Origin of the sequence: Lentzea sp. NPDC005914, from assembly GCF_040629405.1 — a bacterium.
In the GTDB taxonomy this organism is placed as follows: domain Bacteria; phylum Actinomycetota; class Actinomycetes; order Mycobacteriales; family Pseudonocardiaceae; genus Lentzea.
Genome location: NZ_JBEXVQ010000001.1, coordinates 342,543 through 456,141, shown reverse-complemented (window position 1 = coordinate 456,141; position 113,599 = coordinate 342,543). Strand labels below are relative to the sequence as shown.

At 70.2% G+C, this 113,599-nt stretch carries 107 protein-coding genes (2 of these 107 only partly in view); 50 read left to right on the top strand and 57 right to left on the bottom strand.

All coding sequences use genetic code 11. The features are described from left to right. Both ABZ345_RS01945 and ABZ345_RS01940 read right to left on the bottom strand, forming a co-directional pair. A protein-coding gene (locus tag ABZ345_RS01945; protein WP_359841930.1) for an MFS transporter crosses the window boundary here: on the bottom strand, nt 1-728 show its 5' portion. The gene continues 358 nt to the left of window position 1, outside the view; the window shows 728 of its 1,086 coding nt (coding positions 1-728); its start codon is at nt 726-728; the stop codon falls past the left edge of the window. 87 nt (nt 729-815) lie between these two features. Then, nucleotides 816-1,832 (bottom strand): TDT family transporter, encoded by a 1,017-nt coding sequence (locus ABZ345_RS01940; RefSeq protein ID WP_359841928.1) that lies wholly within the window; start codon nt 1,830-1,832, stop codon nt 816-818. A gap of 109 nt (nt 1,833-1,941) precedes the next feature. On the opposite strand from ABZ345_RS01940, the gene ABZ345_RS01935 reads away from it, so the two are divergent. Next, entirely contained in the window at nt 1,942-2,871 is a 930-nt protein-coding gene (locus tag ABZ345_RS01935) for a LysR family transcriptional regulator (RefSeq protein ID WP_359841926.1), read from the top strand. After that, on the top strand, nt 2,855-3,214 hold the full coding sequence (locus ABZ345_RS01930; protein WP_359841924.1) for an HNH endonuclease: 360 nt from the start codon (nt 2,855-2,857) through the stop codon (nt 3,212-3,214). The genes ABZ345_RS01935 and ABZ345_RS01930 overlap by 17 nt, the downstream gene beginning before the upstream one ends. On the opposite strand, the gene ABZ345_RS01925 is transcribed toward ABZ345_RS01930, so the two are convergent. Next, on the bottom strand, nt 3,200-3,745 hold the full coding sequence (locus ABZ345_RS01925) for a LuxR C-terminal-related transcriptional regulator (protein WP_359841922.1): 546 nt from the start codon (nt 3,743-3,745) through the stop codon (nt 3,200-3,202). The two genes, ABZ345_RS01930 and ABZ345_RS01925, sit on opposite strands and share 15 nt — an antisense overlap. A gap of 159 nt (nt 3,746-3,904) precedes the next feature. Here ABZ345_RS01925 and ABZ345_RS01920 point away from each other — a divergent pair, with 159 nt between their 5' ends. The 3 genes from ABZ345_RS01920 to ABZ345_RS01910 are packed head-to-tail and all read left to right on the top strand — an operon-like array spanning nt 3,905 to nt 7,925. Then, a complete protein-coding gene (locus tag ABZ345_RS01920; protein WP_359841920.1) occupies nt 3,905-4,627 on the top strand; it encodes a hypothetical protein in 723 nt (240 codons plus the stop codon). Continuing rightward, on the top strand, nt 4,594-5,106 hold the full coding sequence (locus ABZ345_RS01915; protein WP_359841918.1) for a cytochrome P450: 513 nt from the start codon (nt 4,594-4,596) through the stop codon (nt 5,104-5,106). Before ABZ345_RS01920 ends, ABZ345_RS01915 begins: the two co-directional genes overlap by 34 nt. Before the next feature lie 56 nt (nt 5,107-5,162). After that, nucleotides 5,163-7,925: a BTAD domain-containing putative transcriptional regulator gene (locus ABZ345_RS01910; protein ID WP_359841916.1), complete on the top strand. Its 2,763-nt coding sequence runs from the start codon at nt 5,163-5,165 to the stop codon at nt 7,923-7,925. Here the strand turns inward: ABZ345_RS01910 and ABZ345_RS01905 are convergent. Both ABZ345_RS01905 and ABZ345_RS01900 read right to left on the bottom strand, forming a co-directional pair. Further along, nucleotides 7,889-8,416 carry a hypothetical protein gene (locus tag ABZ345_RS01905; RefSeq protein WP_359841915.1) on the bottom strand — a complete coding sequence of 176 codons (528 nt, stop codon included), beginning with the start codon at nt 8,414-8,416 and terminating at the stop codon, nt 7,889-7,891. The genes ABZ345_RS01910 and ABZ345_RS01905 overlap by 37 nt on opposite strands. Before the next feature lie 307 nt (nt 8,417-8,723). After that, entirely contained in the window at nt 8,724-9,170 is a 447-nt protein-coding gene (locus tag ABZ345_RS01900) for a hypothetical protein (RefSeq protein WP_359841913.1), read from the bottom strand. A 218-nt stretch (nt 9,171-9,388) separates the two neighbouring features. On the opposite strand from ABZ345_RS01900, the gene ABZ345_RS01895 reads away from it, so the two are divergent. Beyond that, the gene (locus ABZ345_RS01895) at nt 9,389-10,792 is read left to right on the top strand and encodes a protein adenylyltransferase SelO (RefSeq protein ID WP_359841912.1); all 1,404 of its coding nucleotides are present in this window, start codon (nt 9,389-9,391) and stop codon (nt 10,790-10,792) included. After that, complete coding sequence (gene tsaA / locus ABZ345_RS01890) at nt 10,792-11,187, top strand: tRNA (N6-threonylcarbamoyladenosine(37)-N6)-methyltransferase TrmO (RefSeq protein WP_359841911.1); 396 nt, start codon at nt 10,792-10,794, stop codon at nt 11,185-11,187. Before ABZ345_RS01895 ends, tsaA begins: the two co-directional genes overlap by 1 nt. Nucleotides 11,188-11,326: 139 nt before the next feature. On the opposite strand, the gene ABZ345_RS01885 is transcribed toward tsaA, so the two are convergent. Genes ABZ345_RS01885 through ABZ345_RS01860 form a run of 6 tightly spaced genes read right to left on the bottom strand, consistent with a single transcriptional unit; the run spans nt 11,327 to nt 16,846 of the window. After that, nucleotides 11,327-12,187, bottom strand: a complete 861-nt coding sequence (locus ABZ345_RS01885; RefSeq protein WP_359841909.1) for an NmrA/HSCARG family protein — start codon at nt 12,185-12,187, stop codon at nt 11,327-11,329. A 29-nt stretch (nt 12,188-12,216) separates the two neighbouring features. Further along, a complete protein-coding gene (locus tag ABZ345_RS01880; protein ID WP_359841907.1) occupies nt 12,217-13,260 on the bottom strand; it encodes a pyridoxal-phosphate dependent enzyme in 1,044 nt (347 codons plus the stop codon). Then, nucleotides 13,257-14,045, bottom strand: a complete 789-nt coding sequence (locus ABZ345_RS01875; RefSeq protein WP_359841905.1) for a DUF364 domain-containing protein — start codon at nt 14,043-14,045, stop codon at nt 13,257-13,259. The genes ABZ345_RS01880 and ABZ345_RS01875 overlap by 4 nt, the downstream gene beginning before the upstream one ends. A gap of 14 nt (nt 14,046-14,059) precedes the next feature. Further along, entirely contained in the window at nt 14,060-14,827 is a 768-nt protein-coding gene (locus ABZ345_RS01870) for an ABC transporter ATP-binding protein (RefSeq protein ID WP_359841903.1), read from the bottom strand. After that, the gene (locus ABZ345_RS01865) at nt 14,824-15,843 is read right to left on the bottom strand and encodes an iron chelate uptake ABC transporter family permease subunit (protein ID WP_359841901.1); all 1,020 of its coding nucleotides are present in this window, start codon (nt 15,841-15,843) and stop codon (nt 14,824-14,826) included. Before ABZ345_RS01865 ends, ABZ345_RS01870 begins: the two co-directional genes overlap by 4 nt. Before the next feature lie 28 nt (nt 15,844-15,871). Then, nucleotides 15,872-16,846: an ABC transporter substrate-binding protein gene (locus tag ABZ345_RS01860; protein WP_359841899.1), complete on the bottom strand. Its 975-nt coding sequence runs from the start codon at nt 16,844-16,846 to the stop codon at nt 15,872-15,874. 85 nt (nt 16,847-16,931) lie between these two features. Between ABZ345_RS01860 and ABZ345_RS01855 the strand changes: the two genes are divergently transcribed. Beyond that, the gene (locus ABZ345_RS01855) at nt 16,932-18,149 is read left to right on the top strand and encodes an MFS transporter (RefSeq protein ID WP_359841897.1); all 1,218 of its coding nucleotides are present in this window, start codon (nt 16,932-16,934) and stop codon (nt 18,147-18,149) included. On the opposite strand, the gene ABZ345_RS01850 is transcribed toward ABZ345_RS01855, so the two are convergent. Genes ABZ345_RS01850 through ABZ345_RS01840 form a run of 3 tightly spaced genes read right to left on the bottom strand, consistent with a single transcriptional unit; the run spans nt 18,146 to nt 19,695 of the window. Then, complete coding sequence (locus ABZ345_RS01850; RefSeq protein ID WP_359841895.1) at nt 18,146-18,703, bottom strand: hemerythrin domain-containing protein; 558 nt, start codon at nt 18,701-18,703, stop codon at nt 18,146-18,148. The two genes, ABZ345_RS01855 and ABZ345_RS01850, sit on opposite strands and share 4 nt — an antisense overlap. A gap of 10 nt (nt 18,704-18,713) precedes the next feature. Further along, complete coding sequence (locus ABZ345_RS01845; protein ID WP_359841893.1) at nt 18,714-19,370, bottom strand: hypothetical protein; 657 nt, start codon at nt 19,368-19,370, stop codon at nt 18,714-18,716. Between the two features lies 1 nt (nt 19,371). Further along, nucleotides 19,372-19,695: a plasmid stabilization protein gene (locus ABZ345_RS01840; RefSeq protein ID WP_359841891.1), complete on the bottom strand. Its 324-nt coding sequence runs from the start codon at nt 19,693-19,695 to the stop codon at nt 19,372-19,374. 81 nt (nt 19,696-19,776) lie between these two features. On the opposite strand from ABZ345_RS01840, the gene ABZ345_RS01835 reads away from it, so the two are divergent. The 3 genes from ABZ345_RS01835 to ABZ345_RS01825 are packed head-to-tail and all read left to right on the top strand — an operon-like array spanning nt 19,777 to nt 22,312. Then, nucleotides 19,777-20,925, top strand: coding sequence for a cytochrome P450 (locus ABZ345_RS01835; RefSeq protein WP_359841889.1), 1,149 nt, complete (start codon nt 19,777-19,779; stop codon nt 20,923-20,925). Further along, nucleotides 20,922-21,716 (top strand): SDR family oxidoreductase, encoded by a 795-nt coding sequence (locus ABZ345_RS01830; protein ID WP_359841887.1) that lies wholly within the window; start codon nt 20,922-20,924, stop codon nt 21,714-21,716. Before ABZ345_RS01835 ends, ABZ345_RS01830 begins: the two co-directional genes overlap by 4 nt. Further along, nucleotides 21,716-22,312, top strand: coding sequence for an NAD(P)H-dependent oxidoreductase (locus ABZ345_RS01825; RefSeq protein ID WP_359841885.1), 597 nt, complete (start codon nt 21,716-21,718; stop codon nt 22,310-22,312). Before ABZ345_RS01830 ends, ABZ345_RS01825 begins: the two co-directional genes overlap by 1 nt. 76 nt (nt 22,313-22,388) lie before the next feature. On the opposite strand, the gene ABZ345_RS01820 is transcribed toward ABZ345_RS01825, so the two are convergent. From ABZ345_RS01820 to ABZ345_RS01775, 10 genes are read right to left on the bottom strand one after another with little or no spacing between them, the layout of a single operon-like run. Next, entirely contained in the window at nt 22,389-22,979 is a 591-nt protein-coding gene (locus ABZ345_RS01820; RefSeq protein WP_359841883.1) for a phosphatase PAP2 family protein, read from the bottom strand. Between the two features lie 33 nt (nt 22,980-23,012). Continuing rightward, on the bottom strand, nt 23,013-23,684 hold the full coding sequence (locus tag ABZ345_RS01815) for an SDR family oxidoreductase (RefSeq protein ID WP_359841881.1): 672 nt from the start codon (nt 23,682-23,684) through the stop codon (nt 23,013-23,015). Continuing rightward, complete coding sequence (gene rfaE2 / locus ABZ345_RS01810; protein WP_359842241.1) at nt 23,684-24,964, bottom strand: D-glycero-beta-D-manno-heptose 1-phosphate adenylyltransferase; 1,281 nt, start codon at nt 24,962-24,964, stop codon at nt 23,684-23,686. Before rfaE2 ends, ABZ345_RS01815 begins: the two co-directional genes overlap by 1 nt. Continuing rightward, nucleotides 24,958-25,533, bottom strand: a complete 576-nt coding sequence (locus ABZ345_RS01805; protein WP_359841879.1) for an SIS domain-containing protein — start codon at nt 25,531-25,533, stop codon at nt 24,958-24,960. Before ABZ345_RS01805 ends, rfaE2 begins: the two co-directional genes overlap by 7 nt. Further along, nucleotides 25,530-26,729, bottom strand: coding sequence for a glycosyltransferase (locus ABZ345_RS01800; RefSeq protein ID WP_359841878.1), 1,200 nt, complete (start codon nt 26,727-26,729; stop codon nt 25,530-25,532). The genes ABZ345_RS01805 and ABZ345_RS01800 overlap by 4 nt, the downstream gene beginning before the upstream one ends. Then, a complete protein-coding gene (locus ABZ345_RS01795; protein ID WP_359841876.1) occupies nt 26,726-27,601 on the bottom strand; it encodes a glycosyltransferase in 876 nt (291 codons plus the stop codon). Before ABZ345_RS01795 ends, ABZ345_RS01800 begins: the two co-directional genes overlap by 4 nt. Then, nucleotides 27,598-28,584: a glycosyltransferase family 9 protein gene (locus ABZ345_RS01790; protein ID WP_359841874.1), complete on the bottom strand. Its 987-nt coding sequence runs from the start codon at nt 28,582-28,584 to the stop codon at nt 27,598-27,600. The genes ABZ345_RS01795 and ABZ345_RS01790 overlap by 4 nt, the downstream gene beginning before the upstream one ends. Continuing rightward, on the bottom strand, nt 28,581-29,096 hold the full coding sequence (locus ABZ345_RS01785; protein ID WP_359841873.1) for an HAD family hydrolase: 516 nt from the start codon (nt 29,094-29,096) through the stop codon (nt 28,581-28,583). Before ABZ345_RS01785 ends, ABZ345_RS01790 begins: the two co-directional genes overlap by 4 nt. A gap of 52 nt (nt 29,097-29,148) precedes the next feature. After that, on the bottom strand, nt 29,149-30,141 hold the full coding sequence (locus ABZ345_RS01780; protein ID WP_359841871.1) for an NAD-dependent epimerase/dehydratase family protein: 993 nt from the start codon (nt 30,139-30,141) through the stop codon (nt 29,149-29,151). Beyond that, on the bottom strand, nt 30,138-30,533 hold the full coding sequence (locus ABZ345_RS01775) for a ChaB family protein (protein WP_359841869.1): 396 nt from the start codon (nt 30,531-30,533) through the stop codon (nt 30,138-30,140). The genes ABZ345_RS01780 and ABZ345_RS01775 overlap by 4 nt, the downstream gene beginning before the upstream one ends. A gap of 45 nt (nt 30,534-30,578) precedes the next feature. Here ABZ345_RS01775 and ABZ345_RS01770 point away from each other — a divergent pair, with 45 nt between their 5' ends. Beyond that, nucleotides 30,579-31,931, top strand: a complete 1,353-nt coding sequence (locus ABZ345_RS01770; RefSeq protein WP_359841867.1) for an aldehyde dehydrogenase family protein — start codon at nt 30,579-30,581, stop codon at nt 31,929-31,931. Here ABZ345_RS01770 and ABZ345_RS01765 read toward each other — a convergent pair. From ABZ345_RS01765 to ABZ345_RS01745, 5 genes are read right to left on the bottom strand one after another with little or no spacing between them, the layout of a single operon-like run. Further along, entirely contained in the window at nt 31,915-33,138 is a 1,224-nt protein-coding gene (locus ABZ345_RS01765; RefSeq protein WP_359841865.1) for a UDP-glucose/GDP-mannose dehydrogenase family protein, read from the bottom strand. The two genes, ABZ345_RS01770 and ABZ345_RS01765, sit on opposite strands and share 17 nt — an antisense overlap. Beyond that, nucleotides 33,090-34,025, bottom strand: coding sequence for a glycosyltransferase family 9 protein (locus ABZ345_RS01760; RefSeq protein ID WP_359841863.1), 936 nt, complete (start codon nt 34,023-34,025; stop codon nt 33,090-33,092). Before ABZ345_RS01760 ends, ABZ345_RS01765 begins: the two co-directional genes overlap by 49 nt. Beyond that, the gene (locus ABZ345_RS01755) at nt 34,022-34,921 is read right to left on the bottom strand and encodes a glycosyltransferase (RefSeq protein ID WP_359841861.1); all 900 of its coding nucleotides are present in this window, start codon (nt 34,919-34,921) and stop codon (nt 34,022-34,024) included. Before ABZ345_RS01755 ends, ABZ345_RS01760 begins: the two co-directional genes overlap by 4 nt. Further along, nucleotides 34,918-36,510 carry a carbamoyltransferase C-terminal domain-containing protein gene (locus tag ABZ345_RS01750; protein WP_359841859.1) on the bottom strand — a complete coding sequence of 531 codons (1,593 nt, stop codon included), beginning with the start codon at nt 36,508-36,510 and terminating at the stop codon, nt 34,918-34,920. Before ABZ345_RS01750 ends, ABZ345_RS01755 begins: the two co-directional genes overlap by 4 nt. Nucleotides 36,511-36,519: 9 nt before the next feature. Continuing rightward, nucleotides 36,520-37,437 (bottom strand): NAD-dependent epimerase/dehydratase family protein, encoded by a 918-nt coding sequence (locus ABZ345_RS01745; protein ID WP_359841857.1) that lies wholly within the window; start codon nt 37,435-37,437, stop codon nt 36,520-36,522. A gap of 117 nt (nt 37,438-37,554) precedes the next feature. Between ABZ345_RS01745 and ABZ345_RS01740 the strand changes: the two genes are divergently transcribed. The 5 genes from ABZ345_RS01740 to ABZ345_RS01720 all read left to right on the top strand — a co-directional run bounded on the left by ABZ345_RS01740 (nt 37,555) and on the right by ABZ345_RS01720 (nt 43,198). Continuing rightward, on the top strand, nt 37,555-38,520 hold the full coding sequence (locus ABZ345_RS01740) for a cation diffusion facilitator family transporter (protein WP_359841855.1): 966 nt from the start codon (nt 37,555-37,557) through the stop codon (nt 38,518-38,520). Nucleotides 38,521-38,605: 85 nt separating this feature from the next. Beyond that, a complete protein-coding gene (locus tag ABZ345_RS01735) occupies nt 38,606-40,813 on the top strand; it encodes a nitrate reductase (RefSeq protein WP_359841853.1) in 2,208 nt (735 codons plus the stop codon). Then, nucleotides 40,813-41,274, top strand: coding sequence for a hypothetical protein (locus tag ABZ345_RS01730; RefSeq protein WP_359841851.1), 462 nt, complete (start codon nt 40,813-40,815; stop codon nt 41,272-41,274). Before ABZ345_RS01735 ends, ABZ345_RS01730 begins: the two co-directional genes overlap by 1 nt. A 1-nt stretch (nt 41,275) precedes the next feature. After that, nucleotides 41,276-42,769: an MFS transporter gene (locus tag ABZ345_RS01725; RefSeq protein ID WP_359841849.1), complete on the top strand. Its 1,494-nt coding sequence runs from the start codon at nt 41,276-41,278 to the stop codon at nt 42,767-42,769. Nucleotides 42,770-42,862: 93 nt separating this feature from the next. Then, on the top strand, nt 42,863-43,198 hold the full coding sequence (locus ABZ345_RS01720; protein ID WP_359841847.1) for a hypothetical protein: 336 nt from the start codon (nt 42,863-42,865) through the stop codon (nt 43,196-43,198). On the opposite strand, the gene ABZ345_RS01715 is transcribed toward ABZ345_RS01720, so the two are convergent. Together ABZ345_RS01715 and ABZ345_RS01710 are read right to left on the bottom strand one after the other, a co-directional pair. After that, nucleotides 43,199-45,487, bottom strand: coding sequence for a GH92 family glycosyl hydrolase (locus ABZ345_RS01715; protein WP_359841845.1), 2,289 nt, complete (start codon nt 45,485-45,487; stop codon nt 43,199-43,201). Between the two features lie 22 nt (nt 45,488-45,509). Then, complete coding sequence (locus ABZ345_RS01710) at nt 45,510-46,070, bottom strand: hypothetical protein (RefSeq protein WP_359842240.1); 561 nt, start codon at nt 46,068-46,070, stop codon at nt 45,510-45,512. Between the two features lie 155 nt (nt 46,071-46,225). Between ABZ345_RS01710 and ABZ345_RS01705 the strand changes: the two genes are divergently transcribed. Further along, nucleotides 46,226-47,683 (top strand): hypothetical protein, encoded by a 1,458-nt coding sequence (locus tag ABZ345_RS01705; RefSeq protein ID WP_359841844.1) that lies wholly within the window; start codon nt 46,226-46,228, stop codon nt 47,681-47,683. Here ABZ345_RS01705 and ABZ345_RS01700 read toward each other — a convergent pair. The 3 genes from ABZ345_RS01700 to ABZ345_RS01690 all read right to left on the bottom strand — a co-directional run bounded on the left by ABZ345_RS01700 (nt 47,673) and on the right by ABZ345_RS01690 (nt 51,315). Beyond that, nucleotides 47,673-48,437: an endonuclease/exonuclease/phosphatase family protein gene (locus tag ABZ345_RS01700; RefSeq protein WP_359841842.1), complete on the bottom strand. Its 765-nt coding sequence runs from the start codon at nt 48,435-48,437 to the stop codon at nt 47,673-47,675. The genes ABZ345_RS01705 and ABZ345_RS01700 overlap by 11 nt on opposite strands. Nucleotides 48,438-48,487: 50 nt before the next feature. After that, entirely contained in the window at nt 48,488-50,473 is a 1,986-nt protein-coding gene (fusA, locus tag ABZ345_RS01695; protein ID WP_359841840.1) for an elongation factor G, read from the bottom strand. A gap of 248 nt (nt 50,474-50,721) precedes the next feature. Further along, nucleotides 50,722-51,315 (bottom strand): hypothetical protein, encoded by a 594-nt coding sequence (locus ABZ345_RS01690; protein ID WP_359841838.1) that lies wholly within the window; start codon nt 51,313-51,315, stop codon nt 50,722-50,724. A gap of 51 nt (nt 51,316-51,366) precedes the next feature. On the opposite strand from ABZ345_RS01690, the gene ABZ345_RS01685 reads away from it, so the two are divergent. The 4 genes from ABZ345_RS01685 (at nt 51,367) to ABZ345_RS01670 (ending at nt 56,410) form a co-directional block, all read left to right on the top strand. Then, on the top strand, nt 51,367-51,954 hold the full coding sequence (locus ABZ345_RS01685; protein WP_359841836.1) for an SGNH/GDSL hydrolase family protein: 588 nt from the start codon (nt 51,367-51,369) through the stop codon (nt 51,952-51,954). Nucleotides 51,955-52,022: 68 nt separating this feature from the next. Then, entirely contained in the window at nt 52,023-53,174 is a 1,152-nt protein-coding gene (xylA, locus tag ABZ345_RS01680; RefSeq protein ID WP_359842238.1) for a xylose isomerase, read from the top strand. A gap of 1 nt (nt 53,175) precedes the next feature. Then, nucleotides 53,176-54,558, top strand: coding sequence for a xylulokinase (gene xylB / locus ABZ345_RS01675; RefSeq protein ID WP_359841834.1), 1,383 nt, complete (start codon nt 53,176-53,178; stop codon nt 54,556-54,558). Between the two features lie 712 nt (nt 54,559-55,270). After that, nucleotides 55,271-56,410 carry an ROK family protein gene (locus ABZ345_RS01670; protein ID WP_359841832.1) on the top strand — a complete coding sequence of 380 codons (1,140 nt, stop codon included), beginning with the start codon at nt 55,271-55,273 and terminating at the stop codon, nt 56,408-56,410. Here ABZ345_RS01670 and ABZ345_RS01665 read toward each other — a convergent pair. Beyond that, nucleotides 56,367-56,684, bottom strand: a complete 318-nt coding sequence (locus tag ABZ345_RS01665) for a DUF6223 family protein (protein ID WP_359841830.1) — start codon at nt 56,682-56,684, stop codon at nt 56,367-56,369. The genes ABZ345_RS01670 and ABZ345_RS01665 overlap by 44 nt on opposite strands. Before the next feature lie 132 nt (nt 56,685-56,816). Between ABZ345_RS01665 and ABZ345_RS01660 the strand changes: the two genes are divergently transcribed. Then, nucleotides 56,817-57,899 (top strand): histidine kinase, encoded by a 1,083-nt coding sequence (locus ABZ345_RS01660; RefSeq protein ID WP_359841828.1) that lies wholly within the window; start codon nt 56,817-56,819, stop codon nt 57,897-57,899. Further along, nucleotides 57,896-58,552, top strand: a complete 657-nt coding sequence (locus ABZ345_RS01655; protein WP_359841826.1) for a response regulator transcription factor — start codon at nt 57,896-57,898, stop codon at nt 58,550-58,552. Before ABZ345_RS01660 ends, ABZ345_RS01655 begins: the two co-directional genes overlap by 4 nt. Here ABZ345_RS01655 and ABZ345_RS01650 read toward each other — a convergent pair. Continuing rightward, nucleotides 58,516-62,658, bottom strand: a complete 4,143-nt coding sequence (locus ABZ345_RS01650; RefSeq protein ID WP_359841824.1) for a BTAD domain-containing putative transcriptional regulator — start codon at nt 62,656-62,658, stop codon at nt 58,516-58,518. The genes ABZ345_RS01655 and ABZ345_RS01650 overlap by 37 nt on opposite strands. Before the next feature lie 97 nt (nt 62,659-62,755). Between ABZ345_RS01650 and ABZ345_RS01645 the strand changes: the two genes are divergently transcribed. Beyond that, entirely contained in the window at nt 62,756-63,280 is a 525-nt protein-coding gene (locus tag ABZ345_RS01645; RefSeq protein ID WP_359841822.1) for a response regulator transcription factor, read from the top strand. Between the two features lie 10 nt (nt 63,281-63,290). After that, the gene (locus ABZ345_RS01640; RefSeq protein ID WP_359841820.1) at nt 63,291-64,208 is read left to right on the top strand and encodes a peptidoglycan-binding protein; all 918 of its coding nucleotides are present in this window, start codon (nt 63,291-63,293) and stop codon (nt 64,206-64,208) included. On the opposite strand, the gene ABZ345_RS01635 is transcribed toward ABZ345_RS01640, so the two are convergent. After that, complete coding sequence (locus tag ABZ345_RS01635; RefSeq protein WP_359841819.1) at nt 64,202-65,044, bottom strand: patatin-like phospholipase family protein; 843 nt, start codon at nt 65,042-65,044, stop codon at nt 64,202-64,204. The two genes, ABZ345_RS01640 and ABZ345_RS01635, sit on opposite strands and share 7 nt — an antisense overlap. Nucleotides 65,045-65,164: 120 nt before the next feature. Here ABZ345_RS01635 and ABZ345_RS01630 point away from each other — a divergent pair, with 120 nt between their 5' ends. Then, nucleotides 65,165-67,720 (top strand): glucosidase, encoded by a 2,556-nt coding sequence (locus tag ABZ345_RS01630; RefSeq protein WP_359841817.1) that lies wholly within the window; start codon nt 65,165-65,167, stop codon nt 67,718-67,720. Further along, nucleotides 67,717-69,102: an alpha-amylase family glycosyl hydrolase gene (locus tag ABZ345_RS01625; protein ID WP_359841815.1), complete on the top strand. Its 1,386-nt coding sequence runs from the start codon at nt 67,717-67,719 to the stop codon at nt 69,100-69,102. The genes ABZ345_RS01630 and ABZ345_RS01625 overlap by 4 nt, the downstream gene beginning before the upstream one ends. Here ABZ345_RS01625 and ABZ345_RS01620 read toward each other — a convergent pair. After that, entirely contained in the window at nt 69,044-70,054 is a 1,011-nt protein-coding gene (locus tag ABZ345_RS01620; RefSeq protein WP_359841813.1) for an AI-2E family transporter, read from the bottom strand. The two genes, ABZ345_RS01625 and ABZ345_RS01620, sit on opposite strands and share 59 nt — an antisense overlap. After that, entirely contained in the window at nt 70,054-70,470 is a 417-nt protein-coding gene (locus ABZ345_RS01615) for a hypothetical protein (RefSeq protein WP_359841811.1), read from the bottom strand. The genes ABZ345_RS01620 and ABZ345_RS01615 overlap by 1 nt, the downstream gene beginning before the upstream one ends. Nucleotides 70,471-70,589: 119 nt before the next feature. On the opposite strand from ABZ345_RS01615, the gene ABZ345_RS01610 reads away from it, so the two are divergent. Continuing rightward, nucleotides 70,590-71,075: a DUF1269 domain-containing protein gene (locus ABZ345_RS01610; RefSeq protein WP_359841809.1), complete on the top strand. Its 486-nt coding sequence runs from the start codon at nt 70,590-70,592 to the stop codon at nt 71,073-71,075. Beyond that, nucleotides 71,072-71,557 carry a potassium channel family protein gene (locus ABZ345_RS01605; RefSeq protein ID WP_359841807.1) on the top strand — a complete coding sequence of 162 codons (486 nt, stop codon included), beginning with the start codon at nt 71,072-71,074 and terminating at the stop codon, nt 71,555-71,557. The genes ABZ345_RS01610 and ABZ345_RS01605 overlap by 4 nt, the downstream gene beginning before the upstream one ends. On the opposite strand, the gene ABZ345_RS01600 is transcribed toward ABZ345_RS01605, so the two are convergent. From ABZ345_RS01600 to ABZ345_RS01590, 3 genes are read right to left on the bottom strand one after another with little or no spacing between them, the layout of a single operon-like run. Further along, nucleotides 71,523-72,773: an MFS transporter gene (locus ABZ345_RS01600; RefSeq protein WP_359841805.1), complete on the bottom strand. Its 1,251-nt coding sequence runs from the start codon at nt 72,771-72,773 to the stop codon at nt 71,523-71,525. The genes ABZ345_RS01605 and ABZ345_RS01600 overlap by 35 nt on opposite strands. Next, nucleotides 72,770-73,441 carry a hypothetical protein gene (locus tag ABZ345_RS01595; protein WP_359841803.1) on the bottom strand — a complete coding sequence of 224 codons (672 nt, stop codon included), beginning with the start codon at nt 73,439-73,441 and terminating at the stop codon, nt 72,770-72,772. The genes ABZ345_RS01600 and ABZ345_RS01595 overlap by 4 nt, the downstream gene beginning before the upstream one ends. Beyond that, a complete protein-coding gene (locus tag ABZ345_RS01590; RefSeq protein ID WP_359841801.1) occupies nt 73,438-74,442 on the bottom strand; it encodes a hypothetical protein in 1,005 nt (334 codons plus the stop codon). Before ABZ345_RS01590 ends, ABZ345_RS01595 begins: the two co-directional genes overlap by 4 nt. 150 nt (nt 74,443-74,592) lie before the next feature. Between ABZ345_RS01590 and ABZ345_RS01585 the strand changes: the two genes are divergently transcribed. Further along, nucleotides 74,593-74,817 (top strand): hypothetical protein, encoded by a 225-nt coding sequence (locus ABZ345_RS01585; RefSeq protein ID WP_359841799.1) that lies wholly within the window; start codon nt 74,593-74,595, stop codon nt 74,815-74,817. Nucleotides 74,818-74,871: 54 nt separating this feature from the next. Beyond that, the gene (locus ABZ345_RS01580; RefSeq protein WP_359841797.1) at nt 74,872-77,463 is read left to right on the top strand and encodes a LuxR C-terminal-related transcriptional regulator; all 2,592 of its coding nucleotides are present in this window, start codon (nt 74,872-74,874) and stop codon (nt 77,461-77,463) included. Between the two features lie 177 nt (nt 77,464-77,640). Here the strand turns inward: ABZ345_RS01580 and ABZ345_RS01575 are convergent, their stop codons facing one another. The 5 genes from ABZ345_RS01575 to ABZ345_RS01555 form a co-directional block, all read right to left on the bottom strand. After that, nucleotides 77,641-78,672, bottom strand: a complete 1,032-nt coding sequence (locus tag ABZ345_RS01575; RefSeq protein WP_359841795.1) for a glycoside hydrolase family 88 protein — start codon at nt 78,670-78,672, stop codon at nt 77,641-77,643. Between the two features lie 974 nt (nt 78,673-79,646). After that, complete coding sequence (gene ligA / locus ABZ345_RS01570) at nt 79,647-81,638, bottom strand: NAD-dependent DNA ligase LigA (RefSeq protein ID WP_359841793.1); 1,992 nt, start codon at nt 81,636-81,638, stop codon at nt 79,647-79,649. A gap of 58 nt (nt 81,639-81,696) precedes the next feature. After that, the gene (locus tag ABZ345_RS01565; RefSeq protein ID WP_359841791.1) at nt 81,697-82,170 is read right to left on the bottom strand and encodes a DUF6653 family protein; all 474 of its coding nucleotides are present in this window, start codon (nt 82,168-82,170) and stop codon (nt 81,697-81,699) included. After that, on the bottom strand, nt 82,160-82,741 hold the full coding sequence (locus ABZ345_RS01560; RefSeq protein ID WP_359841789.1) for a TetR family transcriptional regulator: 582 nt from the start codon (nt 82,739-82,741) through the stop codon (nt 82,160-82,162). Before ABZ345_RS01560 ends, ABZ345_RS01565 begins: the two co-directional genes overlap by 11 nt. 296 nt (nt 82,742-83,037) lie before the next feature. Continuing rightward, nucleotides 83,038-83,268, bottom strand: a complete 231-nt coding sequence (locus ABZ345_RS01555; RefSeq protein WP_045316190.1) for a hypothetical protein — start codon at nt 83,266-83,268, stop codon at nt 83,038-83,040. Nucleotides 83,269-83,366: 98 nt separating this feature from the next. Between ABZ345_RS01555 and ABZ345_RS01550 the strand changes: the two genes are divergently transcribed. From ABZ345_RS01550 to ABZ345_RS01540, 3 genes are all read left to right on the top strand, one after another. Continuing rightward, nucleotides 83,367-84,368 carry a pyridoxal-phosphate dependent enzyme gene (locus ABZ345_RS01550; protein WP_359841787.1) on the top strand — a complete coding sequence of 334 codons (1,002 nt, stop codon included), beginning with the start codon at nt 83,367-83,369 and terminating at the stop codon, nt 84,366-84,368. Next, nucleotides 84,365-85,474: an ArgE/DapE family deacylase gene (locus ABZ345_RS01545; RefSeq protein ID WP_359841785.1), complete on the top strand. Its 1,110-nt coding sequence runs from the start codon at nt 84,365-84,367 to the stop codon at nt 85,472-85,474. Before ABZ345_RS01550 ends, ABZ345_RS01545 begins: the two co-directional genes overlap by 4 nt. Before the next feature lie 73 nt (nt 85,475-85,547). After that, nucleotides 85,548-89,057: a helix-turn-helix domain-containing protein gene (locus ABZ345_RS01540; RefSeq protein ID WP_359841783.1), complete on the top strand. Its 3,510-nt coding sequence runs from the start codon at nt 85,548-85,550 to the stop codon at nt 89,055-89,057. A 123-nt stretch (nt 89,058-89,180) separates the two neighbouring features. Here ABZ345_RS01540 and ABZ345_RS01535 read toward each other — a convergent pair whose 3' ends face one another. Beyond that, on the bottom strand, nt 89,181-89,561 hold the full coding sequence (locus ABZ345_RS01535; protein ID WP_359841781.1) for a MerR family transcriptional regulator: 381 nt from the start codon (nt 89,559-89,561) through the stop codon (nt 89,181-89,183). Between the two features lie 110 nt (nt 89,562-89,671). Between ABZ345_RS01535 and ABZ345_RS01530 the strand changes: the two genes are divergently transcribed. After that, nucleotides 89,672-90,697 (top strand): cellulase family glycosylhydrolase, encoded by a 1,026-nt coding sequence (locus ABZ345_RS01530; RefSeq protein ID WP_359841779.1) that lies wholly within the window; start codon nt 89,672-89,674, stop codon nt 90,695-90,697. Here the strand turns inward: ABZ345_RS01530 and ABZ345_RS01525 are convergent. The 4 genes from ABZ345_RS01525 to ABZ345_RS01510 are packed head-to-tail and all read right to left on the bottom strand — an operon-like array spanning nt 90,651 to nt 94,357. Continuing rightward, nucleotides 90,651-91,643, bottom strand: a complete 993-nt coding sequence (locus tag ABZ345_RS01525; protein ID WP_359841777.1) for an acyltransferase — start codon at nt 91,641-91,643, stop codon at nt 90,651-90,653. The genes ABZ345_RS01530 and ABZ345_RS01525 overlap by 47 nt on opposite strands. Further along, nucleotides 91,640-92,593 (bottom strand): D-alanine--D-alanine ligase, encoded by a 954-nt coding sequence (locus tag ABZ345_RS01520; RefSeq protein WP_359841775.1) that lies wholly within the window; start codon nt 92,591-92,593, stop codon nt 91,640-91,642. Before ABZ345_RS01520 ends, ABZ345_RS01525 begins: the two co-directional genes overlap by 4 nt. A 52-nt stretch (nt 92,594-92,645) precedes the next feature. Beyond that, entirely contained in the window at nt 92,646-93,755 is a 1,110-nt protein-coding gene (alr, locus tag ABZ345_RS01515) for an alanine racemase (protein WP_359841773.1), read from the bottom strand. Then, on the bottom strand, nt 93,740-94,357 hold the full coding sequence (locus ABZ345_RS01510) for a M15 family metallopeptidase (protein WP_359841771.1): 618 nt from the start codon (nt 94,355-94,357) through the stop codon (nt 93,740-93,742). Before ABZ345_RS01510 ends, alr begins: the two co-directional genes overlap by 16 nt. 146 nt (nt 94,358-94,503) lie before the next feature. On the opposite strand from ABZ345_RS01510, the gene ABZ345_RS01505 reads away from it, so the two are divergent. The 4 genes from ABZ345_RS01505 (at nt 94,504) to ABZ345_RS01490 (ending at nt 97,657) form a co-directional block, all read left to right on the top strand. Further along, nucleotides 94,504-95,301, top strand: coding sequence for an MBL fold metallo-hydrolase (locus tag ABZ345_RS01505; protein WP_359841769.1), 798 nt, complete (start codon nt 94,504-94,506; stop codon nt 95,299-95,301). A 21-nt stretch (nt 95,302-95,322) separates the two neighbouring features. Continuing rightward, a complete protein-coding gene (locus ABZ345_RS01500) occupies nt 95,323-96,174 on the top strand; it encodes an NAD(+)/NADH kinase (protein ID WP_359841767.1) in 852 nt (283 codons plus the stop codon). Beyond that, nucleotides 96,171-96,644 (top strand): GNAT family N-acetyltransferase, encoded by a 474-nt coding sequence (locus tag ABZ345_RS01495; RefSeq protein WP_359841765.1) that lies wholly within the window; start codon nt 96,171-96,173, stop codon nt 96,642-96,644. Before ABZ345_RS01500 ends, ABZ345_RS01495 begins: the two co-directional genes overlap by 4 nt. Before the next feature lie 74 nt (nt 96,645-96,718). Then, complete coding sequence (locus tag ABZ345_RS01490; RefSeq protein ID WP_359841763.1) at nt 96,719-97,657, top strand: alpha/beta hydrolase; 939 nt, start codon at nt 96,719-96,721, stop codon at nt 97,655-97,657. Here the strand turns inward: ABZ345_RS01490 and ABZ345_RS01485 are convergent. Then, complete coding sequence (locus ABZ345_RS01485) at nt 97,638-98,951, bottom strand: MFS transporter (protein ID WP_359842236.1); 1,314 nt, start codon at nt 98,949-98,951, stop codon at nt 97,638-97,640. The two genes, ABZ345_RS01490 and ABZ345_RS01485, sit on opposite strands and share 20 nt — an antisense overlap. A gap of 149 nt (nt 98,952-99,100) precedes the next feature. Here ABZ345_RS01485 and ABZ345_RS01480 point away from each other — a divergent pair, with 149 nt between their 5' ends. The 4 genes from ABZ345_RS01480 to ABZ345_RS01465 are packed head-to-tail and all read left to right on the top strand — an operon-like array spanning nt 99,101 to nt 102,315. Then, complete coding sequence (locus ABZ345_RS01480) at nt 99,101-100,300, top strand: cytochrome P450 (RefSeq protein WP_359841761.1); 1,200 nt, start codon at nt 99,101-99,103, stop codon at nt 100,298-100,300. A gap of 4 nt (nt 100,301-100,304) precedes the next feature. Then, nucleotides 100,305-100,958 carry a TetR/AcrR family transcriptional regulator gene (locus ABZ345_RS01475; protein ID WP_359841759.1) on the top strand — a complete coding sequence of 218 codons (654 nt, stop codon included), beginning with the start codon at nt 100,305-100,307 and terminating at the stop codon, nt 100,956-100,958. 14 nt (nt 100,959-100,972) lie between these two features. Then, nucleotides 100,973-101,167, top strand: a complete 195-nt coding sequence (locus tag ABZ345_RS01470; protein WP_359841757.1) for a ferredoxin — start codon at nt 100,973-100,975, stop codon at nt 101,165-101,167. Then, on the top strand, nt 101,164-102,315 hold the full coding sequence (locus ABZ345_RS01465; RefSeq protein ID WP_359841756.1) for an FAD-dependent oxidoreductase: 1,152 nt from the start codon (nt 101,164-101,166) through the stop codon (nt 102,313-102,315). Before ABZ345_RS01470 ends, ABZ345_RS01465 begins: the two co-directional genes overlap by 4 nt. Here ABZ345_RS01465 and ABZ345_RS01460 read toward each other — a convergent pair. Continuing rightward, nucleotides 102,263-103,246, bottom strand: coding sequence for a helix-turn-helix domain-containing protein (locus ABZ345_RS01460; protein ID WP_359841754.1), 984 nt, complete (start codon nt 103,244-103,246; stop codon nt 102,263-102,265). The two genes, ABZ345_RS01465 and ABZ345_RS01460, sit on opposite strands and share 53 nt — an antisense overlap. 99 nt (nt 103,247-103,345) lie before the next feature. Between ABZ345_RS01460 and ABZ345_RS01455 the strand changes: the two genes are divergently transcribed. From ABZ345_RS01455 to ABZ345_RS01435, 5 genes are all read left to right on the top strand, one after another. Further along, nucleotides 103,346-104,296: an alpha/beta hydrolase gene (locus tag ABZ345_RS01455; protein ID WP_359841752.1), complete on the top strand. Its 951-nt coding sequence runs from the start codon at nt 103,346-103,348 to the stop codon at nt 104,294-104,296. A gap of 217 nt (nt 104,297-104,513) precedes the next feature. Next, the gene (chvE, locus tag ABZ345_RS01450) at nt 104,514-105,596 is read left to right on the top strand and encodes a multiple monosaccharide ABC transporter substrate-binding protein (protein WP_359841750.1); all 1,083 of its coding nucleotides are present in this window, start codon (nt 104,514-104,516) and stop codon (nt 105,594-105,596) included. Nucleotides 105,597-105,601: 5 nt separating this feature from the next. After that, nucleotides 105,602-107,128 (top strand): multiple monosaccharide ABC transporter ATP-binding protein, encoded by a 1,527-nt coding sequence (gene mmsA, locus ABZ345_RS01445; RefSeq protein WP_359841748.1) that lies wholly within the window; start codon nt 105,602-105,604, stop codon nt 107,126-107,128. Further along, complete coding sequence (gene mmsB / locus ABZ345_RS01440; protein WP_359841746.1) at nt 107,125-108,339, top strand: multiple monosaccharide ABC transporter permease; 1,215 nt, start codon at nt 107,125-107,127, stop codon at nt 108,337-108,339. Before mmsA ends, mmsB begins: the two co-directional genes overlap by 4 nt. A gap of 32 nt (nt 108,340-108,371) precedes the next feature. Then, the gene (locus tag ABZ345_RS01435) at nt 108,372-111,464 is read left to right on the top strand and encodes a family 43 glycosylhydrolase (protein ID WP_359841744.1); all 3,093 of its coding nucleotides are present in this window, start codon (nt 108,372-108,374) and stop codon (nt 111,462-111,464) included. Nucleotides 111,465-111,614: 150 nt separating this feature from the next. On the opposite strand, the gene ABZ345_RS01430 is transcribed toward ABZ345_RS01435, so the two are convergent. Beyond that, on the bottom strand, nt 111,615-111,782 hold the full coding sequence (locus tag ABZ345_RS01430) for a hypothetical protein (protein WP_359841742.1): 168 nt from the start codon (nt 111,780-111,782) through the stop codon (nt 111,615-111,617). A gap of 34 nt (nt 111,783-111,816) precedes the next feature. Between ABZ345_RS01430 and ABZ345_RS01425 the strand changes: the two genes are divergently transcribed. After that, entirely contained in the window at nt 111,817-112,539 is a 723-nt protein-coding gene (locus tag ABZ345_RS01425; RefSeq protein ID WP_359841740.1) for a cellulose binding domain-containing protein, read from the top strand. On the opposite strand, the gene mmuM is transcribed toward ABZ345_RS01425, so the two are convergent. Continuing rightward, on the bottom strand, nt 112,536-113,414 hold the full coding sequence (gene mmuM, locus ABZ345_RS01420; RefSeq protein ID WP_359841738.1) for a homocysteine S-methyltransferase: 879 nt from the start codon (nt 113,412-113,414) through the stop codon (nt 112,536-112,538). The genes ABZ345_RS01425 and mmuM overlap by 4 nt on opposite strands. 16 nt (nt 113,415-113,430) lie before the next feature. Continuing rightward, nucleotides 113,431-113,599, bottom strand: the final stretch of a protein-coding gene (locus ABZ345_RS01415; protein ID WP_359841736.1) for a LacI family DNA-binding transcriptional regulator. The gene runs 866 nt beyond the window's last position; the window shows 169 of its 1,035 coding nt (coding positions 867-1,035); its start codon lies beyond the right edge, outside the window; it ends in the stop codon at nt 113,431-113,433.

Genomic DNA, 113,599 nt, shown 5'->3' with positions numbered 1-113,599 from the left:
CTCGGGAACGCCAGCGCGCCCACGACGCTGGTCAGCGTGCTGCCGGCTACGACCACGCCGATGACGGCCGGTCCGGCGCCCAGGTCTCTCAGCAGGAACGGGAGCTGGGTCGGCGCCATGTAGAAGACCAGGGTCGCCACCATGGCCAGCAGGTAGATGCCGACGGCCTTGGTGGGGAAAGGTGCCTTCTCGGCTTTCCGGGCCGTGCGGGGTTCGGTCTTCAGGCCGGCGAGGGCTGCCAGCGCGAGTGCCGCCGCGACGCTGTAGAGCCAGAACGGAAGGCGCCAGTCGACGCCCGCGAGAATCCCGGCCAACGGCAGGAACACCACACCACCGAGGCTCGCGAAAGCCTGTTGCAGGCCCAGGAACCTGCCCCGTTCCGGACCGTCGAACCAGTCGGTGATCAGGGCGCTGACCGAGGTCATGATGCCGCCGACCGCGAGGCCCAGAAGTGTTCTGGTGCCCAGCAGGACGGGGAGGCTGTCCACGAAGTAGCCCGCGGTGCCGGCGACGGCGTAGGTGGCGAGGCTGGCGGTCAGCAGGGGTTTGCGGCCGACCCGGTCTGCCGCCAGGCCCGCGACCGGGGCGCTGATCGCGATGGCCAGAGAGGTGATCGTGAGGGCGAGCCGGACCAGCACGCCCTCGCCGTACACCTCGCCCATCGCGGGCAGGCTCGGGGCGATGATCGCCGCGGCCATGATCGTCAGAGTGGCCGAGGCGAGGACCACCGCCCGCGCCGTTCGCGTTGGCCCAGTTCGTGTCGTTGTCACACGACTACCTTCGCGTCGGGCGGGTGCCGTTCGCGTCGGTAGGTATTACGTAGATCGACCGCCTACGTACGCCGGCTCAGGACGAAATGCGCGAGTCGTGCGCACGGCGACTGTCGCCCACGCGAGCACGAGTGCGGCATACAGCACGACCGCGACACCGGTGAGCATTGCCGACGGAACCCGAGTCGCCAGCGCGCTCGTCCCGGTCACCAGCGTGCCGAGCGGGAACACGAAGCTCCACCACGTCAGCGCGAACGGCAGCCCGCGGCGGGCGGTCCGCACGGTGACGGCGGCCGCGATCGCCACCCACAGCAACGCGAACCCCCACGTCACCGTGCCGTAGAGCACGCCGAACGCGGTCTGGCCGGGCAGCACGGGCACGCCCGCGAGCAGGTTGGCGGCGGTGATCGACTGGCCCAGCGGCCCGAGCACGATCCACAGCGTCGGCACGGTCGACGCCGCGCCCAGGCCGTGCTGGACGAGCCGCTGCCAGATCTGCGGGACGATCACCATCGTCGCGAACAGGCTGATGCCGAACAGCGCGTAGCAGCCGAGCACCATGGTCTGGCGTGGACCGTCCGAGAGGTGCTGAGCCAGCAACGCACCCGCGGCGGCAGACACCATCGGCGGCACGACCGGCATCAGCCAGCCTCCGAACGCGCGTTCGCCGCTGCCGAACATCCGCAACGGCACCAGCACCGAGGTCGCGAGCCCGAGCACCGTGCCGAGCGTCCACAGTGTCCAGTCGACGGCCAGCGCGGCGGGCAGACCGATCCAGTCCTTGCCCAAAAGCAACGCGCCGGTGCCGACGGTCATCAACGCCATCGGTGGCGCGCCCCAGAACTGCGCCATCACGGGGTCCGCGAGCTGGGCCCGCACGGTCGCCCAGGTCCAGCGCTTCAGAGCCGCCCCGACGAGGAAGGTCAGCAGAAGTGCGTCCAGTGCCCACACGAACGTGGCGGGCGTGTGCAGGCCGGGCATCCCGGCTCCGGCCGTGGCGACGATCCCGGTGCCCATCACGGAGGCGAACAGGTTCGGGCCGAAGGGCGCCGCTCGTCGCACCTCGGGGGCACGGTGTGGGTGAGGTGCGAGAGCGGTCACGACACAACAATCCTCGGGCCGCCCCCACCTCGGTAGGCGGCAATCTCCGATGAACACATAGGCTGCCCCTATGCCTCTGCCGTCCAGGGTCACCGACCTGACCAGCTTCGACCTGCTGTTGAGCGTCGCCGAGCTAGGCAGCATCGGCCGGGCGGCCCAGGCCCACGGCATGTCCCAGCCCTCCGCCAGCGAACGGCTGCGCACCCTCGAAGCCCGTGTGGGCGTGGCGTTGCTCGACCGCACCCCGCGCGGCGCCCGCCTCACCACCGCCGGTCAGCTCGTGGCCGGGTGGGCGGCCCCGGTCCTGGCGCGGGCCGTCGACCTCGACGCGGGCATCACCAGCCTGCGCGCGGACCGCGACAGCCACCTCAGGGTCGCCGCGAGCCTCACCGTGGCCGAGTACCTGCTGCCCGCGTGGCTGATCGCGCTGCGGACGGTCAGCCCGGACACCGCGACCGTGCTGACGGCGGGCAACTCGGTCCACGTCGCCGAGCAGGTGCTGGCCGGGCGCGCAGATCTGGGGTTCATCGAGTCGACCGAGGTGCCGACCGGCCTGACCAGCCGTGTCGTCGCCCAGGACGAACTGGTGCTCGTCGTCGCGCCGGGCCACGCGTGGGCCAGGCGCCGCAAGGTCACCGCGGTCAAGGCCGCCGCGACCCCGCTGGTGAGCAGGGAGTCCGGCTCGGGCACCCGGCAGGCCTGGGAACACGCGCTGAAGTCGGCGGGCGTCGCGCAGAGCGCGGAACCGTTGCTGGAGATGTCGTCGACCACCGCGATCAAGGCCGCGGCGATCGGCGGGATCGGGCCCGCCGTGCTGAGCGTGCACGCGGTCGAGGCCGATCTCGCGACCCGCACGCTCATCCGCGTCGAGGTGAGCGACCTGGACCTGCACCGGGCGTTGCGGGCGGTGTGGCCGGCGGGCGGGACACCCCGGGGGCCCGCGTCCGACCTGTTGACGATCGCGACCCGTAGTCTTTCGAACCGTGCCGACCGGAGGTAGCAAGCAGGTTCGCGCGGCCCGCAAGCGCAAGAAGCGGATGGCGCGGGTCGAACACGACCTCACCGACGCGCAGTGGGCCGCTCTGAAGACCTCCTGGGGCGGGTGCGCCTACTGCGGTTCTCCCGCCGGGTCGCTCCAGAAGGACTGCATTCAGGCGATCTCACGCGGCGGCAGGTACACGCTCGGCAACGTCGTCCCGGCGTGCGGGTCGTGCAACGCCAGCAAGTGCAACGCCGAGGTGACGGGGTGGTTGCGGCGCAAGAAGCTGGACGAGCGCTCGTTCCTGGTGCGCCACTACGAGATCTCGCGCGAGCTGACCGTGCGGTTCTCAGATAGCGCCTGACCTGATCGCGAACGCCACCGCGTGCGTCCGGTTGCGCAGCTGGAACCGGACGAGCACGTTCTGCACCATGCTCTTCACCGTTCGCTCCGAATAGGACAGCTTCTTCGCGACCTCGGCCGTCGTCCAGCCTTCCGCGAACAGCCGCAGCATGTCCAGCTCGCGCTCGGCCATGCCGGACATGGCGGGCAGCTCGGCCCTGCCTTCGAAAGCCGCCAGCACCGTCGACACCAGACCCTCGCAGGTCAGATCGGCTCGCGGCAGGATCGCGACGACGCGGTGGTCGATCGCGCGCGGCAGGTCGTGGGCGCGCACGTCGTCGGTGACCAGCACGACGCACGCCTGCGTTCGCTGGGCGACCGCGCGCAGTTCGGCCGTCAACCCGGCACCCTCGGCGGCGAGCAGGACGACCTGGGCGTTGCTCAGCGAGTGCTCGGGCAGGACCTGGACCTCCGGCCGCAGCCGCAGGTAGCCCGCGATGCCCCAGCGGCTGACCGAATCCCTCGCGTGGACCGCGACGCGCACTCGTTCCATGCGCCGAGTGTTCGGGGGCCGACTCCATTTGGACTCCACGCCGTCTCCACGGCGGTGCCCGATCGGGCAGGGCAGCGCGGTAACCAGGGCGGATTTCCCCAAACGGAGGCGGCGCTGTGCCTAGGTTCGCCCCCTCCCCTGCAGCAAGGAGGTCTGTCGATGTCCGCCACCATCGATGCCCTCGACGAACTCGCCAAGCCCGAGCGTCGCCAAGATCCGTACCCGTTCCTGCACTGGTTGCGCGAACACGACCCCGTGCACCGCACACGCTGCGGTTTCTACCTGCTGAGCAACTACGACGACGTCGCCTACGCACTGCAGCGGCCGGACGCGTTCGCGGTGCCGGACGAGGACGCTATGTGGCGCGAGGCCGGTTCCGGGAAACGGAGCCATCCCGCGGTCAAGAAGCTGGTCACGGCGTTCGCGGCGAAGAACCACCCCTGCTACGCCCGGCTGCGGGCGGCCATCGCCCGCGACATGACGCCGGCGAGGGTGCTGCGGCTGCGGCCGCGGATCCTGGAGCACCTGGGCAACATCTTCGACGACCTCGGGCCGCGGCTCGTCGCGGGCGAGACGGTCGACCTGCACGCCGAGGTGTCCGTGCCGCTCACGCAGTACGTGTTCGCTGACCGAGTGGGCGTGCCCGATGTGGACCGCGCGTGGATCGCGGACACGATCACGTTGATGACACGGGCGCTCGGGACGGCCGACGAGGAGGTCGCGCTGGAGGCCGACCGGGCGAGCAACGCGGTCGAGGACTACTTCCGGGAAAGGGTGTCGGAGCGGCGGTCGGCTCCTCGCGACGACCTGATCACGCGGCTCGTCGAGGCGCACGACGGTGAGGACGAGTGCTCATCGCGATTCTGTGGATCATGTGGATGACCGGGTACGAGAGCACGATCTCCGGCATCGACCGCGCGGTGCAGGCGTTTCTGGCCAACCCGTCGCTCAGGTCGTGGTGCGACGGCGACCAGGCGAAGGTGCAGCGGTTCCTCTACGAAGCGCTCCGGCACGACGGCGTCGTCCTCTACACACCGATCCCGCGCATCGCGGTGAGCGAGCTCGCGCTGGGCGGCGTGACGGTCCCGGCCGGAGCGTCGGTCCGGATGCTGATCGCCGGTGCCAACCGCGACCCCCGCGTATTTCGGGATCCCGACACGTTCGACCCGACCCGCGACCCGCGCCGGATGCTGTCGGCCGGGAACTGCTGCGGCACCACGTTGGGCCGCGCGGAGATGGCGCACGTGGTGACAGGGCTGCAACAGCGGTTCCCGACGCTCGTCGCGGCCGGTGAGCCGGCGTGGAGCCCTGCCACCCTCGCCCGCCGCACCCTCGAGACGCTTCCTGCCCGGCTGGGCTGATCCGCGATGTTCGGACGGGCGGTGCGTTGCGCTGAACGGGCGAATACCCTGCCCGCATGGGCGAACTGCGCGTCGACGTGCTCGGTGATCTGCGGATCACCGTCGACGGCATGCCGCTCGAGCCGTGCCAGCCTCGTCAGCGCGCGGTGCTCGCGGTGCTGGCCATGCGGTCGCCGCACGCGGTCTCGCGGGCCGAACTGATCGACGCGGTGTGGGGCGACGACCCGCCGTCGAGTGCTTCGGGCAGCCTGCACACCTACATCAGCGCGTTGCGGCGGCTGGTCGAGCCCGATCTGCGGTCGCGCGCGTGCGGGAACCTGATCATCACAACCGACAGCGGGTACGCCTGTCTGGTGGCGCCCGCCGACCTGCGCGAGTTCGAGCGCCTCCACCAGAGTGGACAGTGCGCGGAACTGCGGTCCGCGCTGGAGCTCTGGCGCGGCACGGCGTTGTCGGACGTGCCGGGGCCGTTCGCGGCACGTCAGCGCGTCCGGCTGGAGGAGGCACGGCTGACCGCGGTCGAGGACTGGGCCGCGGCGGCGATCTCGGCCGGCGAGCGGGGCGAGGTGGTCGACACGCTGACCCGCGTCGTCGCCGATCACCCCGTGCGGGAACGGCTCGTGCAGCTGCTGATGCTCGCGCTGAGCCGCTCCGGGCGCCAGGCCGAGGCGCTGGCCGCGTTCCGTGCCGCCCGGTGCGCGCTGGTCGAGCAGCTCGGCGTCGAACCGGGCCCCGAGCTTCAGGAACAGCACGAGCTGATCCTCAGGGGTGGCGCGGTCTCCCGGTCGGTGCGGCCGGCCCAGACCACCCACGACACGATCGGTTTCGTGGGGCGCGACGGCGAGATCGCCGAGCTGTGCGGGCGGTTGAGCGGGTCCGGGCCGCGGACGGTCGTGATCTCCGCGATCGACGGCACCGGCGGAATCGGCAAGACCGCGCTGGCCGTGCACGTCGCGCACCTGCTGGTCGACCGGTTCCCGGACGGGCAGCTGTTCGTCGACCTGCAGGGGTTCGCGCCGAACAGCGCACCGGTGCCGCCCGAGGAGGCTCTGCGCCGGTTGCTCGCCGGGCTCGGGATCGACCACAAGGCGATGCCGAACGATCTGGACGGCCGGGCCGGGATGTATCGCAGCGTGCTGGCTGATCGCCGCGTGCTCGTGTTGCTGGACAACGCTTTCAACGCCGAGCAGGTCCGTCCGCTGCTGCCGGGGGTGTCGTCGAGCGCGGTGCTGGTGACGAGCCGCAACCGGCTGAGCGGACTGGTCGTCTCCGGTGGCGCGCACCGGGTCACGCTCGACGTGCTGCCCGAGGTCGAGGCACTCGGGTTGCTGCGGTCGGTCATCGGCGATCGCGTCGACGCCGAACCGCGGGCCGCTCGCGAGCTGGTGCGGTTGTGCTGCGCGCTTCCGCTGGCGTTGCGGGTGGCCGCGGAACGGGTGAGCATCGGTCCGAACAGGACACTCGCGGCTCTGGTCGAGGAGTTGGCTCGCGAACGGCTCGACGTGCTGGAAGCGGACGAGACGACGGCCGTGCGGGCGACTTTCTCGTGGTCGTACCGGGCGTTGGCGCCGGACGTAGCGCGGATGTTCCGGTTGCTCGGCCTGCATCCGGGGCCGGCACCGTCACTCGGGGCGGCCGCGGCGCTGGCCGGGCTGTGTTCGCGAGAAGCACGCAGGCTGCTCGACGTGCTCTGCGCCGGCCATCTCGTCGACGAGGTGGCGTTGCGGCGGTACAACTTCCACGACCTGCTGCGGACTTATGCGCACGAGAAGGCGTTCGAGGACGAGCCGAGTCCGGAGAAGGCCGTCGACCGAGTGCTGTGCTGGTACCTGCACAGCGCCGACGCGGCCGACCGCCTGCTCTTCCCCGGTCGCAGACGGATGCCGTTGCCCGAACTCCCCGAAGATGTTGCGCCGCAGACGCTCGACGGCGCCGACGACGCGCGGACGTGGCTTCAGGCGGAGTACGTCAACCTTCTCTCCGCGATCAAGCACGCGGCCTCGACCGGCAACACCGAGCTGGCCGCGCGGCTTCCGCTGGCGTTGATGAGCTTCTTCGAGTTCGAGTCGCACTTCGACGACGGCATCGCGATGTACCTGATCGGCCTGAACGCCGCGTGCACTGCGGGCAACAGGCGCGCGGAAGCCTTGCTGTGCAACAACATCGGCATCCTGCACTCGGTCCGCCGCGCGTACGACGACGGCGAGAGGTGGTTCCAGCGCGCCCTGCCGGCGTGGCGGGAGATCTCCGACGAGCACGGCGAGGGCCAAGCGTTGATCAACCTCGCCGGTGTCTACGTCGGCCGCGGCACCGGTGACGCGCTCGCCGCCGAACAGCACCTCCTGCGGGCGCTGGACATCTTCGGGCGCCTCGACAGCCAGCTCGGCCGAGTTTTCGCGATGACCCACCTCACCACGGTCTACAAACGGATGCAGCGCCTGGACGAAGCACTGGCCACCGGCACCGAGGCGGCCGAGATCGCCCGCGGCCTCGGCTCCGACGTCATCCTGGCGGCCACGCTCGGCGACCTCGGCCGCGTGCACGAGGAGCTGCGCGACTTCCCCGCCGCTCTGGCGTGCCACGAGGCCGCGCTGGAGATCCACCAGCGCACCGGCAACCAGCTCCGCGAGGCCCGTGACCGCCTCTGCGTCGCCTACGTGTGCCGCGACCTGGGCGACTTCGCGCGGATGCGGACCGAGCACACCCGCGCCTTCGCGATGCTGGAGGAGCTCAACCCGGCCGAGGTGGAATCGGAACGGGCCAAGTTCGGCCCGCTGCCCGGTCAGCTCACCTTGAGCGTGAACGACATCGCCGGGTAGTAGGCGTCCAGCTGCCGCGCGAAATTCCCGGGCGGCGCCGCGACCACCCCGACCTCGACGCCCGATCCGTCGACGGTCGGTCCGGCCTCGACGATCTGGATCCCGCGGCCCTTCCAGTACCCGGTGTCGTCCATGACGCGCTTGACGTACTCCGCCATCTCGGCACGCGTGTACCTGGCGTCGCGGAACTCGACGCGCACCTCCGGCGCGGCCTTGCGCACCTCGGCGTCGAGCCGCGGGTCCGGCTTGCGGTGGACGACCATCATCGGCATCTCGCCGTGGACCTCCAGTCCCGCGTAGGTGCTCGCGAACTCCTTCTCCAGCAACGGTTGCACGACTTCTGCGGCCTTCGTCAGCGCAAGGTCGTTCATCGGCGTGGTCAAAGCCGTGGTGTTGGGCGTAGTCGTGCGCAGGACCTGCGGATCTCGCTCGTTGTTCCCGCAGGACGCCACGGCCACCAGCAACAACACCAGCAGGACAAGCCTCCGCATGATCCCCCCAATGGTCCGTTCCCGCTCAGGACGGAACCGGGGGGCTCAGAAGTTGCCTGCCTTGCGGAACGCTGTCGCAATGTTGTGGCCGCGGCCGATGTTGTGCTCACCCGCGCGGCGGCGATGGCGAGCACACCCAGGACGGCGAACTTGACCAGCATCGTGCCCGCCATCGAGATGCCGACCTTCGCGAGCTCGAAGATCTGTCCGAAGTGGACCCCGAAGCTGAGCCGGTCGCAGAGTCGCTTCCGCAGTCCCGAAACGGTCATGAGGCACCAGCGCGACGCGGCCGATCTGCCTCGCGTCGCTAAGCAGCGTTGCGCAGCGCGTTGTAGCCCTTGAAGAGCTCGTCCCACGCCTTGCCGCAGCGGGCGTCGAGCTGCCCGTCGGGGCTGGTGCCACCCGCCGCGAACCACGGCTCGCACGGCGCGATGTCGGTGATCGCCTTGCGCACCTTTTCGAGGGCGGACCGGCCGGACGGAGGCAGCTTGTCGGCCTGCTTCTCGACCTCGTCGAGCACGCCTGTCACGTCCGGCATGAGGTGGGCGCAGTTGTCCATCTGGTCGACCGGCTCGCCCCGCAGTCTCGGCAGGCAGGCGGTGAGCAGGGTGCCGATGGCGTCGAGCCGGGGTTGCAGCTCCGGCAGCGGCGAGGCCGATGACGAGGCCGGCGCGGGGGTGATCGTGGGCAGGGACGTCGTCCCGGTACCGCACCCGACCAGCAGGAACACCAGCGCAATGGCGGAAGAGCGCATGCCCCAGAGCCTAGCCACCCGCGAAAGCCGCCCGAGTTCGGGTCGCTTTGACGGCTTTCCAGGCGTGAAAGCCGCATCGGGTGTCCACTTCGGACCGAGCGGCCGAACATTCCTGAGTGGACGATCATCTACCCTGAACACGGGCGGCCTTCCCGAACGGGTTCGCCACCGCAGGACGACCACCGGACCGCTTGGAGCCACCCGGTACCGTTGGGGACGTGAGCATCAGCCTGAGCAGCGAGTTCGCCGCCGCGGTCCCGGAGATGGCGGTCTCCTGGGAAGCCGCGCCGGTCGCCGAACCGGTCCTGCTCGTCCTCAACGAGCCGCTGGCGAAGGAGCTCGGCCTCGACCCGGCCTGGCTGCGGGCCGACGGGCTGCCGTTCCTGGTGGGCAACGAGGCACCCGGCGTGGCCCAGGCCTACGCGGGCCACCAGTTCGGCGGCTACTCCCCCAGGCTCGGCGACGGCCGCGCGTTGCTCCTCGGCGAGTTGCGCGACGGTGACGGCAAGCTGCGCGACCTGCACCTGAAGGGCTCCGGCCGCACCCCGTTCGCCCGTGGCGGTGACGGCCTGGCTGCGGTCGGGCCGATGCTGCGCGAGTACGTCCTGAGCGAGGCGATGTTCGCCCTGGGCATCCCCACCACCCGCTCGCTGGCGGTGGTCAGCACCGGCGCCACCGTGCAGCGCGAGGAACCGCTCGCGGGAGCTGTGCTGGCCCGCGTGGCGTCGTCGCACCTGCGGGTCGGCAGCTTCCAGTACGCGCGCAACACCGGCGACCACGACCTGCTGCGCCGCCTCGCCGACCACGCCATCGCGCGCCACCACCCCGGCAGCACCTACCTGGAGCTGTTCGAGCAGGTCGTGGCCGCGCAGGCGTCGCTCGTGGCCCGCTGGATGCTCGTCGGCTTCATCCACGGCGTGATGAACACCGACAACATGACCATCTCCGGCGAGACGATCGACTACGGCCCGTGCGCGTTCATGGAGGCCTACGACCCGAAGACGGTCTACAGCTCCATCGACCACCGCGGCCGCTACGCCTACGGCAACCAGCCGATCATCGCCGAGTGGAACCTGGCCCGCCTGGCCGAGGCCCTGCTGCCGCTGTTCGCGCCCGAGGAGGACCAGGCGGTCGCGCTGGCCCTCGAGGCGCTGCGCACGTTCGACGGTCACTTCGAACGCGCCTGGACTGGCGGCATGCGGGCCAAGCTCGGCGTGGCGGGCGACGTGCAGCCGCTGCTCAAGGACCTGCTCGAGTTGATGCACGCGAACCACGTCGACTTCACGACGTTCTTCTGGCGGCTGTCCGACGCCGCTCGGGGCGACGCGGAGCCCGCGCGGTCGCTGTTCCTCGACCTGGCCGGGATCGACGCCTGGATCACGCGGTGGCGGGAGCTCGGCCCGGACGCGGACGCGATGGACCGGGTCAACCCCGTCTACGTCCCGCGCAACCATCTCGTGGAAGAGGCCCTCGCGGCCGGGGCGGACGGCGACCTCGGCCCGCTCGAACGCCTGCTGGAGGCCGTGACCTCACCCTACGGCGAACGCCCAGGGCTCTCGCACTACGCGACGCCCGCGCCGCAGGACTTCAGCGCCACCTACCAGACCTTCTGCGGGACCTGATGAAACTGCAGCCCGTCGGCCACGTCGAGTCGCCGCTCACCGACCGCTCGTCCGCGCCCAAGCAGGGCGACGAGGGCGCGCCGGACGCCTGGATCGTCTTCGCGCCCGAGTACGCGCGGGCGATGGCCGAACTCGCACCCGGCCAGGACGTGCTGGTGCTGACCTGGCTCGACCGGGCCGACCGGTCGGTGCTGGCGGTCCACCCGCGCAGCGACGCCGAACGCCCGGAGACCGGGGTGTTCTCGACCCGGTCGCCAGACCGGCCGAACCCGATCGGGCTGCACCGGGTCCGGATCGTCGAGGTGGACGGGGCACGGGTGCGGGTGGCCGATCTGGAAGCCATCGACGGCACGCCCGTCGTCGACGTGAAACCGGTGCTGGGCGCCGAGCGCTGAGCGGGCTCGGATCTGGGTACCCGCCGGGTATGAGCCAACCAGTACCGCCACCTGAGCCCGTGCCGACCACGCCTGGACCGGACCAGCCGAGGCCACCGGGCCCCGACCCCGATCCGTTGCCGCCGATGCCGGAACCGGTCTAGGAGGCCTGCCGGGCGCGAGAGACGAGCCACTCGCGGACCGACCGCGCGCCCGGCACGATCGCCCGCGTGGCAGCCGGATCGGCCTCGACCTGGTTCTCACGCAGCCATCGCCACATCCGGACCAGGTCGTCGCCGGCGAACCGCTCGAACAACCGGACCGGCATCGGAAAACGCCGTGGCGCGTGCCCGAACGCCTCCCGGTAGAGCTCGCGGCACCCGTCGATGCTGACCACGTCCGACACCAGCGCGAGATCCACGCCTGCGAACCGGTCCGGCTCGGCGAACGCCCGAGCCGCGACCGCGCCGAAGTCGTCCGAGCACAGCCACAGCAGCGGACGGTCCGCGCCGATCAACTTCGGCATCAGGTGCCACATCGACACCGGCGGGTAGAAGTCCTTGTCGGTCATCAGTTCCATGAGCGCCGTCGGCCGCAGCACGGTCAGCGGCAGGCCCAGCCGCAGCAGATGGGCCTTGATGACCATTTTGGACTCCCACGACCCGACACCGGTGCCCGCGCGGTCGACGCCGGCCGACCCGTACACGACGTGCCGCACACCCGCGTCGGCCGCGGCGTCGCCCACGTTCCGGCCCTGCACGACCTCCTCATCCAGTCCGCAGATCATCGGGTTCTGCACGCTGAACACGCCCTGTGCTCCGGCGAACGCGGGCCGCAACGTGGCCACGTCGCTCATGTCCGCGCGCATCACCTCGGCACCGGCCTGCGCCAGCATCCTCGCCTTGCCAGAGGACGGGTCACGGGTCAGTGCCCGGACCCGCCGGCCGTCCGCGAGCAGGTGCCGGGCGACCGCACCGCCCTGGCGACCTGTCGCGCCGAGAACCGCGACGAACCCGTCCATGCCTGGTTATCGCGCGATCGGCCGATCGGTTACGACGCCACCGGGATGACGTCCACCGCGGCGTTCGGCGGCGCCGAAGCACGGTCCCAGTGCATGCGCGACCACGGCAGGTCCATCTCCGCGAGCTTCTTGATCTGCAACGGGCGCAGCTCTGCCGCCGATGGCGCCTCGGCGTGCCGGGAGTAGGCCGCGTCAACGTACCGGTGCCCGGTGTCCGGAGCCAGCACGACCACATGACGGCCCGGATCGAGGCTCTGTTCCCACCGTGCCGCCAAATAGGCCGCACCCGCCGACAGACCCGCGAAGATCGCGTGCTCGCGCAGCAACGCCACACCGCCCGCCAGCGCCGCGTCGAAGCCGAACCAGTGCACGGTGTCGTAGAGCGTGTGGTCGACGTTGCCGAACGGGATGGAGCTGCCGATCCCGGCGATGATGATCTCCGGGTCGTGCACGTGCTCGCTGCCGAACGTCACGCTGTCGAACGGTTGCACGCCAACGAGTTCCACCCGAGGGTCCGTCTCGCGCAGATAGGTGGCCAGCGCACCCGTCGAGGCGCCGGTGCCGACTCCGCCGACGACCGAGAGTTTCGAGCAGTCGGCGTGCGAGCGCACGAGATCCGCGATCGGCCGGTAGCCGCGGTAGTGGACGTCGTCGTGGTACTGGCGCATCCAGTGGTGCCGTGGGCGGTCGCGCAGGATCTCCCGCACCCGCGCGACACGACGGCTCTGGTCGAGTTTCAGGCTCGCGCACGGCGGCATCGGTTCGACGGTCGCGCCGAGGATCTCCAGTTGCATGCGCAGGGTCTTGTCGACGGTAGTGGAGGCGATGATGTGGCAGTGCAGGCCATAACGGTGGCACGCGAGCGCCAGGGCGTGGGCGTAGATGCCGCTGGAGCTGTCGACGAGGGTGTCCCCGTGCGCGATGGTGCCGCGTTCGAGGAGGTGCCGGACCGCTTCGAGGGCCGAGGCGACCTTCATGGTCTCGAAGCGCAGGCACAGGGTGCGGGAGTCGAGGCGCACCAGGGCGGGGCGGCTGAGCGCGTCAGCGATGTGGTGGTCCACGGCTTCTCTCACGTCCGGTAGCGGAACAAGGCGGTCTCGTCGGCGCTGAACTGCGAGAACGGGAACGGTTCCGCGGACAGGGCGGTCACTCCCGCGCCGAGGAAGTGGCGGGCGACGGCACTCGCGGTCTGGGCGTAGACGACCAACGGGACGTCCCGTTCCCGGCAGGTGCGCAGAATCTCGTCGAACGTGCCGTTGCCGATCGTCATCCCGGTGGCGACGACGGCGTCCGCGACCCCGAGCACGTCCCGCATGTCCGGCGTCACCGGGTCGCCCCACTGGGTGGTGCGCAACGACAGATCGCACGGCAGGCATTCGGCGCCGCGCTCGCGGATCGCCGCCACCAACGGGTTCACCACTCCGATCAACGCGACCTTGGCGCCGGGTTCGACGTCCAGCAACCCCGCCACCGCGGCGTCACGCGCCCGTGCCCGCTCTTCCGGAGTCCCAGCGGGAAGAACCACGCGCTCGGCAGTGCTGTGTGGACGGACGTTGCCGAGATACGCGTCGAGTGCCGCAACCCGGACCGGCGCCGGCGCCTCGGTGAGCAGGCGGGCGACGGAAGCCCCGGAGTAGTTCGCGCACACCGCCGGATCGGCCTCGCCGTCGGCGAACGCACAGGCACCGAACGCGGAACCGACGCGGGCGAGCACGTACTGGTTGCGGTAGGTGACGTCACCCCCGGCCAGCCGCGTGCCGTGGTGGACCCAGAACACACTGGTGGCCGGGACCTCCTCAGGATCAGGACCGTGTCTTCCGGCCAGGACCTCGGCTGTCAGATCGTCCACAGTGGTCACGAACATCCCCCTTCTCAGCGGACCGGCTCGCGGTAGCCGACGGCCAGGTGGCCCAGGCTGTCGCGACCGATCTCGGCGTCCACGTCGAACACTTCGCGCAGCAGCGGCGCGGTGAGCACGTCCTCGGCGGCACCCTCGGCAGCGACGGTCCCGCGGTGCATCAGGACCAGCCGGTCGCAGTAGCGCGCGGCCAGTGCGAGGTCGTGCAGAGCCACCACGACCGTTTGCGGCGTACGGCCGGCCAGCTCCATCAGTTCGAGCTGGTGGCGCACGTCGAGGTGGTTGGTGGGCTCGTCCAGCAACAGTCCCGGCGTCTGTTGCGCCAGCGCACGGGCCAGGTGTGCGCGCTGGCGTTCGCCGCCGGACAGCTGCTTCCACGACCGGTCCGCCAGCGCGGTCAGATCGAGCCGCTCCAACGCGGCGGCGACGATCGCGTGGTCGGTGGCGTCCGGGCCGCGCCACCGCGGCCGGTGGGCGGTCCGGCCGAGCATCACCACCTGGTCGACGCGAAGATCGCTGTCGGTGTCGGCGGTCTGCTCGACGAACGCCATCTTGCGTGCTCGCTCGCGGGCGGGCCACGACGCGATGTCCACCCCGTCGTAGCGAACCGCACCTGTTGTCAGCGTGCGCAATCCAGCCATGCAACGGAGAAGCGACGACTTGCCGGAGCCGTTCGGGCCGATCAGCCCGACCGTCTCACCCGGCTCGACCCTCAGGTTCACGTCCCCGACGATGATCTTGCCCGGCACGCCCCAGCTCAGGTGCTCGACGGTGATCCTCACAGTTCTCCCTTCCTGCGCAGCACCAGCAGGAACAGCGGCACCCCGAGCAGCGCGGTGAACACGCCCACCGGCACCTCCAGCGGCGAGAACATCACTCGGGTCAGCGCGTCCGTCCAGACCAGGAATACCGCGCCGACCACCGCCGAGAGCGGCACCAGCCTGCGGTGCAACGGCCCGACCAGGAACCGGACACCGTGCGGCACGATCAGCCCGACGAACCCGACCGCTCCCACCGCGGCCACCGCGACGGCGGTCAGCACCGACGTGGTCACCAGGAGGACGGTCCTCGTGGTGCGGACGTCGACGCCGAGCGACGACGCGGTGTCGGCCCCGAACGCGAACCCGTCGAGCGCGGACGAGCACAACCACACGACGAGCAGGCCGACTGCGAGGACCACCGCGCACACCACCACGGACGTCCAACGGGCCGATGCGAGCGAACCGAGCAGCCAGGTCGTGAGAGCGCGGATGCTGTCGGCGTCGCCCGACGACAGCAGGATCAACGACGTGAGGGCCGCGAACAGCTGCCCCACGACCACACCGGTGAGCACGATCCGCACGGAGTCCAGGCCGGTGCGCCTCAACAGCAGCATCAACAGCCCGAACGCCCCGAGCGCGCCGGCCAGCGCGCCACCGGTCACGCCGAGCTGAGAGCCCGCGAACCCGAGCACGACCACGACCACCGCACCGGTCGAGGCACCTGAAGACACCCCGAGCAGGTACGGGTCGGCGAGCGAGTTGCGCGTGATGCTCTGCAACGCCGCCCCGCACACCGCCAGCGCGGCGCCGACCAGTGCCGCGAGCAGGACCCGCGGCAGCCGCAGGTCCCAGATCAGCGAGTCGAGCAGGCGCGGCAACGGCACGACCGGCAGCCCGAGGCGTGCGCCCAGAGACCTGCCAATCTCTGGCCAACTCGCGGCCACTCCTATCCGCACGGCGAGCACGAGCGAGACCATCAGGACCGCGAGACTCAGCACCGTCAGGAGCACGCCCTTGTCGCGTCGAACGGGAGTCACCGAAACGACAGGATCGAGGACGGCGGCCTCAGCCACGGCCGGCGATCTCGTCAAGCCCGGCGCCGAACGCGCGCAACGCGTCGACCGTGCGCACCGACGGGTCCATCGCGGTACCGTTGATCTCGATCACCTTGTTGTCCCGCAACGCCTTGAGCTGCGAGATGGCCGGATGCTCGCGCATCATCGCGAGCTTCTCGCTCGCCTTGTCGCCGAGGTTGCCGCGTTCGGTCAGGTCGCCGATCACGATGACGTCCGGATCGCGGCGGGCGATCTCCTCCCACGACGCCTCCGGCCATTCCGTCGCCAGGTCGTCGAAGATGTTGGTGGCGCCGGCGATCTTGGTGATCTGGCTCGGCATCCCGTCGCGGCCGGCCACGTACGGGGCGCCTTTGAAGACCGAGTAGACCCAGACGACCTTCACCGGATCCCGTTTCACGGCTTGGACTTCAGCCAGAGCCTCGCGTTGCTCGGTCGCGAGCTGCTTTGCCCGTTCGGTCGCACCGAAGATCTTGCCGAGGTTCTCGTAGTCGCGGAACAGCCGTTCGAACGGCGGCGTCGTGCCGTCCGGGCAGTTCACCGCGCTCACGAACGTCGGCACGCCAAGGGCTTCGAGCTCGTCCCGCGTTCCCGCGCGGTCAGCGGTGAAGAGGTCCTTGAACCCCGACACCACCACGTCCGGGTTCGCGGCCCGCAGCGGCTCGGACGTGAGGATCTTGGGCGAGAGCACGGGGATCTTCGCGTAGGCGTCGGCGTACTGGGGCGACACCTTGGTCTTGAGGTTCGCCGTGCCCGCCATGCGGTCCTGCATTCCCAGCGCCAGCAACGTTTCCGTGGAGGACTGGTCCAGCGCCACCGCCCGCCGCGGGGTGCCGGTGAACGACAGCTGCCTGCCGCAGCTCTCCACCTGCACCTGCGCTTGCGGTGTCTCGGCACCTCCCGGGGTGGCGCAGCCTGCGGTGAGCACCGCGACCAACGCCAGGCCGAGCCGGGCGGGGTGTGACATCTGATCCTCCAGTGAGTCCCTCGAACGGCTTCGGTTACTGTAACGACAATCATTTTCAAATCAAGCCTCCCGAAAGGTCAAGTGCGTGGTCCACGACACAGCAGCGCGCAGCCCCTCGGTCCTGCGCAGCACCCAGTTCCTCCGCCTCTGGACGGCGACCACCGCCTCGGGCATCGCTACCTGGGCGCTCCCGTTCGTGCTGGGCCTGGCGGTGCTCTCCCGCTCGCTGACCGCCGTCGAGCTGGGCGTCCTGCTCGCCGCGCGCACCACCGGGTTCCTCGCCGCGGTTCCGATCAGCGGTGTGCTGGCCGACCGCTACGCGCGCCGCCAGGTCGTGCTGTGGTCCGGGCTGATGTCCGCTGCCGCCGCACCGGTGCTGGCCCTGTTCGTGGGCGACTCGCTGGTGCTCGCGGCCGCCGCGGCCGTGGTGATGGGCGCGGGCCAGGGCGCGTGCCGTCCCGCGTTCTCGGCACTGACGGCCGAGGTGGTCGAACCCGATCAGCGCCAGCAGGCCAACGCGGCGCTCACCATGTCGATCCGGGTGACGACGCTGGTGGCGCCGGGTCTGACCGCGCTGCTCGCCCTCGTGGTGAGCACGCAGGGGCTGCTGCTGGGGATCGGCGCGCTGTGGCTGGTGGCGGCCCTGATGCCGCCCGCCGGCTCCGGACGCGTGGTGCTCGCGAGCGGTGCGGGGTTCGTGACCGAGTTCCTGGAGGGCGTGCGCGAGGCCCGCCGGCATCCGTGGTTCCTGGCGGGCCTGGGTGCGCTGTCGGCGGTGATCGCCACCGGCTACTCCGCGACCGGCGTGATCCTCCCCCTGGTCAGCCGCGACCGCTACGGCACCGAGGCCGTGCTCGCGGGTGCCCTCACCGCCTACACGCTCGGCGCGCTGGCCGGTGCCCTGCTGATGGCCCGCTGGCGGCCGCGCGCCGCCGGGTGGACCGGGCTCTTCGGTCTCGCGCTCTACGGCTTCGCGCCGCTGGTCCTGCTGCTGCCGGTGCACCCGTTCGTCGTGATCGCCGTCTACGCGATCGCCGGGCTCGGCATCGACCTCTTCAACGTGCCGTGGTTCACCGCGACCCAGCGCGAGGTCGAGCCGTCGAAGCTCGCACGGGTGTCCTCTTTGGACTTCCTGATGTCCTACGGCCTGGCGCCCGTCGGCCTCGCGCTCATCGCGCCCGCCGTCACGGCGTACGGAGCGGGCGCGGTGCTGATCGCCTGTTCGGTGATCTGCTTCGCCGCGCCCGCTCTGGCAGCACTGGTTCCGTCGTCCCGTGACTTCGGGACGCCGGTGAAGGCCTAGGAGCTGGCGGCCTTCTGCAGCTCGCGCTTGAGCTGCTCCTTGGTCATGCTCGCCGCGTTGGTCAGCCCGAGGTTCTTGGCCTGCGTCAGCAGCTCCTCGCGGGTGGCCTGACCCGGCAGCTCGCCGAGGTGCTCCGCCCGGCTGCTCGCGAACCGCTCACCGAGCTGGTTGCGGCGTTCGGCGCTCAGCTTCGCGCGCATGCCGGGGAGGACCGACTTCTCCTCTTCCTCGACGTGGTGGGTGACGGCGTCGACGACCTTCTTCAACGCCACGTCGTACTGCGGCGAGTCCCAGTCGCAGTCCAGGAGCTTCGCGAGCAGCTGTTCGGCCTCCGCGTGCTCCTCCTGGCTGTGCTCGACCTCGTCGGCCTCGCCGGCCTCCTTGATGGCGACCGGGTAGACCTCGGACTCCTCGGCCCGGCTGTGCGCGACGAGCAGGCCGCACATGACCGGGGTGAGCAGCGGCCGTTTCTCCGGGTGGTTCTTCAGCTCGTCGAACAGGCGCTCCACCTCGCGGTGGTCCTGCATGATCAGGTCGACGACGTCGTACTGCACGGCGGTCCTCCTATTGGTTCCTGGGATAACGAATGTCGATCGGGGCGACGCCGCGTCGTCCGATCTTGCCGATCGCCACGCCGAACGCGGCGATCACCGCGACGGCCACGACGGAGCCGATGACGATCGACCACGTGAGGCCGGCGTTCAGAAGTCCCGAGGCCGCACCGGCGATGGTGCCGGCGACGAGACCGTTGACGAGGTTCACGAGCCCGGCGACGGTCAGCGCGGTGCCGATCAGGCGCGGCCGGCGGGACTTGCGCCAGCCGGTCTGCCCGGCGTCCGCCTCGACTGCCGCGGTGTCGTCGTGCATCTGGCGGACGAACACGTCCTTCGTGGACGGTTCGAGGTCGCCGTACACGTGCCGGATCCGGTTGATCCCCAGGCCGGCCTGGACATCCTCGATCACCAGCTCGACCGCGCGGAACAGCGTGGCGAGCCCGATCAGGAACAGGCCGCTGAAGATGACCAGCACCAGCGTCAGCAACACCTGGAGCGGGACGACCTGGGCGACGAACCCGAGCGCGATCATCGACGCGGAGATCGTGGAGAGCAGGTGGCCCGCCCTGCCGGTCGCGTCGGCGATGTTCGCCGTGCGCACCATCTGGAGCGTGTGGTGCTCGGTGGTGAGGATCGTCAGCGCCGAGGTCTTGTCCAGTTCTGTCACGTCAGCGTCCGAGGGCGTTCGCGAGCTCCTTCTTGGTCATCGTGGAGCGGCCCTTGATGTTCTTCTTCTTGGCCTCGTTGTAGAGCTGCTCCTTGGTGGGGCCCTGCGCGCCGCTGTGCGAGCGCTGGCCACCGCGCTTCTGCGGCGACATGTCCTTGATGGACGACTTGCTCGCTGTCTTGGACTCACCCGACTGGGCGCGGTTCTTGTTCACCGTGCGCGCGGCGATCTCCTTCGCCCGCTTGGGCGAGGCGCCGCGGTCCTGGGCGGAGTCCTTGATGTGTTCGTACTGGCGTTCACGTTTCGCGTTCGATCCCGCTGGCATCACGACCTCCTGGTTCGAGCTGACCCGCGAATACCCCCGGTCAGGGAGGTTCACACACGGGTGACCGGGTAGCCGGGAAGCATGGCGATCTCCTCACGACTCGACACCACTCGAGTGCTGGCGACCGTGCTGCTGCCGACGCTGGCCCAAGGCGTCATCGTCCGCAGGCCGGGCGTGCTGGCGCTCGCCGAGAAGCTGCAGTCCGACGGCACCGCGATCGACACGATGCGCCATCTGCGCGACCGCTACGGCCCCGAACCCGTGCGGCTGCGGATCACCGGGCGCAGCGTCGCGGTCCTGGTCGACCCCACCGACGTCGGCCGGTTGCTGACCCAGTCGCCGGAGCCGTTCGCGTTGGCCACCAGGGAGAAGAAGGCCGCCCTCAGGCACTTCCAGCCGCACGGCGTGCTCATTTCGGAAGGCGCCGAACGGCAACGCCTGCGGGAGCTGAACGAACGCGCGTTGCGGCCGGAGAACTGGAAGATCGAGCCGATCGTGCGCGACGAGGCAGACCTGCTGACCCGGCACGTGATGAGCACCGGCGAGCTGACCTGGCACTCGTTCAACCAGACCTGGTGGCGGATCGTGCGCAGGATCCTGCTCGGTGACCGCGCCCGTGAGGACAACCAGCTCACCGACGACCTGTTGGCGTTGCGCCAGAACGCCAACTGGGCGTTTCTGCATCCCAAGCAACGCGGCCTGCGCGAACGCTTCGAGCGCAGGCTGGCCGAGTACCACCCGGAACTGCCCGACCAGGTGCCGCACTGGCTGTTCGCGTTCGACGCGGCGGGCATCGTGACCATGCGCGCGCTGGCCATCGGCGGCACCGGCGCCCACGGCGTCCTGGAATCGGCCCGGTTGTGGCCGACGACGCCGGTGATCCTGCGGGAGAGCACGATCGCCACCCGCTGGCACGGCACGTGGCTGCCGGAAGGCACCGAGTTCGTGGTGTTCACGCCGTTCTTCCACCGCGACCCGGACCGGCTGCCGTTCGCCGACCGCTACGCCCCGGAGATCTGGGACCAGCCGCGTGACCCCGCGATCGTCCCGTTCAGCGCCGGACCGGGTGAATGCCCTGGTCGCGACCTCGTGCTGGCCACGGCGGGCGCGATGCTGGACGCTTTGAACGAGCACCTGACGTTCCCGAAGCTCACCGCACCGCTGCCCGCGACGCTGAACCACTTCGCGCTCCGCATGCACGCCACGCCGGTGGGTACTCGCGCTTCATGAACGCACCCCTCTACGCCGTCGTGACGGGATCGGACTCCGGTATCGGCAAGGCGGTCGCCGTCGCGCTCGCGGGCGGTGGCGTCGATGTCGGCATCACCTACCACCAGGACGCCGACGGTGCCGCGAAAACCGCTGACGAGGTGCGCGAGGCAGGCGCGCGCTGTGCCGTCCGCCAGCTCGACCTCACCGACCTGCCCGGCGCGGCCTCGGTGGTGGACGAGCTGGCCGAGGAACTGGGCGGCCTGGACGTCCTCGTGAACTGCGCGGGCACCGGCAGCAGCGAGAAGGCCGTCGACATGCCGTTCGAAAGGTGGCGCTCGGTGCTCTCCGTCGACCTCGACGGCGCGTTCCTGTGCTGCCAGCGGGCGGCCAAGCGCATGATCGCCGCCGGACGTGGTGGCCGGATCATCAACATCACCTCGGTCCACGAACACCTGCCGCGCGTGGGAGCGGCGCCCTACTGCGCCGCCAAGGCCGGGCTGGGCGCGCTGACCGAGGTGCTCGCGCTCGAACTGTCGGAGCACGGCATCACCGTCAACTCCGTGGCACCGGGCGAGATCTCAACGCCGATGACCGGCCAGGAGGACGTCGACCCGCACACACAGCCCCGGCCGGGAATCCCGCTCGGCCGTCCCGGTCACGCCCACGAGGTCGCCGCCGTGGTGGCGTTCCTGGCCACCCCGGCCGCGAGCTACGTGACCGGGGCGTCGTTCGTGGTGGACGGCGGCATGTCACTGATGGGACCGCAGGCGAGCGGAATGCTCGACGACGAGAAGTGGAGGCAGCCCTGATGCGTGCCGTGGTGCTCAACTGCACCCTGAAGAAGTCGCCCGACCAGTCCAACACCGACCTGCTCGCCCAGGTCGTGATCGACGAGCTGACCAAAAAGGACGTCGACATCACCACGTACCGGCTGGCGGACCACAACATCCCGCCGGGCGTCACGACCGATCTCGGCCCGGGCGACGAGTGGCCGCGCATCCACGCCTCACTCCTCGACGCGGAAATCCTGGTCGTCGCGACCCCCACCTGGGTCGGCCGCCCGTCCTCGCTCGCGCAGCGGGCCCTGGAGCGGATGGACGCGATGATCTCCGAGACCGACGACGAAGACCGCCCGGTGGCCTACAACCGGGTCGCCGGCGTCGTCGTGACAGGCAACGAGGACGGCGCGCACCACGTGATCAGCGAGATCGCCGGCGGCCTCGGCGACATCGGTTACACGATCCCCGGCCAGGCCTGGACGTACTGGAACCGCGGACCGGGACCGGGCCCGAGCTACTCCGACACCGACGAGGGTCACGAGTGGTCGGAGAACACCGGCCGCACGATGGCCGCCAACCTGCACGCCGTCGCCCTCGCCTTGGCCGAACGCCCGATCCCGGCCTGAACCAGCGCCGATCGCCGAGCCGCCCAGCACATCCGTGGGCGGCTCGGCGATCGGATTCCGGCGACGAGGAGCGGCGTCACGAAGACGGCCGCACCATGGCCACCAACCTGCGCGAAGTCGCCCTCACCCTCGCCGAACGCCCCATCCCCGTCTGAGCCAGCGCGACCACCGCACCGATCGCCAGGCCACCCAGCACATCGGTGGGCCAGTGCACGCGGGTGCGCAGCCGGCTGTAGGCGACGAGGAGCACCAGCGGCGTCACGAACACGGCGGCCGCGCGGTCGTCCAACGCGGTGGCGGTGCCGAACGCGGCTGCCGTCACCGCGTGCTTGGACGGGAACGACGACGAGTCGGGATGTTCCGGGAGGGCCTGCCGCGCGGGCATGGTCGCGGCGGGTGGCCTCTGCCGGTGCACGACCAGGCTGATCAGGTGACCGATCGGCATCGCCACGGCCGCCGCGGTCAGAGCGCGCTTCGCGGTCTTCTTCTTGCCCGCCAGTGCGAGGACACCTGCGACCGGCAGCCAGAGCACGCCACCCCGTGCGGTGACACTGGCCGCGATCACGATCGGGTTCGGCCGGCTCGTGGGCAGGGCCTCGCTGTTGTGCAGCGAGTCCTCGTCCAGCTCCTCCAGCTCGTCGTCACCGTTCTCATAGTCACCGTTCACGGTGGACTAGTACCCAGATCGGGCGATGTGGAATCAGGGCCAGGACGGCTCCTCACTGTGTGCGATGACGAGCTCGCGCACCTCGCAGTCCTTCGGCTGGCTCAGCGCGAACACGATCGCCGCCGCCACCCGGTCCGGCGGGTTCAGCTTCTCGAGGTCCTTCGGCCGGTACTGCTCGGTGCGGTCGTCGAAGAAGTTCGTCCGCATCCCACCGGGCACGACCAGCGTGACGCCGACGCGCCCGGCGGTCTCCGCGGCCAGCGCGCGGGTGAACCCGACCACGCCGAACTTCGAGGCGCAGTACGCCGTCGCGTCGCTCACGGCCCGCAGCCCGAGCGTGGACGCCACCGTCACCACCCGCCCGTTCTCGAGGTGTGGCAGAGCCGCGCGAATCACGGCCGCCGTGCCGAACAGGTTGACCTTGACGACGTTGTCCCACTCCTGCGCCGGCACCTCCGCCAGCGTGCCGCACCGGTCGATGCCCGCCGCGGTGACGACGCCGTTGAAGACGCCGTGGCGTTCGGCGAGCGTGTGCACGGCGGCTTCGGCGGCCCGTCCGTCCGCCAGGTCGACCAGCTCGAAGTCGGCCGCGGCCGGCGCCGACTTGTCCAGCACCAGCGGCGTTCCCCCGGCCTCGCGCACCGCGTCCACCACGGCGGCACCGAGTCCGCCCGCGCCACCGGTCACCAGCACGTTCCCCAGCATCAGGCCCTCCTCGACAGGATCTCGGTCGTCGAATGTCCGCGGTGGTACGGCACGACCACCGTCCGTCCGCCCCAGCGCCGCACGACCTCCGCCTCCGGCAGGTGTTCAGCGGTGTAGTCGCCGCCCTTCACCCACACGTCCGGCTTCAGGCGCTCCAGCACGTGTTCGGGGGTGTCCTCGCCGAACACGACCACGTCGTCCACCGACTCGAGCGCGCGCAACACCTCGACGCGCTCGGCCTGGCCGTTGACCGGGCGCCCCTCGCCCTTCAGGCGCCGCACGGAAAGGTCGGAGTTGAGGCACACCACCAGGCAGTCCCCCAACGCCCGCGCGGCCGCCAGCATCCGCACGTGCCCGGGGTGCAGGACATCGAAGCACCCACCGGTGGCGACGACGGTACCGCCGCGCCGGCGCACCGCGTCCACAGTGGACGGCAAAGGCGCTCGCATACCCGAAACGCCACCGCGGGCCAGGAACTCGGCCGCGGCCGAGACAGCATCGGCCACCGCGTCGTCCGGTGCGGCACCGGAGGCCAACCGGACAGCCGCCGTCACCGCGAAGCGATCCCCCGCACCACACGGGTCGACGACCGGGACCGATGGCGCGGGAACAGCGACCGGCGTCCCTCCACAGTGGAGCAACGCACCTTCGCGACCCATCGTCACCACAACCGCACGAGCCTTCCACTCGGCTAACAGCCTGCCCGCCGCCTCGTCCGGATCGGCCGTACCGCTGAACGCCACGGCTTCCGCCAGGTTCGGAGTCGCCAGCCGCACACCGGACACCGGCGCCGGTCCACGCGGATGCGGATCCCACACCACAGGAATCCGCGTGAGCACCGAACGAAGGCGTTCGTCGCGCAGCAGTCCCCGTCCGTAGTCGGACGCCAGCACGAAGTCCGCGGACTGCACGACGTCCAGCATGTCGTCGGTGACCCGCGGCGGTGCGGAACCACCGCCGCGGTCCACCCTGGCGAGGGACGTCCCCGCGCACCGCAACCGGGTCTTCACCGGCACGGAGTCCACGCGGCCGAACACCCCGGGTACCTCGATCAGCGACCGCAGCCGCTCCCCCGTCTCGTCCTCCGACAGCGCGCTGACCAGCGTCACGTCCACGCCATCGCGCGCGGCCATAGCCGCCGCCAGCGCCGCACCGCCGGCACGAGCATGCTCATCGACGACGTCCAGCACAGGTGCCGGCGCGTCCGGGCACACCCTGCTGACCGTTCCCTCGATGTCGACGTCCAGCAACGCGTCGCCGACCACGACCAGCTTCACGATGCCCTCCGGTGAGCCGAGGGCAGCGCGGCTTCGAAGGCCTCGCACAACGCGTGCACGACCACGAGCTGCGCTTCCTGCACGTGGCAGGGGTCGCCGGGCAGCGCGAGCGTCTCGTCGGCGAGTGAGGCCAGCGGATTGGGCAACGGCCCGGTGAGCGCCCACACCGTCGCTCCCGCCAACCGGGCCGCATGAGCTGCCTCCAGCAAGTTCGGACTGCGTCCGCTGGTCGACAGCAGGACCACCAGGTCACCGGGCCGCGCGTGCGCCGTCACCTGACGGGCGAACACCTGGTCGTAGCCGTAGTCGTTGGCGATCGCGGTGACGCTCGAACTTTCCGAGCACAACGCCAGCGCGGAGAACGGCGCGCGGTCGTGCCGATAGCGCCCGACCAGTTCGGCGGTCAGGTGCTGGGCCTCCGCGGCGGATCCACCGTTGCCCGCCGCGAGCAGCCTGCCGCCGTCGAGCAGCAGGCACGCGAGCGACGTGCCCCAGCGGTGGATCCGCGGAGCTTCAGCACGGAGACCGTCGAGCGTGTCGATGAGTCCGGCGAGGTGGCTTTCGACGCTCACTGTGCCACCGCCAAGCCGTCGTCCGCGCCGACCCGCAGGTAGACGCGCTCGGTCCTGGCCGCGATGTCGTCCCACGCGTACCTGGCCTCGACCCGGTCCCGGCCGGCCATGCCGAACGCCATGGCGCGGGAGCGGTCCGCGAGGAGTCTTCGCAGCGCCTTGCCCAGGCTCCTGGGGTCACGCGGCGGGGTGAGCACACCGGTGACGCCGTCGACCACGGTGTCGGTCAGGCCACCCACGGCCGAGGCGACCACGGGAACGCCACAGGCCATCGCCTCCAACGGCACGATCCCGAACGGTTCGTACCACGGCACGCACGCCACGACGTCGGCGGAACGCAGCAGGGACGGCATGTCCGCGCGCGCCACCTGTCCGATCAGGTGCACCCGGTCCGAAACGCCGTGGACCTCGGCGATCGCGTGCAACCGGCGCGCCTCCGGGTCGGCCTTGAGGTCGCGCGAACCCCCGGCGATCACCAGCTCCGCGTCCCGCACCAGCGCCAGCGCCGCGATGAGGTCGTCGAACCCCTTGCGCGGCACCAGCCTGCCGACCGCCACGATCCGGTGCGGCGCTCCGCGCGCGGCCGCGTGGCCGACCGGGGTGAAGACCGTCGTGTCCACCCCGCAGGGCACCACCGTGATCTTGTTGCGCGGCAGGCCCATGGCGATCAGCTCGCCGACCTCGTCGTCACAGGTGGCGGCGACGGCGTCGACCTCGTGGCCCACCAGCCGTTCCATCGTGATCCGGCCTGCCGGGCTGGTGTCGCGCGCGCCCTGGTGGCGGCGTTTGACGGTGCCCAGGGCGTGATAGGTGTGCACGACCGGGATGTGGTCGCGACGCGCCGCGAGCACCGAGGCCAGGCCGGACATCCAGAAGTGGCTGTGCACCACGTCCGGCCTCTGCTCGTGCCAGTCGTCCATCAAGAAGCGCGAGAAGTCCGCCATGTACGGCAGCAGGTCGTCCTTCGGGACCTGTTCCGCCGGTCCCGCCGGCACGTGCACGACCTCGTAGGCGTCCGAGGTGGCGACGCGGCGAGATGAACCGGGAGCGTCGCGTCTGGTGTAGACCGCGACGTCGTGGCCCCTTCGCACGAGTGCTGCCGCCAGTGCGGCCACGTGGACGTTCTGACCTCCCGCGTCGGCACCACCCAGAGCCGCGAGCGGACTGGCGTGTTCCGACACCATGGCGATCCTCATCCGATCACTTCCTTCACCAGCACGTCCCAGTTGCGCAGGAACGCGTCGAGCCCGTAGCGGGCCAGCACGACCTCGCGCGCCCGTTGTCCCTTTTCCTTCGCCAGCACGGGATCCGCGATCAGCTCCCGAGCCGCGTCCACCAACTCCTCCACGTCGGTCGAGATCGCCCCCACTTCGGCGGGCAACCGCACCGCCTCGGTGCTCGCCAGTGCGACGACCGGCATGCCGATGTGCATCGCTTCCAGCAACGACAGCCCCAGCGACGTCCACCGCGCGGTGTGCACGTAGACGCGGTACCGCGCGAGTTCCCGGTGCAGCGACTGGAGATCGTGGTCTCCCCTGCCGCCGATCTGCTCGGCGCGGATCTGCTCTGTGCCGATGCCGAACACGTCGATCGGCGCGAACCTGGGCAGCAGGTCGGTGCCGACTATCCGGCCGCGGCGGACCGGGTCGTTGATCACCGCTGCCGCGCGGGGCAGTTCACCGGTGTAGAGCGGTCCTGGATCGACGACGCCGTGCCCGATGACGACGGTCCTGGTGCTGCCGCAGTTCCACATCAGGTCGTTGAAGTGCGTGACGTGGACGATCGTGCCGTCCCATCCGGCCAGCGGGTGTTCCTGGGCCGGCGCGCTCGGCGTGTTGTGCTCGAGGTACACCACCGGGATGCCGACCGGCACCTGCGAGAGCTCCTCGACCCGTTGCACGACCGCAACATCGACATCGTCCACTTCGGACAGACTGACCTCTTCGGCTCGCCACGGACGGCCAGCGAGCCCAATCCCGTGCGGCGGGCCGGGAATGAGGTAGTCGTGGCCGCCCTGGACGAACGAGTGCGTCCAGGAACCGTGAACGTGCCACAACAGGATCCTCACGACGTCACCCCGGTGATCACTTGTGCCACGGCGGCCACCACGTCAGCGGGCTCGACCAGGTCGAGGCACGGGTGGCCGGGCACGGGACACTCGCGGGCGCGGCTGTCGCGGCACGGCGCGTTCTGGTCGCCGAGCAGCACGTGCTTGCCGTGCGGTGCCCACCGGGACGCCGGAACGACAGGGGCGAACAGCGACACGACCGGCGTGCCGACAGCGGCCGCGAGATGGGCCGGACCGGTGTTGCCGACGACGACCGCGTCGGCCCCCGCCAGCACCCCGGCCAGCTCGCGGAAGCTGGTGCGCCCGCCGAGATCGGTTCCGCACGCTCCCGCGACGTGCTCGGTCAGATCGGCCTCGGCCGGTCCTCCGGTCACGACGACGCGGTACCCGGCCGCGGTCAGAGCGACCACGGCCTTCGCCCAGCGGTCAGGCGACCAGGTGCGGGCGGGCGCCGACGCACCGGGGTGCACCACCACGTACGGACGGCTCAGTTCGGTCCTGGGCAGCTCGATGATCGCGAGCCTGCTGTCGGACACGTCGAACCCCGCGGCCCGAGCGACTTCCAGCGCTCGCTGCGCCTCGGGGACGTCCGGGTCGTCGCGCAGCCGGACGTCCAGCAGCGAGCCGGGGTAGTCGACCGAGCGCGCGACGATCTTGGGCACGCCCGCCAGCCGCAGCACGAGGGCCAGCGGCAGCGGGCTCTGGTGAAACGACGTGAGGATCAATGCCACGTCAGCACGAATGCCGCGCACCAACGCCGTGACGGCCTCGATGTCGACCGGGCGGACGTCCGGTGCCGGGTTCGCGATCCACGGGCACTCCCACTCGACGATCCGGGTGACGCCGGGCAGCAGTTCCGCCGCCCGCACGCCGCTCGGACCGCACAGCAGCACGACCTCGCCGGCAGCCGCGGCCGCGCGCACGGCCGGTCCGGCCAGCAGCACGTCGCCGTCGCTGTCGAGTCGTGCGACGAGAGTCCTCATCGGAACATCTCCAGCACGGCCAGCAGGTCGGGTGCGGTGCGCGGCGCATGGTCGACCTCTTCGGCCCGTGTGAGGCCGGTGGGCACCAGCACGGGCACCGCACCGGCGGCTTCGGCCGCTCCCACGTCCGCCCCGATGTCGCCCACGACCAGCGTCCGTTCCGGGCGCACGCCGAGCGCCGCGCAGGCGGAGAGCACCAGGCCAGGGGCGGGTTTGCGGCACGCGCACCGGTCGTCGGGGTGGTGCAGGCAGATCTGCCAGGTGCCGAACCGGCCCAGCAGTTCCTCGACCCGCGCGTTCACCGCGGCGACCTGCGTGTCAGTGAGCAGACCCCGGCCGATGCCGGACTGGTTGCTCACCACGCCCGTGCGCATGCCATGTGCGCGTAGGTCACGCAACACTTCGCGCGCACCAGGCATCAACGTGACGCGGTTCGGGTCGCCGTTGTACGGAACGTCGCGGATGAGAGTGCCGTCGCGATCGAAGAGCACCGCGTCGAAGGCCTGGTCCATAGAGGAGATTTAGCCTGCGAAAGCCACTTGAAACGCTACTGAGCGAAGCGGTTCACAGCACCGGACTGGCCGGAACGTGTTTACCTTCCCCGATTCCGCGCACCAGTGCTTCAAGCGTCTGCTGGGCATCGTGTGCCGGTTGCCAGCCGAGCTCCGTCCGGGCGCGCGTCGCGTCGAGCAGCGGCGCCGTGAGGGCCAGATCGACCCACCCCGGTGGAGTGGGCTGCAGACGCAATCGCCAGGTGACGTTCGCGAGTAGACGCAACAGCCGCGGCGGGATCGCCACGTGCCTGCCACCGAGCACGTCGGCGAGCGCACGGGGAGTGATGACGGGTTCGGCCACGAGGTTCACCGGGCCGTGCAGCCGTTGCTTCAGAATCCGGGCGATGGCGTCGGCGACGTCGTCGGAGTGGACGAACTGCAGCACGAGGTCGCGCGGCACCGGCAAGATCGGAATCCGGTGGCGGAACAAGGCTTTCGGCACCAAAGAGCCGAGGAAGTAGTCGCGGATCTCGGACGCGGCGTCGGCCTGCAGGATCAGGCCGGGGCGCGGCCGGGAGATCAGCATGCTGGTCTCGTACTGGTTCAGCATGTGTTCCACGGCGGCCTTGTGCCGGCTGTAGAACGACGACTTCACGCCGTCGACCGGCCACAGTTCGTCGACCCGCCGGTCCTTGCTCGCCGGCGAGTAGGCGCCGACCGAGGACATGTGCACGAGGTGCGGCACCCCGGCCTTGGCCGCGGCGGTGAAGACCCGAGACGATCCGGCGACGTTCGTCCGGTACAGCGCGCGCTCGTCGCGCGACGGCTGGATGAGCCACGCGAGGTGGACCACCGCGTCCGCGTTCTCGAACGCGACGCCGAGCAGCTCTTCCGCGCCCGGCTGACCGATGTCGACCGGTGTCCAGGCAACGCCCTGATACGGCGGTGCGCTCGCGGGCGGCCTGCGGGAGATGCCGTGCACCTCGACGTCCGGCTCCCCGGCGAGCCTGCGCAGCAGCGCTGTACCGACGTTGCCGGTCGCGCCCGTGACGACGACCTTCACGATCGCGCCCGTGCCGTCTCGCGGTCGTTCGCCTTCTGGATCGCCTCGACCAGTTCGTCCTTGGTCATCTGCGACCTGCCCTCGATCTTGAGCCGCTTCGCGATGTCGTAGAGGTGCTGCTTGCTGGCGTTCGCGTCCACGCCGCCCGCCGTCTCGCCTTCGGCCGGTGTGCTGCGCGCGGCCTGCTTGTCCGACGGCCCCTTCTCCTTCTTGGGCTCCCAGTGGTCGCCGACCTTCTCGAAGCTGTGCTTGAGGGCCGAGAACGCGGTGCGGTGCGCCCGTTCGCCCTCGCCGTAGGTCTCGACCGCGGAGTCGTGCGCCTTGATCCACGTCTCCTGCGCCTTCTTCGGCGACCGTGCCAGCGTGCTCGGCAGTTCCTGGCGTCCGGGCATGGCTCCTCCAAGGTTGCGACCTGCGCTGACGGGTACCCGCGAGCCATGACCGCCATGCACGCCATCGACGTCCACAGCCCGCGCGACTCACAACTGATCGGCTGGCTCCCCACCGCCACTTCTGCGGAGGTGACCGCCGCGCTCTCGTCGGCGCGATCCGCGTGGCCGACCTGGGCCGGCGTCGCGGCGGCCGAACGCGGGGAGGCGCTGAAGGAAGCCGCTTCCTGTTTGAGGGCACGGGCGAACGACCTGGCCACGGTGGTGGAGACCGAGACCGGGCGGCCGTTCGCGTCGGCTCGTGAGGGTGTGCTGGCGGGTGCCGCGACGCTGGAGCAGTACGCCGAGCTCGGTCCAGTCCATCGTGGACGGTCGTTGCTCGGCTCGGCGGTGGACTTCATGGTTCCCGAACCACGCGGTGTCGTCGTGGCGTTGACCCCCTGGAACGATCCGGTCGCCGTGGCGTGCGGGCTGCTGGGAGCGGCGCTGGTGACCGGGAACGTGGTGGTGCACAAGCCGAGCGAGCGTTGTCCGCACACCGGTCTGTTGCTGGCCACCGTGCTGCGGCCCTGCTTCCCCGCGGGTGTGCTGCAGACCCTGGTCGGTGACGGCGAGGTGGGCGGCGCGCTGGTGAGCTCCTCCGACGTCGACCTCGTCGCCCATGTCGGCAGCACCGCCGCCGGGCGCGCGATCGCTTCTATGTCGTCAGCGAAGTTGTTGCTGGAGAACGGAGGCAACGATCCGTTGCTCGTCGACGACGACGTAGACCCGGCGTGGGCGGCCTCGCAGGCGGCACTGGGCGCGTTCACCAACGCCGGTCAGCTGTGCACGTCGGTCGAGCGGATCTACCTGCACAAGACGATCGCGGCGCCGTTCCTGGAAGCGCTGTGCGCCGAGGCCCGCCGGTGGAACGACGATCCGCAGCCGCTGGTCGACACCCGGCACCGGTCGTTCGTGCACTCACAGGTGTCGGACGCGCTCGCGGTGGGAGCGTCGGCGCTGGTCGGCGGTTGCGTGCCGGAGGGCCCTGGCGCCTACTACCCGGCGACGGTGCTGGCGGACTGCACGTCGGCGATGAGGGTGATGTGCGAGGAGACGTTCGGCCCGGTCGCGCCCATCCAGCTCGTGTCGTCGTTCGACGAGGGGCTGGCCGAGGCGAGCTCCGGCGACTACGGCCTGGCCGCCACCGTGCTGACCAGCTCGATGGAGCACGCCCAGCAGGCCTGGCGCACCCTCCCGGTCGGCACGGTGAAGATCAACGCCGTGTTCGGGGGCGCTCCCGGTGGCGCCGCCCAGCCGCGCGGCGCGTCCGGCACCGGGTTCGGCTACGGCCCCGAGCTGCTCGACGAGATGACCACGACCAAGGTGGTCCACCTCGGCGTTCCTAACGGCCGGTCGTGATCAGCCGGAAGCCCGCTTCCCGCACCTTGTCCTCCGGCAGCACGTTGCGGGTGTCGAAGATGCGCGGGTTCCTGACGGTGTCCGCGAGCTCGGGCCAGTCCAGTTCGGCGAACTCCGGCCACTCCGTCAGCACCACGAGCATGTCCGCGTCCGCCGCCGCCTCGATCGCGGAGCCCCTGGTCCTGATGTCCGGCTGGTCGTCGCGCACGCTCGGGTCGTAGGCGCTGAGCTGGGCACCTTCCTGGGCGAGCAGCGCGGCCACGACGAGCGCGGGTGAGTCGCGCAGGTCGTTGGTGCCGGCCTTGAACGTGAGCCCGAGCAGGCCGATCCTGGCGCCGTCGAGGTGACCGAGCTCCCCGCGGATCCTGTCGACGACCCGGTGCGGCTGGTGCCGGTTGGTGGTGATCGCCCCTTCGAGGGTGGCGAAGTCGACGCCGGCCGCTTTCGTCGTGGCGAGCAGTGCGAGGGTGTCCTTGGGCAGGCACGAGCCGCCCCAACCTGGGCCTGGCTGCAGGCACGACGCGCCGATCCGGTCGTCGAGCCGCATGCCCTCGGTGACGCCGTCGATGTCGGCCTCGAGGGTCTCGCACAGTTCCGCCAACGTGTTGACGTACGACAGCTTCAGCGCCAGGAAACCGTTGCTGGCGTACTTGACCAGTTCGGCGCTCGTGTTGTCGGTGAGCACGATCGGCGCACCCGTGGCGGCGTACAACTCTGCCACCTCGTGCGCCTGCCGTTCGGTCTGAGCTCCCACGACGATCCGTTGCGGTCTCAGGAAGTCCTCGACCGCGTGGCCTTCCCTGAGGAACTCCGGGTTCGACACGACCCCGGGGTGTCGTGCCGCGGTGCCCACCGGAACCGTGGACTTCAGCACGACGCCGTGCGACGCCCTGGCCAGCACCTCGTCGACCGCCGACAGATCGGCCGCACCGTCGGGTCCGGCCGGCGTCGGCACGCAGACGAACGTGAAGTCCACACCGGACACCGCGCTGCCCTCGACGAACCGCAGGTTGCCGCTGTCCAGGCCTTCGCGGACCAGCTCGCGCAGACCGGGCTCGTGCAGGGCGACCTCCGCCGCGGTCAACGACTCGATCTTGGCCGCGTCGGTGTCCGCGCAGGTCACGCGGTGCCCGAGGTGCGCGAAGCACGCGGCCGTGGTCAGGCCGACGTAACCGGCGCCGACGACTCCGATTCGCCTCGCTCGCACAGCGCACCTCCTACCGCGTCGAGGACTTCCTCCACCGTGATCTTCAACAGCCCCGGATCAGGCTCGCCGGCGAACGTGTCGCCGGTCTCGCCGTACCAGAGCACCCGGTGCGGGCCCCGGCGCGGGCCCCAGATGTCGGGCGAGACCGGTCCGAACAGCAGAACCGAGGGCGTGCCATAGGCGGTGGCGACGTGAGCGACGCCGGTGTCGCCGCAGATGACCAGGCGGGCTGTGGCGATCAGGTCCATGAGCTCGGAAAGGCTGCCCGACACGGGTTCGGGGACGATCTGGCGGGCCAGCTCTTCCTCACCGGGCCCGGCGGTGACGACGACGTCCAGCGGCTCGGCCAGGTCCAGAGGGTCTCCTGACGCCGGTGGGTTCACCACCTCTGCTCTCAACGCCCGGGCAACGGCGGCGTACCTCTCCGCCGGCCACCTCCGCGCGCCGGTGCTCGCGCCCGGATGGATCACGACCCGGTTGGTCCTGGGGCCGAGCGGGCGCAGCCTGAAGTCGTCCGGATCGCAGCGGATCCCCTTGCGCTGCAACAGGTCACACCACCGCAGCATCTCGTGCCGTTGGGCGGGCCAGTCGGCGAGGGTGTAGGTGAGCAACCGCCGCGGCTTCGTCGCCATCAGCCTTTCCACGCTCTGCGGTCCCTTGCCGTGCAGGTTCACCGCGAGGTCCGGCCGTGCGAAGTCGATCGGTCCCAGTTCTTCCGTCGGCAGCAATCGGTCTACTGCCTCGATCCGGTCCACCGCGTCTCTCAGCCATTCCGGGGCCGCGAGCGTGATCTCCGTGTGCGGAAACGCTGCCCGCAACCCCCTGAGCGCGGGCACGGCGGTCAACAGGTCGCCGAGCCCGAGTGCTCTCAGCACCAGGATCCTCACGGCCGCACCCGCCGATACCGCATCTCGCCCCGGATCCGGTGCGCGCAGGCGGCGGGCGGGATCAGCGCGCTCGTGACCACCATCCGCGCGATCTCGTCCCACGTCCGCGGTCCCGGTGCGATCCGCTTCACCGCGAACCACCCGGTCAGCGCCGCCCACACCGTCCCCAGCAGCACAGCGATCCGGCGTCGTCCCGTCAGTCCACAGAGGATCGAACCAAGGCCGGCCGCCGTGGTGATCACGTGCGTGCGAAGCCTTCCCCGTTGTCCTCCGATGCGCGAACGCCACCCCGCTCCCACCAGCCGGCGCATCAGTGCGTCGTCGGCGTTGCCGCGCTGCTGGTCCACGCTCGTCATGAAGGTCGCGGGCTTCACGGGGTGTGTCGTCACCCGTGAGCCGCGCACGATCCGGTAGCCGAGATCCTGCACGCGCAACGCCAGTTCGGCGTCCTCGCGGTAGGCGCGCGGGAAGCGTTCGTCGAAACCGCCCGCTCGCGCCAGAGCCTCGCGCCGGTACGCCATGTCGGCGGTGATCCAGCGGGCGTTGGCGAGTCCGGCGGTGCCGCGTTCGGCGTCGGTGGGCCTGCGGTCCTCCGGCAACGGCACGACGATCCTGGCCTGGCTCGCACCCACGTCTTCGGGCAGGTCCGCGAGGTCCGCGCTCACCTGCTCCTTCCAGTCGGGAGCGAGCACCACGTCGTCGTCGAGGAACGCCACCCACTCGCCGCGTGCCTCGCGCCAGCCGGTGTTGCGCGCGGAAGCCGGTCCGAGCCCGGTCTCCCGGTCGTCCACGACGATGATCTCGAGCGGTTCCGGCCCCGAACCCTCGACCAGCGCGTCGAGCAGGTCGTTCAGGCTCGGGCGGCCGACGGTGGGGATCACGACGGAGTACGTCATCTGCGCACCACGTACGGGCCGATGGCGAGCAGGTCGACCGGTGACGAGCCGAAGCACTCGAGCGCGTCACGCGGGGTGTCCACCATGGGACGGCCGGCGGTGTTGAGGCTGGTGTTCACGACGACCGGCACGCCGGTCCGCGCCTCGAACTCGCGCAACATCCGTTCCAGCAACGGGTCGCCGGCCACCGTCTGGGCTCGCGCGGTGCCGTCCACGTGTACGACGGCCGGAATGCGGTCAGTCCACTCCGGGCGGACGTCGTGCACGAAAAGCATGTAAGGACTGGGGATCGGGCCGCGCGAGAACACCTCGGCCGCCCGGTCGGCCAGCACCATCGGCGCCACCGGGCGGAACTGCTCGCGCCCCTTCACATCGTTCAAGCGCGTGAGGTTCTCGGCGAAGCACGGGTTCGCGAGCAACGATCGGTGACCGAGTGCGCGCGGGCCGTACTCACTGCGGCCCTGGAACCACGCCACGATCTTGTTCGCGGCCAGCGCCTCGGCCACCTCCACCGCGACGTCCGCGGGCTTCTCGAACGGCACCGCGGCGATGCGCAGCACCGACTCGATCTCGTCGTCGGAGAATCCCCGGCCGAGATCCGCTCCCGGCATCGCCTCCGCCGTGCCGGACACGTGCAGTGCCGCGCCCAGCGCCGTCCCCGCGTCCCCTGCTGCGGGCTGGATCCAGACCTCGTCGAACGGCCCCTCGGCGAAGATCCGGGTGTTGGCGACGCAGTTCAGCGCCACCCCACCGGCCATGGTCAGCCGCCGCTCGCCGGTGCGGTCGTGCAGCCACCGCACCAGCTCCAGCAGCACCTCCTCCAGCCGCACCTGCACGCTCGCGGCCAGTTCGGCGTGCTCCCTGGTCAGCTCCTCGTCCGCAGCCCGTGCTTTGGCCAGGGTGCTCCAGTCCAGCGGGCGGATCTCGAAGCCTCCCTCGTGAACCAGTACGTGTTCGCGCAGCAGGTCCAGGTGCACCGGTTGGGCGTGCGCGGCCAGGGCCATGACCTTGTACTCGTCGCTGGAACGCAGGAATCCGAGATGGTCGGTCAGCTCCTCGTACATCAGGCCGAGCGAGTGCGGCAACCGCTGCGACGCGAGGGTGGTCAGCGTCCGGTCGGCGTACTGGCCGGCGAGGTGGGACCCGCACTCGCCACGGCCGTCCGCCACGAGCACGGCGCAGTTCCCGTCGAACGGCGCGGCGAGCCCGGCGGAAGCGGCGTGGGCGACGTGGTGCGGCACGAACCGCACGATCTCGGGATCGAGGCCGGACAACGCCGTGGCCAGGAACCGCGGAGCCTGGCGGGCGTAGGTCGTCCGCAGCTCCTCCCACGGCGCGTACTCGGCGTCGACCAGCGACGGGTCGTACGAGTACGCCACCGCGTCGAGGTCGGCGGCGGTGAGCCCGGCCTGGTCGAGGCACCAGCGCGCGGACAGTTCCGGCTGCTCCCACGCCGAGAACGGCACAGGGCGTTTGCCGTGCTTGCGGCGGGAGAACCGTTCCTCCTCCGCCGCCGCCACGATCCGGCCGTCGGCCACCAGTGCCGCGGCCGGGTCGTGGAACACCGCGTTGATCCCGAGAACTCGCATGTCGTGCGGCTACCCGGCGAATTCCCGGGCAAACGAGCGAAGCCCCTCGTCCAGCGGAACCGTCGGCTGCCAGCTCAGGATCTCGTTGGCGAGACTGATGTCCGGCCGGCGTCGCCGCGGGTCGTCGGTCATCGACTCCACGTGACGGACCACCGACGAACTGCCGGTGACCTCGATGGTCTTGCGCGCCACGTCCAGCACCGTGACCTCGGCGGGGTTGCCGAGGTTGATCGGACCGGGATGGTCGCTGCGGGCCATCGCGAGCAGCCCTCGCACCAGATCCGAGACGTAGCAGAGCGACCGGGTCTGCAGCCCGTCGCCGTGCACGGTCAACGGCTCCCCCGCCAGGGCCTGCCGCAGGAACGTCGGGATCATCCGGCCGTCCCGCGCCCGCATCCGGGGCCCGTAGGTGTTGAAGATCCGCACGATCCCGGCGTCCACACCGTGTTCCGCCCGGAACGCCACGGTCATCGCCTCACCGAACCGCTTCGCCTCGTCGTAGACGCTGCGCGGCCCGATCGGATTGACATGGCCCCAATAGGACTCCCGCTGCGGATGTTCCTCGGGATCCCCGTACACCTCACTGGTGGACGCGACGACGACGCGCGCGTCCTTGCGCCGAGCCAGGTCCAGCACGTGGTAGGTGCCAAAACCGCCTGTTCGCAACGTGTCCACCGGCATGCGCAGGTAGTCCACGGGCGAGGCCGGGCACGCCAGGTGCACGATCAGATCGACCGGCCCGAGCAGGTCCAGCGGGCGCGACACGTCGGCGGCGATCACTCCCACCCCGTCCGGCACGTTGTCCCGTGAACCGGTGCGGAAGTCGTCGACGCAGACGACCTGCGCGCCGTCACGCAGCAGCGCTTCGCACACGTGCGAGCCGAGGAAGCCCGCGCCGCCGGTGACGACAACCCGCTCAGGCGACATCGGAGACCGTCCTGCGCCACTCGTTCACGGCTTGCTCCTCCCGTTTGTCGCCTGGTTCCCCGAGACGGCCGTCGCAAACACGTGTCGCCCTGCCGGTGCGCGGGTAGCCGGGGCCACATGGAAGGCAGCCGTCTCACCGTGGTCATCGCCCTGCTCGCGAACACCGGTGTCGCGGTGCTCAAACTGGTCGCCGGGCTGCTGTCCGGCTCCGGCGCGCTGCTGTCGGAGGCCGCGCACTCGGTCGGCGACACCTCGACGCAGATCCTGCTGCTCACCGCGGTCAAGCGGTCGGAACGGCCGGCCGACGTGAAGCACCCGTTCGGCTACGGCAAAGAGCGTTACTTCTGGTCGTTGCTCGCCGCGTTCGGAATCCTGATCTCCGGCGCGGTCTTCTCGCTCTACCAGGGCGTCCACACGATCATCTCGCCGCACGAGGAAAGCACCTACGTGTGGGTGAACTACGTCGTGCTCGCCATCGCGTTCGTCATGGAAGGCGTGTCGCTGGTGCAGGCGACCCGGCAGGTCCGCATGGAGGCCGAGGAGCACGACCTCTCCTTGGCGGGAGAACTGCGCGGCACCGACGACCCGACGCCTCGCGCGGTGTTCACCGAGGATCTCGCCGCCGTGATCGGCATCGTGCTGGCGGCGGCCGGTGTGGGACTGCACCAGCTGACGGGTTCAGCGGTGTGGGACGGCATCGCGTCGATCCTGATCGGCGTGCTGCTCGCGGTGGTGGCGGTGCTGCTCGGCAAGGTCTGCAAGGGCCTGTTGATCGGGCGCCAGGCGGATCAGCGACTCGTCCGGGCCATCTGGGAGCACATCGAGAAGCAACCGGAGGTCGACGATCTGGTCGACGTCCAGACAATGCTCACCGGAACGGACAAAGTGCTCGTATGTGCACGAGTCGACTTCATCGACACCTATTCCGCCGGCGATGTCGAACAGGCCTGCATTCGCGTCGACAACGAGCTGCGCGAGCTGTTCCACGACGTCGACGAGGTGTTCATCCAGCCCGTACCCAGGACGAACGCCGATTTGCGGGACCGCGTTCTGCGGCGGTACGGGCGCGTTCTGACCGACTGAGTTTCATTCTTGGAACGCCGGGTATTGCTTTTCGGTGGATCGCATAGCCGACGTATGGGGGCCACGCACTCCGCACGGTCGTGAGATGAACTGGCCGGTCCGGGTCGACCAGCAGCTCGCGGACGGTCTCGCGGAGTCCGATGTGGACCGATGGGTTCAGTCGGCGTGCGTGCTGTGCAGCAACGGATGCGGCTGCGACATCGCGGTCAAGGACGGCCGGATCGTCGGTGTGCGCGGGCGTGCTTCGGACATCGTCAACCACGGCAGGCTGGGCCCGAAAGGGCTTTACGGCTCGTGGCAGGCACATCATCAGGACCGCCTCACGAAACCGTTGATCCGCCGCGACGGCGTCCTCGTCGAAACCGACTGGGACACCGCGATGGACACGATCGTGCGGAGGTCACGGGAGCTTCTCGCCGACATCGGACCGTTGTCGCACGGCTTCTACACCAGCGGACAGCTGTTCCTCGAGGAGTACTACACGCTCGGCGTCATCGGGAAAGCCGGCATCGGCACGCCCCACATGGACGGCAACACTCGCCTTTGCACGGCAACGGCCGCGGCGGCGCTGAAGGAGACGTTCGGCTCGGACGGCCAGCCGGCCTGCCACGCCGACATCGACCTGTGCGACGCGCTGTTCCTGTTCGGGCACAACATGGCCTCGACGCAGACCGTGATGTGGACACGTGTGCTCGACCGGATCGCGGGCCCCGATAGGCCCAAGGTCGTCGTGGTCGATCCGCGTAGCACCCCGACCGCCGAGGCCGCGGACGTGCACCTCGCGCCGTTGCCCGGCACGAACCAGGCGTTGTTGAACGGACTGCTGCGCGCGGTGATCGAGCACGACTGGCTCGACCACGACTACATCTCCCAGCACACGCTGGGTTTCGACGAGTTGAAGGCGACCGTCGAGCCGTACACGCCGGAGCACGTGGCCTCGATCTGCCGCATCTCCCCCGTCGGCCTGCTGCGCGCCGCCGAGATCTTCGGCACCTCGCGACGCGTGCTCTCGACCGTGCTGCAGGGCTTCTACCAGTCACATCAGGCGACCGCGGCGTCGTGCCAGGTCAACAACCTGCACCTGCTGCGCGGCCAGATCGGCAAGCCGGGCAGCGGTGTGCTGCAGATGAACGGCCAGCCGACCGCGCAGAACACCCGCGAGGCCGGTGCGGACGGCGATCTGCCCGGGTTCCGCAACTGGGACAACCCCGAGCACGTCCAGCAGCTCGCGCGGCTGTGGAACGTCGACCCGCTGACCATCCCGCACTGGGCGCCGCCGACGCACGCGATGCAGATCTGGCGCTACGCCGAACAGGGTTCGATCAAGTTCCTGTGGATCTCCGCCACGAACCCCGCCGTCTCGCTGCCGCAGCTCTCGCGCATCCGCGACATCCTCAGCAAGGAAGACCTGTTCGTGGTGGCGCAGGACGCGTTCCGGACCGAGACCACCGAGTTCGCCGACGTCGTGCTGCCCGCCGCTCTGTGGGGCGAGAAGCAGGGCACGTTCACGAACCTCTCCCGTGTAGTGCACCTGTCCGAGCAGGCCGTCGCGCCGCCCGGCGAGGCGCGCAGCGACCTGGACATCTTCCTGGACTACGCGCACCGCATGGGTTTCCGCGATCGCGACGGCGCTCCGCTGATCACGTGGAAGGACCCTGAGGGCGCGTTCGACGCGTGGCGCGAGTGCAGCCGCGGTCGTCCGTGCGACTACACCGACCTTTCCTACGACAGGCTGCGTGGTGGCAGCGGAATTCCCTGGGGTGGCAAGGAACGGCTCTACGGCGACGGCGTGTTTCCCACTGCCGCGGACTATAGCGAGGACTACGGCCACGATTTCCTGACCGGCGCCTCGACCACGCCTTCGGACTACAAGGCCCGGCGACTGGATGGGCGGGCTTTCTTGAAGGCCGCCGAGTACACGCCCGCGCCGGAGCAGACGAGCGACGAGTACCCGTTCCTCTGCACGACCGGCCGCTCGGTCTACCACTTCCACACCCGCACCAAGACGAAGCGCGCGCCGGAGCTGCAGAAGGCCGCGCCGGAGCCGTGGGTCGAGATCTCCTGGGCGGACGCAGCCTCGCTCGGTGTGGCGGAAGGAGATATCGTGCGGGTCGAGTCCGAACGCGGTGGCGTGGAGGTTCCGGTCCGAATTGGACGGTGCCGGGACGGTGTGGTGTTCCTGCCGTTCCACTACGGCTTCCAGGCCGCCAACGAGCTGACGCCGACCGAGTGGGACCCCGTGTCGAAGCAGCCGCTGTTCAAGATCAGCGCCGTGCGGATCAGGAGGGTCTGATGCATCTCGCGACCTACCTGGGACTCCTGCACACCTCGCTGCAGACGCTGGCCGACGCGTTCCGCGAGGTCGCGAAAGGCCACGGCGACGAACCGGACATCCACCACACCTGTCAGGTGCTGGCGAAGCGCCTCGACGGCCAGGCCGAGAAGCTCGGCCCGATCGTCGAGAGGTACGGCGAACATCGGGAATCGGAGCCGGAACGCCTGCACGCCGCGGAGTTCTCGGAAACCCGGAGCGGCGGTGTCGGGCTGTTGCGCGACCTGCAGGACCTGTACGCGCTGGCGTCGTTCACCGACATCACCTGGACCGTCGTCGGCCAGGCCGCCCAGGGACTGCGCGACAAGGAACTTCTGGACGTCGTGAGCTCGTGCGAGCAGGACACCGCACGACAGCTCACGTGGTTGAAGACGCGGATCAAGCAGAGCGCCCCGCAGGCGCTCATCGCGGCGAGGGGATGAGATGGCTGACACTGGGGTGCGCACCCTGATTCCGGCGCGAATCGACAGACTGCCGTGGTCGCCGTTCCACACCCGGATGGTCGTGGCGCTGGGCGTCGCGTGGATCCTGGACGGCCTGGAGATCACGGTCGCGAGCGCGATCGCCGACACGCTGACCAAACCGGAGACGCTCGGGCTCTCCTCCACCGCGGTCGGCCTGCTCGCCACGGTCTACCTGATCGGCGAGGTCGTCGGCGCGCTCTACTTCGGTCATCTCTCCGACCGGCTGGGCCGCCGCAAGCTGTTCATGATCACGCTGGGCGTCTACCTGGTCGGCTCAGGCCTGACCGCGCTGACGCTGGGCAACGGCACCGGTTGGCTGATCTTCCTCTACCTGACCAGGTTCGTGGCCGGCATGGGCATCGGCGGCGAGTACGCGGCGATCAACTCCGCGATCGACGAGCTCATCCCCGCCCGGTTCCGCGGCCGCGTCGACATCGCGGTCAACGGCACCTACTGGGCGGGCGCGGTGCTCGGCACGCTCGGGTCGTACATCCTGCTCAACCAGGTCGAGCTGTCGCTGGGCTGGCGGCTCGGGTTCCTCATCGGACCGGTGCTGGGCCTGGTGATCCTGGTGGTGCGCCGGCACCTGCCGGAGAGCCCGCGCTGGCAGATCATGCACGGCCGCACCGACGCCGCCGAGGAGACGCTCGCCGGCATCGAGGCCGAGGTCGAGAAGGAGTCGGGCTCTGCACTGCCGCCGGTCGACGAGAAGAAGGCCATCGAGGTCAAGCCGGCCGAGGAGATCGGCTACCTCGCGCTGGCCCGCGTGCTGTTCCGCGAATACCCCAGCCGCGCCGTGCTCGGTGCCACGCTGATGATCACGCAGTCGTTCCTCTACAACGCGATCTTCTTCACCTACACGCTGGTGCTGGGCAAGTTCTACGGCGTCTCGTCCGAGTCGACACCGCTGTACCTGATCGCCTTCGCGGTGGGCAACCTCGTCGGCCCGTTCACGATCGGGCACCTCTTCGACACCATCGGCCGCCGCCGCATGCTGTTCCTGACGTACGCGATCTCCGGTGCCCTGCTCGGCGTCACGGCCGGACTGTTCTACGCCGGTGCGTTGAACGCGATCACGCAGACCATCGCGTGGTGCGTGATCTTCTTCTTCGCCTCGGCCGGCGCGTCAGCCGCCTACCTGACGGTCAGCGAGATCTTCCCGCTGGAGGTGCGGGCGAAGGCGATCGGCGTCTTCTTCGCCATCGCCCAGTGCTTCGGCGCGCTCGGCCCGGTGATCTACGGCGCGCTGATCGGCACCGGCGAGCACCCCGTCCGGTTGTTCATCGGATACCTGATCGGCGCGGTCGTGATGATCGCCGGCGGGCTGGTCGCGCGGTTCCTCGCGGTGGACGCGGAGAACAAGTCGCTGGAGGACATCGCCATGCCGCTGTCCTCCACCGCGCGGCGCAGCGGCACGCGTGCGGAGGGTGCGGCCTCACCGTTCTCCACCTAGCCCATCCGGAATCGTCCGGGATCGCACTGCCGTCCTCGGTGCCGGTGAACGCTGGCCGGGAAAGCACAGTGCCGACCGACCGGAGGCTTCCTTATGAAGACGATCACCCGCACCATCGCGCTCATCGGAACCGCGGCGCTGGCCGCCACCCTGGCGGCCACACCCGCCGTCGCGTCGACCGGCACCAAGTGCCTGGTGCAGCACGACCTCTATCAACAGCCGGTCGCCGCGATCATCGCCTACGCCGAGGCACCCGAGAGTCCGCTGTGCGGCGTGGGACTGATCTCCCTCAAGGTCTGGCGCAACGGCGTGCTCGTCTCCTCCCAGTCCGGCTGGGTCGCGCTGAACTTCCGGTACGACTGCGTCACCACCGCGCCCACCGAATGGCGGACCAACTGGGACGCGACGCGGATCTTCAACTGCGGCTGATCACTGAAGGCCGACCCTGAGGATCCCGCCCCGCTGCACGAAGGTCTCGGGCAGCCACGGCAGGGTTTGTTCGTGGCCGTTCCACCGCACGTCCTCGACGTAGATGTTCGGGGCGCCCGGCGCGAGGATCGTGATGCCGCGCTGGGCGATCCGGGCCTTCGGGAACATCGGGCTGGACACGTGCAGCTCGGCGCTGCTGGGCGTCCTGGGGTACAGGCCGAGCGCCGCGAAGACGTACCAGGCTGACATCGTGCCGAGGTCGTCGTTGCCGGGCAGGCCGTTCGGGCCGGTGCGGTAGACCAGCTTCGCCATCGCCCTGACGGTTTCCTGGGTCTGGCGGGGCTTGCCGAGCTCGTTGTAGATCCACGGCGTGTGGATGCCGGGCTCGTTGGTCGGGTCGTACCGCAGCGCGTCGCCGCCCGTCGCCCACGAGCCGTCCGCGCGGTGGAAGAACCCGTCGAGCCTGGTGGCGGCGATGTCCTTGCCGCCCATGGCTTCCGCGAGGCCTTGAACGTCGTGCGGGACCATCCACGTGTAGGTGGCGCTGCTGCCCTGCGCAAAACCCTGGTCGGAGGCCGGGTTGAACGGGGTCACCCAGGTGCCGTCGGCCTTGCGCGCCTGCTGGTAGCCGATCGCCGGGTTGAACGTGTTGCGCCACCAGCCCGCGCGCTTGCGCAGCTCCTCGCTCGGACGGCCCAACCTCGTCGCGAGGTCCGCCAGTGCCTGGTCCGCGACGGCGTCTTCGAGGGTCTCGGCGGCGCCTCCCCAGCAGTGGCAGGTGTCCTGCGGGGCGTAGTTCAGGCGCAGGTACTCGGCGAGGTTCGGGCGCTGGCCCTCGCACTGGCCGGGGCAGCCCTTGTCGGACAGGCCGTCCGGATGCGGCACGGTGGCCTGGCGCAGCAGCGAGTCGTACGCGGCGCGGACGTTGAAGTCCTTGGCGCCCATGGCGTACATGCCTGCGATCGCCGGCGCGGAAGGGTCGCCGGTCATGACGTGGGTCGGGCCGTTGACGTGGACCCAGCGGTCCCAGACGCCGCCGTTCTGCAGTGCCAGGTTCAGCAACGACTGGGCGTAGTCGCTCGCCACCCGCGGTTCGAGGAACGCCAGCAACTGGGTGTGGGCGCGGTACTGGTCCCAACCGGAGAAGTTGCCGTACTGGGCTTTCTGGCCCGGTGCGAGCCTGCGCACCTTGCGGTCGCTGCCGAGGTACGTGCCGTCGACGTCACTGGCCACGTTCGGCTGCAGGAACGAGTGGTAGAGCGCGGTGTAGAAGATCTTGCGCTCGTCGGTGGTGCCGCCGTCGATCTCGACCGCGCGCAGTTGCCTCGCCCACGCCTTGCGGGCTTTCCCTGCGACGTCCGAGACCGTGGCGCGCTTCGGGATCTCCGCCGCGAGGTTGCGCTTCGCGGCGTCCGCGCTGGTGTAGGAGATGCCGACGCGGGTGGTCACCTTGGTGTCCGCAAAGGACACATAGCCGCCGGAACCCTTGCCCGCACGCGCACTTCCGGTCAGATAGCCCTCGCCGCCCGTCGCGGTCGTCGTGCCCGGCCGGAGTTCGCTGTTGATCCACGTGCCGTACGACGTGATCGGGCGGTCGAACGAAGCCGTGAAGTACAGGCGGTAGTAGGTCTTCTGGTTGTTCACACCGCCGTTCGCGCGCCGACCGCAGAACGCGCCGGTGAGCACCGAGCCCGACACCGTGTTCGTCACGGGGTCGATGGTGATCTCGGCGTCCTCGCTGCCGTTGAGCGAGTTGGAGGTGCGGAACAGCAGCGAACCCGAGTTCTCCGACGGGTAGCTGAACTCGCCGATGCCGGCTCGCGTCGTCACCGAAAGGTCCACGTTGGCGCCGGACTTCAGGCCGACCCGGTACCGGCCGGGTTCGGCGATCTCGTCGGCGTGCGTGAAGTCGCTGGCGTAGACCTGGTCCTTCGTGTCCGCGGTCGGCGACGTCGTGATCGCGCCGACGTGCGGCATGATCGGCACGTCCCCCGCCGCGCCAGGGTGGCAGCCCGCGCCGTTGACGTGGGTGAGGCTGAAGCCGCGCACCCTCGTGGCGTCGTAGGCGTACCCGTTGGCGGCGCCCGTGTTCGTCTGGTCGCCGCGGGTCGACGTCGGGCTCCAGGAGATCATCCCGAACGGCCGCACCGCGCCCGGATAGGTGTTGCCGCCGCCCGCCGAGCCGATCAGCGGGTCGACGGACCTCGTGTCGTCCCTGACCGCCGCGCTCGCGGGAGTCGCCAGCGCGGCGGTGAGGACAGTGACCAGAAGAACCGGGAGCGCTCTCACGACCCGGGACGATAACCGGTTCTCAGTAAACGCAGGGTGGCCGGTAACCGTCGATCTTGAGCCCCCGGAACTCGAGGTCGTTCTTCGTCTTGCCGACGAAGACCAGGCCACGGGCGTCGTCGAGGGCGTCCGTGAGCGGGTAGGCGGGCTTGCCCAGCTCCGGCAAAGTTGTCCACTTGTCAGGGTTGAAGCTGAAGAACTTCGTCACCAGCCTGCCGCGGGTGGACGGGATCTTGGTGACCCACTTGTCGCCGCCGCTCCAGTGCGAGGCGGGCCGCAGCTGGACGTACAGGTCGTTGGTGGCGCTGTAGGTCATCCAGAAGCCGTGCGACTTGGACAGATCCGCCTGGGCCTCGAACTTGTTGCCGAGCCAGACGACCATCACAGCCCAGTCGTCGGCCAAGAATCTGATCTTGGCCGTGTAGTCGTGCCTGTTCCTGGGCACGAGAATGCTGCCGGTCGCGGGCTCGGTGGCACCCTCGCCACTGGCGATCCACTGCTGCAACCGGTCGATGGACGGGGTCTTGCACTCGTTGCCGTGCGAGGCGTTCGCGGCGGTCGTCGTGCCGAGCGTGAACAGCATCGCGCACGCGATCACCGCGACGCGGCCGAGCGTCGAATTCAGGCGCATCTCGCGGACCGTACTCGCAATTGGTATGAACCATTTCGTTCACCGTTGACGAGAGTGACCTGGACAGCGGATTGTGAGGCCGCCTCGCAGCGGCTCACAGTGTGGGCGTGCGCCCTGCCAGATGGCTTGGATTCATAGCCGCCGTAACGACTTTCGCCGCCCAGCCGACCTCTCCCGCCGCCGCCTCCCCCGACTGCCCGTCCACCGTCGACGAACGGACGTTCACCTCCGCCGCCTCCCTGCGCGAGCTGAACGCCACCGTGGCGGGCTTCGGCGTGCGCTCCACCGGGAGTCCCGCCCACAACCGGATGATCTCCTGGCTGGACCGCCGGGTCTCCCGCCTCCCGGGCATGTCCGTGCGCTCGGAACGCTTCCCGATCCTGCGCTGGCAACCCGGCCCCGGCCTGCTCGTCGCCAGCGGTGTGGTGCCGGTGGCGTCTGCAATCCCCTACTCCGCCCCGAGCCTGCGGTCCGGCGAGCTCGTCCAACTACCCCCTGGCACACCGATCACGGCTGCCAACGCCCGCGGCAAGGTGGTCCTGCGCTCGTTTCCCGCCGTCGACCGCGGCTATCTCGCCGAACCCGTGCTCGACCGCGACATGACCGACGCGGGCATCGCCGGTGCAGCAGGTGTCGTCGTCGCCTTCCCGTTCCCGCACGACCAGGTCCGGGGCTACTGGGACCCGCACACCGGCACCCATTACCGCGTGCCCGGGGTGTTCATCGGCTCCGACGCGGCCCTGAAGCTCCAGGTCGGCAAGCGCACGACCATCGGCGTACTGGCAGGCCGCGCGCCGGCCGTGACGCGCTCGCTCATCGCCACGCTGCCCGGCCAGAGCCCCGAGCGCGTCGTCATCGACACCAACACCGACGGCGTGGGATGGGTGCAGGAGAACGGAACCGTCGCCCTCCTCGCCCTGGCCGAGCACTTCGCCCGCCTGCCGTTGCGCTGCCGTCCCCGCACCCTGGAGTTCGTCTTCGCGACCGGCCACCTGCACCGCCCGGCCGAAGGCAGCGAGTTCCGCGCCCGCGCACTCGACGCCGAGTACGACTCGGGTTCCGTCGCGTTCGCCTTCGTCCTCGAACACCTGGGCACGCGCGAGTTCCTGCCGTCCGAGGGCTCTCTGCGGCCGACGGGCGCGGCGGAGCTGTCCGCCTGGTTCGCGGGCAGTCCCGCACTCGCGCAGGCGGCCTCGGCAGCGCTGACCGGACGCGCGGTGGACCGCACCTTCGTGTTGCCCGGCAGCGATCCGCCGGTGCCGGGCCGTACGCCGCCGCAGTGCTCATTCGGCGGCATCGGCACGCATTTCCACTCGCACCTGGTGCCGACCATGGCGATGATCTCCGGGCCGTGGACGCTCTGGGCGCCGTCGTTCGGCGCCGAGGCCGTCGACCACGAACGCATGCGCCGCCAGGTCCTGGCCGCGGGCGACGCTCTGCTGGCACTCGGGCCGGTGCCGCGCGACCAGATCGCCGGGCCGTACCTCGATCTGCGGCGGGCACGGGCGGCGGGCGCACCCACCTGTCCGCACGACTTGCCGCCAGAGTGGGCACCTAGAAAGTGATCAACGCCTGCACCGGCAGATGGTCGGACGGGTACTGGCCATCTCGCTGGTAGGTGTTGATCGCGGCGGACTCGACGCGCACACCGCGCGTGAGGATCCAGTCGATCCGCGCGCCGTTCGGCACCAGTGGCCCGTAGCCGTGGAACGTCCCGTAGGCCGGGGTGGTCCGCGGGCCTGCCAGCCAGGTATCGGTCAACCCGCCGATCAGGATGTCGTAGGTGGGCGACGCCGCAGCCGGGGCGTTGAAGTCGCCGGTGAGCACGACCGGCAACGTCACGACGCCGAGCTGCGCGTGCACGAACTCCGCGCTGCGCAGGCGGGAGTTCTCCGACTCGTGGTCGAAGTGCGTGTTGACGGCGAGGAACTGCTTGCCGGTCAAGCGATCCCGGAACCGGATCCACGTGACCATGCGGATCACGTTGTTGCCCCACGACCTCGATCCCACGACGTTCGGTGTCGCGGACAGCCACTGGTGGTCGAACTCGAGCGGCTCCAGCCTCAGGGTGTCGAAGAAGATCGCCATGAACTCGTCGTGGCTGCCGCCCGCCCGGCCGAGCCCGATCCAGTCGTAGTGGTCCGGCAGATCGTGCGCGATGTCCAGCAGCTGTGGGTAGAGGCCCTCTTGTGTGCCGAGGATCGCCGGCAACTCGGTGAGCAGGAGCTGAGCCATCACCGGCCGTCTTGAAGCCCACGAGTTCGGCTCCGCGTCCGAGGCGTACCTGAGGTTGAACGACATGACGCTCAAGGTCGACACCGCTCCGAGCATAGAAACAGGCCCGCTCTCAGCGAGAGCGGGCCTGCGTTCTACGCCGGCGCGTAGCCGGTCGGGCGAGCGGTGAACGTGCCGCGGCCTTGCGTCCGGCTGCGCAACCTCGTCACGTAACCGAACATCTCCACCAGCGGCACCGATGCCGTCACCACGGTCTCACCGGACCGCGCCTCGGAGCCGAGGATCCGGCCCCGCCGCGCGCCCAGGTCACCGAGCACGCCACCGAGGTACTCGTCGGGCACGGTGACCGTGACTTCGGCGATCGGTTCGAGCAACGTCATCGCGCCCGCCTTCAGGGCCTCGCGCAGACCCATCCGTCCCGCCGTGCGGAACGCCATGTCCGTCGAGTCCTTGACGTGCGTGGACCCGTCGGTGAGCGTCACGCGCAGCCCCGTCACCGGGTGGCCGAGCGGTCCCTCGGCCAGCGCGTCGCGGCAGCCCTGTTCGACCGCGCGGACGAACTCCTGCGGCACGCGCCCGCCGGTGACCGTCGAGCGGAACTCGAAGCCGGTCTCCAGCGGCTCGGTGTCGAGGACGATGTGGGCGAACTGGCCCGCACCTCCGTCCTGCTTCACGTGCCGGTGGACGAATCCCTTGACGCCGGTCGAGAGGGTCTCGCGGTAGGCCACCCGCGGACGGCCCATCGTGATCTCGACGCGGTGCTGAGTGCGTGCCTTCTCCAGCGCGACCTCCAGATGCAGCTCACCCAGACCCGACAGCACGGTCTGGCCGGTCTCGGGATCCGTCCTGAACTGCAGCGACGGGTCCTCGTCGACCAGGTGCGCCAAGGCTTCGGTCAGTCGTGCGTTGTCGGCCGACGTGCGAGCTTCAACTGACACTGAAACCACCGGATCAGCCGAAACCGGCGGTTCGAGCAGCAGCGGAGCCGTTGGTGCGCACAGGGTTGTGCCGGTGCGCGCCGACTTCAGGCCCACGAGAGCCACGATGTCGCCCGCGACCGCGGTGTCGACCGGCGTGTGCCGATCGGCCTGCACCCGCAGGATCCTGCCGATGCGTTCGGTCCGGCCGCCCACGAGCACCGTCTCTCCCTTGTGGAGGGTGCCCGAGTACACGCGGACGTACGTCAACCGTCCCGTGGCGGTGGCGTTCACCTTGAACACCAACGCCGCGAACGGCGCGTCCGGATCCGCCTGCCGCTCCTGGCCGTCGACGCCCCGCACAGCGGGAACGTCCACAGGGGACGGCAGGTACGCGATCACCGCGTCCAGCAACGGTTCGATGCCCCGGTTCCGGTACGCCGAGCCGCACAGAACGACGGTTCCGGCGCCCTCACGCGTCAGGTCCCTCAGCGCGGTCCGCAGCGTCTCCTCGGACAAACCTCCCGAGAAGAACTCCTCCACCGCGTCGGGATGCAGTTCCGCCACCGTCTCCTCGAGCAGGCGACGACGCCGTTGTGCTTCCGCCATCAGCGTTTCCGGCACAGGACCTTCGACCAGCGACGGATCCCACGTCAGCGCGCGCATGCGGACCAGGTCGACGACGCCGACGAACCCGTCCTCGACGCCGATCGGCAGCTGCACCACCAAAGGCACGGTGTGCAGTCGCGTGCGGATCGAGTCCACGGCCCTGTCGAGGTCCGCGCCCGCCCGGTCGAGCTTGTTGACGAACGCGATCCGCGGCACACCATGGCGATCGGCCTGACGCCACACGGACTCGCTCTGCGGCTCGACGCCTGCGACGCCGTCGAACACCGCGACAGCCCCGTCCAGCACGCGCAGGGACCGTTCGACCTCGTCGGAGAAGTCGACGTGCCCTGGCGTGTCGATGAGGTTGACGCGATGCCCGTCCCACGTGCAGCTGACGGCCGCGGCGAAGATCGTGATGCCGCGGTCGCGTTCCTGCGGGTCGAAGTCCGTGACGGTCGTGCCGTCGTGCACCTCGCCGCGCTTGTAGGTGGCGCCGGTGGCGAACAGGACGCGTTCGGTGAGGGTGGTCTTGCCGGCATCGACGTGGGCGAGGATGCCGAGGTTGCGGACGGCGTTCAACGTGATCGTGCGCATGGCTGAAGTGCCTTTTCTTGGTGCGAAAGGAACTACGAGGTCAGCGCGATGAACCGACGAACGACCAGGCGTTCGTCAGACACTCCGGTGCCCGGCGCGCAGCGAGCAGCCGGGGTGCGGAGACACGAGGATCACGTCGAAACGGGACGGGAGGACGGCAGCGTTGCGCATGGCCGGTCTCCTCTCGTCACTCGCCTGATGATGTTGATCGTGGAGTGTAGACACGGGAACGCTCGCACGACAGCGGTTTAACGAATCAGGAGCGCCTGAATCTTCTCCGCAGCTGTTCCAACAACGGACCACACTTCGTTGTTCCTCAGGAGTTCGCGCAGCTCGCGGACCGCGTCCACCTCTTGCTGATCGCGGAAAACCTCGCCGAGCTCGAACGAGAGCTTCGGGTTCATGACCTCCTGGATCGCCCACTGCTGCAGGACGTTGCCCGGCAGCACCTCCGGGACCCGGTAGTAGAACTCGGCTCGCTTCAGCGGCCGGCGCACTCCCGCGTGGATGGCCGCGTCGCGAGCCCACCACTCGGCGACCCTCTCGGCTTCCTCCTGCGACTCCCACTGCCTCGGCACACGCCGATCCACCTCTTTGGTCAGCTGGCGTTGCACAGCGGGTTGGTAGACCCCGCGCACCCGGAAGTTCGTCAGGTGCACCCGAGGCACGACCATCTGGGACACCGGCCCGGGGCTGCCGCGGTGCCGGCCGACCACCACGACGTCCTGCCCGCCGTCACCCCACTGCGGTGGCAGCACCCACAGTTTCGTGCCCGGCGAGAAGTGCTTCAGATCGGTGGCGGCCACGTTCGCGACCACGCACCACCCCAGCAGCTCGTCCATCGTCACAGTCTGACGAGGAACACCACTGCGACGCTCGTCGTTTTTGTTGACATGCGTCTGCGTTTGCTCGGTGACTCCCTCGCCGCGGGTGTCGGCAGCACGCGCCGCGAGGACACCCTCGGCCCGCTGCTCGCCGCGCGCCTCCGTGCGGCCGGCCACGAGGTCGACTTGAAGGTGCACGCCTTCGCGGGTGCCCGTTCGGCCGACCTGCGCGCTCAGGTGCGGGCCGCGATCGCGAGCGGTGTGGACCTCGCTGTGGTGGTGATCGGGGCGAACGACCTGACGAGGTTCGTCCCCGCGCATGTCGGTGCGCAGCAGCTGCACGACGCCGTCGCGGACCTGCGCAAGGCGGGCGCCGGGGTCGTCGTCAGCACGGCGCCCGACCTGAGCGTCGTCGCGCACGTGCCGCCCGCGTTGCGCGACGTCGTGTCGGCCGTGAGCCGCGACTACGCCCAGGTGCAGCAACAGGCCGTCATCCGGGCAGGCGGCGTGGTCGCCCACGTCGAACGCGCCGTCACGCCGCGGTTCGCCGCGGATCCCTCGCTCTTCGCCGCCGACCGCTTCCACCCCTCCGGTGCCGGCTACCGCGTCATCGCCGAGGCGCTCGCACCCGCCGTCGAAGCGGTTCTTCACGCCTGAGCGATTGCGATCACGGGCCGCGCGTCGTACTGTCCGCACTAAGTTCAAGCATTGAACGAATGAGGTGGATGATGAGCGCGCCCACTCCGGCGGACAAGTTCTCCTTCGGTCTGTGGACCGTCGGCTGGCAGGGTCGTGACCCGTTCGGCGAGGCCACGCGGCCCGAGCTGGACGTGGTCGAGGCTGTTCAGCGATTGGCTGAGCTGGGCGCCTACGGGCTGTCGTTCCACGACGACGACCTGTTCGGGTTCGCGGCGACCGAGCGCGAGAAGCAGATCGGCAGGCTTCAGGCCGCGCTGAAGGAGACCGGGCTCGTCATCCCGATGGTGACGACGAACCTGTTCAGCCACCCTGTGTTCAAGGATGGCGGCTTCACCAGCAACGACCGCGGCGTGCGGCGGTTCGCGCTGCGGAAGGTGCTGCGCAACATCGAGCTGGCGGCCGAGCTGGGCGCGCAGACCTACGTGCTGTGGGGCGGGCGCGAGGGGGCCGAGTACGACACGGCCAAGGACGTGCGGGCCGCGCTCGACCGGTACCGCGAGTCGATGAACCTGCTGACCCAGTTCGTCACGGACCGGGGCTACGACCTGCGGTTCGCGATCGAGCCCAAGCCGAACGAGCCGCGCGGCGACATCCTGCTGCCGACGGTCGGGCACGCGCTGGCGTTCATCACGACGCTCGACAAGCCGGAGATGGTCGGCCTCAACCCCGAGGTCGGGCACGAGCAGATGGCGGGCCTGAACTTCGTGCACGGCATCGCGCAGGCGTTGTGGCACGACAAGCTCTTCCACATCGACCTCAACGGTCAGCGCAGCATCAAGTACGACCAGGACCTGGTGTTCGGGCACGGCGACCTGATGAACGCGTTCGCGCTGGTCGACCTGCTGGAGGGCGCCGGCTACGACGGCCCGCGGCACTTCGACTACAAGCCGTCGCGCACCGAGGACATCACGGGCGTGTGGGACTCGGCTCGCGCGAACATGCGGACGTACCTGCTGCTCAAGGAGCGTGCCGCCGCTTTCCGTGCCGACCCCGAGGTGCAGGAGGCGCTGCGGATCGCGGGCGTCGCCGAGCTCAGCCAGCCCACGTTGAACGCCGGCGAGTCCTACGACGACCTGCTCAAGGACGACGGCTTCGACCCGGATGCCGCCGGCGAGCGCGGTTACGGGTTCGTGCGGCTCAACCAGCTCGCGCTCGAGCACCTCGCCGGGGCGCGCTGACATGACGCTCGTCGCGGGCGTCGACTCCTCGACGCAGTCGTGCAAGGTCGTGGTGCGCGACGCGGAGACCGGCAGGCTCGTCCGGGAGGGCCGCGCGGCGCATCCGGACGGCACGTCGGTCCACCCGTCGCACTGGTGGACCGCGCTGCAGTCCGCGCTTTCGGACGCGGGCGGGCTCGACGACGTCGCGGCGGTGAGCGTCGCCGGCCAGCAGCACGGCATGGTGTGCCTCGACGAGGACGGCGACGTCGTGCGCGAGGCGTTGCTGTGGAACGACACTCGGTCCGCTGCGGCCGCCGCCTCGCTGACCGCCGAACTGGGTGCCGCGGAGTGGGCGTCGCGGATCGGCCTGGTGCCGGTCGCGTCGTTCACGATCACCAAGCTGCGCTGGCTCGCCGAGCACGAGCCGGACAACGCCAAGCGCACCGCCGCGGTCTGCCTGCCGCACGACTGGCTGACGTGGCGGCTGCGCGGGAGTGCCGACCTGGCCGACCTGGTCACCGACCGCTCGGACGCCTCGGGCACCGGCTACTTCGACTCGGTGAAGGACGAGTACGTGCCTGACCTGCTCTCACTCGCGCTGGGCCGCGCGGACGTCGTGCTGCCGCGCGTGCTCGGTCCCGCCGAGTCGGTCGAGGGCCAGGTCCGACTCGGTGCGGGCGCGGGCGACAACGCGGCGGCGATCCTCGGCGTCGGCGCGGGCACGGAGGTCCTGGTGTCGCTGGGCACCTCCGGTGTCGTGACGGCGACCAGCGAGGTGCGGGCGTCGGACGCCTCCGGCATCGTGGCGGGGTTCGCCGACGCGACGGGCCGCTACCTGCCGCTGGCGTGCACGCTCAACGCCGCCCGCGTGCTGGACGCGACCGCCCGCATGCTGGGCGTCGATCTAGCCACCCTCAGCGATCTCGCGCTGTCCGCCAAGCCCGGCGCGGAAGGCCTCGTGCTGGTGCCGTACCTCGAAGGCGAACGAACCCCGAACCTCCCGGACGCCACCGGCGCACTGCACGGCCTGACGCTGACCAACGCCACGCCCGCCAACATCGCGCGCGCGGCCGTAGAAGGCATGCTCTGCGGACTCGCCGTCGGCCTCGACGCACTCGCCTCACAGGGCGCGGACGTCACGGGCGTGCGGCTCGTCGGCGGCGCGGCGGCCTCTCCGGCCGTGCGGGAGATCGCGCCGACGGTGTTCGGTGTGCCCGTGACCGTGCCCGCGCCGGGTGAGTACGTGGCCGACGGTGCAGCGCGCCAGGCTGCGTGGACGCTCACGGGCGGGACGACGCCGCCGGAGTGGACGGGGTCGGAGAGCAGCCGGTACGAGGCGGACGCGGCGCCGGAGGTCCGGGCGCGGTACGGTGAGGCGGCCCAGAAGTACCTGAGCCGATGAGCCCGGGACGCGTCGCGCGGAACGTCCCAGGCAACGTCACGGCAGCCGAGCCAACGAGCCCGGAAAGCCTCGCGCGATACGTCCCGAGCCAGGTCACGGCAGCCGAACCGGCGAGGCCGGGAAGCGCCGCGCGATACGTCCCGAACCACCTCACGGCAGCCGAGCCAACGACCCCAGGACACGCCGCGAGGCACGTCCCGAGCCACCTCACGGCAGCCGGACCGACAAGCCTGGGAAGCGCCGCGCGGCACGTCACGGTCGCCGAGGCGATGAGCCCGGGAAACGTCACGCGGTACATCCCGAACCACCTCACGGTCGCCGAACCGACGACCCCAGAACACGCCGCGAGGTACGTCCCGAACCACCCCACGACACGCCCGGGAAGCCGTGTGCGGTGCGCCCCAAGCTCCGCCGCGTCGTCGGAGCCAACGGCCCCCGGCCACCGCGGACCCAGTCGTGCACGACTGACCGCGACGTCCACCCCAACCCGCCCCGGCAACCGCCGATCCAGCCGTGCGCGCCCCACCACAACCTCCGCCCCAACCCGCCCCAGCAACCGCCGATCCAGCCCCGCACGGCCCACCGCCACGTCCGCCACAACCCGCCCCGGCCACCGCGGACCCAGCCCCACGCGACCCACCGCCACTTCCACCCCAACCCGCCCCGGCGGCCGTGCGCGGCCCGCCCCGCCCGCACCGCGATACTTGAGCCGATGACCACCGTCGACCACCTGCGTCAGGTTCGCCTCGGCAACCTGCGCACGGTCCTGCTCGCCCTCGTCGACCGCCCTGGCTCGCGGGCCGACCTCGCGGCGCGCACCGGGCTGACCAAGGCGACGCTCTCGAACCTCACGGAACCGTTGCTGGCCAACGGAATCCTCATCGAGGACGCTGCCACGCTCGCCGGGATGGGCCGACCGTCCAAGCCGTTGCGCTTCCACCCAGACGGGCCCGTCGCGGTCGGCGCGGAGATCAACGTCAGCCACCTCGCCGTCGAGACCCTCGGCCTCGACGGTGAGACCATCCGCCGCCATCTCGTGCCCGCCGACATTCGCGACACCACACCGGACGAAGTCCTCGACCGGGTCGCCGAGCTGGTCCGCGAGATCACGCCGGAGCGGCCGCTGCTCGGCGTCGGACTCGCGGTGCCGGGTGTGGTGCACGACGGTGTGCTCGTGCGGGCCCCCAACCTGCCGAAACTCGTCGGCGCATCCCTTGCCGGCGGGCTCGCCCGAAGGCTGGACCTCGACGTCGAACTGGACAACGAGGCCAACCTCGCCGCCCTCGCCCACCTGTGGCCTCGGCACCTCGCGGGCGAGGACTTCGTGCACGTCTCGGCGGACGTCGGCATCGGCGCGGGCGTGGTGCTGGGCGGCGAGGTCTACCGCGGCGCCAGCGGGTTCGCCGGCGAGCTCGGGCACGTCGTCATCGAACGCAACGGCGTGCGCTGCACGTGTGGCAGTCGCGGGTGCGTCGAGCGGTACGCGGGGCTCGACGTCATCCTCGAACAGGCCGGCCGCCGGCACCTCGACTCCCTCGCGAAAGCGCTGAAAGCAGGCGATCCCAAGGCACTCAAGGCCGTGCGGGACGCCGGAGAGGCGCTCGGCGTCGGCCTGGCCACGCTGATGAACCTCTTCGACGTGCCCGCGGTCGTGCTCGGTGGCAGCTATGCCGTGCTGCACGAGCATCTCAGCGTCGCCGTCCAGTCCGAAATGGACAGCAGGGTGCTCGCGGGCGGCGAACGGCACACCCGGCTCGTCGCCTCGCCGCTCGGCGAGTTCGCCGTCGTGCGCGGCGCGGCGGGGCTCATCACTCGACGCGCTGTGCAGCAGCCCGAGCGGCTCTTCGCATAGCCAGCGCGCCCAGCACGACCGCGGCCACGCCCACCACCAGCGCGAGATACCCGCCGACGATGCCGTAGCCGGTGCCGGGACCGCCCTTCGCCATCACCACGACGAGCGCGCCGATCGCCGCCCCGGCAACGCCGCACGCCACCGCCAGAACACCGCGGCGCCGTGCGAACACACCGAAGCCGACGCCGGCCAGCCCCAGCGCCGCGCCCACCAGCGACCAGGCGCGGCCCGCCGTCAATCCGTACACCTCTGCGGCAACCACTGAAAGAGACATGACAGCAGGATGTCCGCCGCACCCACCCGAGGTCGTCGTGCGAGCGCAGACATCATCTACTGCGGGCGCAGTAGCGGCGAAGTCCTCCCAGCGCACGATCTACCAGCACGAACACAGGTTTAGAGTGCACCCATGAGCAAGCGCTGGCTGGACTGGGCGATCGCCGCCGGGGTGGCGGCGAGCCTCGTCGTGGCCGGGCACCCCACCAGTGCAGCGGGCTACGCGCTGCTGGCGGCGAGCGGCCTGGCGCTGGTGGCACGCAGGCGAGCCCCGATCGCCGTCCTCGCCACGACCGGCCTCACGGCTCTGGGCTACCAGGCACTCGGGATCGACGTCCCGGTGATCGCCTTCCTGTTCGCGGTCTACTCGACGATGAGGGCCGGCCACCGCGTGGTCACGGTCGCCGGTTCGGTGCTGATGCTGGCCGCGCTCCCCCTGGCGGCGCTGATCTCGCCGCGCGACCTGACGACGGCCGAGGCGTTCGCCCAGAGCCGTGACGTCCTCCAGATCGCCTGGCTCATCGCTGCCGCGGCCGCCGGCGAGGCACTGAGACAAGCCGAACGCCGCGCCGACGAAGCCGAACGCACCCGCGAGGAAACGGCACTGAGGCGCGCCAACGAGGAACGCCTCCACATCGCGCGCGAGCTGCACGACTCCCTCACCCACCAGATCTCCGTGATCAAGCTCCAGGCCGAGGTCGCCGTCCACCTCGCCCAGAAACGCGGCGAGGAGGTGCCCGAACCGCTGCTGGCGATCCGCGACGCCGGACGAGAAGCGTCCAGGGAGCTGCGCGCGACCCTCGAAGCCCTCCGGCACGACCAGGACGCCCTCCACGGCATCGACGACGTCCCGGACCTGGTCCAACGGGCGAGATCGGCCGGCCTGGACGCGGAACTGAGCATCGAAGGCGAGCGCAACGCCGTGCCCGCCGCCGTGGAGCGCACCGCGTACCGGATCGTGCAGGAGTCCCTGACGAACATCGCCCGGCACGCCGCCGCCGCGACCGCGAAGATCAGCATCGACTACCGGCCCGACGCACTCGTCATCCGGGTCGACGACGACGGCAGGGCAAACCCCGCCGTGGCACCGAATCCCGGCGTCGGACTGCTCGGCATGCGCGAACGCGTCACGGCGCTGGGAGGCAAGCTCGACGCCGCACCACGCAGCGAAGGCGGCTTCACCGTCCAGGCCGAACTCCCGGTGGCACAGCCGTGATCCACGTTCTGCTGGTCGACGACCAGCCGCTCATCCGCAGCGGTTTCCGCGCGCTCCTCGACGCCGAGGACGACATCGAGGTCGTCGCGGAGGCGGCGGACGGCGTGCAGGGCGTAAAACTCGCCCAGCAGCACCTGCCCGACATCGCCCTGGTCGACATCCAAATGCCCGCCCTGGACGGCATCGAGGCGACCAGGCGCATCGCCGCCGACCCGTCGCTCAGCAACACCCACGTCGTCATCCTGACCAACTACGGCCTGGACGAGTACGTGTTCAACGCTCTCAAAGCCGGCGCGGCGGGGTTTCTCGTCAAGGACATCCAGCCGGAGGACTTCCTGCACGCCGTCCGCGTGGCCGCGCGAGGGGACGCGCTGCTCGCCCCGTCGATCACCCGCAAACTGATCGACCGCTACGTCAGCCGCCCACCGCACCCGGCCGGCGACCTCCCCCAGCTCACCAACCGCGAGCGCGAGGCCGTCGTCCTGGTCGCGCAAGGCCTGTCGAACGACGAGATCGCCACGAGAATGGTGATCAGTCCGCTCACCGCGAAGACCCACGTCAACCGCGCCATGATGAAGCTGCACGCCCGCGATCGCGCCCAACTCGTCGTGATCGCCTACGAGTCAGGTCTGGTCGTGCCGCAGAGCTCCTGATCATCGCCGCGCAGGTACGTGGCGCGTTCCGCCTGCGTCAGGTCGCGGCCGGTCTCCGCGCAGATCCGCTGCACGGCCTGCGCCGCGGACAATGACCACCGGATGATCCGCGCGTCGTTCGCGCCCGACAGCAACTCGTCGTCACCGGTGAACGCGACGGCCTGCACCGGGCCGGTGTGGCCGGTGAGCGTGGTGCCGGTGCGCGTCCCGAGGTTCCACACGATCACCGAGTGGTCCTCTCCACCGGACGCCAGCGTGCCGCCGTCCCGGCTGAAGGCCAGGGTCACGACCGCCGCGGAGTGTCCGGTGAGGGTCATCAGTTCGGCACCCGACGCGACGTCCCACACCTTGATCGTCCGGTTGGCACCCGCGGTGGCGAACCTCTTGCCGTCCTGGCTGATCGCGACGTCACGGACATCGCCCTGGCCCGTGCTGACGCGGCGTTCGAGCTTGTCGGCGGCGAGGTCCCACAGCATCGCGCCACCCGCCGGGTCGGTGGAGATCAGCAGCCGGCCGTCCGGGGTGAACTCGACGGCGCTCGCGATGTACGGGCCGCCGGAGAACGCGCCCTGCCGAAGCTCCGGCAGGCTCCAGCGGAACCGGCCGAGCGACGCCGTCACGATCCCGCCCCCGTCCGGCTGGAAGGCGATGTCGGTCGAGGCGCCGAGACCGCTGTAGGAGAGCTCCGACAGACGTTTGCGCCCGGCGACGTCCCAGATCGTGATCGTGTGGTTGCGGGTGACGGAGGCGATCTTCGTGCCGTCGGGGCTGAACCGCGCCGCCTCCACCCGGTCCGGATGACCGTCCAAAGTGGCCAGTGCCGTGCCGTCCTTCTGCCACAGTCTCACCGTGCCGTCGTCACCGGCGGAAGCGACCACGTCCTGGCGCACGTCGATGTCATTGACGCCGTCGGCATGCCCGGTGAACGGCGGCACGGCGTCCTCGCGCACCGCCACCACCCGGCCGAACCCGCCGGACACCAGCAGCGTGCCGTCGCGGCCGAGCGCGAGCGCCCTGGACTCGGTGCGGCCGCGGTCGCGGTAGGTGGTGATCGGGCGGCTGGTGCGGATGTCCCAGATGGTGATCAGCCCGTCCTCGTCCGACACGGCCATGCGGTCACCGACCGGCGCCGACGCCTCCCACGCGTACGGGCCCTGCTTGGGCAGCTCGGACTTCAGGGTTCCGTCGACGTCCCAGAACTTCACGCCGTTGCGCAGGGTCGCCGTGACGACGGTGGCCGGGCCGTCGAAGTAGACGTTGTTGACCTCCAGCGACCCGATCTCGCCGATCTTCGAGCCCGAGGCCACGTCCCAGACCAGCGGGTCGTCCTTGCCGTTCGCGGTGGCCAGCAGCGAGCCGTCCTCGTTGAACGCCAACGAGTTCACCTCGTGCGCGTGACCTCGCAACGTTCGTTTGGTCTTCGTCGCGACATCCCACACCTCGACGTCGCCGCCAGCTGTTCCGACCGCGAAGGACGTTCCCCGCGGGTGGAAGGCGAGACCCGTGGTGAGCACGTCGAAACGCTGCGAGAACACGGGTTTGCCGGTCGTCCGGTCCCAGACCACGACGTCGCCGGGGCTCCCGGCGAGCGTCGGCATGGTGGCGTTGGAGGCGATGTACCTGTCGTCCGCGCTGAACTCGACCTGCCTCGCGTACCCGCCCTCGACGAGTCCGTTGTGGTCGGACAGCACGAGCTTGCGGTCGCGGGTCTGGAGATCCCACAACGTGACGAGGCCGTCCCGGTCCGCCGTCGCGATCACGTCACCCTGGTGCGACACGTTCACGTCCAGCACAGGCGGGCCGTCCGCGTTGAGCTCGATCCGCCGGCGCGGTGCCGACGCGGTGCTGAGCAGCGCGCCGGTGGTGTCGTCGTCGGCGTGCAACCGGAAGGCCGCTATCGCGAGCAGTCCGGCCAGGTCGGGGGCGGTGTCGACGAGGCCGCGGGCACTCAGCGCGAGCTGGTGCGCCTGGTCGGTCCGTTGCCGCAGCCGGGCTTCGCTCGACTGCCACCACGCGACGCCACCACCACCCGCCGCCAGCAGGAGCAGCACGCCCATGATCGCGACCAGTCTGGTGAGCAGCCGGTTCCGCCGCTTCACGCTGACCTGCTCGGCCTCCTCGCCCCGCAGGCTCGCCGTGAGGAACTGGTCCTCGGCCGCGTTCAGCTCGCCGGGGTGTTCCTGCGCCCAGGCCGCCGCCGCGACCAGCTGGGCGCCCCGGTAGAGCGCGCCTTCGTCCCGGTCCAGCTCGGTCCAGGTGTGCGCGGCCGCGGTCAGCCGGCGGTGGACCAGCAACGTCGAGCGGTCGTCCGACAGCCAGCGCTGAAGCCTCGGCCACGCCCGGATCAGGGCCTCGTGCGCGATCTCGACGGTGTCCTCGTCCAGCACGACCAGCCGGTCGGCGACCAGACGGGCGAGGACCCTGGCGATGATCTTCGGCGTGGCGATGCCGTCGAGCTCGGAGCGGTGGATCGGCCTGCGGGTGTCCTCGGTGCCGTCACCGAACGCCGTGAGCCGCACCAGGATGCGGCGCATGGCCCGCTGTTCGGCGTCCTTCAGCTCGTCGTAGGCGCGTTCGGCGGTCTGGGCGATCGCGCCGCGGACACCGCCTCCCGCCCGATACGCGGCGAGGGTCAGCTCGGCTTGGGAACGTTGCCAGGTCTCGACGAGCGCGTGCGACAGCAACGGAAGCGCGCCCGGTTCGGCGTCCACGTCGGCCAGGACCGTGGCCAGCAGGTCGGCGGCGACCGGCAGCCCGCTCATCGCGGCGGGCCTGATCACGATGTCGCGCAGGTCGGCGGCCGAGGGAGGTCCGACCAGCACGGTCGCCTCGTCGGCGAGCGCTTCGACGAGCCTCGGGTGCTGGGTGACGTGGGCCAGGAAGTCCGCTCTGATGCCGAGCACGACCCGTGTGCGGCGGTGTGGTCCCTGGGCCGCGTCCAGCAGCACCCCGATGAACTGTGAGCGTTCACTTTCGTTCGTGCACAAGGTGAACAGCTCTTCCAGCTGGTCCACCACGAGCAGCACGCGGACGTCGTCCGGCCCGTTCGCCAGCTGGTTTCTCACCTCGACGTCGAACGCGGACGGGTCCGACGCGAGGTCGAGCCGCGTGCCCAGCGCGGTGCTCAGCGCTTCGAGCGGGCGCGCGGTCGGCGTGATCACGATCGGCTTCCACGTCTCGCCGAGCCCACCGGCCACACCGGCCCTGAGCAACGACGACTTGCCGCTGCCGGACGCCCCGAACACGCCGACGACCGGGTAGCGGTCGATCCTGCGGGTGACCAGCTCGATCAGGTGGTCGCGGCCGAAGAACCACGGGTGGTGCTCCGGCTGGTACGCCATGAGGCCGCGGTACGGGCAGTCGGTGCGGACGACCTTCGGCGGCGCGGGCCCGGTGAGCGGCTCGCCCCGCAGCATCGTCTCGTGCAGGCCGCGCAGTTCGGGGCCGGGTTCGATGCCGAGGTCGCCGACCAGCCGTTCGCGCGTCCTCCGGAACGTCTCAAGCGCCTCGGCCTGCCGGTTCGCCCCGTACAGCGCGGTCATCAGTTTGGCGTGCACAGGTTCGCGGTACGGGTTCTGCTGCGCCAGTTCCTGGAGCTCGCCGATCACCGCGGCGTGCCTGCCCAGCGCGAGCTCGGCCGTGACGCGCGCTTCCGCGGCCCGCAGGCGTGCCTCGTCGAGCCGCGCGGCGAACTGGCCGGGCAGGTCCGCGTAGGCCGGTCCACGCCACTTGCTCAACGCCTCGGTCAGCAGGTCCGCCGCTTTCGCGGGGTTGCCGTCCGCGAGCGCCTTTTCGCCGTCTTCGTGCAACTGGTCGAAGCGGTCCGCGTCGAGCTCGCCGGGGTCGACGGTGATCTCGTACCCCGCCGGCCTGCGGTCGATCCGGCCGCCGAGCGCCCGCTTGAGCTGGTACACGTACAGCCGGACGTTCTCCTGCGCCGAGACCGGCGGAACCTCCCACAGCGCCTCGATCAACCGGTGCTGGGACACGGGCGTGTTCGCGTGCCGGAGCAGCATCGCCAGCAGGATCCGCTGTTTCGCCGACCGCAGTGGCACCTCGCCCTCGTCGTTGCGCACGACGAGAGGTCCGAGCACCTGGAACTCCACGCACCCTCCCCCAAGCCCGGCGGGAACGGTAACAACGACCAGGCGTTATACGCAGCCGATACGCGGAAATACGGCCCTCCGCCAACTGTTTCGGCATGTGCGGACAATCCATGTCGCGCTGTCTCTGCGCAGCGCCCTGCTGGCGAACAAGATCTCCTCACGCCTGGCCGTCCTGCGATGGGCTGACCCAGGCACTCCCGCCGACGTGACGGTCGTCGACGCCGCCGATGCCGCCGGGCCGCGGACCGTCGCGGTCCTGACCTCCCTCGCCGCCGTGGATCCCCTGGTGCAGGCGGGCGTCACCGGGCTGGTGCTGGCCGACGACCCGCTGGACGACATCGTGCGCGCGATCCACGACGTGCACGCGTTCGGCGGCTGGGTCTCGCCCCGGCTCGTGTCCTCGCTGCTGCCTCCACCCCCGCCGGCGTCGCTGACCCTGCGCGAACGCGAGACGTTGCGGCTGGTGGCCGAGGGCTGGGAGAACGCGGAGATCGCGGCCGCCATGTTCATCACGGTCAGCGCGGTCAAGTTCCACGTCTCGAACCTGCTGCGGAAGTTCGGCTGCCGCGACCGCACACAACTGGTCTCGCGACTAGGGCGTCCGGTCCCCCTGCATTCCTAGCGTGCCTGGCATGAGAATCCTCGTCGCCGCCCTGGTGTCCCTCGGTGTCCTGATAGGACTGGTCAGCCCGGCCCAGGCAGCGGTACCGGCCTGGCCGAACGTCAAGATCGGCGCGTCCGGCGCGGTCGTGCTGAGCGCCCAGCACCTGCTGCGCCACCGCGGCTACAACATCTCGGCCGACGGCGACTTCGGCTCGGGCACGGAAGCGGCGGTCAAGCAGTTCCAGAGCGCCAACGGCCTGTCGTCCGACGGTCAGATCGGCCCGAACACCTGGCCCAAGCTGATCGTGAGCGTGCAGCGCGGCAACAACAGCGAGGCCGTGCGCGCCGCCCAGGTCCAGCTCAACCGCTACGGCTACGGCCTGACCGTCGACGGCGACTTCGGCGGCGGCACGCACAACGCCGCCGTCGCGTTCCAGAGCTCGAAGGGCCTGTCCGCCGACGGCGTCGTCGGCCCGAACACCTGGCAGACCCTCGTCGGCGGCACGCCGTCGTCCGGTGGCGGCTCCTACAGCCTGCCGCTGGCCAAGAGTGCCCTGCCGCGCAGCGAGTACGACGACCCGCACCACGACTACCCCGCCATCGACCTGCCGGTGAACACCGTCCCGGCGTACGCGATGGTCAGCGGCACCGCGTACCGCATCAGCGAGCCCAGCGGCTGCGGCAACGGCCTGAGGATCGTCAAGAGCGGCGTCGACTACATCTACTGCCACCTCTCGGCGTGGTCGGTCTCGAACGGCCAGGCGGTGCAGGCCGGGAACCGGGTCGGCACCACGGGCAACACCGGCAACTCGACCGGCCCGCACCTGCACATCGCGATCAAGATCAGCGGGACGTCCTACTGCCCGCAGAACTTCCTGCTCGCGATCTACGACGGGCGGACGCCTCCCGCGCCGTCGTCGCTGCCGAGGACGGGCTGCTTCTACTGATCCAGATCACCGGAAGGTCCCGTGCACGTGTGCGCGGGACCTTCCGGGCATCCGGCCGCGAGCCAGGCGCGGGTGCTCGAGTACGCGGCCGAGATGAGCGAGCCCGAATGGCTGAAGTCGCCGGGTGACACATCCAGCGGGCACAGCGCGGGCACGACCCGCACCGCGGAACCGTAGCGCGCGACGTCGAGCGTGAGCCGGTGGTTCACCAGCAGTGTCAACGCCTGCAGCGCGACGCCCAGGGCACTGCGCGGCGGTGACGTCAGCGCGCACGCGTACCCCGTCGGCAGCACCCACACCTGGTCGGCGCCGAGGTCGAACGCGTGCGAGACCGGGGTGTTGTTCACCGTGCCGCCGTCCATCAGGTAGCGCCCGCCCAGTTCCACCGGCGGGAACACCCCGGGGATCGCGGTGCTCGCGAGCACCGCGTCGACCGCGGACCCGCTGGAGAGCAGCACTTCCGCCCCGGACAGCACGTCGGTCGCACCAACGTGAGCGGGCACTCGGGTGCGGCTGAGATCCAAGTCGCCCAGCGACCGTTCCAGCAGACGGCGCAACGCCGAGTTCGGCACGAGGTGGTCGCGGAAGCCGAACAACCCCAGCAGCCCGCGCACCGGCCGCAGCGGGAAGACATCGGTGCGCGACAACGAGGTCCACCGGGCCGCCAGACCCTCCACATCGGACGGGTTGGCGGCGAACCACACCGCGTTCGCCGCGCCGACCGACGTGCCGACGACGAGATCCGGTTGAACGGAGCCCGCGCCCAGAGCGGCCAGCATGCCCACCTCGACCGCGCCCAGACTGCCTCCGCCCGCGAACACGAACGCGGCCACCATCCCGTCATCCTCGCCTCACGACCGGCCCGCCACCAGTGGCCAATTCATCCGCAACGGGTGACCCGCGCGCGCGATCTCCGTACCAGCCTGGGGAAACAGCCGGAGACGAGAGGTGGCGACGTGGAGAAGCAGAGGCTCGCGGAGGCCGGTCCGTGGCGAAGGTGGGGGCCGTATCTGAGCGAACGGCAGTGGGGCACGGTCAGGGAGGCGTTCGGCGACGACGACGTCTGGGAGTCCTTCACCCACGACCAGGCCCGCTATCGCGCCTACCGCTGGGGTGAGGACGGGCTGGCGGGGTTCAGCGACGACCGGCAGCGGATGTGCCTCGCACTGGCGTTGTGGAACGGCACGGACCCGATCTTCAAGGAGCGGTTGTTCGGTCTCACCAACGGCGAGGGCAACCACGGCGAGGACGTCAAGGAGTGCTACTTCTACCTCGACGCCACCCCGACGGCTTCGTACCTGCGGATGCTCTACAAGTACCCGCAGGCGAAGTTCCCGTACGAGGACATCACGAACACCAACGCCGTGCGCAGCCGCAACGAGCCCGAGTACGAGCTGCTCGACACCGGCGTGTTCGACGACAACCGCTACTTCGACGTCGAGGTCGAGTACGCCAAGGCGGGGCCCGAGGACGTGCTGATGCGCGTCACCGCCCACAACCGCGGGCCGGAGGAAGCCGCGCTGCACGTGTTGCCCACCTTGTGGTTCCGCCACACCTGGTCGTGGGCCGGCGGCGAACGCGTGCCCTCGCTGCACACCTGCGCTCCCGGAACGGTTCGCGCCGAGCACGCCGAGCTCGGGACGTGGTGGTGGTACGTGGAGCAACCGGTGCCGATTCTGGTGACCGACAACGAGACCGACAACGAGCGCGTGTTCGGCTCCCCCAACCCCACCCCGTTGGTCAAGGACGGCATCGAACGCGCGGTGATCCACGGCGAGCAGACCGTCGCCCCTGACGGTGTCGGCACGAAGGCCGCCGCACACCACGAGTTCCGCGTCCCCGCCGGAGAAAGCGCCACCGTCCGGGTCCGGCTCACCGCGAGCAGCACCGCCGACCCGTTCGCGGACTTCGACGCCACGATCACCCAGCGACGTGACGAGGCCGACGACTTCTACGACGACGTCCTCGGCGGCGATCCCCGCAGCGACGAACGACTGGTGTGCCGTCAGGCGCTCGCGGGTTTGCTGTGGTCACAGCAGTACTACGCCTTCGACGTCGAGCGCTGGCTCACCGAACGGGGCGTGGACCCGCTGATGTCCACAGAGGACTGGCGCCACCTCCTCGCCGAGGACGTCATCGTCATGCCCGACAAGTGGGAGTACCCGTGGTTCGCCGCCTGGGACCTCGCCTTCCACGCCGTCCCGCTGGCCATGGTCGACCCGGAGCTCGCCAAGAAGCAGATCGAGCTGCTGCTCACCCGCCGCTACCTGCACCCGAACGGCCAGATCCCCGCCTACGAGTGGAACTTCAGCGACGTCAACCCGCCCGTTCACGCGTGGGCGGCGTGGTACGTCTACCAGCTCGACCGCGACAGGGCGTTCCTCACGCGCGTGTTCCACCCTCTGCTGCGCACCTTCGACTGGTGGCTCAACCGCAAGGACGCCGACGGCAGGAACCTGTTCCAGGGCGGGTTTCTCGGCCTGGACAACATCGGGGTGTTCGACCGCAGCGCGCCGCTGCCGACCGGCGGGCACATCGACCAGGCGGACGGCACCGCGTGGATGGCGCTGTACTGCCAGAACCTCGTCCAGATGGCCCTGGAGCTCGGCAAGGAGGACCCCGCGTACCTGGAGCACGCCGCCACGTTGATGGAGAACCTCGCCTGGATCGCCGCTGCCACCGGCCACGTCGGCAGCGGCCTCTGGGACGAGGACGACGGTTTCTTCTACGACGTGCTGCGGCATCCGGATGGTCGCGCCACACCGTTGAAGGTCCGGTCCGCCGTAGGCCTGCTGCCCCTGGCCGCGGCGACCGTGATCAGCGCTGAGGTGCGGCGCGACCATCCCGAACTGGTCGGCGGCATGCGCGAGTTCCTCGATCGGCATCCGGCGGTGCGCGCGGCACTGTGGGGGCACGGCGCGCAGGCCGACGCGACCGGGCCCGTGCTGTTCTCGCTGTTCGACGAGAGCCGCCTGCGCCGCATCCTCGCGAGGATGCTCGACGACCGCGAGTTCCTCGGCCCGCACGGCATCCGATCGCTGTCGCGCTGGCACGAGGAGCACCCGTACGTGATCGTCGTGGACGGGGTCGAGCACCGCGTCGGCTACCTGCCCGCCGAGTCCGACAACGGGATGTTCGGCGGCAACTCGAACTGGCGCGGTCCGGTGTGGTTCCCGATCAACGCGCTGGTGATCCGCGCTCTGCTGCACCTGCACGAGTACTTCGGCGACGGCTTCACCGTCGAGTGCCCCACCGCGTCCGGCCGGTACCTGACGCTGCGCGAGGTGGCGCGCGACCTCGGCGAACGGCTGCTCGACACGTTCCTGCAGGGCGTGGACGGCCGGCGTCCGGTCCACGGTGGACAGACGCGGTACGCGCAGGACCCGCACTGGCGCGGCCTGCCGCTGTTCTACGAGTACTTCCACGGCGACAACGGCGCCGGTCTCGGTGCGAGCCACCAGACCGGGTGGACCGCGCTCGTCGCCCTTCTCCCCCAGGTGGTGACGCGATGAGCTGGCCGGAGGCACCGGTGATCTACGAGATCAACACCGCCGTGTGGCTCGGTGAGCTCTCCCGTGCCGCCGGGCGTCCGGTCACCCTCGCCGACATCCCGTCGTCAGCGTGGCACGCCGTGACACCCGCGGGAGTCGACGCGGTGTGGCTGATGGGCGTGTGGGAACGCAGCACGCTGGGTCTGGCGATGGCGAACGCGCACCCCGGCCTGCGGGCGTCGTTCCACGAGGCGCTGCCCGATCTGCGCGCGGAGGACGTGCTCGGGTCGCCGTACTGCGTGCGGCGCTACGTCGTGGCGGAGGAGTTCGGCGGCGACGAAGGACTGGCCAGGGCACGTGCCGAGCTGGCCGCGCGCGGTGTGCGGCTGGTGCTCGACTACGTGCCGAACCACGTGGCGCCGGACCACCCGTGGGTGACCGAGCACCCGGAGTTCTTCGTGCGCGCGGAGAACGGTGAGCTCGAGCTCGGGCGTGACCCGTACTTCCCCGCGTGGCCGGACGTCGTGCAGCTCGACGCCTTCTCGCCCGCGTTGCGCACCGCCGCCACGATGACACTCGCGAGCGTCGCCGCCCGCTGCGACGGCATCCGGTGCGACATGGCGATGCTCGTCACCAACGAGGTCTTCGCCCGCACGTGGAACAAAACGCCACCATCGCTCGACTTCTGGCCCGAGGTGATCGGCGGCCTGCGGGCCCAGCACCCGGAGACGGTGCTGATCGCCGAGGCGTACTGGGACATGGAGTGGGCGCTGCAGTTGCAGGGCTTCAACTTCTGCTACGACAAACGGCTCTACGACCGGATCGTCGGCCAGGACGTGCAGGGAGTGCGCGACCACCTTCGGGCCGATCCCGTCTACCAGTCACGGCTGCTGCGGTTCCTGGAGAACCAGGACGAGCCGCGCATCCTCAGCGAGCTCGGCCCCGAGGCCGCCAAGGCGGCCGCGCTGATGATCGCCACGCTGCCCGGCGCCACGCTGTGGCACGAGGGCCAGTTCGAGGGCAGGCGCGTGCGGCCGCCGGTGTTCCTGGCCCGGCGCCCGGACGAGCCGCTCGACGACGACCTGGCCGCCTGGTACCGGTGGCTGCTCGCGATCGTGGCCGACCACGGGGTGCGCCGCGGCGACTGGTCGCTGATCGAGGCGGAGGGCTGGCCGGACAACCAGTCCTGCCAACGGCTGCTCGCCTGGGAGTGGATCACCGCCGACGGCACCCGGCACGTCGTGGTGGTGAACTTCTCCGGCCAGCGAGCGCAGGGGCTGCTGCCCGTGGGCTGGCAGGAGAGGTTCACCGACCTCCTCGACGGTGGTGCGGTCCACGAGCCCGTCAGTCCGCTGTACGTGGAGCTGGGGCCGTGGGAATGTCATCTTTTCGTGGCGGCCTGAGCAGCGCCGCCGCCCATCCCGCCGCCGGGTCCGCGTCGACCAGCAGCACCTTCACCAGCACGGTGAGCGGCACCGCCAGCAACGCGCCGAGCGGGCCGAGCACCCAGGCCCAGAACACCAGGGCCAGGAACGTGACGGTGGCCGACAACCCGGCGGCGTCCCCGGTGAACCGGGGCTGGATCAGCGACTGCACCACGAAGTTCAGCACTCCGTAGAACGCCAGCACGGCCAGCGCCTTGCGCGGGCCGTGCTGCAGCAGTGCGAGCACGGCCGGTGGCGCCACCCCGAGCACGAACCCGATGTTGGGGATGTAGTTGGTGACGAACGACAACACGCCCCACAGCAAGGCGAGCGGGATGCCGAGCAACGCCAGCGCCACCGTGTCCAGCGCCGCCACGACGAGCCCGAAGACCGTCGTCACCAGGATGTAGCGACGAGTGCGGCGAACGAACTCCGTGAGCCCCTCGCGCAGCTGCGGCCGGTCCATCGCGATCTCGGTCAGCCTGGCGTTCGCCGAGCTCACCTCCACCCCGAGGAACAGCAGCAGCGCCAACAGGAACACGAGGCTCGTGGTGAGGCTCGTCAGGTCGGTCAGCAGTCCGCCGATCGCCCCGACGAGCCTGCCGCGGTCGATGCCGTCGAGCGCGCGCTCGGCCCGCACCACCAACTCGTGGTGCGCGAACTCGGGCACCATCGCGACCAGGCGTGCGCCGGACACGGCAACCGTCACGGCGACGACCCCGAGCACGCCGTAGACGAGCAGGACCACGACGCTGGTCGCCAGCCACGGCGGCGCGCCGCGGCCGCGCAGCCACCGGTGCGCGGGGCTGACCGCGATCACGACCAGCAACGCCAGCATCGCCGGCGCCACCAGCCACGCGATCGCCCGCACACCGGTGACCACGACGACCGCGGCCGCGCCACCGAGCAGGATCGTGAGTGCGCGTGGCATCAATGGTGGTGTGTCTGTTCAAGCCGGTCGGACGTCGTGTCCGCGTCCGCGCCGTGGACGACCACCGCCCAGATCACCGTCACGCACAGGGCGATGACGATCGTGGACCACAGCGGGTGGATCGACACGAAGGCCAGTTGCGCCACCGCGTTCACGACCGCGAGCACCACGGCGACCACCCTGGCCCACGCGGCACCGGCGAGCAGCGCGGCGCCCGCGAGCGCCACCAGCACACCGATCAGAAGGGTGATCCAGCCCCACGCGGTGATGTCGAAGACGAGGACCTGTTGCTCGGTCACGACGTAGTACTCACCGCGGAACAACGCCACCAGTCCCTCGATGGCGTTGAAGGAGCCCATGACGATCATCATGATGCCCGCGAACCAGATCCAGCCGAGCCAGCCTGTTTCCCGCATCGTGCCTCCGTTGTCTCGCTGTAGAGGTTGTGCGGCAACGGTGGCACCGGCTGCCCGCACGGATCTTCACCCGTCACGGGTGAGGACCGCGGCGTGCGGCGTCTCGCAGAGTTTCGGTCATGGCCACTTTGACCGTGTGGAAGTTCGACACCGCAGACGGGGCGCACTCCGCGCTCGACCTGTTGCGCAAGCTCCAGGACCAGCAGCTGATCACGATCCGCGACACGGCGTACGTGTACTGGGAGCTGGACGCGAAACGACCGAAGACCAAGGAGCTCGGCAAGCTCACCGGCGCGGGCGCGCTCGGTGGCGCGTTCTGGGGCCTGTTGTTCGGGCTCATCTTCTTCATCCCGGTGCTGGGCGCCGCGATCGGCGCCGGTGTCGGTGCCCTCGCGGGATCGCTCTCGAAGGCGGGCATCGACGACAACTTCGTCCGCGACGTCCGGGAGAGCGTCACGCCCGGCACGTCGGCGCTGTTCGTCATGTCCGAGAACGCGGTGATCGACCGGGTCGCCGACGAGTTCAGGCAGACCGGCGCGAAGCTGATCACCACGAACCTCTCGTCGGCGCAGGAGAAGCTGCTGAAGGAGACCTTCACAGCTTGAGCCGCGGGGTGATCGCGGCGGTGGTGCGGCCGGTGACGACAGTCGGGGTGCTGTTGCTGGTCTACTACCGCCTTCCGATGGACCAGCCGGAGAACGGACATGCCGTTCTCCGGCTGGTCTCTGGTCTGCTCCTGGTCGTCGCGGTGCTGTGGTGGCAGGTGCGGCTGATCGCACGGTCGTCGCGCCCGCGGTGGCAGGGTGTGCAGGCGCTCGCGCTCGTGCTCCCGTTGTTCCTGCTGATGTTCGCCAACGCGTGCTTCCTGCTGGCACGGCATCAGCCCGGCAGCTTCAACGCGGATCTGAGTCGCACGGACGCGCTCTACTTCGTCGTCACGGTGTTCGCGACGGTCGGGTTCGGTGACGTCGTGCCGGTTTCCCCGTTGGCACGCGTCATCGTCACCGTGCAGATGATCGGTGACCTGCTCGTGCTGGGGGTGGCGCTGAAGGTCATCCTCGTGGCTGTGCGGCGTCGTTCCGGATGAACAGCGCCAGCACGAATCCCGTTGCCCCGAACAGGATGAGCAGCATGAGCGCGGCGCGCTGGTCGGCGACGGAGCCGACCAGCGCGACACCCAGCGAGGAGCCGAGGTTGGAGACCGCGCGCGACACGCCGGACACGTCCGCCTGCTCGTCGTCGGGCCAGCGCGACTGCACGACGTTCACCGACGCGGTCAGCATGATCCCGATGCCCGCGCCGATCAGGAACAGCCCGTGGGGGACCAGGAGCGTGCCGGCGACGGTGAGCAGGAAGCCCGCGCGGATCAACCTGTTCTGCGGGTGCTTGCGGGCGAGCCTTCCGGCGAGCGCCGACGTGACGAGCATGCCGATCGTGGCGGGCAGCAGGGCGAGGCCGGTCTCGATCGCGTTCAGTCCCTCGGTCTGCTGGAGGTGCACGGACAGCACGAAGAACGTGCCCTGCAGCACGAGCCACTGGATCAGCTGGGTGCCCAGGCCGAGGTTCGACGTCCGGTCGCGGAACAGCTTCGGGTTGCACAGCGGGTTCTCGGTTCTCCTGATGTGCCAGGCGAACAGGCCGAGCGCCGCGGCGCCCAAGAGGGCGAACCACCACGTGGTGCGCAGCAGGCCGAACACGATGAGAGCCATGCCCGCGCCGGACAGCACCGCGCCCAGCAGGTCGAACTTCTGGTGGTGCGTCTGCGGTTTCGGCAGTCCACGCGCCAGCACGATGATCACGGCGACCACCAGCACCTGCAGCAGGAACGAGGCCCGCCAGCTGAACGCGCTCGTGACCAGCCCGCCCAGCAACGGCCCGGCCGCGGCACCCAGCCCGCCCGCGCCGCTCACCATCCCGAACCAGCGCGCCCGCTGCGCCTTCTCGGTGGCGAGCGCGGTGACGAGGATGTAGATCGGCGGGATCATCAACGCCGACCCGACGCCCTCGAGCACCGCGTACCCGACCAGCAGCAGGCCGGGTCCGGGGGCGAGGGCGGCGAGCAGCGCGCCCGCGCCGTAGATCGCGAGACCCACGACGAAACACCGGCGGCGGCCCCAGATGTCGGTGAGCTTGCTGCCCGGCACCATCAGCGCGGCCATGACGAGGGTGAACAGCGTGATCGTCGTCTGAACACCGGCGATCGTGGTGCCGAGGTCGTCCGCGATCGTGCTGATCGCCACATTCATGTTCGTGGCCGCGTAGCTCGCGATGAACTGGGCCAGTGCCAGGGGAAGGATCTTCACCGGCCGTCACCCGTGCACAGGTGCTCGGCCGCCTTGCCCAGCAGCGCGTGCACCGTCCGCAGCACGTCGGCCACGTGGTCCCTGTGTTCGTGCAGCACCTCGACCTGCCGCGCCGCGTCGCCCACCATCCGGGCGGCCCGTTCCCGCGCGGTCTGCTCCATGACGTGGATGTCCCGCAGGGTCTCCTTGCGCCGCAACGCCAGCGCGAGCTCGAAGTCCTCCGCGGCCCGTGCCCGGCGCCGGTCCGCCGCCTCGTCGAGCGTGCGGCGGCGGGCCTCTCCGTCACGGGCGAGCCGGGTCATCTGCGCGCGGGTCGTCGTGAGCAGCTCGCGGTGCTCGGCGTGGGTGGCGCCGGCCCGTTCGGCGATCGAGGCCGCGTGGGCCAGCGCGGAGTCCACCGCGTGCCGGAGCTGTTCGCCCACGGAGTCCGGGGACAACGGGCGGCGGCACATCCGCTCGAGCCGGTCGCGCAGCTCGTCGTTCTCCTTGCGGGCCGCCTCGAGGTTGCGCGCCAGCGACAGCGCTCGGGCCTCGGCGGCGTCGCGGTCCGCGGCCAGCAGCTCGACGTCGCGTTCCACCGCGTCGACGAAGAACCGGACCTGGTCACGCCGATAGCCGAGCCACGCGACGTCGAAGCCGACCCGCAGCGGCACCAGTTCGGCCGTCATGACCGCACCAGCGCGAGCGGCACCCGGCACAGACCGCCGATGTCGTCCAGTGGTGCAGAGGACGTGCCGGACGTGATCACGTGCACACGGGTGTCGCTGAGCAGCGCGGCACGCACGGCCACGTCGGCGAGCAGGCCGCAACGGCGCGCAGGTGACCAGTCGCGAGCGACGTCGGTCGGGGACGGGCCGTACCAGGCGGTGGCCGTGACGTCCTCCGGGTAGCCGACCAACAGGTCCTCCAGCCTGCCCTCGGCGAGCGCGCCGATCGTGTCGTCCACCCCCTCCACGGACAGCTGCCGGGTTCGCCCCCGCGAGTTGAAGTCGTCGAGCACTCCCTCGGTCCACGACCGGGAGGCGGCCAGCGTCTCGGCGGCGACGCGGCTCGGCGACAGGTCCTCGCCGGTCCAGCGGACGACGACGTCGCGGCGGACGGGGGCGGGCAGCGCCTCCCACAACGCGCCCACCACCTCGTCCTCCCCCGCGACCACCAGCAGCCTCGCCTCGTGGCGGTCGAGCATCTCGGCGCACGCGGCCGCGGCGGACCGGACCCCCTGGCGCCACGACGGCGCCGGGTAGCTGAGCACCACGCGGCGCGCGTCCCCGGCGACCAGCTCGGCGCTGTCACGTCCGGCGGTCATCGCCACACGCGCCGGGCGTTCCTGCAGCCAGGCGAGCAACGGCAGCACGTGCGCGGGCGAGCTGAACCACGCCAGGTCCAGGTGGCGCAGGCCGGGCGTGTGGAAGACGCGCGCCGGCAGCTCCTCGCCGGCGAACGCGACGAGCGTGTCGGCCGACGGGTAGGCGGTGCGGGCCCGTGCCAGCACCTCGCCCACCGTGTCGACCAGCTCGGCTCCCGCGCCGTCGCACCGCAGCTGGTCGGCCAGCCGCACCCACCGCGCCCGCCATCCCCGCAACGGACTCGACCCCAGGTACACGGACGCGACGGGACGGGCGGGGTGCACCACGTCCACGAGATCACGCAACGCAAGTCGGCAGCTCATGAGGCACAGATTCGGCGGGCGGGACGAGCCGCTGCTTCACCCGGCGCAGGTGATCCCCCTGCCACCACCCGTGCCGTTACCGCCCTGCGCGGGGGAGGCCGGGTGCACACGTGCAGGAGCAGCCTCGGGACGCGGAGGAGGTGACCGATCTTGAGCCGTCAGCCCGACCGCTCCCGGTCCCGGCGCATCGTACTGGCCGTGGCCGTGTTCCTCACCGTGGTCGTCACCAGCCCGGACGAGGACTGCAGACCACCCACCGGCGTGTTCGCCGCTCTCAGCCTGCTGCCGCGGCTGATGGGCGTGCTCGGCCGAGGACTGGTGCTGATTTCCCTTCCTGACAAGGACATCGAGTCCGCCTGCCCGCCTTCGGGGTGATGCGGTTCGATCACGCGATCATGCCTCGACAACTTCATCGGGAGACTAAGCACAATGTCCGACAGTTCGGAGTGCGACCCGTCCGGTTCCGAGACCAGCCAGGCCAAGCTGCGCGTGCCGGCGTCGGCGACACCACTGGTGTCGCGTGAGCACCTGCTATCCACAGTGGACGATCACGTGTCGTCCGCGCCGGTCACCGTGATCACCGGCCCCGCGGGCTGCGGCAAGACCACGCTGCTCGCCGAGTGGGCGCGCCGCCGCGGGGACCGGATCGCCTGGCTCACGCTCGACGAGCACGACAACAGACCAGCGAGGCTGCGTTCGGCCGTGCGCGACGCTCTCGCGCTCTCCGAAGCGACTCCGTTGTCCGAGCCGGGTTTCTCCTCCGCGGTCATCGCGGCGTTCGACCAGGCGCCTGCGTCCGTTTGCCTGGTGCTGGACAACGTGCACGAGATCCGCGACCCGGACGCGCTCGCGAGCATCGACCTCTTGTTGAGGCAGCCACCTGACCGGCTACGTCTCGTGCTGCTAGGCCGTTTTCCCCCGCAACTGCACCTCGCGCGCCTGCACCTGGAGGGACGGCTGCGCGAGGTGCCGCCGCACGAGTTCTCGTTCACCCGCGCCGAGACCGAAGCGCTGCTGACGGCACACGGCCTGCAGCTCTCCGGGGACGACGTCGGTCTGCTGCTCCAGCGCACCGAGGGCTGGATCGGCGGTCTGCGGTTCGCGGTCATGCGCCTGTGCACGACGGAGGCGCGGCCGGACGACCTGCTGATGTTCGAGGGCCTGGACCAGGTCGTGAGCCGCTACCTCGGCGAGGAGGTGCTCGGCCGTCACCCGCAGCGGGTGCGCGACCTGCTCGTCGCGACCAGCGTGTGCGACGCCGTGAGCGCCGATCTCGCCGGGGAGCTGTCCCGCCATCCCAGTCCCGGCCTGGTGCTCGACGCCTTGGAGCACACCAACTCGTTCGTCAGCAGGCTCGACACCGCTCCGGAGTGGTACCGCTGCCATCCGGTGTTGCGCGCACACCTGACCGCGGAGCTGCGCAGGTCCCGTCCCGCCGATGAAACCTCGCTCCACCAGAGGGCGGCCCACTGGTACCACCGCAACGCCCAGCCCGCGCTGGCGTTGCCCCACGCGCTGAGGGCCGGAGACGACCAGCTGACGGCCGAGATCGTCGAGCACTCCGTGCTGCCGGAGGTGCTGCGGGAGGGCAGCGCGGGCCTGCGGGCCGTGTTCGGCGCGGTGCCCGGCCACGTGCTCGCCCGGCCTCAGGTCGGGGTGGTGGCCGCGCTCGTGGCGATGGACGCGGGCGACCTGGCAGCCGCCGACCGGGTGCTGGCGGGCCTCGGCGGCGAACTGCTGGTGCTGCGGCAGGACCGGGTGCGGGTCCTGCACGCGGCCGCGTTGTTGCGCCGTGGCCGGTTCGACGCGCACCTGAGTGACGCGCTGCGGGTGATGGCGCGCACCGTGTCCGGGCACGGTGGCCCCGACGCCGAGGTCACCGCGTTGCTCAACCGCGGCGTGGCGGCGCTGCTGTCCGGTGACCGCACGGGCGCGGAGGACGACCTGCTGCGGGCGGCGGCGATCGCGCGCCAGGAGGGGTTCGACCACGCGGTCCTCGACTGCCAGGTCCATCTGGCGGCGCTGACCAGTGCGACGGGCGACATTCGGGGCGCGGCGAGGCAGGCGGGTGAAGCCCTCTCGTTCGCCGAGGAACGGGGCTGGCAGACACATTTCGTGTGCACGCTGGCCTACGCGTTGCTCGGCGTGGAGGCGTATCTGCGGCTGGACGACGAACGCGCGGTGGATCTCGCGGGCAGAGCGGTGCGCGCGCTGGGCGATCGTCCCGATCCCGCGACCGGGCTGGCGGTGTCCACTTTGGATGCCGCCGTGTCGTTCCCGGCTGCGGGCGATCCGCGGGCGGTGGTCGGCCGCGTCCGCGCGCTGTGGCAGGACGTGGCCGAACGTCAGGTGATTCCACCTGTGATCGCACACATCGCGGCGGCCGTGCAGCGCATCGCGTTGCGGACGGGCGACGAGCAGTGGGCGACGGCCATGCCGGACCAGGTCGAGGCGATGTTCGGCCCATGTGGCGAGCAGGCGGTGCTCAGCGCCGTCGTGCACAGCCACCACTCCCGCGTGAGCCAGGCCCGCAAGATCGTCGGGCCGCTGCTGTCCGGCGACCTTCCCGCCGTCGCCGTACCGACCGTCGTGGACGGCTGGCTGCTCGAGGCGACTCTCGTCGACCGCACCGGCGACCAGCGCCGTGCCCACGAGGCCGTGACTCGAGCACTGGCCGCCGCGGAACCGGTCGGCGTGCTCCGGCCGTTCCTCAACGCGGGCAAGCCGATCCGCGACCTGCTGGCCCGGGGTGCCGGCCGGTTCGGCAAGCTGGAATCCTTCGCCACCACCACGATGACAGCGTTGCCCGCCGCGTCGACCGCGCACACGGACGTGCTGACGAGCCGGGAACGCGACCTGCTCATCGAACTGCCGTCCATGCGCACCACCGAGGAGATCGCCGACTCGCTGTTCGTCTCCGTCAACACGGTGAAGACGCACCTGCGCGGCATCTACCGCAAGCTCGGCGTGAACCAGCGCCGAGACGCCGTGCTCGCGGCCCGGCGACTAGGTCTCATCTAGTTTGGCCCCTTGGGCTGCCCGGCTCTCCAGGCCCACACTTGATCCACGCGGGCCCGCCGACACTTCTCGCCCGGCTCGTCTCACTCGCCACCAGCGAGGTTTCCTTCCGTGTGAACGGCACCCCCGGCCGTGCGTTGCTTTGTGCTGCGCACGACCGGGTGTGGTGCCGCCACGCCTTCAGATCTTCGACACTTCCGAGGAGGCGAGCAGGAACGCGCCCACGCTGAAGTTCGCGGTGTCGTTGCGGCCGACGGGCTGGTGGTCGGACGGCTGCTGGCCCATGCCCTGGACGTACCCGAGCCGGCCGCTGGACTGCAGAGCCGTGCGCAGCATCCCGTCCCAGGCCTTCATGGCCACGGGCCGGTAGGTGGCCGCGCTGAGCACGCCGGACCTGACGCCCCACGCCAGCCCGTAGGTGAAGAACGCCGTGCCGCTGGTCTCCGGGCCCGGATAGTTGTTCGGGTCGCCCAGGTTGACGTTCCAGAAGCCGTCGGCGCGCTGAACCTTGGTGATGGCCGCCGCCATGGCGCGGAAGTCGGCCAGGTAGCCCGCTCGGTAGGGCGAGTTCTGCGGCAGGACCTCCAGGACCTTCGCCAGCGCCGCGATGGCCCAGCCGTTGCCGCGCGACCAGTAGATGTTCTTGCCGACGAACTTGCTGTCGCGCCACCACAGCCCGTCGTTCCACAGGCGCTGGCGGGTCCAGCGGTAGAGGCGATCGGCGTAGTCGGCCTTGTTCAGCCGCGCGAAGATCGGCATGGCCATGTGCAGCGCGTCGACCCACCACCAGTAGTCGACCCTCCCGGTGGCGATCGTGGCGTCGATCTCCCGCACGATGGCCGCGCGGCGGCGGGGTTCCGGGTTGTCCGCGTACAGGTCGAGGTAGGCCTGACCCGCTGCCTGGTAGTCGGCGAAGTGAGGGTTGCCGCTCGAGCTCTTGAGCCCGAAGTTGTGCCGGTTCGCCCAGCTCAGGGTGTAGTCGCGGTACCTGGTGTCCTTCGTGGCCCGGTGGAGGGCCATCACACCGCTGTGCAGGGTCGCGTCCTGCCAGTCGTTGCCGCCCAGGCTCTGCGTGCGGATCCAGTAGTCCGCGGCCGCACGGCCCGCGTCGAGGGGACCGGCCAGCGCCTGGGCCGTCCCCGCGTGGGCTGTCCCGGTGCCGGCCAGGGGCAGAGCTGTTGCGCCGAGCAGGAACGAACGCCGCCTCACCATCAGATCTCCAACCTGTGACGTCGGCGGCGCCGCGTCCATTAGAGCTGGCGAGTGCCCTGCAGGACCAGAGTTTCTTGATATTCCGGTACGGGCTTGGTGGTGGTGAGCGACCACACAGATCACCTGGAAACACCTCAGGGGGTACGGCCGTTGTACGAAACGGTTGGTGCGGTTCTGGTCCCCCGGGCCTCACCTCATTGCCTTCGCGGAAGACCGTTCGGCTGGTACCGCGTTGAGCGCTTCGCCGAGAGGCGACCCGCCGCACCGACCATCTCAGCTCGCTCTCAAGCCGCCGTGGCCTCCCCCGACGACGGCCTGGGGGCATCGCACAACTGAACACCCGGCCTGGGGTGAGGGACCCCACAGATCCCTTGGAAACAAACAGGATCCGGGCACCGTTGAACGAGATAGTCGGTGCGGTCCAGGTCCCCCGGGCCTCACCTGAACAGCCTTCGCGGAAGACCGTTCGGCTGGTACCGCGTCGAGCCCCTCGCCGAGAGGCGACCCGCCGCACCGACCATCTCAACTCGCCTTCAGGCCGTCGTGGCCTCCCCCAACGACGGCTTGAGGGCCTCCCGCACCACCACGCTCACAGCCGTGAGCGCACCTGAGCTCGCTCCCAGGCCTCCGCATCCCCCCAACGGTGGCCTGGGAGCCTCCCGCACTTGCCCCCAGTCCGTCGCGTTCTCCCCCGACGACGGCCTGGGGGCAGGGCAGTTCACCACCGAATGCCCGCCAACGGTGAGCGGCCCCACAGACCCCTTGGAAACAAACAGGATCCGGGCACCGTTGAACAAGATGGTCGGTGCGGTCCGTGTCCCCCGGGCCTCACCTGAACAGCCTTCGCGGAAGACCGTTCGGCTGGTACCGCGTCGAGCCCCTCGCCGAGAGGCGACCGCCGCACCGACCGTCACGTACTCGCCCTCAGGCCGTCACCTGTCCCCCCCGACGGCGGCCTGAGGGCGTCTTGCACGTCAGGCGACGCCGGCGTCGATCAGCACCTTCCAGATCTCGCCCTGGTCGACCACCTCGACGCCGAGCTTCTCCGCCTTCGTCAGCTTGCTCGCGCCCACACCGGCGCCGGTGATGAGCATGTCCGTCGTCGCGGACACCGAGGACGCGGCGGTGGCTCCGGCGCGTTCGCACATCTTCTGGAAGGTCGGGCGGGTCACCTTCTCGCCGGAACGCGGGTCGCTGATCGAACCCGTGATGACGACCGACTTGCCGTCCAGCGGGGCGCCGGCCACGACCTTGGGCGGCAGGTCCTCCTCGCGGACCTCGAGGGAGACGCCGCGTTCGCGCAGGCGCTCGATCTCCGGGCGCAGGCGGGCCAGGTGGGCGGTCAGGGACTCGGCCACCTTCGCGCCGATGTCCTCCACCGCCACGAGCTTCTCGACTCCCGCGTCGGCGACCTCCTCCAGGGAACCGAAACCCGCCCGGCACAGGCGGGCGGCGGTGCCTTCGGACGCCATCGGGATCGAGAGGCCGATCAGGGCTCGGCGCAGGCCGACCGAGCGGCTGCGGTCGATGGACTCGATCATGCGGGTCGCGGAGATCTCGCCCACCCGGTCGAACTCCAGCAGGCGCTCCTTGGTGAGCGTGTAGAAGTCGGACGGGTTCACCAGGTCGCCGGTCTCGGCGAGGCGCTCGATCCACACCTGGCCGATCGCGTCGATGTCCGCGGCGGCGCGGGAGGACCAGTGGATCAGGCGGCGCACGGTCTGGGCCGGGCAGACCGCGTTGGTGCAGAACAGCTCGCGGCTGTTGCCCTGCTCGGTCAGCGGCTGGGCGCAGGACGGGCAGTCGGCGGGCGGGACGATCTCGCGCTCGGCACCGGTGCGCTTGGACTCGTCCAGCACGCCCGCCACGAACGGGATCACGTCGCCCGCGCGGCGGACCAGGACGGTGTCGCCGATCTTGATGCCGCGCGAGCGGATGACCTCCTGGTTGGCCAGGGTGGCGCGGGTGACCGTGGTGCCGCCGACGAAGACGGGCTCGAGCCAGGCGACCGGGGCGATCTTGCCGGTCTTGCCCACGTCCCAGACGACGTCGGTGAGCACCGTCGTCTTCTCCTCGGCGGCGAACTTGTAGGCGATGGCACCGCGCGGCGAACTGGAACGGGTGCCGGCGGCGGCGAACGCGTCGCGGTTGGCCAGGCGCAGGACGGCGCCGTCGAGGTCGTAGTCGAGCTCGTTGCGCGCGGTCTCGATGCCGTCGATCAGCTTCTGGGCCTCCGCGGCGGACGAGCAGTGGCTCATCTCCGCGACGCTGAAGCCGAGCTTGCGCAGGCCCGCGTCGAGGTCGGAGTCGGCGCTCTCCGGCTCGGTGGTCAGGTCGAACGCGAAGAACTGCATGCGCCGGCCCTCGACGGCCTTCGGGTCCTTGGCGCGCAGCGTGCCCGCGGCCGCGTTGCGCGGGTTGATCAACGGCTTGTCGGGATGCGCCGCGTTGTAGGTGTTGAACGTCGAGCGCAGCATCACGCACTCGCCGCGCACCTCGACCCGGCCCGGCGCCTCGACCTTGTCCGGCACGCCGTCGCACAGCGCGCGCGTGAGGAAGGTGACGTCGTCGCCCGTCGTGCCGTCGCCACGGGTGACGGCACGCGTCAGCCGCCCGTTCTCGTAGACCAGGGCCAGGGACAGGCCGTCCAGCTTGGGCATGACGACCACGGGCTGACCGGGGAACCGGGCGAAGAACGCCTCGACCTGTTCGGGCTTGTTCGCCTTTTCCAGCGACAGCATCGGCCGTGAGTGCCGCACCGGCGCGTGCAGCACCGACGGCGCGCCCACGTGGTCGAGCGGGTTGTCCTTCGGCGTCAGCTTCGGGTGCTCCGCGATCAACGCCCGCAGCTCGTCCTCCACCGCGTCGTACTCCGCGTCGGCCACCAGCGGCGCGCCCTGGTAGTACGCGTCGCGCAGCTCCACGATCCGCGCGGCGAGCTCCTGAATCCGGTCCCCAGCACTCATGGGATGGACGGTACCGGCCAGCACTGACAATTCCCGTGCAGTCACGATCGAGCGGCGCTCAAGCCCTGTTCACGCGCTCCCAGAGCCACCCGAACCGGTCAATCCGCCACAGCTGCGCGACCACCACGAGTGCCGCTCCGGACACGGTCGGCCACACCTCCAGCGCCACCATTCCCCACGTGATCAACGCGAAGCCCACCGAGCCCAGGGCGATCAGCATCCGCAGCACCGACCGGTGGTCCGGCGGCACGGCGTCCCTGTTCTCCAGCCACGCCCGCTCGCCGTAGATGCCGCGCTCGGTCCACCCGCGAGGCTCGTCGACCGGCGGGAACGCCCGCGGGTTCACGATCAGCCACACGACCACCAGGAACACCGGCACCAGGCACCACCAGCCGATCCACGCCCGGCTCCAGATCGCGAGCAGCATCGCCGGAATCGCCGCGAACCGCGTCCACACGCTCCACGGGTTCGCGTGCCGGCGCCACGCCTCGTCGTCCATGCGGAAGAACCGGGCAACGACCTCAACGTCCATTGTGGACCTCCGAGTAAGCCGTCAGGAACCGGTCGTCGGCGAACAGCCCGTGCGTCAGCATCTCCAGACCGGCCACCGCACCCCGGACGGCGACCCCGGTCTCGGCCGGATCACCCCCGAGCAACCGACCTACCTGCTGCCCCAGCACAAGCGGCGCCAACAGCCAAGACACATACGTCACGGCCCGAGCGCGCGCGTCAGAGCAAGGCCGCACCCACCCCTCGGCCTCTCCCCCGGCCAGCCAGTCCTCGGTGCGCGCCACGATCGAGTCGAACAGGGCCGACGCGCTCGCGGTGCCGTCCAGCAGCGACCGGGCCAGATAGCGGCGGACCGGGGTGGCGGCCTGCAGCACCTCCCCGAGATCACCCTCGGAGGAGAACCCGTCCAGCACGTACTCATCGCACGCCTGCCGCAACCCGTCCTTCGACCCGAAGTGGTGCAGCACCAGCGCCGCCGACACCCCGGCGTCGGCCGCGACCGCCCGCACGGACGTCCCGGGCACGCCGTCGGCGCCGAAACGGGCCAGGGCGGCGTCCCGGATGCGAGCGCGCGCCGTCAGATCTGAACGCATGTTCAGAGTGTTGAACAAATGTTCAGCGAACACCAGTGGTGTGGCCCGGAAGGTTGCCTGCGGAATTCGCGGTTAGAACGGGGTGCATCGCGCTGCCGCCCCGCGCCCTCATACGTTCCGGAACGCGCCCAAGCCGCGAGGACCCCGCAACGTTGGCGACGGAATTCGCGGCCAGACGAGTGCATCGGGCGGCCGCCCCACACCCCTCACACCGCAGCCGTACGGGGGCGCGAAGGCGGTGCCACGAGGCGCCCTGCCGAGTATGAATCACCTCGCCGACGTCCCCAGACGCACCGCTAGTCGCGCGGGCCTCGCAACGTCAGAACCACCCGCAGCACGTACTCGACGGCCGCCGGGAACACCGCTCCCCGCAGCTCGTCGCGGTGCGCGAGGGTCTGCCCCGCGAACTCGAGCATGCGCTCCGGCCCCACCCTGCGGACCACCAGCGCGGCGACCTCCTCCAGGTCGAGTCCGGGGTTGTCGAGGCGGGTCAGCGCGAACTCGACGATCAGTTCCTCCTCGGTCACCGGGCACCTCCTCCAGACCGATTGATCGGATTCTTCCACCGATACAGATCGAAAACATGCGCTGGACCGACGATCGGTACCGCCGCACGCTGGTGCTCATGAAGTTCTTGCGGCCAGACGCCCCCGCCTGGAGGTGCCCGCCCGCGCCCACCGGCGTGCGGGACTTCCACGCGCGACTTCCCGGCTACGCGCCCACTCCGCTCACCGAGCTCCCGGCCCTCGCGACGGAGCTCGGAGTCCGCCGGGTGTTCGTCAAGGACGAATCCTCCCGGCTCGGACTGCCCGCTTTCAAGGCTCTCGGCGCGTCCTGGGCGGTGCACCTGGTGCTGAAAGACCAAATCGGACAGATGACCCTGACCACCGCGACCGACGGCAACCACGGCCGCGCGGTCGCCCGAATGGCCCGGATCTTCCACCAGAAAGCGCACATCTTCGTGCCGCACAACGTCCATCCGCACGCCGTCGAAGCCATCAAAGCAGAAGGAGCGGAAGTCACCCTCGTCAACGGCACCTACGACGACGCGGTCGCCATGGCCGCCAAGGCCGACGGAATTCTCGTCCAGGACATGGGCCTGCCCGGCTACGAGGAGATCCCGGCCTGGATCGTCGAGGGCTACGGCACGCTGTGCGCCGAGATCGACGAGCAGCTCGAAGAAGACCCAGACCTCGTCGTCGTCCCGGTGGGCGTGGGTTCGTTCGCCCAGGCCGTGATCACCCACTACCGCGGCCGCGACTCCAGGACGAAGATCCTGACCGTCGAACCCGAGACGGCCGCCTGCGTCCTGGAAAGCCTGAAAGCAGACGAACTCAGGACCGTCCCGACGAGCGACACGATCATGGCCGGGCTCAACTGCGGCACCCCTTCCACCACCGCCTGGCCGTTCCTGCGCAACGGCGTGGACGCCGCCGTGGCCATCTCCGACGCCGACTGCGCCAAAGCCCTCAAGGACCTCCACGACCAGAACGTCCACTCCGGACCGTGCGGTGCCGCACCGCTCGCCGGACTCCGCGCCATCCGCGAGGACCTCGGCGAACTGAACACCGTCGTGCTGATCAGCACCGAAGGCCAGGCAGCCAACCCTCAGGGAGACACCGAGTGAACCCGCGTGACCTGCTGGCCGAGCTGATCGCCATCGACTCGGTCAACCCGGACCTCGTCCCCGGCGGCAACGGCGAGTCGGCCATCGCCGACTTCTGCACCGAATGGTTCAAGCGCAACGACTTCGAGGTCCACCGCCTGGAGCAACGCCCGGGCAGACCCTCGCTCGTCGCGATCAGGAAAGGCACCGGCGGCGGCAAGTCGTTGATGCTCAACGGCCACATCGACACCGTCGGCACCGCGAACTACGACGGCGACCCGCTGCGGCCGGAGATCAAGGACGGCAAGATGTTCGGCCGCGGCACGTTCGACATGAAGGGCGGCGTGGCAGCGATGATGGTCGCCGCCGCCAGAGCCACCACACGGCCTCTCAAAGGCGATGTGATCGTCGCGTGCGTCGCCGACGAAGAGTACGGCAGCGAAGGCACAGAAGAGGTCCTGGCCGAGTTCACCGCCGACGCCGCCATCGTCACCGAACCCAGCCACCTCGAAGTCACGCTGGCGCACAAGGGTTTCGTCTGGTTCGACGTCGCGATCCAAGGCAGGGCCGCTCACGGCTCACGACCGGAGCTCGGCATCGACGCCATCGCCAAAGCCGGCCACTTCCTCGTGGCGCTGGAGAAACTGACCCCCGCCACCCACCACCACCTGCTCGGCAGGGGCACCGTCCACGCGTCACTGATCAGCGGCGGCGAGGAGGCGTCCACCTACCCGTCGAGCTGCAAGATCACCCTCGAACGCCGCACGGTCCCCGGCGAGACCCCGGACCTCGTCGAGGCCGAACTGACCGAGATCCTCGACCACCTCACCGCCACGGTCCCGGATTTCGCCGCCACCCTCACCCGCGGCCTCGCCAGGAACCCGTTCGAGGCCGACGAGAACGCCGAGATCGTCCGCACGCTCATCTCCTGCCTCGGCGCGCCACCGGTCATCCGCGCCGAGCCGTTCTGGACCGACTGCGCCCTGCTCGACCAGGCCGGCATCCCCTGCCTGCTGTTCGGCGTCGACGGCGCCGGTGCCCACGCGGCCACCGAACACGTCGACCTGGCCTCCCTCGACCGCCTCACCGACGTCCTGACCAGCACGATCACCGAATTCTGCGGCTGAAATCCGCGAGACAGCCGCGCGAGATCACCCGGCCTTACATTCCCCCGGCAGAACCATCCACGGGGGACACGCAATGCCACGCAAGGAACGTCCGCTCGACGCGGGCGACACAGCGGTGCTCACGTTCGCGCGCGAGCTCAGATCGTTGCGGGAGAGGGCCGGCAAGCCCACCTACCGCCAGCTGAGCTCGCTCACGCACTACTCGGAGGCGGCGCTCTCGCAGGCCGCCGGCGGGCGCAAACTGCCGACGCTGCAGGTCACGCTCGCCTACGTCAGGGCGTGCGGCGGCTCGGAGGAGGAGTGGGAACGCCGCTGGTACGCCACGGCCGCCGACGAGCCGCAGACCGAACCGGACACCAGCTCGCCCTACGCGGGCCTGGCCGCGTTCCAGCAGGAGGACGCCGACCGGTTCTTCGGCCGCGACCACCTCGTCGCCCAGCTCGAGGACCACGTCGGCGAGCACCGCGTCGTCCTGGTCGTCGGCGCGTCCGGCGCCGGCAAGTCGTCGCTGCTCAGGGCCGGTATCATGCCGCGACTGGGCAACCGCGCCGTGCTCTTCACACCGGGCCCGGACCCGTTCGGCGAGTGCGCCAGGATCCCCGTCACCGCTGACACCGTGCTCGTCGTCGACCAGTTCGAGGAGATCTTCACGCTCTGCGAGGACCGCGAGGTTCGTCGCAGGTTCGTCGAGCAGATCACCGAACATCGGGTCGTGCTGGGTGTGCGCGCCGACTTCTACGGCCACTGCACGGACTTCCCCGCGCTGGTCGAAGCCATGGGCACCGCCCAGGTCACCGTCGGCCCTATGACCACCGACGAACTTCGCGCCGCGATCATCCAGCCCGCGCGCACGACCGGGCACGCCGTCGAGACCGCGCTGGTCTCCGAGCTCGTCGCCCGCTGCGTCGACCAGGCGGGCGCGCTGCCGTTGCTCTCCCACGCCCTGCTGGAGACCTGGCACCGCCGCAAGGGCAACACCCTGACGCTGCAAGGTTTCCGCGCCGCGGGCGGGTTCGAGGGCGCGCTGACCCGCACGGCCGAGTCGACCTTCGCCGGCCTCACCCCGCCCCAGCGGGAACTGGCCAGGTCGCTGTTCATCAGGCTGACCGCGGTCGGCGACAACACCGAGGACACCAAACGCCGCATCCGCCGCACCGAGCTGGACGACGAACCGGACGCCGCCCTCGTCCTCGAAGCCCTGACCACGCACCGGCTGGTCACCGTCGACCAGGACCAGATCGAGATCACGCACGAGGCGTTGATCCGCTGCTGGCCCCGGCTCAGGGAATGGCTCGCGGCCGACCGCGACGGCCTGCGCGCCCACCGCGACCTGGCCGAATCCGCCGCCGTCTGGGACTCGCTCGACCGCGACCCCGGCTCGCTCCTGCGCGGCGCCCGGCTAGCCGCGTTCCGCTCGTGGCTCGCCGAGCCGCCGCACGCGCTCAGCACCCGCGAACGCGAGTTCCTCACCGCCAGCCTGACCGCTGAGTCCACCGACCTCGCCACCGCCCGCCACAGCCGCCGAAGACTGCGGCTGTTCGTCGCGCTGCTGGCCGTGCTCCTCGTCGCGACGACCAGCGTCAGCATCGCCGCACTGCGGGCCTCCTCCGAAGCGACCGACCAGCGCAACGTCGCGATCTCGCAGAAGGTCGCCCAGGACGTCAAACGCCTCCACAACACCGACCCGGCCCTCGCCGCCCAGCTCGCACTCGCCGCCTACCGGCTCTCCCCCACGACCGACGCCCGCAGCGCGCTCCTCAGCGCGTTCACGCCCTCCTACGCCACGCGCCTGACAGGGCACACCGACCACGTCAACGCCGTCGCGTACTCGCCACGACGCAAGCTGCTCGCCAGCTCCGGCAAGGACCGGAAGGTGCGGCTGACCGACGTCAGCGACCCGCACCACCCGCGCGAGACCACGACCCTCACCGCCCACACCGACAACGTCGTGGCCGTCGCGTTCAGCTCCGACGGCGCGCTCCTCGCCACGGCTGCATGGGACCGCACGGCACGTGTGTGGGACACGACCACCGGCAACATCATCGCCACGCTCAACCATGCCGACCAGGTCAACGCCGTGGCGTTCAGCAGCGACGACCGGATCCTGGCCACCGCGAGCGCCGACAGGACCGTGCAGCTGTGGGACCTCACCGGACACCGGACCGCGGTCCTGCCCCACTCCTCGGCCGTCGTCTCGCTCGCGTTCAGCCCCACCGCCCCGCTGCTCGTCGCCGGAACCTGGGATGGCACAGCACGCCTGTGGAACCTGGACGGCACCTCTCGCGACCTGCCCGGCACGAGCCCGGTGCACGCCGTCGCGGTCAGCCCGGACGGCCGGCGGATCGCGACCAGCAACGACCGCACGGTGCGGATCTGGCCAGTCGAAGGCGGCGAACCACGCGTGCTGTCCGGCCACACCGACGTCGTGCGCGGACTGGCGTTCAGCCCCGACGGCCGCCTGGCCAGCACCAGCGTCGACCGCACGGTCCGCGTCTGGGACCAGGACGAGCCGCTCGTCCTCACCGGCCACACCGCGCCGGTCGTCGCGGCGACGTTCGCCGGCGACGCGCTGGCGACCGCGAGCGACGACCACACCGTCAGGTTGTGGGACCTGCCCGGCGACCAGATCCAGGCTCACAGCGACTCCGTGTACTCGGTGGCGGCGCATGGCGACCTCATCGCGACCGGCAGCTACGACCGCACGGTCAAGCTGTGGCAGAACGGCCGCCTGCTCACCGTCCTCACCGGACCGCGCGACGCCGTGAACACCGTCCAGTTCTCCCCCGACGGCAAGACGCTCCTGGCCGCCAGCGCCGACCACCGCGTGCACCGCTGGACCATCACCGACCCCCGCAAGCCCGAGGAACTCCCCGCCCTCGACGGCCACACCGACGCCGTCAACACCCTGGCCGTCAGCCCGGACGGCCGGCTCGTCGCCACCGGCAGCACCGACCGCACCATCGTCCTGTGGGACGCGCGGACCGGCGCCTCGCTGGACACGCTGCGCGGCCACGCCGACTCGGTCGAAGCCCTCGCGTTCAGCCCCGACAGCAGCCGCCTGGCCAGCGGATCAGGCGACTTCAGCGTCCGGGTCTGGGACGTCGCGAGCCGGGCCGTCGTCACCCATCTCACCGGTCCCGGCCACGCCGTGAAGTCCGTCGCCTTCAGCCCCGACGGCACCCGGCTCGCCACCGGCGGCACCGACTTCACCGTCCGCGTCTGGGACCTCGCCACCGGCACCCCCGCCGAGCTCGCCGGCCACACCGACACCGTCCACGCTGTCGCGTTCTCCCCCGACGGCAGAACGCTGGCCAGCGCGAGTGCCGATCACGACGTGCGGCTCTGGCGGCTCGACGACCACTCCCCGCTCGCCACCCTGTCCGGCCACGCCGACCGGGTCTACGCGCTGGCGTTCCTCCCCGGCGGAACACTGCTCAGCGCGGGCGGCGACCGGACGGTCCGCCGCTGGGAGGCCGACGCGGACCACGCCGCCCACCGCGTGTGCGCCACGGCCTCCCCGCTGACGGACCAGGACCGCAACCGCTACTTCCCCACCGTCGACCACACCCCCATCTGCCCCTGATGACCCGTCACGACGACCTCGGCAAACCCACCTCTTTGGCACTCATGGCGACCTGTCTAGCCGCCAGAAATTGATTACGTTCGAGGTCAGCGGCTTGAACAACAAACCTTGAACATCAGCCGCTCACGAACCTGCGGACAACCTCCGCTTGAAGTCCGGGCATTCCACCAACGGTTCGTGCGTGCACGTCGACGCGTGCTCGAGGCTGTCCCGCATGCGCTGCAACCGCGCGATGTCGTCGTCGAGCTCCGCGACCTTCTCGGCCATCCCAGCGCGCAACGCCGTGTCGCCGGGCGTGGCGACCAGGAAGCGGCTGATCTCCGCGATCGAGAACCCCGCCCGGCGTGCGCAGTTGATCAGCACCAGCCGCTCCAGCACCTCGGGTTCGTAGGTGCGGCGCAGGCCGTTGCGGCCGCTCGACGAGAGCAGCCCCTTCTTCTCGTAGAACCGCAGGGCCGACGGCGCGAGCCCTGTCCTCGAGGCGACTTCCGCGATGTCCAGCACGCGCCCGAGGCTATCCGCGATCTTGACGATCCTCGAACAAACCCCGAACCGGGCCCGCTTGCGGCTTCGGCAACGTACCGCCCCGAACGTTTCGTTGAGAGGGGTAGAGCATGAAGCTGAGACGGGTGGTCTTCGGTCTCGCGACCGCCGCACTGCTGTTGTCGGGCGTGGTCCCGGCGTCCGCGGCCGCACCGGCACGTCTGTCGGTGTCGGGCGCGAACGTCGTGGATCCGGCGGGGAACCCGATCGTGCTGCGGGGCTACAACTGGGGGCATTGGGGCACGGTCCAGACGGAGGACCCCGGCGACCACGTGGCGGCGGGCGCCAACTCGGTGCGGATCCCGTTGCGCTGGTGGGGCGAGTGGAAGGACGACGTCGACAGCCGCGACCCCGACGTGGCGAACACCAGCCACATCAAGCCGGGACATCTGGACCTGCTCACCAGGACCATCGAGCAGGCGAGCGCGGCGGGCCTGTGGATCACGCTGTTCGTCGACTCGGACTACGGCCAGGGCGCGGGCGGCAGGCCCGACAACTTCTGGACCAACCCCGAGATGAAGCAGCAGTTCAAAGAGGTCTGGCAGTTCCTCGCTCGCAAGTACAAGAACACGCCGTACATGGGCGCGTTCGAGATCCTGCCCGAACCCAAGCCGATCGGTCAGAGCGACGCCAAGGTCAGGGCGTTCTACGACGAGATGACCCTCGCGATCCGCGAGATCGACCGACGGACGCCGGTCGTGGTGGGGCCCAACGACAACTACAGCTGCAGCCGCCTGGAGGGCGCCTACACCACGGTCGACCCGAAGGTCATCTACACCTGCAACTACTTCATCTTCGAGAACCCGCTCAACCGCATCAAGGCCATCACCGACTTCCGCACCGCGCACTCCGTCCCGGTGTGGATCAACCAGGTCGGCATCGAGGGCTGCAATGACGACGCCGTCGCCAAGCAGAAGGCCCGCGACGTGCTGGGAGCGTTCCAGGACAACGGGATCGGCTGGGCCTGGTGGACCTACCGGATCAACGGCTCCAACCCGTGCACGCACGGCATCTACTACCTCGACCCGAACGCGCCCGACGGCTGGGCCCTCAAGAAAGCCTGGCGGAATCTGGTGAACGGCTACCTCGCCCCATGACCGGTTCCTCCACGTAACGCCAGCTGAGCGCCGCCGCCACCACCGTCAGGACCGCCGCGACCGGTCCGGCGGCGGCGCCCAGCTCCGGGCGCAGCCACAACGTCAGCGGATAGTTCCACAGGTAGGCGCCGTAGGAGAGCACGCCCAGCGCCACCAGCGGACGGACCGGTGCCGCCACCTGTTCCCACTTCGACCAGACCAGCAGCAGCACGGCCGTGCAGCCCGCGATCGCCGGTCCCGCGACGAGGTAGGTGAGTGCGTGGCCCCGCAACGGAACCACCGACAGAACGGCCAGGCCGGTGAGCGCGATCGGGACGGCCCACCTCGGCGCCCTCGTCAGCTTGAGCCTGGTCGCGGCGCCGATCACGAAGCACACGAACCACGACGTCGGCAGCGCGTAGGCGTTGTCGGCGTTGGGCCACAACCAGATCAGCGTCGCCGTGCACGCCGCGAGCGCCACCAGTGCCGTGACGGCCAGCGCCGCTCCCGTTCGGTTGCGCACCCAGGCGAACGCCAGCAACGCCGGCCACAGCAGGTAGAACTGCTCCTCGGTCGCGAGCGTCCAGCTGTGGAACGCCGCCGGGCTGATCCCGCTGATCGGCAGGTTGCCCGTGAACGTCACCAGCACGATCGCCGTCTTGAGCAACTTGTCGCGCTCGCCCAGCGGGTCGAACACGAGCGTGACCACGGCGAACACGACTGTGAGCGCTATCAAGGCGGGCAGCAACCTGCGCGCCCGGCGCAGGTAGAACCGCTTGAAGTCGACGCGCCCCTTGGCTTCGAGCTCTCGGCTCAGCACGCCGGTGATCAGGTAGCCGCTCAACGTGAAGAAGACGACCACCCCGACAACTCCGGCGCCGGGGAACACGTCGGGGAACGCGTGCCGCAGCATCACCAGCAGAATCGCGATGCCGCGCAGCACGTCCAGCCCGGCGACGCGCTTCACCGCATCGCTCCCCTGACCAGCTTGTCCAGCAGGTCCGAATAGGACAGTCCGGTGGTCGCGAACATCTTGGGCACCTGGGACTCCGCCGTCATGCCCGGCATGGTGTTGACCTCGTTGAGCACCAGCCCGTCGCCGGTCAGGAAGAAGTCGACCCGTGCCAGCCCGCGGCACCCCAGCGCCTCGTAGACCCGCAGCGCCGCATCCTCCAGAGCTTTGAGCTCGGTGTCGTCCAGCGGCGCCGGGATCACAAACATGGCGCTGCCGTCGTACTTCACGGTGGTGTCGAACAGGCCCGGCACCTGGATCTCCAGCGGCGGCCCGGTCCGGCGGCCCTCGTCCGGGTCGTCGAGCACGGCGATGTCGATCTCGCGACCCTCCAGCACCTCCTCGACGAGCACGCGGTCGTCCAGCTCCAGCGCCTGGCGGACAGCGGGTTCGAGGTCGGCCTCGCGCTCGACGAGTCGCACGCCGAAGCTCGACCCCGCCGCCACCGGCTTCACCACGACAGGGCCGGTGAAGTCCACGGTGGACGGGTTCGTGACCAGCCTGGCCTTCGCGGTGCGGACCCCGACCGCCTCCGCGACCAGCTTGGTGGCCCACTTGTCCATCGCCAGCGCGCCTGCCCGCAGCGGTGACCCCACGTAGGGCACCCCGGCCAGCTCGCACAGCCCGGCCAGCGTGCCGTCCTCGCCCAGCGGCCCGTGCACCAGCGGCAGCACGACGTCGCAGCTCGCCAGCACCTCGATCGCCGACGCGAGACTGTCGGACGCCAGCGTGCCGAGCACCTGCCCGTCCGTCCCGTGCCACCTGCCGTCACGGCCGATGGTGAGCGACACGGCCTCGTACCTGGCCGGGTCGAGTGCGGCCCGCACCGACGCCGCCGACGCGACCGACACGTCGTGCTCGCAGTTCTGTCCGCCGCCGATCACGGCGACCCTGATTCCCCTCAACACCGCACCCCGGATCCAAGTTTGATTTCACTCAACACTGAAGTAATGGAGATCACCGCACACATCGCTGGACCCGTGCCCCGATGCCGGTGACGATCTCGTGCGGGATCGTTCCCGCCCACCGAGCCCAGTCGTCCGCCGTCGGCTCGCCCGCGTCCCCCGGCCCGAACACCACGGCCTCGTCTCCCGGCATGACCGGGTCGTCCCCCACGTCGACCACGACCTGGTCCATCGAGATCACCCCGATGACCGGTCTGCGACGTCCGCCCACGAACACCTCGGCACGCCCGGAAGCCGCGCGGGGCAGGCCGTCCGCGTATCCGACCGGCAGCAGCGCCAGAGTGGTCGCCCGCTCGGTCACGTGCGAATGTCCGTAGCCGACGCCGGTCCCCGCCTCGACGCGCCGGACCTGGACCACCGGTGCGGTGAGCCGCAACGCGGAACGCAGCCGGGTGGTGCCGGACGGGTCGATTCCCACCAGGCCCGCGCCGATCCGGATCACGTCGAGATGCGTGCCGGGATCGGTCAAAGCCGCGCTCGTGGCGGCCAGATGTCTTACCGACGGCCGCAGTCCGGCCTGGCGCGCCATCTCGACGCCGCGCAGCAGCGCCCGTTTCCCGATCTCATTCAGCCCAGGCGTGTCGGCACACGGCAGATGTCCCATCACTCCGACGACCGAGACGTTCCCAGCCAGTTCCGCGCGGCGAGCCGCGGGCATCAACGCCAGCCACGAGTCCGGCGAGGCGCCGTCCCGTGCCATTCCGGTGTCGAGCTGCAGATGCACGCGCACCGGCCCGGCCTGTTCGATCACCGCGAGGTGGCGCAGGCTCGGCACGCTCAGGTCGATCCCGTACCGGACCGCCGTCCGGACGTCGGCGTCCACCGGGTTCAGCCAGCTGAGCACCGGAACGTCCACACCGGACTCCCGCACCGCGACCGCCTCGGCCAGCGACGTGACGCCGATCCACGTCGCGCCCGAGGCGACCGCCGTGCGCGCGACGTCTCCGAGCCCGTGCCCGAACCCGTCCGCCTTGACCACGGCCATGACCTCGCCGCGAGCGAGCTCCACGAACCGCCGGGTGTTGGCGGCGACCGCGCTCAGGTCCACCGACAGCCGGGGCTGCGCCGACGCCTGGCGGAGGCTCGTCACGAGCGCGCCCACGCCGGCACCTCCACTGGTCCGTAGAGGGCGTGGTCGGCGCCGGTCATCAGGGCCCAGTAGCGGTCGCCGTACGACCAGTGCCACCACTCGGTGGGGTAGTTCACGAGCCCGGCGCCGCTCAGCGCCTCGGCCAGGATCGTCCGGTTGCGCCGTGCCTCCTCGTCCACCTCGGCGTGGAAGAAGCAGGCGCCGTCGCTCTGCTCGGGCGTGGCGTCGACCACCGTGCCCATCCACAGCTCGTCACCCCACGAGTCGACCAGCGTCAGATCCACGGCCGCGCCCGCGACGTGCGGCGCCACGGCCAGCGGCGCGACGAACCGGCTCGACAACCGGTTCAGCTCGACGGCATCGGCCGACGGGTGGAGTTCCCGCAGCTCCTCGGTGTACCGCTCGATGATCGCGTTCTGGTCGGCGGTGCTGCGGTGTCCCTCGACCACCCGCAGGTCCACATCGGACGGCAGCGCGGTGCGCGCGTCCACGAGCCTCATCGCGAGTCCCTGCCTGACCAGCACGTCAGGCGCGAATATCAACGGCACCAACGGATCGCCGTTGTCGAGCACGCTCACGGCGCGCACGACCGGATCAGCTAGCAGGATGGTCATGTCGCCCAACCTAGAAACGCTCCGGGCGCCCGAACTCCTCCTGAAGGTCACCCCCGGACGCCGAACGGCCGGTTCGCCGAGGCACGCATCAGCCATTCGGCCGAGGGCTTGACCTCAACCGCGGTTCAAGTCGCATTCTCGGCCCCATGAAGATCCACCACCTGAACTGCGGCTCCGTCCGCGAGATCGACCCCACCTACGAAGGCCTGCCCTCAACCGCGGCCGTGAACCACTGCCTGCTCGTCGAAACGCCTCGGGACGGCCTCGTGCTCGTCGAAACAGGACTCGGCCTCGACGACGTCCGCCGCCCCGCCGACACCCTCGGCGCGGAGTGGGTCGAGATGGCCCAGCCGGCGTTGATCGAGGACGAGACCGCCCTCCGTCAGGTGGAACGGCTCGGCTTCGCGGCGGCCGACGTCCGGCACATCCTCGTCACGCACCTCGACGTCGACCACTGCGGAGGCCTGCCGGACTTCCCGCACGCCGCGGTCCACGTGCTGGAGGCCGAACTCCAGGCGGCGGTGCGCGAAGCCCCGAGCCGCCGCTACCGACCGGCCCACTGGGCGCACGGTCCACAGTGGCGCACCTATGAGTCCACCGGCGACGACTGGTTCGGCTTCTCCTCGATCAGGCCGGTCGGTCTCCCCGAGGAGTTCAAGCTCGTCCCGATGGGCGGCCACACCGCTGGCCACACCGGCATCGCGGTGCACGACGGCACGCGGTGGCTGCTGCACTGCGGCGACGCCTACTACTACCACCGCGAACTGGACGCCGACCCCGAACCGCACCCTCTTCTCGACATCGTGCAGACCGGCTCCGAGGTCGACCACGACGAACGCGTCAACACGCAGGCGCGTCTCCGGATCCTCGCCCGCGACCACGCTGCCGAGGTCACGCTCTTCAGTGCACACGACCCGTGGGAATTCGGCAGACTGGCTTCGTGACCGCATTGAGGAAGTGCTGACGTGCACGCCGCCGGCCTGGTGCTGCACCCGCAACGTGACTCCGCCGACGCGGTCGCGGCCGTGCTCGGCTGGGCGAGCAACCGCGGTGTCGAGATCCTCGGCATCAAAGACGAGATCCAGCGACTGCGCTGCGAGGCCACCCCGGTCACGGCGGAGGAGCTGGGCCGCCGCGCCGACCTGCTCGTGAGCCTGGGCGGCGACGGCACGATGCTGCGCGCCATGCGCATGGCCGACGGCGAGCGCGCCCCGGTTCTCGGCGTCAACCTGGGCAAACTCGGCTTCCTGGCCGAGGTCGACGTCCCGGACCTGCCCGCCGCGCTGTCGGCGATCGACGCCCACGACTTCACCGTCGAACCCCGCCTCGCCGTCGACGCGGTGTTCAACGGCGAGAAGGTGACGGCGTTCAACGACATCGCTGTGGTCCGCGTGCCGGGCGACGGCAGCGCGCGGGTGGCGGTGCGGGTGGCCGGGCAGCCGTTCGTCAGCTACGCGGCGGACGCGGTCATCGTGGCGACTCCGACCGGTTCGACGGCGTACAGCTTCTCCGCGGGCGGGCCGATCACCAGCCCGTCCGTGGAGGCGCTGCTCGTCACCCCGGCCGCGCCACACTCCGCGTACAGCCGCGGTGTCGTGCTGTCGGTGAACGACGAGGTGGAGCTCGACCTGCTGCCGTCCAGCGGCCGGCTGGCGGTCGAGGTGGACGGCATGGTGGCGGGCTACGTGGAACCGGGCGAGCGGGTGTGGCTGAAAGGCCGCCCCGCCGCGGCGCGGGTCGTCCGGCTCGGCATGACGACGTTCTACCAGCGGGCCCGGCGCAAGCTGCAGCTCACGGACTCGGCCGAGCTGACGTGAGGCTGCGCGAGTGGACCGTCGAGGACGCGGCCTGGTACGCGAACGCCACCAGGGACGCCGAAGTCCAGCGCTACACCGCAGACCCGCCGACACTCACCGCGGAACAGGTCGCGACAGCCGTCGAAGCGCGGCGGGATCACCCGGCCGCCAAGTCGTTCTGCATCGAAGACGCCGGTGAGCGCTGCGGCAACGTGGCGGTCGACGTCGAGGACGGCATCGGCCACGTGTCCTATCTCGTTGCGGCACCCGCACGCGGAAGAGGCATGGCCACCAAGGCACTCACCGAGTTCGTGGCCTGGATCCACGCGCACCACGAGGTCACCGAGCTGAGGCTCTGGGCCCACCGTGACAACGCCGGTTCCCGCAAGGTGGCCGAGCGCGCCGGATTCGTCCGCGACCCTGCCCGCGATGCCGACCGCGAGATCAAAGGTTCGACCTGGCCGACCGTCGCCCACCGGCTCGTTCCCTGATCTCGAGTCGTGCTCAAGCGCCGCTTGTTCGGATGTCGGCGCCGAGTCACGGATGGGGGCGAGGGAACATGGAGTTGAACAGGCGCAGAGTGTTCGCGCTGGGTGCGGGCGCCGCGCTCGCCGCGAGCACCGGGGCAGCCGCAGCGGACGCCTCGAAGTTCGAGGAGGCCGGCCTTCCCGGTTTCCAGCACAACTACGCCCAGGTGAACGGGGTGCGTCTGCACTACGTCACCGGGGGCGAGGGCGAGCCGCTCGTCCTGTTGCCCGGCTGGCCGCAGACCTGGTGGCTGTACCGGAAGATCATGCCCGCGCTGGCCACGAGGTTCCGGGTCATCGCGGTGGATCTGCGCGGTCAGGGCGGGTCGGAGAAGCCGCGGGGCGGGTTCGACAAGAAGACGATGGCGACCGACATCCACGAGCTCGTCAAGAAGCTCGGGTACGACGCGGTCAACGTCGTCGGGCACGACCTGGGCAGCATGGCGGCGTTCGCCTTCGCGGCCAACTTCCCCGGCGCGACCAGGAAGGTCGCGTTCATGGACGTGTTGCATCCCGACGAGAGCTTCTACCAGCTCCCACTGCTGCCGCGGCCGGGTGGATTCAGCCTGTGGTGGTTCGCGTTCAACCAGGTCCAGACGCTGCCGGAACAGCTGCTCACCGGGCGGTTCCGCTACCTGATCGACTGGCTGTTCGCCAACACCGCGTTCAACCCCGCAGCGATCGACGAACGGTCCAGGGCGATCTACGCGCAGGCGTACAACACGCCGGACGCCATCCGCGCGAGCAACGGCTGGTACCAGGCGTTCCACCAGGACATCGCGGACGGCAAGACGTACGGCATGCTGACCCCGCCGGTGCTGGGGCTGGCTTCCGTCTCCTCCTACGACCAGTTCGTGGCAGCACTGCCGAACCTCGCGAACCGGTTCGAGGTCGTGCGCGTCGACGGGTCCGGCCACTGGCTCGCTGAGGAGCAGCCGGACTTCGTCGCCCGCGAGATCACCCGGTTTTTCGGCTGACCTTCGGGATGAACGCCGCGACCACGCACGCGAGCAGCGCGGTCGCGGCGCCCAGGCCCATGATCAGCTTGAAGCTGAACGGGATCGTCACCTGGGTGAGCACGACGCCGGCCACCGCGCTGGAGACGGACGTGCCGATGGCCCGCGCCAAGGTGTTGAGGCTGTTGGCGGCGGCGGTCTCCGACGTCGGCACGGACGACATGATCAGCGCGGGCATCGAGCCGTAGGCCAGGCCGATGCCGGCACCGATCACGGCCGACACGACGACGAGGTGCCACACCGCGGTCATCATCACAATGCCCGCGCCATATCCCAACGCGACCACGACCGTGCCCAGCATCAGCGTGACCCGAGGTCCGCGCGCCGTGGTGATCCGCGCGGACAGTGGCGCCGTCGCCATCATGACCAGACCGGACGGCACGAGCACGAGACCCGTGACGAGCAGCGACTGCCCGAGGCCGTGCCCGGTGGACGCCGGCAGCTGCAGGATCTGCGGCAGCACCAGCGACTGCGCGAACATCGAGAACGCGAACACCGCGGATGCGACGTTGGTCAGCAGCACCTGACGACGGGCCGTGGTGCGCAGGTCCACCAGCGGTTGCGACGACCGCAGCTCCCACCAGCCCCACACCGCCAGCACCACCGCCGTCGTGACGAACAGACCCGTGGTGACGCCGGCGCTCCACGTGGACGCCTTCGAGACGCCGAGCAGCAGGCAGATCAGTGCGACCGAGAGCCCGAGCGCTCCGGGGAAGTCGAACCGGCCACCACTGCGCACCGGCGACTCCGGCACGACCACCAGGACCGCGACCAGCACGATCACACCGGCGGCCGCCGAGGTCCAGAACAGCATGTGCCAGTCGCTCTGCTCGGCCAGGAACGCCGCCGCGGGCAGACCGAGCGCTCCCCCGACGCCCAGCGAGGCGCTCATCAGCGCGGTCGCCCCGGCCAGTCGTTCGAGCGGCAGCTCGTCGCGCATGATGCTGATGCCGAGCGGGATCACGCCGACCGCGAGCCCCTGCACCACGCGGCCGACGATCATCGGCAGCAACGAGAAGCTGAGCGCGGCGATCACCGAGCCCACGACGAGCATGACCAGGCTCACCAGCAGCATGCGGCGCTTGCCGTACATGTCGCCGAGCCGGCCGACGACGGGTGTCGCGACCGCGCTGGCCAGCAGCGTCGAGGTGATCACCCACGTCGTGTCGCCGGGCGACGAGCCCAGGAGCTGCGGAAATCTCGGTAACAGCGGGATGACCAGCGTCTGCATGAGCGACACGACGATGCCGCCCATCGCCAGGACGGCCACGACCACGTTCGGGCGCGTCACCGGACGCGTTTCTTCGAGGAGCACACCCCGAGTCTAAGTCAGTCGCTTGACTTAAATCCAGCCAAGGGGCACGGTGGGAAAGGAGACAGCGCCCACCACGAAGGAAGTCCCGGATGTCCGAAGTAGACGAACTGCCGCGTTTCCCGTTCGAGCCGGACGCGGCGCTCGAACCACCCGCCGAGTGGGCTGAGCTGCGGTCGAAATGCCCGGTGGCGCACGTGAAGCTCGCCAGTGGCGACGAGGCCGCGTTGCTCACCCGGCACGCGGACGTCAAGCAGATCCTGTCCGACCCGCGCTTCACCAGGCCGATGCCGGGCGACGGCGCCCGTCTCTCGGACTCCGACTCCGGCGGCATCTTCAACAGCGACATGGCCGAGACCATCCCCCAGGAGGGCGAGGGGCACCTGGTCTGGCGGCGCGGCATCGGCAAGTGGTTCACCGCCAAGCGCATGAACGCGCTGCGGCCGGGCATCGCGGCGATGACCGAACAGCTCATCGACGAGATGGTGGCGAAGGGCGGGCCCGCGGACCTCAAGGCGTCGCTCGGTTTCCCGCTGCCCGTCTGGGTCATCTGCGACATGCTCGGCGTGCCCGACGCCGACCGGGACCGGTTCTCCCACTGGTCCGACGTGATGCTGAGCATGACCCGTTTCACCGGCGAGGAGATGAGGTCGGCTGAGGCGGACTTCGGCCGGTACATGGCCGGGCACATCGCGGCCAAGCGGGAGCAGCCCGGCGAGGACCTGCTCAGCGCGCTCCTCGCCGAGCCGGAACCGATGTCCGACCGGCTGCTGATCGCCACCGGCATCGGGTTGCTGATCGCGGGGCACGAGACGACCGCCAACATGATCACCAAGATGGTCGCGATGCTGCTGGCCGACCGGCACCTGTGGGAGAAGCTCCTCGCCGACCCCTCCCTCGTGCGCACCACGGTGGAGGAGGCGCTGCGGCTGGACGCCAACGCGGGCATCGGCATGTCGCGCTACATCACCGAGGACGTCGAGATCGCCGGAACCGTCCTGCCGCGCGGCACCACCGCGATGTGCAGCATGGCCGCGGCGAACCGGGACGAGGACGCGTTCGAGCGAGCCTCCGAGATGGACCTGGGCCGCTCCCCCAACCAGCACCTGGCGTTCGGCGCCGGAGCCCACGCCTGTCTGGGTCAGCCGCTCGCCCGCACCGAGCTGCAGGTGGTGCTGGAAGTGCTGCTCCGCAAGCTCCCGTCGCTGGACCTGGCGGTCCCGGTGGAAGATCTACGTCGAGTCGAGGGGCTCGTCGTGGGCGGGCTCGTGGAACTACCGGTGCGATGGTGAACTGATGAACAAGGTCGACGACAACCCGTCACGGGCGGAGCGGGCGCACGCCACCCGCGAGCTGATCCTGACCGCGGCCGAGCGCCTGTTCGCCGAGCACGGGGTGTTGGCCGTCTCGAACCGGCAGGTCAGCGAGGCCGCCGGACAGGGCAACAACACGGCCGTCGGCTACCACTTCGGCACCAAGGCCGACCTCGTGCGCGCCATCGCCCGCAAGCACCTGGCGCAGATCGAGGAGATCCGCCAGCGCATGGTCGCCGAGGCCGTCGCCGGAGACGTCCGGTCCTGGATCGGCTGCCTGGTGCGGCCCGTCACCGAGCACCTGGCGGCGGTCGGCAGCCCCACCTGGTTCGCCCGCTTCGGCGCCCAGGTGATGACCGACCCGACGCTGCGCCCGATCATCGTCGAGGAGACGCAGTCGTCGCCGTCGCTGGTGCGGCTGCTCGCCGGCCTGGACGCCTGCCTGCCCGACCTGCCCGAAGAGGTGCGGCAGGAGCGCTTCGACATGGCCAGGCAGCTGCTCGTGCACATGATCGCCGAACGCGAGCTCGCCCTCGCGGAAGGCACCCCGACCCCGCGCGCCAGCTGGCACGACGCCGCGAACGGCCTCGTCGACGCGCTCGCCGGCCTGTGGCTGGCGCCGGTCACCGACTCCTAGAAGGACATTCGAACGTGAAGATCACCGTGGACCAGGACAAGTGCTGCGGCGCCGGAACGTGCGTGCTGCTCGCCCCCGACGTGTTCGACCAGCGCGACGAGGACGGCATCGTCGTGCTGCTGGACGCCGAACCGCCGGCCGAGCTGCACTCGCTCGTGCGGGAGGCCGCGAGCGTCTGCCCCGCGGCCGCCATCGCGGTGAGCTCGTGAGCACTCTGATCGTCGGCGCGTCCGCTGCCGGGCTCGCGACGGCCGAGGCGTTGCGCCGCAAGGGTTACACCGGATCGCTGACGATTCTCGGTGCCGAGCCGCACCTGCCGTACGACCGGCCGCCACTGTCCAAACAGGTCCTGTCGGGCAGCTGGGAGCCCGCGAAGGCCCAGCTGCGATCAGCGGAGGCACTCACCGCGCTCGACGCTCAGTTCGTGCTCGGCGATCCGGCCGTGCACCTCGATACCGCTGAACGGGCCGTGCACACGGCGTCCGGTCGCGTGCTCAAAGCCGACAACATCGTGCTGGCGACGGGACTTCGCCCGCGGACACTGCCGGGCCAGCCCACGCTCCGCACGCTCGACGACGCGCTGGCGTTGCGGGACAGCCTTCTGGGTTGCGCACGAGCGGTCGTGGTCGGCGACGGTGTGCTCGGCGCGGAGATCGCGGCGACCGCTCGCCAGATGGGCGTGGCGGTCACCCTGGCCGGACCGCAGCAGGCCCCGATGGCACTCCAGCTCGGGTCGCTCGTCGCCGGACAGCTCGCCGATCTGCACTCGTCCCGGGGAGTCGAGTTGCGGCTCGGCGCGGCGGTGACCGAAGTCGACTCCGGCGGCGTGCGGCTGGAGACCGGCGAGGTGCTGCCCGCCGACGTGGTCGTGGTGGCGTTCGGCTCCGCTCCGGCGACGGACTGGTTGCGCGACAGCGGGCTCACGCTCGGCGACGGCATCGTGTGCGACTCGCGCTGCCGTGCCGCCGAGGGCGTCTACGCCGCCGGAGACGTCGCCCGCTGGCACCACGAGACGCTCGGCAGGATGGTGCGGCTGGAGAACCGCACCAACGCGACCGAGCAGGGCATCGCCGTGGCAGCCACCATCCTCGGCGCCGACCAGGCCTACACGCCGGTGCCGTACTTCTGGACCGACCAGTTCGACGCGAAGATCCACGTCCACGGCTTCATCGGCCCGGACGTGACCATCGCCGAGGGAAGCCTGGCCGACGGTCGTTTCGTGGCGCGCTACCACCGCGACGGCGAACTGGTCGGTGTGCTGGGCTGGAACATGCCCAAGCAGGCGCGGCAGCACCGCCAGGAGATCACTCGGGGTTGTCGCGCAACCGTCGCAGCATCAACGCCAGGTGCAGCCTGAACCGTCCGGACGCCGAGTCGAGCTCGAACCCGAGCATCGACTCGGCCCTGGCCAGCCTCGCCGTCATCGTGCTGTGGTGCCGGTGCAACACGGCCGCGGCCTGACGGACGGACCCGGTCGCGCACAACGCCTCGAGCGCGGTGATCAGGTCCGGATCGGCCTTGTCGAGCGCTTTCACGTCGGGCAGCGCGGCGATGTCGGAGTGGTCCAGCTGCTCGGCGAGCAGGGCGAGGCTGCCGAGCTCTTCCCACCGCACCACCGGTTCGCTGTCCGATGTGTACCGCAGGGCGATGCGCGCCGCGTGCCACGACCGTGCCGCGTCGATGGCGGGCAGCGACGGCCCCACACCCATCCGCCCGCCCGCCGCGGGGATCTCCGTGGTCAGCACGGCCCGCACGTTCCCCAGCACCACCGACCGTCCGGCGACCTCCCCGGTCGCCGCCAGAACGCGCAACGGGGTGGTGGCGCCGATGCCGAGCAGGTGCAGCGCCCGCGACCGCTCCGCCGTACCGACCCCGTCGGAGAGCACGAGCTCGACCAGCGCGGGATCACCGAGCTCCGGCAGCGGCACGCTGGAGTGCTCGAGCAGCACGGCCGCGGCGATCGCGAACCGTTCCAGCAGCATGTCGTCGAGCGGCGCGGGCTTGCCTTCGCGCGCGACCCAGACCTCCACGCCACCCTCGAGCGACCGGACCACGGCCTTGGCGGGCACCGGGCCCGCGGTCACGGCATCCCCGGAATCGGCTCGCAGGCACAACCCCTGCCCCGGAGCGTGCAGCCCGACCGGGCACCCGGCCAGTTCGGCCGTGCTGCGCACCAGCGTGTCGAGGCCCGCGCGCTCGGTGATGAGGCGATCGAAGAAGCCGATCACCCGCACCGCGCTCTCCGCGTCGGCGTCCAGCCCGGACAACCTGAGCAGCAGGCCTCTCATCCCGCCACGATAGACCCAGCCACGTGGCGGGTCAGGCGCCACGATTGCCCGCCACGTGTCGGCTGCCCACCCCGCCGCCCCGAGCCGAGGATTCAGTTCATGAGCTACGCCATCGACGCCGAACTCGTCCCCTGGCTCGACATGCTGCCGGGAGTGACCCTGCTGAACTACGACGCCCTCCTGGAAGCGCGCTCGCGGCAGTCCCAGCTGAGCGACCTCCTGCCCGCCTACGAGCCGGCGAACCCCGTCGACGTCCGCGACACCACGGTGCCTGGTCCGTCCGACGCTCCCGACGTGCCGGTGCGCGTCTACACCCCGGCGGGCCTCACGAATCCCGTGCCGGGCCTGGTCTACATCCACGGCGGCGGGTTCGTGCTCGGCGACCTGGACATGTTCCACGGACACGTGCTGCGCCTGGCCGACCAGCTGGGCATCGTCATCGTGTCGGTGGACTACCGGCTGGCACCGGAACACCCGTTCCCGGCACCGGTGGAGGACTGTTACGCCGCGCTGCAGTGGACCGCGGCCAAGGCCGAGGAGCTGGGCATCGACCCGACTCGGCTCGGCATCGGCGGCGAGAGCGCGGGCGGCGGCCTCACCGCGGGCACCGTCCTGCTGGCCCGCGACCGGGGCGGCCCCGAGCTCTGCTTCCAGTACCTCGGCATCCCCGAGCTGGACGACCGCCTCGACACGGACTCGATGCGCGACTACGTCGACACCCCGCTGTGGAACCGCCCCAACGCGATCTACAGCTGGACCAGCTACCTCGGCACCGAGCCGGGCGGCGACGACGTCTCGCCCTACGCCGCGCCCTCCCGCGCCACCGACCTCTCCGGCCTGCCACCCGCGTTCGTCACGACGTGCCAGTACGACCCGCTGCGCGACGAGGGCATCGAGTACGCCCGCCGCCTCGCCCACGCCGGCGTGCCCACCGACCTGCGCCTCTACCCCGCCACCTTCCACGGCTCCGCGTTCGTCGAGAGCGCCGCCATCACCCGCAAGATGGCCGCCGACGAGCTGGAGGCGTTGCGCCACGGCCTGCGGGTCTGAACCCGGCCCGCGACCCGTCACCAGGTCACCCGCGGCTCCTCCGGCCCGAACACCAGGCTGGAGGAGCCGCGAGAACCGGCCCGAATCCCGGCTGTGAGCACTCGTGAGGCGGGCGTCATGCCTCCGGACGGCCTACCTGTGAGCGCTAACAGCGTTTGTTCACAGGGTGGTTACGGAACCTTGACGTCGGCGATGTTAGCGATAACACTCGCCGCCTATGAAGCTCCCGCACATCGCCGCCGCCGCGTTGGTGCTCACCCTCACGGCCTGCGGTTCGGCACAGAAGACGGTCGACCAGCAGAGCGGTTCGAGCGACGGCGCGCTCGTGGGCGTGACCATGCCGACCCGGTCGTCGGAACGGTGGATCCACGACGGCGACAACATCAAGAAGGCCCTCGAGGCCAAGGGCTACAAGGTCGACCTGCAGTACGCCGAGAACGACATCCCCACTCAGGCGAACCAGATCGAGAACCAGATCACCAAGAAGGCGAAGCTGCTGATCGTCGCCTCGATCGACGGCACCGCGATCACGTCGCAGCTGCAGCAGGCCGCGGACGCCAAGATCCCGGTCGTCGCCTACGACCGGCTGATCCGCAAGAGCCCGAACGTCGACTACTACGCGACGTTCGACAACTTCAAGGTCGGCGTGGAGCAGGCGACCTCGTTGCTCGCCGGGCTGAAGACGCGCGGTGAAGGCCCGTTCAACATCGAGCTGTTCGCGGGTTCGCCGGACGACAACAACGCCACGTTCTTCTTCAACGGCGCCATGTCCGTCCTGCAGCCGCTGATCGACCAGGGCAAGCTGAACATCAAGTCCGGCCAGAAGGACTTCAAGACCGTCGCGATCCTGCGCTGGGACCCGGCCACCGCGCAGAAGCGCATGGAGGACCTGCTCACCTCGACCTACGGCGGTGCCAAGGTCGACGGCGTGCTCTCCCCCTACGACGGCCTGTCCATCGGCATCCTGTCGGCGCTCAAGAGCAGCGGCTACGGCACGGCCGGTCAGCCGTACCCCATCGTGACCGGGCAGGACGCCGAGGTCGCGTCGGTGAAGTCGATCATCGCCGGTGAGCAGTACTCGACGATCCACAAGGACACCCGCAAGCTCGCCGAGGTCACCGTGACGATGGCCGACGCCGTGCTCAAGGGTGGCAAGCCCGAGGTCAACAACACCAAGGACTACGACAACGGCGTCAAGGTCGTCCCGTCGTTCCTGCTGCAGCCGGTCACCGTCGACAAGGCCAACTACCAGAAGGAACTGATCGACTCCGGCTACTACACCGCCGACCAGCTCAGGTAATAAAAGTGTCTGACGAAATCCTGGCGATGCGCGGCATCACCAAGAGGTTCGCGGGTGTCACCGCGCTGCACGACGTCTCGTTGAGCGTGCGGCGCGGTGAGATCCACGCGATCTGCGGAGAGAACGGCGCCGGCAAGTCCACGCTCATGAAGGTGCTGTCCGGCGTCCACCCCCACGGCACCTACGAGGGCGACATCGTCTTCAACGGTGAGCCGTGCGAGTTCCACGGTGTGCGCGACAGCGAACGCAAAGGCATCGTGATCATCCACCAGGAGCTGGCGCTGTGCGGCCAGCTCTCGGTGGCCGAGAACCTGTTCCTGGGCAACGAAAGAGCGCGGCGCGGGTTCATCGACTGGAACCGCACCAACCACGAGGCGCAGGCGTTGCTGGACCGCGTGGGGCTCCGGGAGAACCCCACTACGCCCGTCAACGACCTCGGTGTCGGCAAGCAGCAGCTCGTCGAGATCGCCAAGGCACTGTCCAAAGAGGTCAGTCTGCTGATCCTGGACGAGCCGACGGCGGCGTTGAACGACGACGACTCGCAGCACCTGCTCGACCTGCTCGACGGGCTCAGGGAAGACGGCATCACCTCGGTGATCATCTCCCACAAGCTCAACGAGGTCACCAGGATCGCCGACACCGTCACGGTGCTGCGCGACGGCGAGACCATCGAGACGCTTCCCGCGGCCGGCCTGAGCGAGGACCGGATCATCGCGGGCATGGTCGGCCGCGACCTGGAGCACCGGTTCCCGCCGCGCACCCCCGACATCGGTGACGAGGTGCTGCGCGTCGAGAACTGGACGGTGCACAGCCCGGCCCAGCCCGACCGCGTGATCGTCGACAACGCCACGCTGACGGTCCGGCGCGGCGAGATCGTCGGCCTCGCCGGGCTGATGGGCGCCGGCCGCACCGAGCTCGCGATGAGCGTGTTCGGCCGCACCTACGGCGTCGGCATCTCCGGTCGGGTCGTCAAGGACGGCGTGGAGATCGACACCCGCACCGTCGGGTCGGCCATCCGCCACGGCCTCGCGTACGTCAGCGAGGACCGCAAGCGCTACGGCCTCAACCTGATCGAGGGCGTGCAGCGCAACGTCTCCGCGGCGGCGCTCGGCAAGCTCGCCAAGAACGGCTGGGTGAACGAGCACGAGGAGTACTCGGTCGCGGAACGGTTCCGCCGCTCGATGGGCATCCGCACCCCGGCCGTGTCGACCCAGGTGGGCACGCTGTCCGGCGGCAACCAGCAGAAGGTCGTGCTGGCCAAGTGGATGTTCACCGACCCGGACGTGCTGATCCTCGACGAGCCCACCCGCGGCATCGACGTCGGCGCGAAGTACGAGATCTACTCGATCATCAACGACCTCGCCGCCCAGGGCAGAGCCGTGCTCGTGATCTCGTCCGAACTGCCGGAGCTGCTCGGCCTGTGCGACCGGATCTACGCACTGTCCGAGGGCCGGATCACCGGAGAGGTGGACCGCGCCGAGGCCACGCAGGAACGCCTTATGCAGTACATGACCCGAGGACAGAACTCATGACCACGAAGACCGCGTCCACCCCGGTCACCGCGCCGCCGGCTCCGCAGAGCCGGTTCTCCATCAACCTGCGGCAGTCCGGCATCTACGTCGCGTTCGCACTCATCGTGGTGCTCTTCGCGTTCCTCACCGACGGTGCTCTGCTGCAACCGCAGAACATCTCGAACATCATCGTCCAGAACTCGTACGTGCTGATCCTCGCGATCGGCATGATCCTGGTGATCATCGGCGGGCACATCGACCTGTCGGTGGGCTCGACGGTGGCGTTGACGGGCGCGATCTGCGCGGTGCTGACCGTCCAATGGGGACTCCCCTGGCCGGTCGCGGTGCTGCTGACGCTGCTCGCGGGCGCGATCATCGGTGCGGCGCAGGGCTACTGGATCGCCTACTTCGGCATCCCGGCGTTCATCGTGACGCTGGCCGGCATGCTGGTGTTCCGCGCGTTGACGCTCACGACCCTGGGCAACCAGGGCATCGGGCCGTTCCCGGACGAGATCCGGTCGCTGTCCAACGGCTTCACCGGTGGCTACCTCGGCAACATCGGCCTCGGCCCGCTCGGTGGCGCCGACCTTGTCAGCCTGCTGGCCGGGGTCGCGTGCATCGCCGGGTTCGCGTTGTCGCAGTGGCGCAAGCGGGCCGCGCGTCTCGGCTACGGCCAGACCGTCGACCCGATGCCGGTGTTCGTGCTGAAGATCGTCGGTGCCGGGGTCGTCGTGCTGGCCGTCGTGGTGCAGCTGGCCCGGTTCCGCAACCTGCCGTGGGTGCTGGTGCTGCTCGCGGCGCTGGCTCTCGGTTATTCGCTGATGGCCAACAACTCCGTGTTCGGACGGCACATCTACTCGATCGGCGGCAACCTGCAGGCCGCCACGCTGTCCGGCGTGAAGGTCAAGGCCGTCACGTTCTGGGTGTTCGTGAACATGGGCGCGCTGGCCGCGCTCGCGGGCGTCATCTTCGCGGGACGCCTCAACCAGGCCGGCCCGACCGCGGGCACGGCGTTCGAGCTCGACGCGATCGCGGCGGCCTTCATCGGTGGCGCGGCGGTCCAGGGCGGCGTCGGCAAGGTCATCGGCGCGATCACCGGCGGCCTGATCATGGGCGTGATCAACAACGGGATGTCGCTGATCGGCGCGCCCAGCGAGCGCGTGATGCTCGTGAAGGGTTTGGTCCTGCTCGCGGCGGTCGCCTACGACGTGTGGACCAAGAGAAGGGCCTGACCTCTTTTCATCTCGGAAGGCAGACAACAACGATGTTGTTATCCCTGCGTCGCCTCGGCGTCGTCGTAGCGGTTGCGGCCGCACTGGTCCCTGTTCCCGCCAGTGCGGCCGAGTCGGTGGTGAAGAGCGCCGCCGACGCGCTGTCCGTGGCGAACATCGACGATGTTCGCGGGCACCTGACCCTGCCCACCACCGGAACCGGCGACACCACCATCGCGTGGACGTCGTCGAACCGGTCGGTGATCACCCCGACCGGTGAGGTCACCAGGCCCGCCACCGGGGCGAAGCCCGCGAAGGTCGTGCTGACCGCCAAGGTGAGCCGCGGGTACCAGAGCACGACCCGGAAGCTGACGGCCACGGTGGCGCCCCTGCCCGCCAAGGAACCGTTGTCGGGCTACGGCTTCTTCTACTTCACCGGCGAGGGCAGCCCGAACGGCGAGCAGATCTACGCCGCCGCCAGCAAGGGCAACAACCCGCTGGACTTCGCCGAGGTCAACAACGGCCAGCCGATCCTCAAGTCGAGCCTCGGTGAGCTGGGCGTGCGCGACCCGTTCATCCTGCGCTCCCCCGAGGGGGACAAGTTCTTCCTGCTGGCCACGGATCTGAAGATCAACGGCGGCAACGGGTGGGACGCGGCGCAGCGCCACGGCAGCCGGTCGATCATGGTGTGGGAGTCCACGGACCTCTCGCACTGGTCACGCCAGCGCAGCGTCCAGGTGTCACCGCCGACCGCGGGCAACACCTGGGCGCCGGAAGCGTTCTGGGACGCCAAACGCGGCACGTACGTCGTCTACTGGGCCTCGAAGCTCTTCGCGGACAACGATCCCGGCCACACCGGCGACACCTACAACCGGATGATGTACGCGACCACGCGCGACTTCGTCACGTTCAGCCCGGCGAAGGTGTGGATCGACCCCGGTTACTCCGTGATCGACTCGACGATCATCGAGAACGGCGGCACCTACTACCGCTACACCAAGGACGAGCGGAACAACACGTCGAGCACGCCGTGCAGCAAGTTCATCACGGCGGAGAAGTCGGCCGACCTGCTCAACCCCAAGTACGACTTCGTGGCTGAGTGCATCGGCAAGGCCACCTCGACCAGCCCAGGGCTCTCCGCGGGTGAGGGGCCGACGGGCTTCAAGTCCAACACCGAGAACAAGTGGTACCTGTTCATCGACGAGTTCGGCGGCCGCGGCTACGTGCCGTTCGAGACGACCGACCTCGCGTCCGGCAAGTGGACCATGTCGACCGGCGCGCACCTGCCCGCTTCCCCGCGCCACGGCACGGTTCTGCCGGTCACGCAGGCCGAGCTGAACCGGCTCACCGCTCCCCCGGCACCGGTGAAGGCCGACGCCAAGGGCCTCGTCGCGCACTGGCCGCTCAACGCCACGTCCGGGACGGTCGCCGCGGACGCGACCGGCCACGGCTACGACGGCGTGCTCGCGGGCAGCACGTCGTGGTCCGGCGGGGCGCTGTCGCTGACCGGCGGGCACGTCCAGCTGCCGAACAACATGCTCACCGGGGCTGCCGCGGTCACCGTGTCCGCCGACGTGTGGGTGGATCCGGGGCAGCAGACGCCGTACTTCCTCTACGGGTTCGGCAACACCGCGCCGGACGGGGTCGGCAAGGGCTATCTGTTCAGCACCGGTGACACCTACCGCGGCGCGATCGCGACCGGGAACTGGACCACCGAGCAGGGCGTGAACTCCGGGCGCACCCTGCCGCGCGGTGTCTGGAAGAACGTCACGCTGACCGTCGGCAACGGCGTCGAGGTGCTCTACCTCGACGGTGCCGAGGTGGCGCGGAACGTGAACGCGACCATCAAGCCGTCCGACATCGGCGGTGGCGTCACGGCGGCGAACTACCTGGGCCGCTCGGTCTACGCCGGGGACAGGAACCTCGTCGGCAGGATGAAGGACGTCCGGCTCTACAACCGCGCCCTGTCGGGTGCGGAGGTCGCCGGGCTGCCGTCGAACAGCACGGTGATCAGCTCGGTCGAGCTGGCGTCGCTCAAGGCACCGGCCGTGATCGACTCCGCGGCCGGCACGGTGGTGCTGCCGGTCAAGCCCGGCACCGACCTGCGCAGGCTCTCCCCGAAGTTCGGTCTCGCGCCCGGCTCGAAGATCACGCCCGGTGGCACGGTCGATCTGCGCAAGCCGAAGAAGTTCACGGTCACCAACGCGTCCGGTGACCGTCGTGAGTGGACGGTCGAGGCCCACGAGATGCGCAGCCCCGTGCTGCCGGGCTTCAACGCCGACCCGAACATCGTGGCGTTCGGGGACACCTACTACATCTACGCGACCACCGACGGGTTCGACGGCTGGAGCGGCACCAAGTTCTCCGCGTGGTCGTCGAAGAACCTCGTCGACTGGAAGAACGAGGGCGTCATCCTCGACCTCGGCCCCGACGTCAGCTGGGCGGACAGCCGGGCCTGGGCGCCGACGATCACCGAGCGCAACGGGAAGTACTACTTCTACTTCTGCGCCGACGCCAAGATCGGTGTCGCGGTGTCGAACTCGCCGACCGGCCCGTTCGTCGACTCGGGCAAGCCGCTGGTGGACCGGAATCCCGGTGGCGGCCAGGCGATCGACCCGGCGGTGTTCATCGACAAGTCCGGCCAGGCCTACCTGTACTGGGGCAACGGCGAGGCCTACGTCGTGCCGCTGAACGCCGACATGGTCTCGTTCGACCCGACCCGGATCACCCGGCTGACCGGGCTGGACGGGTTCCGCGAGGGCCTGTTCATGGTGCAGCGCAACGGGACCTACTACCTCAGCTGGTCGATCGACGACACCCGCAGCGAGGACTACCGCGTCGGCTACGCGACGGCGCCGAGCCCGCTCGGCCCGTTCACCAACCACGGGCTGATCCTGCGCAAGGACCCGAAGCTCGGCGTCCTCGGCACCGGCCACAGCTCGATGCTGCAGGTGCCCGGCACCGACGACTGGTACCTGGTGTACCACCGCTTCGCCATCCCCGGCGGGGACGGGACGCACCGCGAGACCACGATCGACGGGATGAGGTTCAACCGCGACGGCACGATCGCACCGGTCGAACCGACCCTGGAAAGCGTGCCCGCGCAACGGATCCGGCCGCAGCACTGCCGGGCCTGGTTCGACTGATCCGGTTCCTGTTCGACGCCGTTCGACTCGAACGGCGTCGAACGCCCCGTTTCATTGTCACAACTCGTTTCCGCGGCTGGGAAAGCGCTTCCCGCACCCCGCCGCGTGGTCGTACGCTGCCCGCCGAGCCGCCTGTGGGACACGGCGCGATCAGCACAGCACCGGGGGATCCTTGAGACCGTTCGACCACCACCGGCCGATCATGTACACGCCCTTCGCCGTACTCCTCGTGGCCGCCGCGTGCGCCACGAGCTCGGCGGAACCCTCCTCCGCCCCGCCGCCTTCGGCCACCCCGCCCACTTCACCCCAGAACGTCACGGTCCTCCCGCCGCCGCCCGAGACGGTCGAGGACGTGGCCGACGGCAGGACCCTGGTGCTGTCCAACGGCCTGAAGGCACGGGTGCTCGGCCTGGCCGCGCCGGCCGAGTGCTGGCAGGCGGCGTCTACTCAGTTCGCCAGGGACACGTTGCTCGGCAAGCCGGTGCGCTACAGCCGCGCCTCGGAGGCGGCGATCACCGTGCGCCTGGCCGACACCCCCGACAACGCCGACTTCGCCACCCTCGCGGTGAGCCGGGGTGCCGCGCGCGCCGAGAAGGACGACCCGGTCCTCACCGAGCCGGAGAAGGCCGCCGCCAAGGCGGGCCTGGGCCTGTGGGGACCGCCGTGCGAGGGCCAGGACACCACTCCTTTGCCTCCACCTCCACCTCCGCCACCACCGCCTGCCCCGACCACCACCACTCCTGCGCCTGTCCCGCAGAAGGACTGCGCCGTCACCTACCGCGTGGCCAAGGAATGGGCCGACGGCTTCCACACCGAGCTGATCGTCCGCAACAACACCCGCAAGCCGTTCGAGCGCTGGAACCTGACCTGGCGGTTCCCGAGCGGCCAGCGGATCAGGGAGACGTGGGGCATGAACGCCCACCAGCACGGGGCCGACGTGCTCGCGGTGAGCCAGAACGGCAGCGCGATCCCCGCCGGCGGCCAGGTGTCGCTGCGGTTCAACGCCGGCAAGGCAGGCCCGAACGACCCGCCGACCGCGTTCACGCTGAGCGGGAAGGCCTGTTCAGTCGGCTAGCGAGCCAGCACCTCGATGGCGTCCGGTCCGGTCCGGCAGCACCCGCCGACCAGCCGGGCGCCACGCTCCGTCCACTCCCCCGCCAGCGCCGCGAACCCCGTGCCGTCACCGGTCCACGCCCGCTCCCGCGCGTCCCACTCCTCGCCGCTGTTCGGATACACCACCACAGGCAGCCCGGTCACATCTCGAGCAACCGCGACCGCGTGAGCGACGTCCGAAGGCGCACAGCAGTTCGCGCCGACAGCGACCACCTCGGACACGCCCGCGGCCACCGCGAACGCCTCCTCCAGCGACTGGCCGGCACACGTCTGAGAGCCGCGAATGCTGTAGGAGAGCCACATCGGCACGCCGCTACCCCGCACCACGTCGAGCACGGCCAAGGCCTCGTCTACGTCCGGAATGGTCTCGACGGCGAGCACGTCCGGCCCGGCCTGAGCCAGCTCCTCGATGCGAGGACGGTGGAACTCGACCAGCTGCTGCTGGGTCAGCCCGTAGCGGCCGCGGTACTCCGACCCGTCCGCGAGCATCGCGCCGTACGGTCCGACCGAGGCCGCGACCCAGCGCTGACCGTCCACATCGGAGGCAGCGGACCGCGCGAGGGCGACACTGGAGCGCAGCAGCCGCGCGGTCTCGTCCGCGCCGATGCCGTTGCGGGCGAACCCCTCGAAGGTCACCTGGTAGCTCGACGTGATGGCGACCTCGGCGCCCGCCCGGTAGAAGGCCAGGTGGGCGTCGCGCACCGCGCCGGGGTCGGTGAGCAGGAGCCTGCCCGACCACAGCGCGTCGGACAGGTCGTGCCCGGCCAGCTCCAGTGCCGTCGACAGGCCGCCGTCTAGCACGACCACCCTGTGCGCCAAGGCATTCGTCAGTTCCACGCCGGCGATTCTACGGTCAGCCGGAGGAGGCCGCCCCGTACCGCGCAGACGCCAGCTCCGGGGTGCTGATCCGGCGGGAGAGGCGGGGTGGCAGCAACAGCAGCGGTGGCACCGCGCGGCCCTCCAGCTTGCCCACCAGGAGCTCCACTGCGTGCCGGCCGAGTTCGTCCACCGGTAGGCGCACG

What these genes read in the sequence shown, in the direction of transcription:
- ABZ345_RS01935 (WP_359841926.1), top strand. Translation starts at nt 1,942, where the DNA reads ATGCCTCTGCCGTCCAGGGTCACCGACCTGACCAGCTTCGACCTGCTG.
- ABZ345_RS01925 (WP_359841922.1), bottom strand. Translation starts at nt 3,745, where the DNA reads ATGGAACGAGTGCGCGTCGCGGTCCACGCGAGGGATTCGGTCAGCCGC.
- ABZ345_RS01920 (WP_359841920.1), top strand. Translation starts at nt 3,905, where the DNA reads ATGTCCGCCACCATCGATGCCCTCGACGAACTCGCCAAGCCCGAGCGT.
- ABZ345_RS01910 (WP_359841916.1), top strand. Translation starts at nt 5,163, where the DNA reads ATGGGCGAACTGCGCGTCGACGTGCTCGGTGATCTGCGGATCACCGTC.
- ABZ345_RS01905 (WP_359841915.1), bottom strand. Translation starts at nt 8,416, where the DNA reads ATGCGGAGGCTTGTCCTGCTGGTGTTGTTGCTGGTGGCCGTGGCGTCC.
- ABZ345_RS01900 (WP_359841913.1), bottom strand. Translation starts at nt 9,170, where the DNA reads ATGCGCTCTTCCGCCATTGCGCTGGTGTTCCTGCTGGTCGGGTGCGGT.
- tsaA (WP_359841911.1), top strand. Translation starts at nt 10,792, where the DNA reads ATGAAACTGCAGCCCGTCGGCCACGTCGAGTCGCCGCTCACCGACCGC.
- ABZ345_RS01885 (WP_359841909.1), bottom strand. Translation starts at nt 12,187, where the DNA reads ATGGACGGGTTCGTCGCGGTTCTCGGCGCGACAGGTCGCCAGGGCGGT.
- ABZ345_RS01860 (WP_359841899.1), bottom strand. Translation starts at nt 16,846, where the DNA reads ATGTCACACCCCGCCCGGCTCGGCCTGGCGTTGGTCGCGGTGCTCACC.
- ABZ345_RS01840 (WP_359841891.1), bottom strand. Translation starts at nt 19,695, where the DNA reads ATGCCAGCGGGATCGAACGCGAAACGTGAACGCCAGTACGAACACATC.
- ABZ345_RS01835 (WP_359841889.1), top strand. Translation starts at nt 19,777, where the DNA reads ATGGCGATCTCCTCACGACTCGACACCACTCGAGTGCTGGCGACCGTG.
- ABZ345_RS01830 (WP_359841887.1), top strand. Translation starts at nt 20,922, where the DNA reads ATGAACGCACCCCTCTACGCCGTCGTGACGGGATCGGACTCCGGTATC.
- ABZ345_RS01825 (WP_359841885.1), top strand. Translation starts at nt 21,716, where the DNA reads ATGCGTGCCGTGGTGCTCAACTGCACCCTGAAGAAGTCGCCCGACCAG.
- ABZ345_RS01815 (WP_359841881.1), bottom strand. Translation starts at nt 23,684, where the DNA reads ATGCTGGGGAACGTGCTGGTGACCGGTGGCGCGGGCGGACTCGGTGCC.
- ABZ345_RS01800 (WP_359841878.1), bottom strand. Translation starts at nt 26,729, where the DNA reads ATGAGGATCGCCATGGTGTCGGAACACGCCAGTCCGCTCGCGGCTCTG.
- ABZ345_RS01790 (WP_359841874.1), bottom strand. Translation starts at nt 28,584, where the DNA reads ATGAGGACTCTCGTCGCACGACTCGACAGCGACGGCGACGTGCTGCTG.
- ABZ345_RS01785 (WP_359841873.1), bottom strand. Translation starts at nt 29,096, where the DNA reads ATGGACCAGGCCTTCGACGCGGTGCTCTTCGATCGCGACGGCACTCTC.
- ABZ345_RS01775 (WP_359841869.1), bottom strand. Translation starts at nt 30,533, where the DNA reads ATGCCCGGACGCCAGGAACTGCCGAGCACGCTGGCACGGTCGCCGAAG.
- ABZ345_RS01770 (WP_359841867.1), top strand. Translation starts at nt 30,579, where the DNA reads ATGACCGCCATGCACGCCATCGACGTCCACAGCCCGCGCGACTCACAA.
- ABZ345_RS01755 (WP_359841861.1), bottom strand. Translation starts at nt 34,921, where the DNA reads ATGACGTACTCCGTCGTGATCCCCACCGTCGGCCGCCCGAGCCTGAAC.
- ABZ345_RS01750 (WP_359841859.1), bottom strand. Translation starts at nt 36,510, where the DNA reads ATGCGAGTTCTCGGGATCAACGCGGTGTTCCACGACCCGGCCGCGGCA.
- ABZ345_RS01745 (WP_359841857.1), bottom strand. Translation starts at nt 37,437, where the DNA reads ATGTCGCCTGAGCGGGTTGTCGTCACCGGCGGCGCGGGCTTCCTCGGC.
- ABZ345_RS01740 (WP_359841855.1), top strand. Translation starts at nt 37,555, where the DNA reads ATGGAAGGCAGCCGTCTCACCGTGGTCATCGCCCTGCTCGCGAACACC.
- ABZ345_RS01735 (WP_359841853.1), top strand. Translation starts at nt 38,606, where the DNA reads ATGAACTGGCCGGTCCGGGTCGACCAGCAGCTCGCGGACGGTCTCGCG.
- ABZ345_RS01730 (WP_359841851.1), top strand. Translation starts at nt 40,813, where the DNA reads ATGCATCTCGCGACCTACCTGGGACTCCTGCACACCTCGCTGCAGACG.
- ABZ345_RS01725 (WP_359841849.1), top strand. Translation starts at nt 41,276, where the DNA reads ATGGCTGACACTGGGGTGCGCACCCTGATTCCGGCGCGAATCGACAGA.
- ABZ345_RS01720 (WP_359841847.1), top strand. Translation starts at nt 42,863, where the DNA reads ATGAAGACGATCACCCGCACCATCGCGCTCATCGGAACCGCGGCGCTG.
- ABZ345_RS01710 (WP_359842240.1), bottom strand. Translation starts at nt 46,070, where the DNA reads ATGCTGTTCACGCTCGGCACGACGACCGCCGCGAACGCCTCGCACGGC.
- fusA (WP_359841840.1), bottom strand. Translation starts at nt 50,473, where the DNA reads ATGCGCACGATCACGTTGAACGCCGTCCGCAACCTCGGCATCCTCGCC.
- ABZ345_RS01690 (WP_359841838.1), bottom strand. Translation starts at nt 51,315, where the DNA reads ATGGACGAGCTGCTGGGGTGGTGCGTGGTCGCGAACGTGGCCGCCACC.
- ABZ345_RS01685 (WP_359841836.1), top strand. Translation starts at nt 51,367, where the DNA reads ATGCGTCTGCGTTTGCTCGGTGACTCCCTCGCCGCGGGTGTCGGCAGC.
- xylA (WP_359842238.1), top strand. Translation starts at nt 52,023, where the DNA reads ATGATGAGCGCGCCCACTCCGGCGGACAAGTTCTCCTTCGGTCTGTGG.
- xylB (WP_359841834.1), top strand. Translation starts at nt 53,176, where the DNA reads ATGACGCTCGTCGCGGGCGTCGACTCCTCGACGCAGTCGTGCAAGGTC.
- ABZ345_RS01670 (WP_359841832.1), top strand. Translation starts at nt 55,271, where the DNA reads ATGACCACCGTCGACCACCTGCGTCAGGTTCGCCTCGGCAACCTGCGC.
- ABZ345_RS01665 (WP_359841830.1), bottom strand. Translation starts at nt 56,684, where the DNA reads ATGTCTCTTTCAGTGGTTGCCGCAGAGGTGTACGGATTGACGGCGGGC.
- ABZ345_RS01660 (WP_359841828.1), top strand. Translation starts at nt 56,817, where the DNA reads ATGAGCAAGCGCTGGCTGGACTGGGCGATCGCCGCCGGGGTGGCGGCG.
- ABZ345_RS01640 (WP_359841820.1), top strand. Translation starts at nt 63,291, where the DNA reads ATGAGAATCCTCGTCGCCGCCCTGGTGTCCCTCGGTGTCCTGATAGGA.
- ABZ345_RS01635 (WP_359841819.1), bottom strand. Translation starts at nt 65,044, where the DNA reads ATGGTGGCCGCGTTCGTGTTCGCGGGCGGAGGCAGTCTGGGCGCGGTC.
- ABZ345_RS01625 (WP_359841815.1), top strand. Translation starts at nt 67,717, where the DNA reads ATGAGCTGGCCGGAGGCACCGGTGATCTACGAGATCAACACCGCCGTG.
- ABZ345_RS01620 (WP_359841813.1), bottom strand. Translation starts at nt 70,054, where the DNA reads ATGCCACGCGCACTCACGATCCTGCTCGGTGGCGCGGCCGCGGTCGTC.
- ABZ345_RS01615 (WP_359841811.1), bottom strand. Translation starts at nt 70,470, where the DNA reads ATGCGGGAAACAGGCTGGCTCGGCTGGATCTGGTTCGCGGGCATCATG.
- ABZ345_RS01610 (WP_359841809.1), top strand. Translation starts at nt 70,590, where the DNA reads ATGGCCACTTTGACCGTGTGGAAGTTCGACACCGCAGACGGGGCGCAC.
- ABZ345_RS01595 (WP_359841803.1), bottom strand. Translation starts at nt 73,441, where the DNA reads ATGACGGCCGAACTGGTGCCGCTGCGGGTCGGCTTCGACGTCGCGTGG.
- ABZ345_RS01590 (WP_359841801.1), bottom strand. Translation starts at nt 74,442, where the DNA reads ATGAGCTGCCGACTTGCGTTGCGTGATCTCGTGGACGTGGTGCACCCC.
- ABZ345_RS01580 (WP_359841797.1), top strand. Translation starts at nt 74,872, where the DNA reads ATGTCCGACAGTTCGGAGTGCGACCCGTCCGGTTCCGAGACCAGCCAG.
- ABZ345_RS01575 (WP_359841795.1), bottom strand. Translation starts at nt 78,672, where the DNA reads ATGGTGAGGCGGCGTTCGTTCCTGCTCGGCGCAACAGCTCTGCCCCTG.
- ligA (WP_359841793.1), bottom strand. Translation starts at nt 81,638, where the DNA reads ATGAGTGCTGGGGACCGGATTCAGGAGCTCGCCGCGCGGATCGTGGAG.
- ABZ345_RS01565 (WP_359841791.1), bottom strand. Translation starts at nt 82,170, where the DNA reads ATGGACGTTGAGGTCGTTGCCCGGTTCTTCCGCATGGACGACGAGGCG.
- ABZ345_RS01560 (WP_359841789.1), bottom strand. Translation starts at nt 82,741, where the DNA reads ATGCGTTCAGATCTGACGGCGCGCGCTCGCATCCGGGACGCCGCCCTG.
- ABZ345_RS01550 (WP_359841787.1), top strand. Translation starts at nt 83,367, where the DNA reads ATGAAGTTCTTGCGGCCAGACGCCCCCGCCTGGAGGTGCCCGCCCGCG.
- ABZ345_RS01540 (WP_359841783.1), top strand. Translation starts at nt 85,548, where the DNA reads ATGCCACGCAAGGAACGTCCGCTCGACGCGGGCGACACAGCGGTGCTC.
- ABZ345_RS01530 (WP_359841779.1), top strand. Translation starts at nt 89,672, where the DNA reads ATGAAGCTGAGACGGGTGGTCTTCGGTCTCGCGACCGCCGCACTGCTG.
- ABZ345_RS01510 (WP_359841771.1), bottom strand. Translation starts at nt 94,357, where the DNA reads ATGACCATCCTGCTAGCTGATCCGGTCGTGCGCGCCGTGAGCGTGCTC.
- ABZ345_RS01505 (WP_359841769.1), top strand. Translation starts at nt 94,504, where the DNA reads ATGAAGATCCACCACCTGAACTGCGGCTCCGTCCGCGAGATCGACCCC.
- ABZ345_RS01485 (WP_359842236.1), bottom strand. Translation starts at nt 98,951, where the DNA reads ATGGGCGGCATCGTCGTGTCGCTCATGCAGACGCTGGTCATCCCGCTG.
- ABZ345_RS01480 (WP_359841761.1), top strand. Translation starts at nt 99,101, where the DNA reads ATGTCCGAAGTAGACGAACTGCCGCGTTTCCCGTTCGAGCCGGACGCG.
- ABZ345_RS01475 (WP_359841759.1), top strand. Translation starts at nt 100,305, where the DNA reads ATGAACAAGGTCGACGACAACCCGTCACGGGCGGAGCGGGCGCACGCC.
- ABZ345_RS01460 (WP_359841754.1), bottom strand. Translation starts at nt 103,246, where the DNA reads ATGAGAGGCCTGCTGCTCAGGTTGTCCGGGCTGGACGCCGACGCGGAG.
- ABZ345_RS01455 (WP_359841752.1), top strand. Translation starts at nt 103,346, where the DNA reads ATGAGCTACGCCATCGACGCCGAACTCGTCCCCTGGCTCGACATGCTG.
- chvE (WP_359841750.1), top strand. Translation starts at nt 104,514, where the DNA reads ATGAAGCTCCCGCACATCGCCGCCGCCGCGTTGGTGCTCACCCTCACG.
- mmsB (WP_359841746.1), top strand. Translation starts at nt 107,125, where the DNA reads ATGACCACGAAGACCGCGTCCACCCCGGTCACCGCGCCGCCGGCTCCG.
- ABZ345_RS01435 (WP_359841744.1), top strand. Translation starts at nt 108,372, where the DNA reads ATGTTGTTATCCCTGCGTCGCCTCGGCGTCGTCGTAGCGGTTGCGGCC.